At 69.3% G+C, this 111,158-nt stretch carries 101 protein-coding genes, 2 tRNA genes and 2 pseudogenes (1 of these 105 running past the window's edge); 44 read left to right on the top strand and 61 right to left on the bottom strand.

Annotated features, from left to right (window positions below):
• Together ACQKQD_RS18180 and ACQKQD_RS18175 are read right to left on the bottom strand one after the other, a co-directional pair.
• Positions 1 to 825, bottom strand: partial view of a methyl-accepting chemotaxis protein gene (locus tag ACQKQD_RS18180; protein WP_427509086.1) — the 5' portion only. Its footprint begins 855 nt before the window's first position; 825 of the gene's 1,680 nt are visible here — the first part of the coding sequence; the start codon lies at positions 823 to 825; its stop codon lies beyond the left edge, outside the window.
• Positions 826 to 1,142: 317 nt separating this feature from the next.
• Positions 1,143 to 1,379: a hypothetical protein gene (locus ACQKQD_RS18175; protein WP_091976398.1), complete on the bottom strand. Its 237-nt coding sequence runs from the start codon at positions 1,377 to 1,379 to the stop codon at positions 1,143 to 1,145.
• A 268-nt stretch (positions 1,380 to 1,647) separates the two neighbouring features.
• Between ACQKQD_RS18175 and ACQKQD_RS18170 the strand changes: the two genes are divergently transcribed.
• The 3 genes from ACQKQD_RS18170 (at position 1,648) to ACQKQD_RS18160 (ending at position 2,661) form a co-directional block, all read left to right on the top strand.
• Positions 1,648 to 1,723, top strand: a tRNA-Asn gene (locus tag ACQKQD_RS18170).
• A gap of 230 nt (positions 1,724 to 1,953) precedes the next feature.
• On the top strand, positions 1,954 to 2,292 hold the full coding sequence (locus tag ACQKQD_RS18165; protein ID WP_427509085.1) for a hypothetical protein: 339 nt from the start codon (positions 1,954 to 1,956) through the stop codon (positions 2,290 to 2,292).
• A 126-nt stretch (positions 2,293 to 2,418) separates the two neighbouring features.
• Positions 2,419 to 2,661, top strand: coding sequence for a hypothetical protein (locus tag ACQKQD_RS18160; protein ID WP_056530108.1), 243 nt, complete (start codon positions 2,419 to 2,421; stop codon positions 2,659 to 2,661).
• Between the two features lie 116 nt (positions 2,662 to 2,777).
• On the opposite strand, the gene ACQKQD_RS18155 is transcribed toward ACQKQD_RS18160, so the two are convergent.
• From ACQKQD_RS18155 to ACQKQD_RS18145, 3 genes are all read right to left on the bottom strand, one after another.
• Positions 2,778 to 3,464 carry a BA14K family protein gene (locus tag ACQKQD_RS18155; protein WP_427509084.1) on the bottom strand — a complete coding sequence of 229 codons (687 nt, stop codon included), beginning with the start codon at positions 3,462 to 3,464 and terminating at the stop codon, positions 2,778 to 2,780.
• 125 nt (positions 3,465 to 3,589) lie between these two features.
• Positions 3,590 to 3,907: a hypothetical protein gene (locus tag ACQKQD_RS18150; protein WP_427509083.1), complete on the bottom strand. Its 318-nt coding sequence runs from the start codon at positions 3,905 to 3,907 to the stop codon at positions 3,590 to 3,592.
• Between the two features lie 69 nt (positions 3,908 to 3,976).
• Positions 3,977 to 4,159: a hypothetical protein gene (locus tag ACQKQD_RS18145; RefSeq protein ID WP_012319429.1), complete on the bottom strand. Its 183-nt coding sequence runs from the start codon at positions 4,157 to 4,159 to the stop codon at positions 3,977 to 3,979.
• Between the two features lie 475 nt (positions 4,160 to 4,634).
• Here ACQKQD_RS18145 and ACQKQD_RS18140 point away from each other — a divergent pair, with 475 nt between their 5' ends.
• From ACQKQD_RS18140 to ACQKQD_RS18130, 3 genes are all read left to right on the top strand, one after another.
• Positions 4,635 to 5,300, top strand: coding sequence for a cell wall anchor protein (locus ACQKQD_RS18140; RefSeq protein ID WP_427509082.1), 666 nt, complete (start codon positions 4,635 to 4,637; stop codon positions 5,298 to 5,300).
• Between the two features lie 72 nt (positions 5,301 to 5,372).
• Positions 5,373 to 5,951 (top strand): NADPH-dependent FMN reductase, encoded by a 579-nt coding sequence (locus ACQKQD_RS18135; protein ID WP_427509081.1) that lies wholly within the window; start codon positions 5,373 to 5,375, stop codon positions 5,949 to 5,951.
• Positions 5,952 to 6,296: 345 nt separating this feature from the next.
• Positions 6,297 to 6,629, top strand: a complete 333-nt coding sequence (locus tag ACQKQD_RS18130) for a hypothetical protein (protein WP_020092164.1) — start codon at positions 6,297 to 6,299, stop codon at positions 6,627 to 6,629.
• 333 nt (positions 6,630 to 6,962) lie between these two features.
• Here ACQKQD_RS18130 and ACQKQD_RS18125 read toward each other — a convergent pair whose 3' ends face one another.
• Complete coding sequence (locus tag ACQKQD_RS18125; protein WP_020092165.1) at positions 6,963 to 7,178, bottom strand: hypothetical protein; 216 nt, start codon at positions 7,176 to 7,178, stop codon at positions 6,963 to 6,965.
• A gap of 306 nt (positions 7,179 to 7,484) precedes the next feature.
• Here ACQKQD_RS18125 and ACQKQD_RS18120 point away from each other — a divergent pair, with 306 nt between their 5' ends.
• Positions 7,485 to 7,637 carry a hypothetical protein gene (locus ACQKQD_RS18120; RefSeq protein WP_427509080.1) on the top strand — a complete coding sequence of 51 codons (153 nt, stop codon included), beginning with the start codon at positions 7,485 to 7,487 and terminating at the stop codon, positions 7,635 to 7,637.
• Positions 7,638 to 7,640: 3 nt separating this feature from the next.
• Here the strand turns inward: ACQKQD_RS18120 and ACQKQD_RS18115 are convergent, their stop codons facing one another.
• Complete coding sequence (locus ACQKQD_RS18115; RefSeq protein WP_427509079.1) at positions 7,641 to 8,120, bottom strand: hypothetical protein; 480 nt, start codon at positions 8,118 to 8,120, stop codon at positions 7,641 to 7,643.
• A 154-nt stretch (positions 8,121 to 8,274) separates the two neighbouring features.
• Entirely contained in the window at positions 8,275 to 9,525 is a 1,251-nt protein-coding gene (gene serA / locus ACQKQD_RS18110; RefSeq protein WP_427509078.1) for a phosphoglycerate dehydrogenase, read from the bottom strand.
• Positions 9,526 to 9,898: 373 nt separating this feature from the next.
• On the opposite strand from serA, the gene ACQKQD_RS18105 reads away from it, so the two are divergent.
• Positions 9,899 to 10,747: a transglutaminase-like domain-containing protein gene (locus tag ACQKQD_RS18105; RefSeq protein ID WP_427509077.1), complete on the top strand. Its 849-nt coding sequence runs from the start codon at positions 9,899 to 9,901 to the stop codon at positions 10,745 to 10,747.
• 34 nt (positions 10,748 to 10,781) lie between these two features.
• On the opposite strand, the gene ACQKQD_RS18100 is transcribed toward ACQKQD_RS18105, so the two are convergent.
• Positions 10,782 to 11,549, bottom strand: coding sequence for a Crp/Fnr family transcriptional regulator (locus ACQKQD_RS18100; RefSeq protein WP_427509076.1), 768 nt, complete (start codon positions 11,547 to 11,549; stop codon positions 10,782 to 10,784).
• A 541-nt stretch (positions 11,550 to 12,090) separates the two neighbouring features.
• On the opposite strand from ACQKQD_RS18100, the gene rpsA reads away from it, so the two are divergent.
• From rpsA to ACQKQD_RS18080, 4 genes are all read left to right on the top strand, one after another.
• Positions 12,091 to 13,803, top strand: coding sequence for a 30S ribosomal protein S1 (rpsA, locus tag ACQKQD_RS18095; protein ID WP_010683172.1), 1,713 nt, complete (start codon positions 12,091 to 12,093; stop codon positions 13,801 to 13,803).
• Positions 13,804 to 14,146: 343 nt separating this feature from the next.
• Positions 14,147 to 15,109 (top strand): signal peptide peptidase SppA, encoded by a 963-nt coding sequence (sppA, locus tag ACQKQD_RS18090; RefSeq protein ID WP_020092171.1) that lies wholly within the window; start codon positions 14,147 to 14,149, stop codon positions 15,107 to 15,109.
• A gap of 50 nt (positions 15,110 to 15,159) precedes the next feature.
• Complete coding sequence (locus ACQKQD_RS18085) at positions 15,160 to 15,471, top strand: integration host factor subunit beta (RefSeq protein ID WP_012319412.1); 312 nt, start codon at positions 15,160 to 15,162, stop codon at positions 15,469 to 15,471.
• A gap of 18 nt (positions 15,472 to 15,489) precedes the next feature.
• On the top strand, positions 15,490 to 15,858 hold the full coding sequence (locus tag ACQKQD_RS18080) for a LapA family protein (RefSeq protein ID WP_427509075.1): 369 nt from the start codon (positions 15,490 to 15,492) through the stop codon (positions 15,856 to 15,858).
• A gap of 10 nt (positions 15,859 to 15,868) precedes the next feature.
• Here the strand turns inward: ACQKQD_RS18080 and ACQKQD_RS18075 are convergent, their stop codons facing one another.
• The 9 genes from ACQKQD_RS18075 to ACQKQD_RS18035 all read right to left on the bottom strand — a co-directional run bounded on the left by ACQKQD_RS18075 (position 15,869) and on the right by ACQKQD_RS18035 (position 26,323).
• The gene (locus ACQKQD_RS18075) at positions 15,869 to 16,528 is read right to left on the bottom strand and encodes a phosphoribosylanthranilate isomerase (RefSeq protein WP_427509074.1); all 660 of its coding nucleotides are present in this window, start codon (positions 16,526 to 16,528) and stop codon (positions 15,869 to 15,871) included.
• 113 nt (positions 16,529 to 16,641) lie between these two features.
• Positions 16,642 to 17,748: a DUF2125 domain-containing protein gene (locus tag ACQKQD_RS18070; RefSeq protein ID WP_427509073.1), complete on the bottom strand. Its 1,107-nt coding sequence runs from the start codon at positions 17,746 to 17,748 to the stop codon at positions 16,642 to 16,644.
• 137 nt (positions 17,749 to 17,885) lie between these two features.
• Positions 17,886 to 18,332 carry a hypothetical protein gene (locus ACQKQD_RS18065; RefSeq protein ID WP_012319408.1) on the bottom strand — a complete coding sequence of 149 codons (447 nt, stop codon included), beginning with the start codon at positions 18,330 to 18,332 and terminating at the stop codon, positions 17,886 to 17,888.
• Between the two features lie 132 nt (positions 18,333 to 18,464).
• Positions 18,465 to 19,244: a lysophospholipid acyltransferase family protein gene (locus tag ACQKQD_RS18060; RefSeq protein WP_091976381.1), complete on the bottom strand. Its 780-nt coding sequence runs from the start codon at positions 19,242 to 19,244 to the stop codon at positions 18,465 to 18,467.
• A gap of 75 nt (positions 19,245 to 19,319) precedes the next feature.
• Positions 19,320 to 19,838, bottom strand: a complete 519-nt coding sequence (locus ACQKQD_RS18055; protein ID WP_427509072.1) for a hypothetical protein — start codon at positions 19,836 to 19,838, stop codon at positions 19,320 to 19,322.
• Between the two features lie 117 nt (positions 19,839 to 19,955).
• The gene (locus tag ACQKQD_RS18050) at positions 19,956 to 23,153 is read right to left on the bottom strand and encodes an efflux RND transporter permease subunit (RefSeq protein WP_427509071.1); all 3,198 of its coding nucleotides are present in this window, start codon (positions 23,151 to 23,153) and stop codon (positions 19,956 to 19,958) included.
• A gap of 107 nt (positions 23,154 to 23,260) precedes the next feature.
• Complete coding sequence (locus ACQKQD_RS18045) at positions 23,261 to 24,415, bottom strand: efflux RND transporter periplasmic adaptor subunit (protein ID WP_091676637.1); 1,155 nt, start codon at positions 24,413 to 24,415, stop codon at positions 23,261 to 23,263.
• 145 nt (positions 24,416 to 24,560) lie between these two features.
• Complete coding sequence (locus ACQKQD_RS18040) at positions 24,561 to 24,881, bottom strand: rhodanese-like domain-containing protein (protein ID WP_427509070.1); 321 nt, start codon at positions 24,879 to 24,881, stop codon at positions 24,561 to 24,563.
• 161 nt (positions 24,882 to 25,042) lie between these two features.
• Entirely contained in the window at positions 25,043 to 26,323 is a 1,281-nt protein-coding gene (locus ACQKQD_RS18035) for a glycosyltransferase family 4 protein (protein ID WP_427509069.1), read from the bottom strand.
• Positions 26,324 to 26,462: 139 nt separating this feature from the next.
• Between ACQKQD_RS18035 and ACQKQD_RS18030 the strand changes: the two genes are divergently transcribed.
• Both ACQKQD_RS18030 and ACQKQD_RS18025 read left to right on the top strand, forming a co-directional pair.
• Positions 26,463 to 26,540, top strand: a tRNA-Pro gene (locus tag ACQKQD_RS18030).
• Between the two features lie 140 nt (positions 26,541 to 26,680).
• Positions 26,681 to 27,991, top strand: a complete 1,311-nt coding sequence (locus tag ACQKQD_RS18025; protein ID WP_427509068.1) for a hypothetical protein — start codon at positions 26,681 to 26,683, stop codon at positions 27,989 to 27,991.
• Positions 27,992 to 29,058: 1,067 nt separating this feature from the next.
• Here ACQKQD_RS18025 and ACQKQD_RS18020 read toward each other — a convergent pair.
• Positions 29,059 to 30,702, bottom strand: coding sequence for a porin (locus ACQKQD_RS18020; RefSeq protein ID WP_427509067.1), 1,644 nt, complete (start codon positions 30,700 to 30,702; stop codon positions 29,059 to 29,061).
• 439 nt (positions 30,703 to 31,141) lie between these two features.
• Between ACQKQD_RS18020 and ACQKQD_RS18015 the strand changes: the two genes are divergently transcribed.
• Positions 31,142 to 32,863: a hypothetical protein gene (locus ACQKQD_RS18015; protein ID WP_427509066.1), complete on the top strand. Its 1,722-nt coding sequence runs from the start codon at positions 31,142 to 31,144 to the stop codon at positions 32,861 to 32,863.
• A gap of 565 nt (positions 32,864 to 33,428) precedes the next feature.
• On the opposite strand, the gene ACQKQD_RS18010 is transcribed toward ACQKQD_RS18015, so the two are convergent.
• The 6 genes from ACQKQD_RS18010 to ACQKQD_RS17985 all read right to left on the bottom strand — a co-directional run bounded on the left by ACQKQD_RS18010 (position 33,429) and on the right by ACQKQD_RS17985 (position 41,671).
• Positions 33,429 to 34,541, bottom strand: coding sequence for a hypothetical protein (locus ACQKQD_RS18010; RefSeq protein WP_427509065.1), 1,113 nt, complete (start codon positions 34,539 to 34,541; stop codon positions 33,429 to 33,431).
• Positions 34,542 to 34,594: 53 nt separating this feature from the next.
• Positions 34,595 to 34,831: a hypothetical protein gene (locus ACQKQD_RS18005; protein WP_427509064.1), complete on the bottom strand. Its 237-nt coding sequence runs from the start codon at positions 34,829 to 34,831 to the stop codon at positions 34,595 to 34,597.
• Positions 34,832 to 35,001: 170 nt separating this feature from the next.
• The gene (locus ACQKQD_RS18000) at positions 35,002 to 35,604 is read right to left on the bottom strand and encodes a hypothetical protein (protein ID WP_427509063.1); all 603 of its coding nucleotides are present in this window, start codon (positions 35,602 to 35,604) and stop codon (positions 35,002 to 35,004) included.
• On the bottom strand, positions 35,601 to 36,065 hold the full coding sequence (locus tag ACQKQD_RS17995) for a hypothetical protein (RefSeq protein ID WP_427509062.1): 465 nt from the start codon (positions 36,063 to 36,065) through the stop codon (positions 35,601 to 35,603). The genes ACQKQD_RS18000 and ACQKQD_RS17995 overlap by 4 nt, the downstream gene beginning before the upstream one ends.
• A 638-nt stretch (positions 36,066 to 36,703) precedes the next feature.
• Positions 36,704 to 37,501, bottom strand: a complete 798-nt coding sequence (locus ACQKQD_RS17990; protein ID WP_427509061.1) for a hypothetical protein — start codon at positions 37,499 to 37,501, stop codon at positions 36,704 to 36,706.
• Positions 37,502 to 37,822: 321 nt separating this feature from the next.
• Positions 37,823 to 41,671 (bottom strand): phage tail tape measure protein, encoded by a 3,849-nt coding sequence (locus ACQKQD_RS17985; RefSeq protein ID WP_427509060.1) that lies wholly within the window; start codon positions 41,669 to 41,671, stop codon positions 37,823 to 37,825.
• A 352-nt stretch (positions 41,672 to 42,023) separates the two neighbouring features.
• Here ACQKQD_RS17985 and ACQKQD_RS17980 point away from each other — a divergent pair, with 352 nt between their 5' ends.
• The gene (locus ACQKQD_RS17980; RefSeq protein ID WP_427509059.1) at positions 42,024 to 42,701 is read left to right on the top strand and encodes a recombinase family protein; all 678 of its coding nucleotides are present in this window, start codon (positions 42,024 to 42,026) and stop codon (positions 42,699 to 42,701) included.
• Between the two features lie 449 nt (positions 42,702 to 43,150).
• Here ACQKQD_RS17980 and ACQKQD_RS17975 read toward each other — a convergent pair whose 3' ends face one another.
• The 17 genes and pseudogenes from ACQKQD_RS17975 to ACQKQD_RS17895 form a co-directional block, all read right to left on the bottom strand.
• Positions 43,151 to 44,344 carry a phage late control D family protein gene (locus ACQKQD_RS17975; RefSeq protein ID WP_427509058.1) on the bottom strand — a complete coding sequence of 398 codons (1,194 nt, stop codon included), beginning with the start codon at positions 44,342 to 44,344 and terminating at the stop codon, positions 43,151 to 43,153.
• A 3-nt stretch (positions 44,345 to 44,347) separates the two neighbouring features.
• Positions 44,348 to 44,794, bottom strand: a complete 447-nt coding sequence (locus ACQKQD_RS17970) for a hypothetical protein (RefSeq protein ID WP_427509057.1) — start codon at positions 44,792 to 44,794, stop codon at positions 44,348 to 44,350.
• An 8-nt stretch (positions 44,795 to 44,802) separates the two neighbouring features.
• On the bottom strand, positions 44,803 to 45,192 hold the full coding sequence (locus ACQKQD_RS17965) for a hypothetical protein (protein WP_427509056.1): 390 nt from the start codon (positions 45,190 to 45,192) through the stop codon (positions 44,803 to 44,805).
• Positions 45,185 to 45,367, bottom strand: coding sequence for a hypothetical protein (locus ACQKQD_RS17960; protein WP_427509055.1), 183 nt, complete (start codon positions 45,365 to 45,367; stop codon positions 45,185 to 45,187). Before ACQKQD_RS17960 ends, ACQKQD_RS17965 begins: the two co-directional genes overlap by 8 nt.
• A gap of 2 nt (positions 45,368 to 45,369) precedes the next feature.
• Positions 45,370 to 45,561 (bottom strand): hypothetical protein, encoded by a 192-nt coding sequence (locus tag ACQKQD_RS17955; RefSeq protein ID WP_427509054.1) that lies wholly within the window; start codon positions 45,559 to 45,561, stop codon positions 45,370 to 45,372.
• A 391-nt stretch (positions 45,562 to 45,952) separates the two neighbouring features.
• On the bottom strand, positions 45,953 to 46,147 hold the full coding sequence (locus ACQKQD_RS17950; RefSeq protein WP_427509053.1) for a hypothetical protein: 195 nt from the start codon (positions 46,145 to 46,147) through the stop codon (positions 45,953 to 45,955).
• Positions 46,137 to 46,958 (bottom strand): hypothetical protein, encoded by an 822-nt coding sequence (locus tag ACQKQD_RS17945; protein ID WP_427509052.1) that lies wholly within the window; start codon positions 46,956 to 46,958, stop codon positions 46,137 to 46,139. Before ACQKQD_RS17945 ends, ACQKQD_RS17950 begins: the two co-directional genes overlap by 11 nt.
• A gap of 104 nt (positions 46,959 to 47,062) precedes the next feature.
• The gene (locus tag ACQKQD_RS17940) at positions 47,063 to 48,565 is read right to left on the bottom strand and encodes a DUF2786 domain-containing protein (RefSeq protein ID WP_427509051.1); all 1,503 of its coding nucleotides are present in this window, start codon (positions 48,563 to 48,565) and stop codon (positions 47,063 to 47,065) included.
• Positions 48,565 to 48,774, bottom strand: a complete 210-nt coding sequence (locus ACQKQD_RS17935) for a helix-turn-helix transcriptional regulator (protein ID WP_427509050.1) — start codon at positions 48,772 to 48,774, stop codon at positions 48,565 to 48,567. The genes ACQKQD_RS17940 and ACQKQD_RS17935 overlap by 1 nt, the downstream gene beginning before the upstream one ends.
• Before the next feature lie 242 nt (positions 48,775 to 49,016).
• Positions 49,017 to 50,210: a tyrosine-type recombinase/integrase gene (locus ACQKQD_RS17930; RefSeq protein WP_427509049.1), complete on the bottom strand. Its 1,194-nt coding sequence runs from the start codon at positions 50,208 to 50,210 to the stop codon at positions 49,017 to 49,019.
• Positions 50,211 to 50,930: 720 nt separating this feature from the next.
• Positions 50,931 to 51,752, bottom strand: coding sequence for an oxidoreductase (locus ACQKQD_RS17925; RefSeq protein WP_427509048.1), 822 nt, complete (start codon positions 51,750 to 51,752; stop codon positions 50,931 to 50,933).
• 328 nt (positions 51,753 to 52,080) lie between these two features.
• Positions 52,081 to 53,487 carry an MATE family efflux transporter gene (locus ACQKQD_RS17920; protein ID WP_427509047.1) on the bottom strand — a complete coding sequence of 469 codons (1,407 nt, stop codon included), beginning with the start codon at positions 53,485 to 53,487 and terminating at the stop codon, positions 52,081 to 52,083.
• Between the two features lie 36 nt (positions 53,488 to 53,523).
• Positions 53,524 to 53,757, bottom strand: a complete 234-nt coding sequence (locus ACQKQD_RS17915; RefSeq protein ID WP_427509046.1) for a hypothetical protein — start codon at positions 53,755 to 53,757, stop codon at positions 53,524 to 53,526.
• Between the two features lie 309 nt (positions 53,758 to 54,066).
• Positions 54,067 to 54,653: pseudogene (locus ACQKQD_RS17910) on the bottom strand (transposase); the annotation flags it as partial.
• Positions 54,654 to 54,907: 254 nt separating this feature from the next.
• On the bottom strand, positions 54,908 to 55,099 hold the full coding sequence (locus ACQKQD_RS17905) for a hypothetical protein (RefSeq protein ID WP_020095026.1): 192 nt from the start codon (positions 55,097 to 55,099) through the stop codon (positions 54,908 to 54,910).
• A gap of 92 nt (positions 55,100 to 55,191) precedes the next feature.
• Positions 55,192 to 55,362 (bottom strand): hypothetical protein, encoded by a 171-nt coding sequence (locus ACQKQD_RS17900; protein ID WP_170855082.1) that lies wholly within the window; start codon positions 55,360 to 55,362, stop codon positions 55,192 to 55,194.
• 572 nt (positions 55,363 to 55,934) lie between these two features.
• Positions 55,935 to 56,135, bottom strand: a complete 201-nt coding sequence (locus tag ACQKQD_RS17895) for a nuclease (protein WP_427509045.1) — start codon at positions 56,133 to 56,135, stop codon at positions 55,935 to 55,937.
• Positions 56,136 to 57,665: 1,530 nt separating this feature from the next.
• On the opposite strand from ACQKQD_RS17895, the gene ACQKQD_RS17890 reads away from it, so the two are divergent.
• The 3 genes from ACQKQD_RS17890 to ACQKQD_RS17880 all read left to right on the top strand — a co-directional run bounded on the left by ACQKQD_RS17890 (position 57,666) and on the right by ACQKQD_RS17880 (position 61,190).
• Positions 57,666 to 58,652, top strand: a complete 987-nt coding sequence (locus ACQKQD_RS17890; RefSeq protein WP_427509044.1) for an NAD(P)H-binding protein — start codon at positions 57,666 to 57,668, stop codon at positions 58,650 to 58,652.
• Positions 58,653 to 58,966: 314 nt separating this feature from the next.
• On the top strand, positions 58,967 to 59,590 hold the full coding sequence (locus ACQKQD_RS17885) for a glutathione S-transferase family protein (protein WP_100251315.1): 624 nt from the start codon (positions 58,967 to 58,969) through the stop codon (positions 59,588 to 59,590).
• A gap of 589 nt (positions 59,591 to 60,179) precedes the next feature.
• Positions 60,180 to 61,190, top strand: coding sequence for a glycosyltransferase (locus ACQKQD_RS17880; protein WP_091927419.1), 1,011 nt, complete (start codon positions 60,180 to 60,182; stop codon positions 61,188 to 61,190).
• 323 nt (positions 61,191 to 61,513) lie between these two features.
• Here the strand turns inward: ACQKQD_RS17880 and gcvA are convergent, their stop codons facing one another.
• Complete coding sequence (gene gcvA / locus ACQKQD_RS17875; protein ID WP_427509043.1) at positions 61,514 to 62,404, bottom strand: transcriptional regulator GcvA; 891 nt, start codon at positions 62,402 to 62,404, stop codon at positions 61,514 to 61,516.
• A 95-nt stretch (positions 62,405 to 62,499) separates the two neighbouring features.
• Between gcvA and ACQKQD_RS17870 the strand changes: the two are divergent.
• Positions 62,500 to 63,454, top strand: a pseudogene (locus tag ACQKQD_RS17870) (zinc-dependent alcohol dehydrogenase family protein).
• 409 nt (positions 63,455 to 63,863) lie between these two features.
• Here ACQKQD_RS17870 and ACQKQD_RS17865 read toward each other — a convergent pair.
• The gene (locus tag ACQKQD_RS17865; protein WP_427509042.1) at positions 63,864 to 64,028 is read right to left on the bottom strand and encodes a hypothetical protein; all 165 of its coding nucleotides are present in this window, start codon (positions 64,026 to 64,028) and stop codon (positions 63,864 to 63,866) included.
• Between the two features lie 258 nt (positions 64,029 to 64,286).
• On the opposite strand from ACQKQD_RS17865, the gene ACQKQD_RS17860 reads away from it, so the two are divergent.
• Positions 64,287 to 65,414 (top strand): Gfo/Idh/MocA family protein, encoded by a 1,128-nt coding sequence (locus ACQKQD_RS17860; RefSeq protein WP_427509041.1) that lies wholly within the window; start codon positions 64,287 to 64,289, stop codon positions 65,412 to 65,414.
• A gap of 2 nt (positions 65,415 to 65,416) precedes the next feature.
• Positions 65,417 to 66,499: a Gfo/Idh/MocA family protein gene (locus tag ACQKQD_RS17855; protein WP_427509040.1), complete on the top strand. Its 1,083-nt coding sequence runs from the start codon at positions 65,417 to 65,419 to the stop codon at positions 66,497 to 66,499.
• A gap of 80 nt (positions 66,500 to 66,579) precedes the next feature.
• On the opposite strand, the gene ACQKQD_RS17850 is transcribed toward ACQKQD_RS17855, so the two are convergent.
• A complete protein-coding gene (locus tag ACQKQD_RS17850) occupies positions 66,580 to 66,723 on the bottom strand; it encodes a hypothetical protein (protein ID WP_020095037.1) in 144 nt (47 codons plus the stop codon).
• Between the two features lie 570 nt (positions 66,724 to 67,293).
• Here ACQKQD_RS17850 and ACQKQD_RS17845 point away from each other — a divergent pair.
• Positions 67,294 to 67,725 carry a helix-turn-helix domain-containing protein gene (locus tag ACQKQD_RS17845; protein ID WP_056527784.1) on the top strand — a complete coding sequence of 144 codons (432 nt, stop codon included), beginning with the start codon at positions 67,294 to 67,296 and terminating at the stop codon, positions 67,723 to 67,725.
• Between the two features lie 166 nt (positions 67,726 to 67,891).
• On the top strand, positions 67,892 to 69,499 hold the full coding sequence (locus ACQKQD_RS17840; RefSeq protein WP_106735940.1) for a putative bifunctional diguanylate cyclase/phosphodiesterase: 1,608 nt from the start codon (positions 67,892 to 67,894) through the stop codon (positions 69,497 to 69,499).
• 37 nt (positions 69,500 to 69,536) lie between these two features.
• Here ACQKQD_RS17840 and ACQKQD_RS17835 read toward each other — a convergent pair whose 3' ends face one another.
• The gene (locus tag ACQKQD_RS17835) at positions 69,537 to 70,439 is read right to left on the bottom strand and encodes an MBL fold metallo-hydrolase (protein WP_020095040.1); all 903 of its coding nucleotides are present in this window, start codon (positions 70,437 to 70,439) and stop codon (positions 69,537 to 69,539) included.
• A 243-nt stretch (positions 70,440 to 70,682) separates the two neighbouring features.
• Between ACQKQD_RS17835 and ACQKQD_RS17830 the strand changes: the two genes are divergently transcribed.
• The 4 genes from ACQKQD_RS17830 to ACQKQD_RS17815 all read left to right on the top strand — a co-directional run bounded on the left by ACQKQD_RS17830 (position 70,683) and on the right by ACQKQD_RS17815 (position 73,718).
• Positions 70,683 to 71,348, top strand: coding sequence for an SCO family protein (locus ACQKQD_RS17830; RefSeq protein ID WP_020095041.1), 666 nt, complete (start codon positions 70,683 to 70,685; stop codon positions 71,346 to 71,348).
• A gap of 87 nt (positions 71,349 to 71,435) precedes the next feature.
• On the top strand, positions 71,436 to 73,025 hold the full coding sequence (locus ACQKQD_RS17825) for a glucan biosynthesis protein (RefSeq protein WP_331298107.1): 1,590 nt from the start codon (positions 71,436 to 71,438) through the stop codon (positions 73,023 to 73,025).
• 92 nt (positions 73,026 to 73,117) lie between these two features.
• The gene (locus tag ACQKQD_RS17820) at positions 73,118 to 73,348 is read left to right on the top strand and encodes a hypothetical protein (protein WP_427509039.1); all 231 of its coding nucleotides are present in this window, start codon (positions 73,118 to 73,120) and stop codon (positions 73,346 to 73,348) included.
• Positions 73,349 to 73,352: 4 nt separating this feature from the next.
• Positions 73,353 to 73,718: a hypothetical protein gene (locus tag ACQKQD_RS17815; RefSeq protein WP_056527765.1), complete on the top strand. Its 366-nt coding sequence runs from the start codon at positions 73,353 to 73,355 to the stop codon at positions 73,716 to 73,718.
• A gap of 9 nt (positions 73,719 to 73,727) precedes the next feature.
• Here the strand turns inward: ACQKQD_RS17815 and ACQKQD_RS17810 are convergent, their stop codons facing one another.
• Complete coding sequence (locus ACQKQD_RS17810; RefSeq protein WP_427509038.1) at positions 73,728 to 73,994, bottom strand: DUF6894 family protein; 267 nt, start codon at positions 73,992 to 73,994, stop codon at positions 73,728 to 73,730.
• Positions 73,995 to 74,170: 176 nt separating this feature from the next.
• On the opposite strand from ACQKQD_RS17810, the gene ACQKQD_RS17805 reads away from it, so the two are divergent.
• A complete protein-coding gene (locus ACQKQD_RS17805; protein ID WP_427509037.1) occupies positions 74,171 to 74,698 on the top strand; it encodes a DUF6894 family protein in 528 nt (175 codons plus the stop codon).
• Here ACQKQD_RS17805 and ACQKQD_RS17800 read toward each other — a convergent pair.
• A complete protein-coding gene (locus ACQKQD_RS17800; protein ID WP_020095047.1) occupies positions 74,680 to 75,399 on the bottom strand; it encodes a Crp/Fnr family transcriptional regulator in 720 nt (239 codons plus the stop codon). The genes ACQKQD_RS17805 and ACQKQD_RS17800 overlap by 19 nt on opposite strands.
• Before the next feature lie 425 nt (positions 75,400 to 75,824).
• Between ACQKQD_RS17800 and rpoN the strand changes: the two genes are divergently transcribed.
• From rpoN to ACQKQD_RS17780, 4 genes are all read left to right on the top strand, one after another.
• The gene (gene rpoN, locus ACQKQD_RS17795; protein WP_091927410.1) at positions 75,825 to 77,399 is read left to right on the top strand and encodes an RNA polymerase factor sigma-54; all 1,575 of its coding nucleotides are present in this window, start codon (positions 75,825 to 75,827) and stop codon (positions 77,397 to 77,399) included.
• A gap of 75 nt (positions 77,400 to 77,474) precedes the next feature.
• Positions 77,475 to 78,851: a bifunctional UDP-N-acetylglucosamine diphosphorylase/glucosamine-1-phosphate N-acetyltransferase GlmU gene (glmU, locus tag ACQKQD_RS17790; protein ID WP_427509036.1), complete on the top strand. Its 1,377-nt coding sequence runs from the start codon at positions 77,475 to 77,477 to the stop codon at positions 78,849 to 78,851.
• Positions 78,852 to 78,997: 146 nt separating this feature from the next.
• Positions 78,998 to 80,824 carry a glutamine--fructose-6-phosphate transaminase (isomerizing) gene (gene glmS, locus ACQKQD_RS17785; protein WP_020095050.1) on the top strand — a complete coding sequence of 609 codons (1,827 nt, stop codon included), beginning with the start codon at positions 78,998 to 79,000 and terminating at the stop codon, positions 80,822 to 80,824.
• Between the two features lie 168 nt (positions 80,825 to 80,992).
• Positions 80,993 to 82,144 carry a M20 family metallopeptidase gene (locus ACQKQD_RS17780; RefSeq protein ID WP_020095051.1) on the top strand — a complete coding sequence of 384 codons (1,152 nt, stop codon included), beginning with the start codon at positions 80,993 to 80,995 and terminating at the stop codon, positions 82,142 to 82,144.
• 4 nt (positions 82,145 to 82,148) lie between these two features.
• Here the strand turns inward: ACQKQD_RS17780 and ACQKQD_RS17775 are convergent, their stop codons facing one another.
• The gene (locus ACQKQD_RS17775) at positions 82,149 to 83,144 is read right to left on the bottom strand and encodes an aldo/keto reductase (RefSeq protein ID WP_427509035.1); all 996 of its coding nucleotides are present in this window, start codon (positions 83,142 to 83,144) and stop codon (positions 82,149 to 82,151) included.
• A gap of 93 nt (positions 83,145 to 83,237) precedes the next feature.
• Between ACQKQD_RS17775 and ACQKQD_RS17770 the strand changes: the two genes are divergently transcribed.
• Positions 83,238 to 84,125 (top strand): LysR family transcriptional regulator, encoded by an 888-nt coding sequence (locus tag ACQKQD_RS17770; RefSeq protein ID WP_427509034.1) that lies wholly within the window; start codon positions 83,238 to 83,240, stop codon positions 84,123 to 84,125.
• Positions 84,126 to 84,139: 14 nt separating this feature from the next.
• On the opposite strand, the gene ACQKQD_RS17765 is transcribed toward ACQKQD_RS17770, so the two are convergent.
• From ACQKQD_RS17765 to ACQKQD_RS17745, 5 genes are all read right to left on the bottom strand, one after another.
• Positions 84,140 to 85,270: a serine hydrolase domain-containing protein gene (locus ACQKQD_RS17765; protein ID WP_427509033.1), complete on the bottom strand. Its 1,131-nt coding sequence runs from the start codon at positions 85,268 to 85,270 to the stop codon at positions 84,140 to 84,142.
• Between the two features lie 143 nt (positions 85,271 to 85,413).
• Positions 85,414 to 86,391 carry an FAD:protein FMN transferase gene (locus ACQKQD_RS17760; protein WP_427509032.1) on the bottom strand — a complete coding sequence of 326 codons (978 nt, stop codon included), beginning with the start codon at positions 86,389 to 86,391 and terminating at the stop codon, positions 85,414 to 85,416.
• A complete protein-coding gene (locus tag ACQKQD_RS17755; protein WP_427509031.1) occupies positions 86,388 to 88,562 on the bottom strand; it encodes a 4Fe-4S binding protein in 2,175 nt (724 codons plus the stop codon). Before ACQKQD_RS17755 ends, ACQKQD_RS17760 begins: the two co-directional genes overlap by 4 nt.
• 317 nt (positions 88,563 to 88,879) lie before the next feature.
• Complete coding sequence (locus tag ACQKQD_RS17750; protein WP_427509030.1) at positions 88,880 to 89,887, bottom strand: YVTN family beta-propeller repeat protein; 1,008 nt, start codon at positions 89,885 to 89,887, stop codon at positions 88,880 to 88,882.
• A complete protein-coding gene (locus ACQKQD_RS17745) occupies positions 89,884 to 91,146 on the bottom strand; it encodes an ABC transporter substrate-binding protein (protein ID WP_427509029.1) in 1,263 nt (420 codons plus the stop codon). Before ACQKQD_RS17745 ends, ACQKQD_RS17750 begins: the two co-directional genes overlap by 4 nt.
• A 217-nt stretch (positions 91,147 to 91,363) precedes the next feature.
• On the opposite strand from ACQKQD_RS17745, the gene pedF reads away from it, so the two are divergent.
• From pedF to ACQKQD_RS17700, 9 genes are all read left to right on the top strand, one after another.
• Complete coding sequence (gene pedF, locus ACQKQD_RS17740) at positions 91,364 to 91,792, top strand: cytochrome c-550 PedF (protein ID WP_427509028.1); 429 nt, start codon at positions 91,364 to 91,366, stop codon at positions 91,790 to 91,792.
• Positions 91,782 to 92,642, top strand: a complete 861-nt coding sequence (locus ACQKQD_RS17735) for a substrate-binding periplasmic protein (RefSeq protein ID WP_427509027.1) — start codon at positions 91,782 to 91,784, stop codon at positions 92,640 to 92,642. Before pedF ends, ACQKQD_RS17735 begins: the two co-directional genes overlap by 11 nt.
• Before the next feature lie 361 nt (positions 92,643 to 93,003).
• On the top strand, positions 93,004 to 94,773 hold the full coding sequence (locus ACQKQD_RS17730) for a PQQ-dependent methanol/ethanol family dehydrogenase (protein WP_056527719.1): 1,770 nt from the start codon (positions 93,004 to 93,006) through the stop codon (positions 94,771 to 94,773).
• Positions 94,774 to 94,947: 174 nt separating this feature from the next.
• Entirely contained in the window at positions 94,948 to 95,607 is a 660-nt protein-coding gene (locus ACQKQD_RS17725; protein WP_427509026.1) for a response regulator, read from the top strand.
• Between the two features lie 258 nt (positions 95,608 to 95,865).
• Positions 95,866 to 96,003 (top strand): hypothetical protein, encoded by a 138-nt coding sequence (locus ACQKQD_RS17720; protein WP_331299504.1) that lies wholly within the window; start codon positions 95,866 to 95,868, stop codon positions 96,001 to 96,003.
• Complete coding sequence (locus ACQKQD_RS17715) at positions 96,000 to 98,048, top strand: FUSC family protein (protein WP_427509025.1); 2,049 nt, start codon at positions 96,000 to 96,002, stop codon at positions 98,046 to 98,048. Before ACQKQD_RS17720 ends, ACQKQD_RS17715 begins: the two co-directional genes overlap by 4 nt.
• On the top strand, positions 98,045 to 98,254 hold the full coding sequence (locus ACQKQD_RS17710) for a DUF1656 domain-containing protein (protein ID WP_427509024.1): 210 nt from the start codon (positions 98,045 to 98,047) through the stop codon (positions 98,252 to 98,254). Before ACQKQD_RS17715 ends, ACQKQD_RS17710 begins: the two co-directional genes overlap by 4 nt.
• Complete coding sequence (locus tag ACQKQD_RS17705) at positions 98,251 to 99,177, top strand: efflux RND transporter periplasmic adaptor subunit (protein ID WP_427509023.1); 927 nt, start codon at positions 98,251 to 98,253, stop codon at positions 99,175 to 99,177. Before ACQKQD_RS17710 ends, ACQKQD_RS17705 begins: the two co-directional genes overlap by 4 nt.
• A 73-nt stretch (positions 99,178 to 99,250) precedes the next feature.
• Complete coding sequence (locus ACQKQD_RS17700; protein ID WP_427509022.1) at positions 99,251 to 99,541, top strand: hypothetical protein; 291 nt, start codon at positions 99,251 to 99,253, stop codon at positions 99,539 to 99,541.
• Positions 99,542 to 99,622: 81 nt separating this feature from the next.
• Here ACQKQD_RS17700 and ACQKQD_RS17695 read toward each other — a convergent pair whose 3' ends face one another.
• From ACQKQD_RS17695 to ACQKQD_RS17670, 6 genes are all read right to left on the bottom strand, one after another.
• Entirely contained in the window at positions 99,623 to 101,095 is a 1,473-nt protein-coding gene (locus ACQKQD_RS17695) for an NAD-dependent succinate-semialdehyde dehydrogenase (protein ID WP_427509021.1), read from the bottom strand.
• Entirely contained in the window at positions 101,088 to 103,100 is a 2,013-nt protein-coding gene (locus ACQKQD_RS17690; RefSeq protein WP_427509020.1) for an acyl CoA:acetate/3-ketoacid CoA transferase, read from the bottom strand. Before ACQKQD_RS17690 ends, ACQKQD_RS17695 begins: the two co-directional genes overlap by 8 nt.
• 24 nt (positions 103,101 to 103,124) lie before the next feature.
• Positions 103,125 to 104,255 (bottom strand): class III poly(R)-hydroxyalkanoic acid synthase subunit PhaC, encoded by a 1,131-nt coding sequence (phaC, locus tag ACQKQD_RS17685; RefSeq protein ID WP_056527699.1) that lies wholly within the window; start codon positions 104,253 to 104,255, stop codon positions 103,125 to 103,127.
• Positions 104,248 to 105,078, bottom strand: coding sequence for a poly(R)-hydroxyalkanoic acid synthase subunit PhaE (locus tag ACQKQD_RS17680; RefSeq protein WP_427509019.1), 831 nt, complete (start codon positions 105,076 to 105,078; stop codon positions 104,248 to 104,250). Before ACQKQD_RS17680 ends, phaC begins: the two co-directional genes overlap by 8 nt.
• A 154-nt stretch (positions 105,079 to 105,232) precedes the next feature.
• Entirely contained in the window at positions 105,233 to 106,408 is a 1,176-nt protein-coding gene (locus tag ACQKQD_RS17675) for an iron-containing alcohol dehydrogenase (RefSeq protein ID WP_100253700.1), read from the bottom strand.
• A gap of 43 nt (positions 106,409 to 106,451) precedes the next feature.
• The gene (locus ACQKQD_RS17670; RefSeq protein WP_020095074.1) at positions 106,452 to 108,104 is read right to left on the bottom strand and encodes an acetolactate synthase large subunit; all 1,653 of its coding nucleotides are present in this window, start codon (positions 108,102 to 108,104) and stop codon (positions 106,452 to 106,454) included.
• Between the two features lie 264 nt (positions 108,105 to 108,368).
• Between ACQKQD_RS17670 and ACQKQD_RS17665 the strand changes: the two genes are divergently transcribed.
• A complete protein-coding gene (locus tag ACQKQD_RS17665) occupies positions 108,369 to 109,856 on the top strand; it encodes a DUF2252 domain-containing protein (RefSeq protein WP_427509018.1) in 1,488 nt (495 codons plus the stop codon).
• Positions 109,857 to 110,030: 174 nt separating this feature from the next.
• On the opposite strand, the gene ACQKQD_RS17660 is transcribed toward ACQKQD_RS17665, so the two are convergent.
• On the bottom strand, positions 110,031 to 110,969 hold the full coding sequence (locus tag ACQKQD_RS17660; protein WP_427509017.1) for a LysR family transcriptional regulator: 939 nt from the start codon (positions 110,967 to 110,969) through the stop codon (positions 110,031 to 110,033).
• Positions 110,970 to 111,158 lie beyond the last annotated feature (189 nt).

Below are 111,158 nucleotides of genomic sequence, written 5' to 3'. Positions count from 1 at the left end.
GTCGCGGTCGCGCCGCGCCTGCGCCTCGGCGTCGAGGTCGCGCTTCTCGATCAGCGCCGTCTGGAACGCCGCGATGGCGGCGGCCATCTCGCCGATCTCGTCGCGGCGGTGCGTGAACGGGATCGCGCGGCCGAGATCGTTGGCGGCGAGCGCCGTCATCCCGTCCTTGAGCCGATGCAGCGGCCGCCGCACCTGGCTCACGATGATCCAGATCGCCGCGAGGAGGCCGAACGCCAGCGCCGCGGCCGGCACGGCCACCAGGGTGATCCGCGCCCGACGGCGGTCGGCCGCGTCCGCGGCGCGACGGGCGTTCAGCCGGTTCAGCACCTCCCGTCCGAGAATGCCGATCTCGGCCACCATGCGCTCGCGGTTCTTCACGGTTGCCTCGTCGGTCGCCTGGATCAGCGCGGCCTTGGGCGAGACCGTCAGGCCGAGTTCGGCCGTATCGGTCTGGTAGGCGACGAATTCCTTGACGAAGAGGTCGAACCGCCGCCGTCGGTCGGCGGGGAGCTGATCCTCCATGGCCTCGAGGAAGGGCACCCGCACCTGCTCCACGGTGGCGAGGGCGTCGTGGAGCGCCGACAGCCGCGTGCGCGCCTCGGTCGTGTCCTCCGCGGTGTAGAGGGCCGTAGCCTGCACCACCGCGTGCTCGATCGCCTGCCCCAGGGCGCCCGCCTGAAGGCCGGCGTTCCAGATCCGGTCGGTGGCGGCCGCCCGCTCCTGCTCCCAGTTCGATTGTCGAACCGCGAAGGCAGCGATGCCGATCGCCACCAGGGCCAGCAGCCCGATCACCGCGGAGAGCTTCAGGCCGAGTGAGATGCGCATGGCGACGAGCCGCTTCTGGCCGGAGATTCGTGTGACCGCAGCTATATCGAAGCAAACCTTTTTGAACAGGTAAATATAGCCGGCAAAAACATTTAACTTATACTCCGAAGCTCCGAGATTTTTGCCATCGCGCAGCCCGGCTCAACCTCAGAATCCAGGGGCTCATCGTAGGAAGAATTCGCGGATCTCGGCCGGTGCCGATTGTCAGTTCAGTCTCGCGAGCGCTGTCGGCAGATGCGCCGGCAGGCAGGAGCACTGTTTCACCCGGACGAAGCTGGATCGCCGCGCGCCCGACCGCGCGGGACACGGGTCGGCGATCACGGCAGGCGGATCTCGGTCCGACCTGGGATGCACGACTCCGGAAGCGGTAGGGCGGCCACGATCTCGCGACGGAGATCGTCGCGCTGGGCCTCCACGAGGTCGGGGAGGATATCGGCCTCGTGCTCGTCCAGGGCCGCGATCAGGCGGGGATGGTCGGCGCTCCACTCGAAGGCAACGCGCACCTCGCGTTCGGCGTAGGGGTCCTGTGGGTCGAGGCAGCGATGGGTCGGCATAGCGGCAGGGTCGTCACACCGGCGCGCCGGCAGGCGGTCCCCGTAGGAGCAGGAGACGACAGACGGATGACTTCCACCGGCCGCGGACCGGCAGAGCCGGCGACGGGCCTCGGCGACGATGTTGCCGATCAGTCACATTCCGGGCCTCCCGACCTCCGCGGGAGGCGCCACACGCTGTGTCGGGGGGCGTCGCGCCTCGGTTTGGACGCGGATCGTGCATCGAGGCCCTTGCGTCCCGCCATCCCGGTGTGTAGAGACCCCCTCGTGATCCCCGATAGCTCAGTTGGTAGAGCAGGCGACTGTTAATCGCCTTGTCGCAGGTTCGAGTCCTGCTCGGGGAGCCATCCACTTACCAACATCTTGATCGAACTGAGTTTTCGGCTCTCTCACCCGTCCCGGGTTCTGAGGTTCGGGAACAGCGTTGCCGTTCCGGCATCCGTCAATACGTGCGACGTGCCGTGTTCGACTGGCGCGATGCGGGCGTGCCGGCGCCTCTGCCGACCGGTGCCGTCGCAGATCGATCCTCCACACCCCCCGCGGGATCCGGCGCGCGGTGGCGCCGATGGATGGCGGGATGTTTCGCGCGCCCTCGAACGTCTACGTCGTGCGCCCGTGCCGCCCGCCCCGATGCGGCGCGGCGCGCTTAGCCACGACGACAGGCACGGCGGTGATCCCGATGTCGGGCGGCATGCTCGGTTCCCTGGCCCTGGCGGCCGTCTTCACGCTGGGGTGCTTCGGCATCCACAGCGCGCGCCGGCATCCGGACGCGGTGACCATCGGTCTGTTCCTCCTGCTCGGCCTGCTCGCGTCCCTGTATGTCGGCCAGCACGTCGGACCGGACGCGCACCATCCCACGTGGCAGCACGAGGCCCTGTATCGCGAGAGCGCGCCGACGTCGCATCCGACGATGTGACGGACGTGGCACCGCGCTGTCGGAACGCGCGGCGACATCGACCTCGATTGACCGCGACGGCCGTCGCGTGTGGCCGATGGCCTCGCGGTGACCTAGTTCCCGGAGCCCTCCTGCGAGAGACCGGCCATGGCTTTCCCCGATGCGAACGAACCCAGCGCCACGTCGATCAGCGCCCTCGAGCTGGTCAATACCCTGATCGAGCGCAAGGAGAGCGGCGAGCCGGTCGACGCCGACATCCTGTCTTTCCTGACCGACATGGAACGGCTCGGGCTCACCGACACCGATGCCTACGCGACGCTCGACGCGTATCGGCCTGGGCCCGCACTGGGTGCGACCGGCGGGGATGACGCGAGCGAGGCGGACGCCTAGCGCCGGCGATACGCCGCGCCGATCCGGCCGGTCGTGACGATGGCACCTTCATCCCCGCCGCGGCGTCGGCGGGGATGGTCCGACCCGGATGCGGCCGTCGTCAGGACGGTCGCGGCTCACCGGCAGCGGTGGCGACGTCCATCCCGGCCGAGATAGGTTCCGCTCTGCGGGTCGTAGGATCGGAACCGGCGCGCGCAGTAACGGTCGTCGTCCGCGACGCGGTAGGTTTCGATGTCGGCGTAGCCGTACGTGACGGGCGCATAACCTCCGTAGTACCCGGTGTCGTAGCCGTAACCCGGATAACCGTAGCCGCCGTACAGACCGCCCACGGCGACGCCGAGGCCGAGGCCGCCGAGCCCGTATCCGCCCCGTCCGTAGCCGTAGCCGTAGCCATAGGGGCGGCCGTAGTAGCCGCGGTTGTGGCCGTAATGGCGATGATGACCGTAGCCCCGGTGGGCGCCGAGCCCGTGCCCAAACCCGGGATTGGCGAATCCGCCGCCGACAGCCGGTCGGCCGAAATTGTGGTTGCCGAAGCCGTTATTGGCGAAGCTACCCCCTCCGGCACCGGCAGTCGGCCCGAAGGCGTGATTGCCGAAGCCCCGGTTGGCGAAGCCGCCGCCCGCGGCGCCGGCCCCGACACCGGGACTGCTGAAGCCGCCGCCGCCGACGGCCGCGGCTCCGAAATTGTGGTTGCCGAAGCCGTGGTTGGCGAAGCTGCCCGCCTGCGCCTGGGCTCCGGTCGGCGCCCCGAGAAGAGCGCCGGCAAGGATTGCCGACGCGATCGCTGTGACTGTCGTGTTCATGGTCGCCACTCAGGCTGTGTTGCGTCTACTCTGATCAACGTCGCGCCCGAGACGGCCAATCCCGCTTCCTTTTGTCCCGCCACAGATCGGAGAGCGGCGCGCCGCGCCGCTCGTGAGACGGAGACCTACGAGCGCTGCTGGGCCTTGAGGCTGCTCTGCGCCCCGGACTCGTCCGTCTTCGGGTTCGCGAGGCCGCTCGTGTTGCCGTCGGTGTCGGCGTCCGTCTCGGCAACCACCTGCCGGTTGCCGGCGTGGTCCTGGTACTGCTCGGTCTGGACGTTCTTGCTGTCCAGCCCGCGCTCGTCGCTGTGCCGCGACTTGTCGCGATTGCTGAGCACCATGTTCTCCGGCAGCACGCCGTCGGGCAGGTCCGACATGGCCCCGGATCCAGTTCCCTTACCCTGAGCGCCGGGACCGACTTTGTGCCGACTGGCATTCGCCATGATCATTCTCCGATGCGGATCAACACGTCTCGGGCACGGCGGCTCGCGGTGCCCGCGCGGATCGGGCGGTCAGCGATCCTGCTGATAGCCCTGGTTGGTGGTGTTCACCTTGGAGTTTCCGGCCTGGCCGACCTTGTCCGGATCCTTGGTCTGGGATCCGGCGCGCCCCTGTGTGAGCGGCGCTTCGGTGGCGCTGCCGGGGCCCTTGTCGGACCGGTTGGCCGGCGGAACGGGCGGTGGCTTGGTCGTCATGTGCACCTCGTGGTGACCAGTAAGGAGCCAACCCGACAGGGTCCTCATCGTTCCGGGCGCAGTTGTTCCGGCCACGCTCGAGAGCTAAGCCGTGGCCCGCGAATAGAACGACACACGCACCTCCGCTCATCGCGACTGCGATAGAGCGATCGATCGACTGTTCTACTTCGGACAATCTCGCGACGACGGCGGCACGTCGCGGCTGTTCGGGAACCGCGCGAGACGATGCGAACAGGCCCGGATCTCCGTGGCGGCGACGGCGACACCGCCCGAGAACCTGCACCGTCGCGACAACCGGCGCGCGCGACCCGACCGGATCCGTGCCGATGCGGTATCTGTCGGCCGGCGCGGCCGGCAGATTCTGCCGCTCGGCCGATCCTGCCGGCTGATAGCCCGGACCCGCCGCTGAAATCATTGGGAAAATTCTGGAACGACCCGTGCCTGACCACCGTGAGGGCGGTCGCGGAGGCGTACCATGTCGGTCAACACGGTTTCGGGCAGTTCACTCCAGCGGGATCTCGTCAGCGCCCTCAGGCAGGCGCGGGCGGTGAACGCCGCCCGCCTCGATGTCGGCACCGCCGCGACGGCGAACCAGGAGACCGGCAAGCAGGCGGCCGCGGACGACACGGCCCCGTCGACCGGGACGACCTCGACGCCGACCCTGTCGAACGACCTGATGGCGTCGCTCCTCCAGCTGCAGTCGGACTTCAGCCAGATGGGGCTGCAGAACGGCGTCACGGCGCCCGCGGAAGCCGCGGCCAACGCCGACGACACGTCGACGACCGGCACCGCCACCGGTACGGCGCCCGGTCAGGCCGCGGGCGGCGCGTCCGCCGTCCATCACCATCGCGGCCATCACGGCCACCGGTCGGTGTCGGATGCCGGGCAGAGCGAGGGTGCTGCCCAGGCCGGCACCGCGACCGACGCGTCCGCGGCCTCATCCGCGGCCTCGTCCGCGAGCACGTCCGCGAGCACGTCCGCGAGCACGTCCACCACCGCGACCGCCGATACCGCGACGGCGACGGACAGCGGCAGCGACCTGCAATCCTTCCTGCAGCAGGTGACCAAGGCGGTGACCGCCTACGCGGCCGGCGGACCGCTCGGCATCGCGGCCGCGCTGACCAGCACCACCAAGGTCTGACGATCCCGGGCTTGGCCCGCGGCTGGAGCGGCGCGGCCGCCTCTGGCATGATCGGGGCAACCGGAGAGCGCCATGGCCCTGACCGTCCCCGTGATCCTCGGCAGCGTTCGGACCGACCGCATCGGCATCCGCGCCGCGCGCTTCCTGATCGCGCAGCTGGAGTCCCGCGGCCACGCCGCCCCCCTGGTCGATCCGGCCGAGCTGGCGCTCCCGCTCCTCGATCGGATGTACAAGGAATACACGGCCGGGACGGCGCCGGAGCCCCTGCAGCGCTGCGCCGACCTCTTCCGCCGCGCCGACGCCTTCCTGGTCGTCACGGCCGAGTACAACCACGGTGTGCCGCCGGCACTGTCGAACACCCTCGATCACTTCCTCGAGGAGTATTTCTGGCGGCCCTCGGCCATCTGCTGCTACTCGGCCGGCCAGTTCGGCGGCGTCCGGGCCGCGATGCCGCTGCGGGCCATGCTCGCCGAGATGGGCATGTCCAGCATCCCCTCCCTTCTGCCGATCCCGCGACTCCAGAAGGTCATCGACGCGCAGGGCGTCCCCGCCGAGCCCTGGCTCGCGGCGGCGGCCGGCCGCTTCCTCGACGAGCTGGAATGGCACGCCGAGGCCCTGCGGGACCGGCGCCGGGGCGGCACGCCGTACTGACCCGCGGAACGCCCTCCGGACGCCGCGGGCCCGGGTCGGACGGTGGCTCGAGCGGTGCGGCCCCCAGCATCGCCCCTGCCGGAGCGGAGGTATTCGGACGGCGAACCGGGCCTCCACGCGGGCGTTTCTGTGCGCTGAATCTGTCGAGACGGCGCATTCGATTCTGGAAATTCCCAAATACTCGGCACACGATTGTAGAACAACTGTGCCGGATCGGGCCCGCGAGACGTTGAACCCGCGGAGCGCTCATGTCGCGAGACAGTATTGCGCTGTTGCAAAAAGGTGGCTGCACACAGCCCCGAAGTATGAGAGCTTGGCCGTGTTCCCGAACCCGGACCGATTCCGATGAAGATCGACGAGAGGGCGCTCCTGCAGGAGCGCGTGCGGACGCTTGTCCTGCGCCACGCCCTGGAAGCCGTACTGGACCGCCTCGCGTCGGTGGCGCGCGAGGCCGGGAAAGATGCCGAGACGGAATTCCTGAGCCTGGAGCAGTCGCTCGTCTCGGCCGCGCGCGGTCTCGCCGATCGGGCCACCGCCCAGAAGCTGGCGGTGCTGGTCGCCGTCGAGGACGCAGGCACGACGATCCGGGCCGCATTCGACAACGCCCATGACCGCCTCGAGGCGCTGCGGCCGGCCCATCTCACCCTCGTCGCACCGACGGCGGCCGTCGCCGCCTAGCTGCGCGCGGTCTCGAGCTGAGCCCGGAGCGCCCGGCGCGGACGGGATGTCGGAGGGGCCGCGCCTCGGGCTGGGACGCGCCGCCGCGGGATCGTCGAGGATAGCGGAGATCTGGGACGCCGGGACCGGAAACCGGGACCGAACGCCCCGCCGCGCAACCGATACAGGCGACGTCTCCTGCCGCACCGCTCGAAGATCCGGTCCCCGACCCGCCGTGGCCGGCCGGACACGTCCGCGAAGCTCCGCTCCGGCGCGGCCGGGGCTGGCGAAAGCCCGGATCGGGCGGGCGCGTCCGCGACGCGCCCGCCAGCTCACTGCCAGCTCACTGCCAGCTCACTGCTTGGCGCGGTTGATGATCGCCCAGAGCGCGTGGGCGACGGGCTCGGTGACGGTGCGACGGTACTTGCGGTGAACCAGTTGCCCGTTGTGGTAGACGTCCTGCTCCACGTAGAGCCGCTCGCCGTCCCAGCGGACGATGTTGTCGGACTCGGTGGTCTCCTCGACGCCGAGATCGCCTCGGAGAATCGAGTTGCCTGTCTGGGTCAGCATACGCGCGTCCTCGTTCACGCAGTCGGTTCTACCCGGGAAGCGCCGCCGCGGCCCGTGCAGCGCGATCCCAGGCAGCCCCCGATGTGGGCAGCATAGGAGGGCATCGGCGGACTTGCCAGCGAGGTGATGGACGCAAGCGCCCGACCGTCACGTCGTCCCCGCCCGGCCCCGCGATCCGGGCACGACCTTAACGTTACCCATGTGCGCTTCGGCACGTCCAGCTCGGCCGTAAGGTGCGATCCTTCACAGGCGCACCCAGTCTGTCCGCACGACGCGGGCGGGATCGGCGGCGCGACGGAGGCGTCCATGCTCGCTCGCCCGTTCCGCCTGCTCGCCCCGGCGCTCGCAGCCCTCGGACTCGTGGCCCTGCGCGTCGCGAGCCCGTTCATCGGGCCGGTGTCGCCCGCGCAACCGGGCGCGGCCGACGACGCGGGCGTCGTCTTCCGGCACTATCTCTGACGCTCAACCCCGGCGGCTCAGCACGGGAGCGGCGGCCGGCATCGGGCAAGACGCGCCGGCCGCGGGCCCGAGGATGATGTCGCCCTGGCGCGGGTTGTTGACGGTGAACGGGGCCGTCTCCTGGAGACCGATGAAGCCGCGCCCGATCTGCGGCACGAACAGGTCGCCCCCGAACCGGACGAAGCAGCGGTCGAGCACCGCCTCGTAATCGAAGGTCCGCTGGGTGACCGGGGTCCCGCCCGCGCCCGGCGCACCGCAATAGGCCGCGATGTCGATCTGGCCCGGCCGCGCCAGCCGCACCGGGAGCGACTGGCCGGGCAGCAGCGTGGCGGGCGGGCCGCCGTCCTGACGGGCGACCAGAACGAGGTTCGACCGGTTGTAGACCCGGCGCAGGCAATCCGCCGACGCGCCGGAGACGACCGAGACCGACCCAACGATGCCGAGCACGAGGCCGGCCCATGCGCACGCTACACGCTTCGTCACCGCAATTCCTCCGCCGGCCGGGCGCTCGACCGGCCGAGGCCGTCGATGGTGCCGTCCCTGACTTGAACAGCGGCCAGCTTGGCCGCGCAAGACGAACGCGGCAAGACCCGCCGCGTTCACGCGCGCATCGTAAATTCCCGCGCCCGCCTCGGGATCAGCGGCGCTCGTAGAGGAGGCGGGCCCGGATCGTGCCCGGGATGGCGCGGATCTCGGTGAGCAGCGCCTCGGCATCCGCGTCGGTGGCGTCGGTCTCCAGCACCACGTAACCGACCTCGCCGTCGGTCTGGTAGAACTGCGCGGCGATGTTGACGTGGCCGCGGGAGAACACGTCGTTGAGCCGCCCGAGCATGCCGGGCAGGTTGCGCTGGACGTGGATGAACCGCGTCCCGGTCGGACGGGCCGGGAGTTGCACCTGCGGGAAGTTCACCGCGCCGACCGTCGAGCCGATATCGGAATAGTCCACGAGCTTGCGTGCCACCTCGGAGCCGATCCGCTCCTGCGCCTCCTCGGTGGAGCCGCCGATATGCGGGGTGAGAATCACGTTCTCGAGGCCCTGGAGCGGGCTCACGAACGTTTCGGCGTTCGAGCCGGGCTCCACCGGGAAGACGTCGACGGCCGCGCCCTTGAGATGGCCGTCGCGCAGGGCCGCGGCCAGCGCCTCGAGATCGACCACGGTGCCCCGGGCGTTGTTGATCAGGAAGGCGCCGGGCTTCATCGCCCGGATCTCGGCGGCGCCGATCATGTTGGCGGTGGCGTCGGTCTCCGGCACGTGCAGCGAGACGACGTCGCTCTGCGCCAGCAGGGCGTGCAGCGTCTCGACCGGCTCGGTGTTGCCGTGGCGCAGCTTGTCGGTGTGGTCGTAGAACAGCACGCGCATGCCCATGGCCTCGGCCAGGGTCGAGAGCTGCGTGCCGATATTGCCGTAGCCGACGATGCCCAGCGTCTTGCCGCGCACCTCCAGCGAGCCCACCGCCGACTTGTCCCAGCGGCCCGCGTGGGCGCCCACCGAGCGCGGAACGATCCGGCGCAGCAGCATCACGATCTCGCCGATCGTCAGCTCCGCCACCGAGCGGGTGTTGGAGAAGGGCGCGTTGAAGACCGGGATGCCCCGGTGGCGCGCCGCGTCCAGGTCGACTTGGTTGGTGCCGACCGAGAAGCAGCCCACGGCCAGGAGCCGGTCCGCCGCCTCGAAGGCGGAAGCGTCGAGCTGCGTGCGCGAGCGGATGCCCACCATGTGCACGCCCTGGAGCGCCTCGTGCAGGGCCTCCCGGTCCAGCGCCTTCGGCAGGCGGGTCAGGTTGGTGTAGCCGGCCGCCCGCATCAGCGCCACGGCGCTGTCGTTGATGCCCTCGAGCAGCAGGACGCGGATCTTGTCCTTCGGCAGAGAAAGCTTGTCGGGCGTCATGGGCGTCGATCGTCTGGCAGCAGGCCGGGCCGGGCGGTGCCGGCAGGCCCTGGAGTCGAGCGGCCTGGGATAAGAGGGCGCCGTGTGCGTTGCAACATGGCGCGGTGACGGACCGCCCCGCTTGACCGCAGCCCCGCCCACTGCCTGCCGCATGGCTCCCGCAAGGCTCTCGCATGGCTCATCGGATGCCGGCCGGTCCGGGCGCGGCACGTCCGGCGCGGGCACCGCTCTGCCAAATATTCGGGCAGTTCAAACCGGCCTGAACTGACCTGATCGACGGAACTCGACCCCGGCTCGCGGCTTATTGGGCCCTGTACTGTAACGACCCGCCTGCCGCTCCGTCGGCCGGCGTCCTTCCTCACGGTCCCCGACGATGCATATCCGCACCGGCTTCTCGATCGCCTTCGACACGTTCGGCCCCACGCCGATGAACCTGCTCCTCAACGTGCGCCCGGAGCGGCGGGGCGACCTCCTGACGCCGGAGGTGATCGCCTTCGATCCGCCCGTCGCGGCGTCGCAGCACGTCGACGCCTTCGGCAATGTCTGCACGCGCATCGTCGCGCCGGGCGGCCGGATCACCATGGCGGCCGATTTCACGATCGCCGACAGCGGGCTGCCGGACGATCAGGCCCCCGGCGCCCGGCAGATCGCCGTCCAGGACCTGCCGGACGACGTCGTGCCGTACCTGCTCGGCTCCCGCTACTGCGACACCGACAAGCTGTCGGGCATCGCGTGGTCCCTGTTCGGCGGCACGCCGGAGGGCTGGGCCCGCGTCCAGGCGATCGTCGACTTCGCCCACACCCGCCTGCGCTTCGACTACCAGCAGGCCGACGCGACCCGCACCGCTTTCGACGGCTACACGCAGGGCGTCGGCGTGTGCCGGGACTTCGCGCACCTAGCGATCACCCTGTGCCGGTGCATGAACATCCCGGCCCGCTACGCCACCGGCTACCTCGGCGATATCGGCGTGCCGAAGGACCCGGCGCCGATGGACTTCTCCGCGTGGTTCGAGGTCTTCCTCGAAGGGCCGGAGGGGCCGCGCTGGTACACGTTCGACGCCCGCCACAACCGGCCCCGCATCGGCCGCATCGTCATGGCCCGCGGCCGCGACGCCACCGACTGCGCCCTGACGACGAGCTTCGGTGCCGCCCATCCGGTCCGGTTCGACGTCCACACCGACGCGGTGGTCGAGCCGCCGGAGACCCTGGCCCGGGCCGCCTGAGGCGCGCGCCCGCCGCGTCACCCGGCCCCACCCGCTAGATCGCCTCGGCGGTCTCTCGGGCCGGCGCCGGGTTGTTCGCCAGGTGCAGGAACGTCTGGTCGAACTCCGCAACCTCCGTCAGCGCGTCCCAATCCTCGATGGTCAGGATGCCGCCGCTCAGCGTGACGAGCCCGCGTCCACGCAGAGTGCGCAGGACCCGGTTGAGATGGACGCTGGTCAAGCCGAGCGCGTCGGCGAGTTCGGACTGCTTGGGCACCAGCGGGCAGCTCAGGCCGCGCGCGAGCCCGACCGCCTTCTGCCGGAGATAGAGCTCGCAGAACAGGTGGGCCACGCGACCGAGCGCCTGCCGCCGCCCGAGGCTGGTGATCCGCTCGCGGTAATGGGCAGCGTCGATGAGGCTGTCGCGCCAGAGGGTGCCGGCGAGCCCCGGATTGCGCAGGAGGACCGCGCGCAGGTCGTCGTGCGCGATCAGCGCCACGACGCAGGGCGTCAGGGTGGCGAGGTTGTGATCCATCCGATGCAGGTGGAGGCTCTGCAGGTCCGGCAGGTCGCCCGCGATGTAGAACGACAGGATCTGCCGCCCCCCCTCGGCGAGGGCGGCGTAGCGGTAGACCCAGCCCTGGAGGACGAGGCAGCTGTGGGTCGGCCGGTCGCCGAACCGGACGATGTCGTGGCGGGCCGGCAGGTTCCGGACCGTGTGCGGCAGATCGAGGAGCGCCGCGCGGTCGGAATCGGACAGGCGCGCGATGCTGTCGAGCTTGCGCGCCAGCATCTCCATCGGGGCGTTGTAACCGTTCGGCATCGGGGGCTCAGGCCCCGGATCGCGCGGAGCGCGCGGTGCCGCCGCGCCGACGGGGGGCAGCCCGAGAGTCGAGATCAGGACAACCCACGCTTCACCCCCTTACGCCCCGGATCGCCGACCGGCGCGGACCTCGGTCGAGCGGGGTTGCCCCCTCGGCCGTCGGAAGCGCGACCGCAAACGTTCGACGGCGGACAAGTTTGCCGGATCTGCGGCCGGCGGCAAGACCACCGATATCGCCCGGACCCCGCGGACCGTCCTCCGCCCCGCGAGCCTAAAACCCTAATCGGTTGAAGTCGCAAGGCCGATGCTGTAAGGGACGCGCGTCCTCCCGGATCCGCCCTCGCGCGCTCGTCTTCTGGCGCGCCCGCCGGGCCGCCGGACGGACCGCCCTCGTCATCCGTATCGACGCGTCGGCAAACCGGGTCCCGCGGGACCGGTCGCCTCTCCCGAAAGACTCCGGGAAGGCCGCGGCGAACGGGGGCGCCTGCAACGCGAGCCGCCGACGCAACGGGCCTCCGCCGGGGGCCGTTCAGGAGACAGAATGACCGCAGGTACCGCTCTGGGGCGTGGCCCGAGCCGCGAGGATTTCGCAGCCCTCCTCGAGGAGAGCTTCCTCGAACACGAGATCACCGAAGGCTCCGTCGTCAAGGGTCGCGTCGTCGCGATCGAGAAGGACGTGGCCGTCATCGACATCGGCGCCAAGACGGAAGGCCGTGTCGCGCTCAAGGAATTCACCGGTCCCGGCCGCGAGGGCGAGCTGAAGGTCGGCGACGAGGTCGAGGTCTACGTCGACCGGATCGAGAACGCGCTCGGCGAGGCCGTCATCTCGCGCGACAAGGCGCGCCGCGAGGAGAGCTGGGTCAAGCTCGAGAAGTCGTTCGAGAACAACGACCGCGTCACCGGCACGATCTTCAACCAGGTCAAGGGCGGCTACACGGTCGACCTCGACGGCGCCGTGGCGTTCCTGCCGCGCTCGCAGGTCGACATCCGCCCGGTCCGCGACGTCACCCCGCTGCTGGGCACCCCGCAGCCGTTCCAGATCCTCAAGATGGATCGCCGCCGCGGCAACATCGTCGTGTCGCGCCGGACCGTCCTCGAGGAGAGCCGCGCCGAGCAGCGCTCCGAGCTGGTGGCCAACCTCGAGGAAGGTCAGGTCATCGACGGCGTCGTCAAGAACATCACCGAGTACGGCGCGTTCGTCGACCTCGGCGGGATCGACGGCCTGCTGCACGTCACCGACATGGCGTGGCGCCGCGTGAACCACCCGTCCGAGGTGGTCACGATCGGCCAGACCGTGAAGGTCAAGATCATCAAGATCAACCACGAGACGCACCGCATCTCGCTCGGCATCAAGCAGCTGCTCGCCGATCCGTGGGAGGGCATCGCCGCCCGCTACCCGGAGGGCGCCAAGCTCAAGGGCCGCGTGACCAACATCACCGATTACGGCGCCTTCGTGGAGCTGGAGCCGGGGATCGAGGGCCTGATCCACGTCTCCGAGATGAGCTGGACCAAGAAGAACGTCCATCCGGGCAAGATCGTCTCCACCTCCCAGGAGGTCGAGGTTCAGATCCTGGAGGTCGATCCGGTCAAGCGCCGCATCTCGCTGGGCCTCAAGCAGACCCTGCAGAACCCCTGGGAGGCCTTCGCCGAGAAGCACCCGGTCGGTTCCGAGGTCGAGGGCGAGGTCAAGAACAAGACCGAGTTCGGCCTGTTCATCGGCCTCGAGGGCGACGTCGACGGCATGGTCCACCTGTCGGATCTCGACTGGAACCGTCCCGGCGAGCAGGTCATCGAGGAGTTCAAGAAGGGCGACATGGTCCGCGCCCAGGTTCTCGACGTCGACGTCGAGAAGGAGCGGATCTCGCTGGGCGTGAAGCAGCTCGGCGGTGACCCCTTCGCCGAGGCCGGCGAGATCAAGAAGGGTCAGATCGTCACCTGTGAGGTGGTCGAGGTGAAGGATGCCGGCGTCGAGGTGAAGATCGTCGACACCGACATGCAGACCTTCATCCGCCGGGCCGAACTCGCCCGCGACCGCGGCGACCAGCGCCCCGAGCGCTTCGCCACCGGCGAGAAGTTCGACGCCCGCGTCGTCCAGTTCGACCGGAAGGCCCGCCGCGTGCAGGTCTCGATCAAGGCCCTCGAGGTCGCCGAGGAGAAGGAGGCCATGGCCCAGTTCGGCTCTGCCGATTCGGGTGCCTCCCTCGGCGACATCCTCGGTGCCGCCTTCAACAAGAAGCGCTCCGACGACGAGTGAGAGACGGCCCCTGCCGCCCGGCCTGTCCGGGCGGCGGATCCGCCGCGTTGAGACCCGCGCGGGACCCCGGTCCCGCGCGGGTTTTTCTTTGGGCGCCGGCAATCCAAGGTTGCCAGGAGCGCGCGGCCGGTCCGGTCGTGCCGCCCGACGCGACAGCGACGGGCCGCCCCGTCATTTTCTTCGCGCGCCCCGTATCCACGCCCGCGGAAAATGCTCTAGAACACCGGCCTCGCACGGCTCGGACGGAGCGAGCCGAAGGAAACCAAGGACTTGCCCGGCGCGGGGGTACGGCTCCCGCACCCCGTCGAGGGGCCGGTCGGGGTGCTTTAGGGGAAGCGACAGCATGGCAGCCGATGCCGAACTGCTGATTGACCGGCGGCGCCTGCGCCGCAGGTTGTCCCTCTGGCGCGTGCTCGGCGTCGGCGGCCTCATCGTGGCGGTCGGGGCCCTCGGGTACCGGGTGCGGACGGGCGCGGACGGCGCCTTCGCGGTGCAGCCCCAGATCGCCCGCATCTCCGTCTCGGGCTTCATCGCCGGGAGCGAGGCCACCGCCAAGCTGATGAAGCGGGTCGGCGATTCGGACGCCGTGAAGGGCGTGATCGTCTCGATCAACTCGCCGGGCGGCACGACTACGGGCTCGGAGGAGATCTTCCGCAACCTCCGAGCGCTCGCCGCCAAGAAGCCGATCGTGGCCTTCGTGGACGGCACCGCCGCGTCCGGCGCCTACATCACCGCGATCGCGGCCGATCACATCGTCGCGCGCGAGACCAGCCTGGTCGGCTCGATCGGCGTGCTGTTCCAGTACCCCGACTTCTCGGGTCTGCTGGACAAGGTCGGCGTCAAGGTCGAGTCGGTGAAGTCGTCGCCGCTCAAGGCCGAGCCCTCGGGCTTCACCCCGACCTCGCCGGAGGCGCGCGCCGCGCTGGCCTCCGTGGTGGGCGACACCTACGCGTGGTTCAAGGGCCTCGTCGCGGAGCGCCGCGGCATGGATCCGGCCCAGCTCAGCACCGTCTCGGACGGACGGGTGTTCAGCGGGCGCCAGAGCGTGCCGCTGAAGCTCGTCGACGAGCTCGGCGGCGAGCGGCAGGCAGTGGCGTGGCTGGAGAGCGCCCGCGGCGTCCAGACGAACCTGCCGATCAAGGACTGGAAGCCCGCCTCGGAGAGCCGGTTCTCCCTGTGGTCGGCCGCCGGGATCGGCGCCGACCTCCTCGGCCTGGAAGGCCTCGCGGCGCGGCTGCGGTCCGTCGGCGCCGAGGCCGAGGCCGCCCGGGGCGGGATGCTCGCCCTCTGGCGCCCGGAACCCTGAACGACCGCCGCCGCGCAGCCCGCCCCGATCCCGCGAGAAGATCCCACGCCATGATCAAGTCGGAGCTCGTCCTCAAGATCGCCGAGCAGAACCCGCATCTCTACCAGCGCGACGTGGAGATCCTGGTCAACGCGATCCTCGACACCATTTCCGACGCGCTGGCCCGCGGCGACCGGGTTGAGCTGCGCGGCTTCGGCGCCTTCTCGGTCAAGCGCCGGGAGGCGCGCCGGGGACGCAACCCGCGCACGGGTGCCGCCGTTGCCGTGTCCGAGAAGGCGATCCCCGTGTTCAAGACCGGCAAGGAGATGCGCCAGCGCCTCAACGCCGCCGGGATCGGCGAGAATGCCTCGGCCGCCGAGTAGGAAGGACCTGTGAGCGCGATGATCCGTTTCCTGAAGAGCCTCGTGCTGCTGCCGATCGCCGCCCTGGTGATCCTCCTGGCAGTGGCCAACCGCGCGCCGGTACGGCTCTCCTTCGATCCGTTCAACGTGGACGCGCCGGTCTTCAGCGTCGACCTCCCGCTCTACGCGATCCTGTTCGGCGCGGTGGCCCTGGGCATCGTGGTGGGCGGCATCTTCACGTGGCTCGGCCAGGGCAAGACCCGCGCGCGGGCGCGCTACCACCGCCGCGAGGCCGTCCGGCACGAGCGCGAGGCGACCCGGCTGCGGGCCTACGCGCCGGAGACCGAGACCCCGGGCGTCTACACGGTCCCGAATACCGGCCGGACGGCCCTGCCGGCCCCGCGCTGAGGCGGCCCCCTCAGCGCCGGCCGCGCGCGGCCGCCACGAAGGCCGCGATCTTCGCCGGATCCTTCACCCCTGGCGCCGTCTCGACACCCGACGAGACGTCGACGGCGCCGATCCCCGTGCGGGCGAGGGCGTCGGCCACGTTTCCGGCGTCGAGGCCGCCCGACAGCATGGTCCCGGGCGGGAGCGCGGCGCCGCGCAGGATCTCCCAATCGAAGCGCCGGCCGTTGCCGCCCGGCAGGGCGGCGTCCGGCGGCGCCTTGGCGTCCAGCAGGATCCGGTCGGCGACCGCCGCGTAGGCCGGCAGGGCCGCGAGATCCGCCGACGTCGCGATGCCGAGCGCCTTCATCACCGGCCGTCCTGTCCGGGCACGGATCGCCGCGACGCGCTCCGGGCTCTCCCGGCCGTGGAGCTGGACCAGATCCGGATCCACCGCCGCGACGGACGCGGCGAGAAGCGCGTCGTCCGGATCGACGAGCAGGATGACCCGCTCGGCCCGGCCGCGGGCCAGGGCCGACAGCGTGGCGGCCCCCGCCAGCGCCACGTGCCGGGGACTGCGGGGGAAGTGCACGAGGCCGATCCAGTCCGCCCCGGCCTCCAGAGCGGCGGTCAGGGTCGCTTCGGTGCTGAGCCCGCAGATCTTCACGCGGGTCGGGGGCGGGGAGGAGGCCATCGGCCTCCTATAGCCGATCCCGCACCGACGAGCAGGCCCGCGGCGCGCCGAGCGGTCATACCGGTCGCGCCCGCACCGCCCACCCGGCAGTGCCGGCCGGCAGGGTCGCTCTCCTAGTACAGGGCCGGCACGTAGACGTTCGGGATCGGGAAGCCGCTGAAGACGAGCTTGCCGTCGACGAGCCGCAGGGGCGGGAGCGCCTTCAGCGGCGTCCCGTCGGCCGGCGCGTCCGGGCCGGGGCGCTGGGCCAGCCCCAGGAGCCCGCCGACCAGCTGGCCCACCAGCGCGCCCCTGTCCGAGCCGAAGCGCTGGCCGACGATGCTGCCGACCAGCGCGTCGACGCCGGCCGCCCGCAGGTCGATCTGCCCGGCGGGCCGGTGGGCGGCGTCGAGGGCGAGGCTGCCCTTCGCCTGGACGCGCTGCGGGCCCTTGGCGAGCGACAGGGCCGTCAGGTCCAGGGCACCGCCGGCCTGACGCCAGCGCTCCAGCTCGCGCGCCACCGTCCCGGTGCGCAGCACGGTCGCCTGCGTCAGGGTCGCGTCCAGGGCGAGGTCGGCCGGATCCTGCGTTCCGGTGACCGCGTCGAGCTGCGGTACCGCCGCCTGGTTCAGACGCAGGCTGACATCCACGGCGCCGTCGGAGTCGAAGCGGCCCGGGCTCGGCCGGGCATGCAGCTCGAGGTGCCGCCCCGAGACCGCGATCGGGCCGGGCTCGGCGCCCGTCACGGTGATGTCGGGCTTGTCGACGACCAGCGACGCGCGGCTGAAGCCCCCCGCGGCGCCGTGGAAGCTGCCCTGGAGCGCGGTCCAGGACGCGTCGCCGGTCAGCGGGCCCTGCTCGACGTGGAAGGGGCCCGCGCTCTCGAAGACGACCAGGCGGGGCTGGTAGATCTGCGCCACCGCCGTGCTCGGCCCGAGCCGGAAGCGCCCGTCGACGCGCTCGAGGGTCACGGCGCTGCAGCGCAGCTCCAGGCGGAACGGGTAGCCGCCGAGGGATCGGTCCGCGCAGGTCCAGGTGCGTCTGGCGGTCGCCTCGCGGGCGATCCAGCCGTCGATCTCGCTGGCGGCACGCTCCCGCATCCACAGCCAGCCGGCCGACCAGCCCACGACCACGAGGGCGAGCAGGATGTAGGGCAGGAACAGCCCCCGCCGGGATCGCCGCGCGCCCCGTACCGGAGCTGTCTCAGCGGCACCCTCCGGCCGCGTCCGATCCTGCACCATGCGTTCCGCTCCCCGACCCGTCCCCGCGGGGACATCGTGACCCCGGCTTGTGGCCACGCAAGGGGCGAAACTGGGGCAGCACCGCCCCGGGGTCGACCGCCGCGGACGCGATCCGTCCGCGCACGGCGCGTTCCCGGTCAGACCTGCGCCGGCTCGACGGTGTCGACCTGCAGATCCTCGACGATCGCCGTCCGCTCGGCCTCGTTCTCGGCGAGGCGGTGGACGTGCATCTCGGTGGCGCCCCGTCGGCGGACACGGTCGAGCCAGGTCCGGCGCAGGTGGTCGCGCGGGCTCTCGCTGGAACTCGCCACCGAGACCATCTCGGCAATGCCGGCATTGTCCCGGCGGACGGCGATCACCACGGCCTGCGCCATCTCGTCGAGGTCGAAGCCGCCGGCCGGGTGGACACCGACCACGTAGCGCCGGCCGGAGCGGCCGCGCCAGGCCGAGAGCGGGAGCGCGGGGGAGCCGCGCAGACCCGCGGTCGTCTTGAGGCGTTCTTCACGCACATCCTGCCTCCGGGTGCGATCGTCCTTCAGGTCGCGGAGCGCGGCCGACCAGGACAGGGCTCTTCTGTTCGCCATTTGTTCTAACCTAACGCGCGATATCCACAGGCGTCAAGGGCGACGTTCCTAGAGCGAGATGTGGCGACGATGCCCGTTATCCACAAGCCGCCGGGCGCCGGTCCGACGCGGAAAACCGCGCTCGCGAACGGCTCAGCGTCGGGCGTCTGCGGCGGCCGGCGCCTCGTCGGCCGGCACGGCGTGCCCCTCGGCCGCGAGGCCCTGGAGGCCGCCCTCGACGAGGGCGTTCGAGGCCGTCTCGAGCCGCTCCTGGGCCAGCGCCTGGAACTCCTGGCGGGGCAGGCCCGGCGGGATGGGCGGCAGGAACTCGATAACCGCCCGGCCCGGCCGGCGCACGAGGCTGTTGCGCGACCAGAACAGGCCGGTGTTCAGCGCCACGGGCAGGCAGGGCACGTTCAGGGCGGTGTAGAGATGCGAGAGCCCCTGCTTGTAGGCGGGCGGCGCCCCGACCGGACGCCGGGTGCCCTCGGGGAAGATGATGAGCTGGCGGCCGTCCCGGATCGCCGCGCCGGCGGCGGCGTTCATCAGGCTCATGGCCCGGCTGCCCTTCGACCGGTCGATCGCCACCATGCCGCTGCGCGACAGGTACCAGCCGATCAGCGGGATGAGCAGCAGCTCCTTCTTCAGGATGTAGGCGAAGTTCGGCAGCACCGTGCAGAGGGCCAGCGTCTCCAGGGCCGACTGGTGCTTGGCCGCCACCAGCAGGGGGCCGGCCGGGATGTTCTCCAGCCCGCGGAACTCGACCCGCGTTCCCGCGACGACCCGCAGGAGCCACAGGGTGATCCGCCCCCAGGCGCGGGCGAGCCGCAGCACCGACCGGCCGGAGACCAGCATGGGCAGGCCGGCGAAGGCCAGGACCGTCGTGACGGCGTAGAAGCAGACGTTGAAGGCGAGAGAGCGGAGGGCGAGCATCGGGAACCGTGTCGTGGCGGCTCCCCTGTAGCGCGCCCGCGTGTCCGCGGCCAAGGGCGACGTGCCGGGCGGGCGTCAGGTCACCTCGGGGCGATGCCCGTCCCGGACGAGCCCCGCGCCGCGCCCGGCGACCAGCCAGTAGACCAGGCCGGCGCTGGCGCCGACCAAGAACAGGATCAGCGTCAGGCGCGCCTCGCCCGCGAGGAGGGCTGCGTCGCGGGCTCCCCCGCCGGACCGGAGCGCGCCGCGCGTCAGCCAGGGGAGGGCGGCGGTGAGCAGTCCGCAGCCGGCGCCGTACCACAGCAGGCCGCGACGCCCGAGGATCTCGCCGCCGAGGCCGATCACGGCCGGGGGCACGAACAGCAGCGCGAACAGCGCCTTGGCGAGCCCGGCGAGGAGCAGGGCGAGCCCCTCCGGCGGCAGCCCGGCCGAGAGGTCCGACAGGGCCATGTCGAGCCCGGCGAGCGCCCCGCCTGACAGCCAGGCCTGGGCGGCCGGGTCGACGAGCAGCGCCAGGACGAGGACCGCGCAGCCGGCGGGGATCGCGAGCAGGAGGGCGAAGGCCCCGAGAATCAGGCGACCGAGGGCGTGCATGCCGCGAGCCTCTACACCGGGCGCCCCGGCCCGTCGCGCGGAAGCCGCGCCCGACCCTCGCGGGTCCGGCGCGGCTTCCAGGATTTCACGGCCCGGTCACGGCGGCCGCGGGGGTCGTCAGCCGTGGGCCGGGGCGGCGCCGCCGGGATCGCCGTGGGTGTGCTTCTTCCGGAACCGGCCCAGCCAGATCGAGAGGTGGCGGATCACCACGTAGAAGACCGGCGTCAGGAACAGGCCGAAGAAGGTCGCGCCGATCATCCCGAAGAACACCGCGGTGCCGAGCGCCTGGCGCATCTCGGCGCCGGGGCCGGTCGCCACGACCAGCGGCAGGGTGCCGAGGATGAACGCGAAGGCGGTCATCAGGATCGGGCGCAGGCGGAGACGGCAGGCCTCGACCGCCGCCTCGACCGGGCCGCGATGCTCCCGCTGCTCGATGTCGTGTGCGAACTCGACGATCAGGATCGCGTTCTTCGCCGCGAGGCCGATGAGCACGATCAAGCCGATCTGGGTCAGGATGTTGTTGTCCTGCCCCCGGAACTGCACGCCCGCGAGCGCGGCGAGCACACCGGTCGGCACCACCAGCAGGATCGCGAGCGGCAGCGCCCAGGATTCGTACTGCGCGGCGAGCACGAGGAAGACCAGAAGCACGCCGAGGGCGAAGACCGCGCCGGCCGTGCCGCTCGCCGCCTTCTGCTGGTAGGCGATCTCGGTCCAGTCGTACGAGTAGCCGTCGGGCAGCGCCTTCTTGGCGATCTCCTCCATGGCGGTGAGCGCCTGTCCGGTGGAGACGCCGGGCTTGGCCACGCCCTGCACCGGGACCGAATAGTACAGGTTGAACCGCTGCACGATCTGCGGACCGGTCACGTCCCGCACCGAGGCGAGGGTGCCCATCGGCACCAGGGCGCCGGTGGAGGAGCGCACCTTGATCTGCGAGATGTCCTGCACCGACGTGCGGAACGCCGCGTCGCCCTGCAGGCGCACCTGGTAGATGCGGCCCAGGGTGTTGAAGTCGTTGACGTAGGTGCCGCCGAGATCCGCCTGGACCGACGAGAACACGTTGGCCAGCGGCACGTTGAGCATCCGCGCGATGGTGCGGTCGATGTCGAGGAAGAGCTGCGGCGTCGAGTTGTCGAAGGTCGTGAACACGCGCTGCACGTCCGCGCTCTGGTTCGCCTGGGCGATCACCTCGCCGGCGGCGGCCATGAGCGGGCCGATATCCGAGGACTGGCGGCTCTCGATCTGCATCTTGAAGCCGCCGCCGTTGCCGAGACCGCGGACGGGCGGCGGCGGGATCACGATGACCCGCGCCTCCTGGATGTCCGAGGTCGCCTTCAGCACGTCGCCGGTGATGACGGCCGCGCTCCGACCCACTTCCGCGCGCTCCTTCGCCCCCTTCAGCGTCAGGAACATCACGCCGGCATTGGTCGTGTTGGTGAAGGTCGCGCCGTCGAAGCCCGCGATGATCACCGCGTTGGCCACGCCGTCGACCGTCCGGGCCTGCTTGGCGGCGCGCAGGCACACCTCCGTGGTGCGGTCGAGGGAGGAGCCGGACGGGAGCTGGACGACGCCGATCAGGTAGCCCTGATCCTGGTCCGGGATGAAGCCCGTGGGGGTCGTCTGCGCGAGGTGGAGCGTGCCAGCGATCACCGCGGCGTAGACCAGCAGCATCACGCCCAAGCCCACGATCCCGCCGGTGAGCACCCGGATCGTCCGGCCGTAGGCGTTCGACGTGGCGTCGAAGGCGCGGTTGAAGCCGTTCGCCAGCCAGTTCACGAACCGCGTCAGGAAGAACTTCGGCTCCTTGCGGGCGTGGTGGGGCACCAGCAGCAGCTTGCAGAGCGCCGGCGACAGGGTCAGCGAGTTGAAGGCCGAGATCAGGGTCGAGGCCGCGATGGTGAGCGCGAACTGCTTGTAGAACTGGCCCGAGATGCCCGGGATGAACGCCGTCGGCACGAACACCGCGGCGAGCACCAGCGCGATGGCGATGACCGCGCCGCCGACCTCGTCCATGGTCTTGTGGGCGGCGTCGCCCGGCGACAGGCCCTCGGCCATGTTGCGCTCGACGTTCTCCACCACCACGATCGCGTCGTCGACCACGATGCCGATCGCAAGCACCAGCCCGAACAGGGTCAGGTTGTTCAGCGAGAAGCCGAAGGCGGCCATCGCCGCGAAGGTGCCGATCAGCGAGACCGGGATCGCGATGACCGGGATCAGGGCGGTCCGCCAGCTCTGGAGGAACACCAGCACCACGATGACCACGAGGCCGACCGCCTCGAACAGGGTCTTGTAGACCTCGTGGATCGATTCCTCGATGAACTCCGTCGGGTTGTAGGCGATGCGGTACTCGACGTCCGGCGGGAAGTTCTTCTTGACCTCCTCCATCACCTTCTTGACCGACGCCGCCGCGTCGAGCGCGTTGGTGCCCGGCCGCTGGAAGGCGCCGATGCCGACCGCGGGCGTGTCGTTGAGGAACGAGTTGGTCGTGTAGTCCTTCTGGCCCATCTCGACGCGGGCGATGTCCTTGACCCGGACGAGGCGCCCGTCCTGCGCCTTGATGATCACCTCGGCGAACTGCTCGGGCGTCTTGAACCGCGCCTGCGACTGCACGACGAGCTGGAACGCCTCGCCCTTGGCGGCCGGCGGACCGTTCAGCTGGCCGGCGGCCACCTGCACGTTCTGCTCCTGCAGGGCCGTCGTGACGTCGGTGACCGAGAGGCCGTAGGCGGCGAGCTTGTTCGGGTCGACCCAGACGCGCTCGGCGTACTCGTTACCGCCGAAGATGGTGATGTCGCCGACGCCGTCGAGGCGCAGCAGCTCGTCGCGGATGTTCAGGTAGATGTAGTTGGCGAGGTAGTTCTGGTCGTAGGTCTTGTTCGGCGAGAGCAGGTGCACGACCAGCATCAGGTCGGGCGACGCCTTGCGGACCGTGACGCCGAGGTTGCGCACGTCCGGCGGCAGGCGCGGCTGCGCCACCGAGAGCCGGTTCTGCACCAGCACGTTCGCGATATCGAGGTTGGTGCCGACCTTGAAGGTCACGGTCAGCAGCATGTTGCCGTCGTTGGTCGACAACGACGTCATGTAGAGCATGTTGTCGACGCCGTTGACCTCCTGCTCGATCGGCGTCGCGATCGTGGCGGCCACGGTCTCGGCGTTGGCACCCGGATAGGAGGCGCGCACCGTCACGGTCGGCGGCACGATCTCGGGGTACTGCGAGACCGGCAGGCTCTCGTAGGCCACGAAGCCGAGGATCAGGAAGACGATCGACGTGACGGACGCGAAGATCGGTCTGTCGACGAAGAAATGGGCGAAACGCATCGGTCAAACCTCTGAGGCCCGCCGGTCTCCCGGACGGGGCCCTGCGTCGTCGGTGCGGGGCGCGCCGCGCGGCGCGCACGAAGGCGTTCGTGTCGAGCCCCGGGGGCTCAGGTCTTGCTCGGGGGCAATTCGATCGTCTCGGGGGTGACCTTCGCGCCCGGCCGGACGCGGGACAGGCCGTTGACCACCACGGTCTCGTCGCCCTTCAGCCCTGACTGGATCACCCGGTAGCCGTCGACCTTCGGTCCCAGCACGACGTCCTTCTGCTGGATCACGTTCTCGGGCCCGACGATGTAGACGATCCGCTTGTCCTGGTTGGCCGCCACAGCGTCGTCGGGCAGCAGGATGCCCTGGAACGGCTTGGTCGCCGGCATCGAGACGATGCCGAACAGGCCGGGCTTGATGAACAGGTCGGGGTTCGGGACGGTCGCGCGCAGCAGGATCGTGCCGGTGGCGTTGTCGACGCGGTTGTCGACGAAGTCGAGCGTGCCCTTGCGGGTGGGCTTCGCCTCGCCGGACAGGGCGATCAGGATCGGCACGCCCTTGCCCTGCTGGGTCTGGCCCATGCCGATGCCGAGGCTGTTCTGGTACTTGAGGAACGACTTCTCATCGACCGTGTAGCTGAAATAGATCGGGTCGAGGGACACGATCGTCGTCAGCATGGTCTGGTCGGCGCTGACGATGTTGCCCTCGGTCACCAGGCGGCGGCTGATGCGGCCGTTGATCGGCGCCTTCACCTCGCTGAAGTCGTAGTTCAGCTGGGCGTTGTTGAGGGCGGCCTGGGCGCTGTCGACGTCGGCCTGGGCGGTCTGCGAGGCCTGCCGGCGCTGGTCAGTGACCTGCTCGGAGATGTTGCCGCTGCGGGACAGGGTCTGCGCGCGCTCCAGGTCCGTCTGCGAGAAGGACTGGCGCGCCTTGGCGGAGGCCAGGGCCGCCTGGGCCTGCTCCAGCGCCGCCTTGTAGGGGCGCCGGTCGATCACGAACAGGACGTCGCCCTTCTTCACCGTCTGGCCGTCGACGAAGTTGATCTTCTCGAGGTAGCCGGTGACGCGGGCGCGGACCTCGACGTAATCGATCGCGTCGAAGCGGCCGGTATACTGATCCTGCTCGACGATCTGGCGCACCACGGGCTTGGCCACGGTGACCTTGGGCGGCGGGCCGCCCGGCGCCTGCGCGCGGGCCGGAGTCGCGAGGGGGCCTGCCGCGAGAGCCGCGATCAGGCCTGACAAGACGGTGAGTAGGCTGGGAAGCCGGCTGCGCATCGGGTCCTGCTGTCCGTTGGCCGACCGTCCGGTCGCGCCGGGCTTGACGATTGTTCCGCCGCGGGTGCGCCGTAACCCGCGGTCGACGGTGTTGCTTGTGCGCGAACGCACATCACGGTCCCGCGAGCCGGATTGAAACGGCAGATCAGGCGACCGTTTCGCCCGCGCTGTACCAGTCCTTGAAACCGCCCTTGTAGTGTTCGGCGAGGTCGAGCCCGGCATTCTGCGCCGCCATGAGCGCGTGGACCGAGCGGACGCCCGAGGCGCACGAGAACACCGCCCGCCGGCCGTCCTCGGCGACGAGGGCCGCGACCGCCTGTGGGTCGAAGCCGGAGAGCGGGTGCGAGACGGCGCCGGGGATGTGCCCGGCCTCGTACTCGTGCGGCTCACGGACGTCGATGATCAGCATCGAGCCGTCATCGAGCCCCTGCTTGACCGTCTCGCGATCGAGGTCGACCACCCGCATCGGCAGGATCTCCGTTCCGCCCGCTCTCGGCCAGGCTGGCTGACTGACGCTTTTCCTTATTCGTCAGACCCCGGCGGCGCAACGTGCGTCGTCGTCCCGCGACCGTCGGCCGGGGGGCAGGCGGCCGAGGAGGCCCGGCCCGGAGCGGATCGGGGCCACTGTCAGAGCGCCGCGAGGGTCGGCGCCACGGCCGCGAAATGCGCGGGCCAGTCCGGCGGCCGGTACCCGGCGAGCCGGCCGGCCAGTTCGGCGCGGAGCGACCCGTCGGGCCGCGCGAGCGCCTCGATCGCCTCGATCCAGCCCGGACCGTCCAGGGGATCGCGGAACAGCGCGAAGCCGTCGGCGATCTCGCGGTGGACGGCGATGTCAGAGGCGATCACCGGCAGCCCCGAGGCCGCGGCCTCGACGACGGGGATGCCGTAGCCCTCGGTGAAGGACGGCATCAGCAGGGCGGTGCAGCTGCGCATCAGCGCCGCCAGACCGTGGGTCGACAATCCCGAGGCCTCGATGACGTGGGCGCGCACGCCGGGGCAGCGCTCCAGCATGTCGATGGCGCTCTCCGCCTCCCAGCCCCGGCGCCCGACCACGACGAGCCGGGGTGCAGCCGCCCCGTGGCGCTCGGCCAGGAGCCGCCAGATCTGGAACAGCAGCAGGTGGTTCTTGCGCGACTCGATGGTGCCGCAGACCAGGAAGGTCGGCCGGTCGGGGGTGAATCGGGGCCCGGCGTGGCCGAAGGCGGTCTCGACCCCGAGATGGCCCACGGCCACCGGCGGCCGCCCGAACCCCTCGGCGGCGAGATGCGCGAGGGTGCGCCGGCCGGTATCCTCCGAATTCACCAGGATGGCGGAGGCGTGCCGCCCGATCGTGCGCAGGCGCGCCCGGTGCCGGTCGGCCTCACCGGACCGGCCGTATTCCGGGTGGGTGATCGGGATGAGGTCGTGGACGAAGAACGCCGCCCGCACGTCCCGCCGGCTATAGAGCCAGTCGAACCGCCGCGGGTCGTCGAGGCGCAGGTGCGAGGTGTGCAAATAGAGCGCGTCCCGGGGCAGGATCGCGACCGACCGGCCGCGCAGCGCGATGTCGACGGTCTTGCGCGCCTGGATCCGCCGCCGGTCGGCGGACCCGGCCTGCGGTCCTGCGCCGGGCGGCGGTGCGGCGGCGGGATCGCCGCAGCGGGACGCGAGCCGCCGGTAGACCGGGTCCGACGCGGCGTCCCGGTCCTCGACCCAGCCGGCCGCCACGGCCTCGACGATCTCCAGCGCCTGCGCGCGGTCGAGGATGCGCGGTCCGAACGCCGTGGAGACGACGCCGACGCCCGTCTCCGCCCGGCCGAGATAGGCGCGCGCGTAGGCGAGGTCGACGCGGTCGATGCCCGACGGGCTCGCGTGGCGCAGCCGCGTGACGAGGCGCGTGAGATCGAAGGCGATCGGTCGGTCCGTCATGATCCTCTGGCAATCGTGGGGGCGAGGCCTCCCCGTAACGGGCCTGACCCGCGAGAGCCAGCACATCCGCGCGGCCCGCGCGCCGAAGGGCTTGCGCGGGCGCGGCGCGGAGGCTAAGAGCCGCGAGCCCTAGCGGCGTCGGAGTGTAGCGCAGCCCGGTTAGCGCACTAGTCTGGGGGACTAGGGGTCGTGGGTTCGAATCCCGCCACTCCGACCAAAAAACACCCGCTACGGCAACGACTTAGCCTCTGAACCGGAGAGGCTGGCTTACTGGAACTACGCTTTAGTAATCAGTCAGTAAGCCAACGTGGGTGCCCACGGCTCTCGAATGGCTTTCTGACCGTCGGGAGAAGCGTATTGGCGTTCAAGGTCATCGATCCGGAGTCGTGCTTCACGTCGAGCGTGATTCGCGACCCCAAGCGCTTCGTGGGCAGATCCGACCTCATCGCCAACAGCGTTACGGCGCTCAACTCGCCGCAGGGACTGATCGCCATCTACGGCAAGCGCGGCGTCGGGAAGTCGTCGCTGCTCCGACAGATCCAGGATTTGGCCACCGGGAACTACGAGCTGGTCCGCCGGGCCGGGCTCGCTCACATCATCCCGCCCAAGCCACGCCGGTATTTCACGGTCTACTACGCCTGCGATTCGATCATCACCAACGCGAACGACCTCGTCACGCGGCTGTGCAACGACAGCGATCCGCTCGACGGCCTGCTCCGTCTCGTCCCCGACGGCGGCAAGGAACTAGCCGAGTTCACCCGGACCGATGAGAGCACCGGCGGCTTCGACCTGAAGGTGCTTAAGTGGGGCGTGCGCGAGCAGGACGCGACGAAGTACTCCAGCGCCGTCCCCGGCGACATCATCCAGACGTTCCGGAATTTCACTAACGCCGTCGTCGAGGCCAACAACCGCCTGTTCAACAAGCGCGACTCCGTCCTGATCCTGTTGGACGAGTTCGACGTGATCAAGGACAAGGCGGGCCTCGGCTCTCTGATCAAGTCCCTCACCAGCGACAAGGTCAAGTTCGGCATCTGCGGGATCGGCCAGGACATCGGCGAGTTGGTCGCCGACCATAGCTCGGTCGATCGCCTGATTGAGCAGGGCGCGGTCTACGTCAGGCCGATGACGATGCCCGAGACCGAGGAGATCTTCGCCGTCGCCACCAAGCTGTCGGGCGACCGGCTGGAGTTCGCGCCCAGCATGGTCCGGCGCGTCTCGGAGTTCTCGGAGGGCTATCCCTACTTCGCCCAGCTCTTCGGTCGGGCGTGCGTGCAGGAGGCCAACAACCGGGGCACGAACCGGATCGACGACGCTATCCTCGATGTCGTCCTGAGCAAGATCCGCTCCGGTCAGGCGTTCCCGAACCTCGAGGCGAAGTACCAGCGCGCGATTGGAGCCTCGGACGACCGCGCCATGCTGCTCACGCTGCTGGCCGAGCAGTCCGCCGACGAGACCAAGTTCGACGCCACACTCGGTCAGGTCGTCCTCCGCCAGAGCCGATCGACCGCACAGGACCTCGGCATCGAGTACATCGATCAGCTTCTCCCGCGACTGATCGAAGAGCGCTACGGGCCGGTCCTGGTGAAGACGCCGGATGCGCGTGGCCTGTACGAGTTCACCGATCCGGTGTTCCGCACCTATGTGAAGCTGCGCCATATCGGCAACTAGATCAGCCGGTGCCGGCACGGGCGGCGAGGCATCGGCACCTGAGCAAGATCGCGGCTGGGTTGAGATCGGCGGGAGAGATCCCTTCATCGACTCTCTTAGCGAAGCCCCGCAGGCTCACTGGCGGCCGGGATTGGCCAACTGGCGGATCGAGAATCCCATGCGCTTGATCCCCTGCCAGGCGGGGGGCTGATGGCGCCGTTGAGATCAGCACGGAGATCCTCGACCTCGACGGCACCGCCCGCCCAGCGAGACAGCGAGCGGGATCCAGACAGCGCGGCTGATTAGCTCCGTAATGCCCACAACCTCGGCGGGTGCGGCCTGGGACGTGAACATCCCTGCCTGGAGAGCAGACGGTCCGGATGGACAGCAGCAGGCCCATCAAGGTCGCCTACTCGGCCGCCGTCGGTCCGATATGCGGCAACGCTCCGCGCGCGTTTTCAACGAACGCAGCGATGTAGCGATCCAGGCAGGTTAGCGTCGAGACATGCACTTGCGCATGAACTCCTGACGCTGTGGCATAGTATAACGATTAAATGCGCTTGATCCCTTGCCGGGAATTCGGGAATAGACACCCGCTATTACGGCCTCAGACAGGCAGCGCTCTCGCTTCTCATTCACTTGAGCAATAGACGCAGTCGCGGTAGCATCAAGCGCTCCTATGACGATCATTAGTCTGATCATTGTGCATCAACAACCTCGCGCATCAGAGCGCTTCCACGTAGGCGCGCTTGAACCGAATACCAGATTCGCTCGGCTTGGACGACAAGCACTCAACCTAAATCGACGGCTTCGCAGCAACGTTCAGGGTCGTCGAGAGAATGTATCCATACAACGAGATGATGCTGCGACAGGTGATTAGCGAGGTCTGGAAGCGCGAACGGCTGTGAAGCGGCTGGGTCGGCAGGCGAAATCATGTTGCTCGTCGACTTCCGAGGGTCGGAGCGTGACAGCGCGCACGATCGAACATGAAAAGGCCCGGCACAATGGCCGGGCCTGGAGGTTCCGTAGAGCACGGGGTTCAGGTGGCACCGAGGCGATGAGTCCTCGATGCCGTGTCGATACGCGGCTTAGAAGTCGCGCTGGACGCGGACGCGGATCTGGGAGACCGAGTCCTGTGTCGCAGTGCGAACGGCGCCACCAGCATTGATCTGAGCGACGCGGCTGTAAGCCGTCGGATCCTTGTCGTTATCAATGACACGGCCATTCTTCACGCCGATCTGCGTGTAGAAGCCCTCGACACCGATATCGAGATCCTTGACGGGCGACCAGATGATGTTCGCGCCAGCGACGAACTGGTACGTGTCACGCAGGGCTTGGCTCAGGTTGAAGAACCGGGTGCCGGGGGTACCGACGCCGTTGGATCCAAAGGAGTTGGCGGGGTTCACCGCATTGAACACCAGACCCTGACCAAGGCGGGAGGCGGCCGAGAAGTTCATCTCGCCGTAGCTGCCGAACACGGCCGAACGCCACTCAGGAGCCCAGTAGTGCAGGTATGCTGCGGAAACCGTCCAGCTATCCGACTTCTGGATCTGGCCCGTGACCGGGTTGATCGTTGCATCCGAGAAGTACTGCGAGAACTTCTGGCCCTGAATGGTCGTAGCGCTCTGGTTGTAAGTTCCGGAGTACGAAGAGTAACCAGTGTAGAGCTGAGCGCCGGAACCATATGCGGCCTGCAGATAGAACGCATCACCCGGCGCGATGAAGGGAGTGTTGACTTTCAGGCCGCCCTGGACCGCGTAGCCGTATTCGCTATTGCTGTGCCGAATGTTGACGAGCGGGGCGTTGCTGCCCGTCGTCGCAGCAGTCGAGAGATTACCGACATTGAGCTCGTGCACGGCAGCCGACACCTGCGCGGAGCCCCAAGCCTGGTCGAGCCGCACAGCGCCAACAAAGTCGGGCATACGGTTACGCTCGATCACATCGATCGAGCTGAACCGAGTGGGGACACCGTTGGTGTAGCCAACGAACACGGGGGTCGGCAGCGCGGTGAGACCAAAGTTCTGAACCGCGCCGTTGGTCACCTGGGCCGTGACGCCGTTCGGCGAGAAGATCGTGCTGCGGCGGAACGTCGGATCTTCGACCGAGATCGTGGCCGACAGGCCGTTGCCGATTGTGGCGGTGTAGGCCAGCAGGTTCGTCGAGAACACGTCCGAGCCAGCTGTGGCGCCGGAGAATTCGAAGTCGTGGGCGTAGAAGTCGAAGAACGACGAGGCGCGACCGGCGGTCATGCCGGCGAACTGGATGAACGCCTTGTCCACGTTCACGAATTGCTGGGCGCGGCCGAACTGATCCTGGCCAAGGCCCGGGAAGGCTTGACCGATACGCTGCTGCGTGCCGGAGGTGCCGCCGCCGTAAGGACCGCCCGAGCGGTAGCCGGCGTCGAGGCGAACGAAGGCGCGCAGCGTGCCGTAAGCGGTCTGGGTGCGGGCATCGAGGTTGATGCGCATCCGGGTGCCGTAGCCAGCAGTGTCGCCGACACCGTTAGCCCGCGAGTAGGCGGTCTGGTAACCGCCCTCGAACCGGGCGCGGCCGGAGAGACGCAGGCAAGTGTCGGTGCCCGGGATATAAAAGAAGCCAGCGCCGTAGGCGCCGCAGACGCGGACGTACTCGATCGGAACCGCCTTCTTGACCGGGAGGTCGGCGGCGTGGGCTGCGCCTACCGCCGCGAACGCAGCAGCAGACCCGAGCAATGAGCTCTTCAAGAGCTTCATAGACATCTCCAAAGCTTCGAGACCCAATGGTGCGGACGTGCCCGGTTTTCCGGATCTGGCCGCGTAGTGCGTAGTGGCCTGCGTCTTAGGTGGCAGGCTCCTGCGGGCTCTCGCTTGGCGATGCCCCCGTGCAGCTTCACCATGTGCGAACACGTTCTGGGGAGCAACGCGGATTCCGCCGGCCTTTACCAGTTCCAAGGCGATGTTGCTGGATCGCCACAATTCCGGAAGGCATTTGCCGGCAAAGGCTTGCTGTATCGGCATGGCCGCGACACTTTTCGGCAGGTGTGCTGCGTTTCGAGGCAGGTCAAGGCGGACGCTGTGGAATGTGGGGAATCACAGAAACAGAATCGGCGCCGTGTTATGTTGCGAGCTTTGAGCCGGCCAAACTAGGGTGTCGGCGGCAAATCTTCCCTGTTTCTCATTGTGGGCATAATTGATGACCGATGCGGTCAGCGACGTCTCCGGTAGCATCAAGACTGAAGTCTTAATCCGCAAGTACGGACTTCTCCAGCCAAGCGGGTGGGCTGACGATTGCGAAACTGAAATGCGCCTTCTGGACTCACTCTGGAATAAACTTGTCGACATCCACGAAAAATACATCTTAAAATATTTGGAGTGCATATCTCGAGATGTGGGATTCTCCGAGGCAAAAGCTCAGTACGACAGCCTCGTCGCCACAAACGCTGCGGCATCTGACGTTGTCGCGTCAAAGCGGCAGCTTGCGATCATTCAGAAGGATGTGACCCGTCAGAAGGCAGATGAACTTCGTGCGCTGGAAGCCTCTCGACGCGAAGAGGTCAAGTTAGCGCGGCAGGAGAGCGGCCTCTGGTGGGGTAATTACAACGCCCTAATCCGCTCCTTCGAAAGGGCTCGGAGTGCAGCCATTCGAGGTGGTCAAACCATGCATCGTCGTTCCGGTGGAGGCGACGGCAGGATCACCAACACCCTACAAGGAGGTGCCGATGTGGAGGCCCTGTTCGACGGCAGTCTGAGCCAGATCATGGTGCGCCCGGTTTCAAAGCGCGCATGGTCGTCCGAGAGCCGCGGGGAGCGTCGCCGACTTCAGCGCACAACCCTGTCGGCCACGGTATTTGTTCGGGACGGCGAGCGCCGAACCGTATCCTGGCCGATGATCATGCATCGACCAATACCGGCGGATTGTCAGGTGAACGAGGTGATCATCACGCGTCGCCGCAACGGTAATAGGTGGCGATGGGCGGCGAGCTTCATATGCAAGCGAGCAGCTGATCGGGCGGCCCCGGCGGCGACCAATAAGAAACGGGTTGCGGTCGATGCGGGCTGGCGACGCGTTCCAGCCGGCCTTCGTGTCGCGACAGTCGTCACCGCTGGAGAGCCGCCGAGCTTCATCATATTGCCAGCAACGCTGCTGGATTCGTTCTCGATGATCGACGAGCTACGAAGCCGAGTACGGTTAAGCACTGGGCTGGGCATGGATAAGATTCAAGGGACTGATCCGAGCTCTTTTGCGCAGCCGTTCCAAGATCTACTCCGACAGTTCCAATCAATCCCGGAGAAACGGCCTGCTGACCTCGATAGATTCCTTGAGAGCGCCTTTTTTCTTGCCCAGGCCAGGGAGGATATTGGAACCGACCTGTGGTTGTGGCGCAAGGAGCACAAGCGGCTTGTGGATTGGCTTCGCAACCATCACAGAAAGATAATCGGGCACCGAGATCATTTCTACCAGAACAGGATCATTGAAGTACTGGATCAAGCCTCCGAGCTTATCGTCAACGACGTAAAGTTAGGAGAGATCGCCGCTCGAAGACCGCCGGGTTCAGAGGGTCCGTTCGTTTCGAACCGTGTGGCTCATTACCGTCGCATCGCTGCGCCGTCAGAACTGTTGCAGACGCTCAAGCATCAAGCGCAGAAACGCGGCATCACCTTTAACAAGGTAGAAGCCGAATGGCCTGTCCGGTGCCCTACGTGCCGTTCGACAGCTCGCAAAACGAGGGCCGACGCGCTGCCGCAGATCTGCGCAAACTGCGAGACAAGCTTCGACCAAGACGTGGTCGCATGCGAATCGCTGCTGTCGCCGCTTCCGACCACCAGAACAACACGTTCATCCAAGACGCGAAAGGCAGCCGAGGCCGTGGAGAACGATGCCCTAGGCAAGCCGAATCAGTCGGCCTCGGACTGAGGTCGCCATCCCCAGGCAGTAGATCTTCGTCAACGATACGATCTGCGCTGACGTGTGGTTCAAAGCACCAGCCAAACCGGTGTCGATTTGGTGATGTAGAAGTTTTCGCTACGAAGCGGCGAAACACGCGTGGGCCCTTCATCTCATTGGCTGCCGCACCTCGTCAACTCCGATCTCGAGGTCGCAACCATCTTCGGTTGGGACGCTCGGCGACCCAGGACATGCAGCCGAGATCCTGTTGGCCTGTCAGGCGGCAGGGGCGCTCGGCGACAGCCGTTGCGCAGACCACGGTGGCGAGATCGAGATGACCGATACGATGATCGACCGAATGCAGGAGCTTCCCGGCGCGTACCGGCGGACGATCTCGATTCCGGTCCTGCAGGCCGCTTTGAGCAAGATCCCGTTCCTGCCCTAGTCAGGGACGAGAACGGAGCGGTCGAGGTCGTAGCGTCGATCGTAGTGGCCGATGAGGATGGACAGCCGGTCCATAAGCGGAGACCGCTCGTATTCGCGCCTTTGGTTGCTAGGGCTGTTCAAGAGGCAGTGACCGGTACAACGTGCACAACTATTTCGCCAGCGGCGCGGGAAGGTATTCTCCGAGCACCCCAATCAGGCCGAGCACCGCTGCGATGGCGAACCAGACACCGGTCAAGATGTAAGGTAGCAGCGTGACGACGTAGATCATCGCCAGCATCACAGGAATCAGGATCGTTCCCGTGACCGCCACCGTACGCTTCGGCTTCCGAAAGCGCGTCAGGACGAATTGGAGGTACGCACCGACGCCGCTGATGATCTTGGCGATGAACACCGACGCTACGAACAACCAGAGCCAGATCGACGGCATCATGGATGCGTAGAAGAGATCTGACCCGATCGTGACGAAGGGGATCAGCTGCACCAAGAAGGCCATCCCGAGCACGGTCTGAGGGATATCGCCGTGGAGTAGCGCTGCGACCTGATCGGCCGGGAGGCCCTGCGCAATGCCTGCCCCCTCGAGACCTGGGACGTGCGCTCTCGCCCACCAGATCATGATGAACATGAACACCATCGCCATCTCGAATGAGACAGCCGGTGGTGAGATCCAACTGGTACTCAACAGCAGCGGCAGCAGGGACAGGATCGAGACGCCGGCGACGTAGATCGTGAATCCCGCCATGAAGTCGCCTAAACAGACCAGCGGCCCCCATCGGGTATGCCGGCGCAGTACCCGGATCACGAGCCGCGTCTTGTACAGCGCGACGTAGTCAACGGGGATGCTCCAGATCATCCAGCTCAGAGCGGCCTTCAGCCGGCTTATGGGTTCCGCGAGCCAATAGGCTTTCAGGAAGGCGAGCGGCGGCCCGTCCAGGTACGAGCTGATCCAGAACGAGAAGATCCCGGATAGCGCGACGAGCAGGACGATGCTGGAGATCGTCACCGCGGCGGATGCGAAGAAGCATCGCCAACTCAGATGCCGCGGACCGAAGATGATGTTCATGGCGTCGGCGGCGGCATCGACGACCGCGTGCGAGCCATCCTTGAATCGGCCCTCCCGTAGATACGTGAGATAAGCCGAGCGCACCGTCGGCTTCAGATGCGAATCGAGGAAGTGTCCGAGTCCGACCGCTATAGCGCCGATTGCAGCAACTGGTACGGCGGGCCCGAGCAGCGCTTGTGCCCACTTCAGGAACTCGTTCATCCATACCTCGCCGACGCGAACCTAAGGCTGTCGGGCTGGCGAGGGTAGGTCGGTCAGCGAGTCTCGGTATCGGCCGCGTACTGCTCCTTGATCTTGGCAACCACGGCCGGGAGGGTCCCGACCGGATCGAGCAGGATATCCAGCGACAGGTTGAGCAGGTCGCGCACGAGCTGCGATCGGCTACCAGATTCGGGCAGCAGGCGGGCGGCTGTGTTGAGGCGCGCGAGTAGCTCGGTGTCGATCGACACGGAGATCGTGTGGAACGGGTCGTCCTGAAGTTGTCGGGCCATGATGGAACCTTCGTTGTTCTGGGATGTTATGCTTCTGAACGCCCGGATTGTGCCGGTGCTACTGAAATTCGCGGAGGGTCCGCGAGCGGATCTTGAGATCGGCGGTCGAGCGGCCAAGCGGGTCAGCTCCAGCCAAATCCCCCGATCCACTACATGCGCATCGTGGTCCATCAGGCGGCTCGCCTGTTCCGGAACGCGATGGCGGCCGTCAGGAAGCGTTCTGCGCGCTGCTGAGCGATACCGTCCGGGTCGGGCGGCAAGCCGAGGGACTCATCCGTCACGGGCGGTCCGCCGATCGACGGAAGGGTGATGCTCGCTGGGATCTCGGTCTCGTCCTTACGCGGTGCGGGGATTGAGAGGCTGATGCGGGTGGCCGTCGCCGTCACGGTCGGGATCTCGGCCATAACGTCCACCTCGAACCGGGCTCGCACGTCGAGCATCGTCCCGGCCTGAACACCCGCAGGCATCTCAGGCACGTTCACGACAAGCACCGGGCCCCGCTCCAACTCGGCGAAGGGAAGGTGCAGCGCGCCGGTCTTCGACACCTTGGCGGCCCGGAGCGCGTCCGTCGCGCAGGCGCCAACCGCGATCTTGAACGACGGCGTGAGCGTCAGGACCAGAGCGCCCTGGCGAACATGCAGAACCGGGATCCCGGGGAGGTCGATCGAGGCGTTGGGGCGTTTCGAGCGCGTGATCCGCTTCGGCCTGAGGGCCTTCGGGGTGCTGAGCCGCAAGAGATCGCGGGCGACAGCGGAAGCGGGGCGGAACTTCATGTGGTGGTTTCCCGGTCGGTGGCGGCCGGGGCGAGCCGGATGCGGTTCAGGTACAAGCCACAGCCCTGGCGGCCCTTGTCGGGTCGGCTGTAGGGGGCGATGCGGGCGTTCATGACGATGGTCGTGCCCGTCGGGGGAGGCGGGATCGGCGCGCCGTCGCCGTCGAGGATGACGGGGGTCTTCGTCGTCTCAGCGAACAGCAGCCATTGCCCGAGACGCGTCCGCCTGAACGGGAGTCGGATCGGACCCTCCACCTTGGGGTAGGCCGTCCGGAAGGCATGCCGCATCGCATCGGCGACGGCGCGCATGTCGAGATCGTCGAGCTGGAGGCCCAGACTGTAGCTCGGGAGGCCGTGCCGGGTGTCCGGTCGATCGAGGCCCTGAACCGCCATGGGGGCCGGCGGCGTCGTCAGGAACAAGTCGCCGAGGCGGCCGTGCTTCGGTGTGTCGAGCTTGATCACGTCCAGGTCAATCGATAGCGTCTCGCATGCCGATGTTGTATCACGGCAACAGGCAATAGGCAAGTTATAGTGCCTGTTCGAGGTCGATTTCTACATGATCCAGCAGTACGAGCACTAGGTGTAAGTTGGCTGATACAGCTCAGAGCATGGAACGAAGGTCGGATCCCTCTGTCCATCTCTTGGAAAGGGCCTTGACCATGATGGAGGTGATGCTCGGCCGACAGGTTGTGCCCATACCGACTACGGCGACCCGGCCACCAGGATTGGCTGACCGGCTGTCGGAGCCTGTCATCTATTCCTTGGACGGGGCCCCTCGTTACCGACCCGCGCCGTAGGCTTTCCTGCCGCGACTACGGCTGTAGGGGGTTCTGACCGTCCCGGCCGGCGCTACCCTCGGTGATACGAGCACTGACGGTCGCTGCCTGATCCGTCCGCGGTGCTGACCGCCCCGCTCCCGGATATGAGATCGCCTGAGCCTGGAACGTCCGTCTGCTCCATTGCTGCGCTCGACGTGTGTCTCGCTGCGCAAGCGGAATGGTGCTGTCCTGTTATAACTGTCCTGGATTTGTTGGTCTCGCTGGACGTATTCGTCTCATCCCACGAAATCCGATCATCCTGTCAGGCGCTTAGCCCTTCGCTCAGGCCCGCTTCTTGGGGCGCAGACGACGCATGTTCGGATCCTTTGGCAGCTCGCCCTTCTCCACCTTCCGGTAGTAGGTCGCCCGGCTAATAGGCGGATTGAGGGCCAGCCAGGGCTTCGTCTGCGCCATCGATTCGTTGCGGGGCATCACGTCGCCGTTCTTCCGACGCTCCTGAGCCTTGCGCTTCACGTCGGCCCTGCGCTTCTCGACTTCCCGTTGGCGGGCGTCCCGATCCACGGCCCCGACGCTCCTGAGCTTGAACTGGACAACCTCGGCGTGCCGGATGTTGAGGTCACGAGCGATATCGTCGGCCGCCGGCACGGTGGCATGCTTGGCGCCAAGTTCCTCAAGGATCCGACGCTCCTGGTCCTCGAACCACGCGCGCGGCCGATCGGCGGCGAGCTTCGGGCAATGCTCCTGAGCCCAAGCTTGGCTATTAAGATCCCTAGGATTACGTCCGTCGTCCGTCATCGCGGCCCACCTCATCACCTGCATCCGCACCGCGGCGCTGTAGTACATCTCGCCGTCGTCGGTATCGCAGGGTCCACCGTGACGTCCTTGGATCAGCGCGCCGATGGAATAAAGGCGCAGGTTGCACAGGCCGACGACCTTGCCCGGCGACCACCGCTTGCGGCCCATCCGATAGACCCGCTTGCGAGGCGAGGCGGCTTCCGACCGGACGAACGACGCGTTCCCGGAAGGCGTGATATAGAGCTTCGACCTCAGGACGGTAGGGTTGTCGTTATCGGCCGCAGACTCTTGCGACACCACGGCCGCGATGTTATTGTAAGCCATCGAGGTTGCTACGCCCCTTCTCCGCGATACGGCCGGACAACTGGACCGCAGAGAGGGGGCGTCCCTTTTCTATTTATGCAAACGCGCTAGACCTTCGAGTCCGTCGCATCTCCGCCATTGAGCGCCGACGAGACACCGCGCCTCATCGATCCGTCCACATAATACTACGGGATTTTAACCACAGCAAACTTGCGCAGATATCATCTTGATCTTGATCTGAGATCAAAATCGAGAGCTTACGACAGGAGTACCAACCGTTGGATGAACGGTAGGCCCGGGGACCGATCGGTGAGACCGATCTCCGAGTCCCTCCTGATCAGGTCACGCCCAAGCTTGGTCGGTGTCGTGGCTTCGGCGGTTCATGGCGTCGTTCAGGCTGCGCTGAACCGAGTTCTTCAGTTCATCCGGCGACAGGCGCGCGGCGTTGACGGTCACGTGGTTCGTCACGTTGCCGCCGCCCTGAGCAGATCCGCCTGAGCCGGCCGGCGCCGTCTTGATCGGCGTGCTCGTCCCGAGTGACCGACCGGGTGTCCCGGATCCGAGACCAGAGCCAGGACCGGCTGGAGCCGATGCTCCTGCAGCACCACCGCTCGCACCCGGAGGCAGGTTCACACGACCGGCCCTCTCAGCAGCCGCCCGCGTCGCCTCCACGGACTCCTGCGCCCGGCGGACCGCAACACGATCGGCGTACTCCCAGCCTTGTCCGACGACTCGGCCGTGGTTACCGGAGATTGTCTGGTATTGGAGGCGGCCGTTTTTCATCCGGGTTTCGCCGGTTGCAAGTCCTACGTGACCGCCAGTCTTCCCTACGCCTCGTCCTCTGTGAGTAACCACAACGTCGCCGGCCTTCACACCGTCAGCGACTGCCGTTCCCCATCCAAGGTAAGAATTGGCGATACTTCCTTGGATGCCCTTAATGTTAGCGGACTTAAGGGCTCCATTTACGAAGTCAGCGCACCAATTGCCAGCAGTCATCTTTGATCCCAGCGCCGCCGCGGCCTGTCGCGAGCCCATGCCGAGTAGGGAGCGGGCGTTCTCGACAGCCTTGGACGTGCCGCCGAGACCGGCGAGCGGTGATCCACCGGACGAGCCGCCGCCGAACTGCCTGTAGAAGCCCTCGGCTAAGGCGCCACGCTCTGCACGCTCGTCCCGCTTCGGCCGCTCGAAATGCTGGACGAAGGCGCCGCCCGCATCCCTGGCCGAGATCCCCGGCGTCATTAGCAGGCGGTGCGCACGCTGTGCTCCAGCGTCACCGGACTTCATCTCCCACGCAACCGCTCGGAGCTGGTCCGAGAAGGATGCCCTGGATACGTCGATACCGGTGCCCGCCAGGATCTGGCGCCGCCGATCGGCGTGCCACTGCGCTATCCCATGAGCCGCGCCACCATCACCGCGGGCGTTCGGGGTGAAATTCGACTCCTTAGACAAGCTGGCCAAGATGCCGGCCGTCGCCTCCTCCGAGTAGCCCTGCGACCTGAAAAAGTCGTGAGCCTCCTTGGCGCGCGCCGCCACGTCGCCAGCGAGACGCGGGTTCGTGACACCGCTACCACCAGCAGCACCTGATCCGCCGCCCATGATGCCGCGACGGCGCATGCCGGTGAGACCATTCCCGATCGAGCCACCGGGGACGGACGAGCTGATCAGCGGGCCATTCCTCACGGATCCCGAGAGGGCGCTACCGCCAGCGCGCGCGGCGTTGTTGCGGATGGAGTCGCCGATCGACCGGGCGGCATTGCCGAGGCTCGCGGGATGGATGAGGGAGCGGAAATCCTCCAGGGCTTCGAAGCTCTGACGCTGCACCTTGGCGCCTTCGCGTAGCGCCTCGGTGTTGTTCTGGAGCTGCTCCTGGAGCTGTTCGACGGGCTTCGCGGTCTCGGGTGCATCCCACGATCCCGACGCACCACCGGCCTTGCGGTTCTTCTCCAGCTCAGCCGCGTAAGCACCGAGGCGGCCGAGCATCGCGTTCTGATCCGCCTTCGACAGGCCCGCGGTGGCGTTGAGGCCGACGGCGCCCCCGAACATCTTCATGAGCTGGCCGAACCGGGCGAGCCATCCGGCCGACGCTGCAGCACCAGGGCCAACCGGGGCCTTGGGCGTACCGGCGGCAGCACCGACCAAGCCGGCGGCCTTCATCAGACCAAACGTCGACATGACGATACCGGCGAAACCGGCGATGGCCGTGCCGAGCCCCGTCAACACTGCTACAGCCGGGGCAGCCACCAGGAGCGCGGCCGACAGCCCGAGTAGGCGCGCGGTCCAGCGTCCAAGCTCCTGCGGCGAGGCGTTCTGACCCGCGAACAGGCGCACGAACCCGACGATCGCGTTGCCGATGTCTCGGATGCCCTGCCCCACGCCTTGAGCGAAAGACCCGACCATAGATGCGTTGACCGCGAAGCCGGACGGGTCGCCGAGCCAGCGGCGCAGCAGCCCCGCCATCGTGCCATCGGGCGAGCCGAGACCGGTCACGAAGCCCTTCAGGCCGGCGCGGAACGCCTCCGTGAAGCTCTTGAACGCCATCGGTGTTCGAAGCGCCCAGTCCCGGAGATCAGACCAGTATGGCTTCAGTTCCAAGCCTAGGTCATTGGTCAACTCGGATATCGTCACGCCGATCTGCCGCATGATCTGCCCGAAGGCCCCGTCCATGATCGACATGCCGCGGTCGAGCGCGGTGCCGGCATCGCCCGAGCGGACGGACTGGCGCATCTTCTTGAACAGGTGACCCGCGGCCATCGCCGAGTGCGCGGAGCCGAACTCCTTGCCGAAGATCTCCTCGGAGGTCTCGAGTCGCTCGCGCGGGTCCTGGATCTGTGACAGGCCCTCGTACAGTTGTTCCATCGTGCCGGCGCTGTCGGCCGAGAACCGCGCCTTCAGGTCTTTCCAGTCTCGGAACCCGAGCTTGCGGGGCAGCGCCAGGATCTGACGGTCCCGGATTGTCTTGTGTTTCTTCCGGGCGATGTCGGCAGCGCGCGTCGGCATGCTGGCGATGCGCTCGGTGGTCGAGCTTAGCATCCGGGCGACGCTCTCGCCGTCCTGGCCTGCACTGGTGCCTGCCGCTCCGTAGGCCAAGGTATCGCTGTCGCTGAACCCGGCGCTCGCACCGGCCGCGAGACCGCGACGGACGAACGACGCGAGACCCTGACGGCTGGCCGATGTCGTCTGCGCTAGGTGCTGCTGAAGGTTGAACAGGTGACTGGCGCGTGCCGCGTCTACTTTGCCAAAGGCCGACAGGGCGGTCAGGCCGTAGCCCGACGACTCGGCCACCTCTGACGGCTTCATGTCGTTCAGGATGGCGTATTTGGTCGCGTCCTCCACGACCTTGTCGACGATCGACTGATCCACGCCGGCCTGGAGCGACTCTGATCTGGTGGATAGAAGTTCGGCCACTTCGACACCGAGGCGACGGGCAAGGACCTGATAGTTCTGCCGCACGCCTTCGATCTTGGCGCGGGCCTGCTCGGGCGGGAGGCCGGTCTCCAGGCGGGCGTTCTTCGCCATCGCCGTGTCGATATCGATGCCGCTCCGGGTGAGCCGATCGAGTCCACGCTTGGCCCCGTAGCCGACCACACCGGCCGTCGCGCCACCCACGACCACGGCCCGACCGACGCCGGATCGAACCTGCCCGGCTCCACGAGCTGCACCGGCCGCGGCCTTAGCCTGAGCGCGCTCCAGAGCCTTGGCGTCGGCGAGAGCCTTTTTGTGCTCCCTGTCTCGCATGCGGCTGGTTTCCAGCAGCTCGCGTCGGGTCTCCCGCTCGGCCTCGGCCTCGGCCTGAGCCCTCTGGCGGGTTATGCGCGTATTAAACGCCATCTGCTCCCGGAACTGCCGGGCTGTCTCGGCCTGTTCCTCGCGGACGCGCTTGGCAGCTTCGGACTCCTCGCGGGTGCGCTGCGCCTGCATGCGGCGCTCGAACGTGAACCGCTTCTTGAGGGCGGCGTACAGGTCGTTCTCTGCGCCGAGGGCTTCGCGTCCGGCCTTGGCGGCATCATCGCCGATCCGGCCTCTACCCCGTCCAAGGGAAGAAAGCGGGTTTACGAGCGCCTTCAGGTCACGGGCGAGGCTCACGATCTCCTGATCGAGTAGTTCCATCTCGCAACGGAGGGCTTTCGCCTGTTCGAGGTCACGGACTGCAACGTCCATGTTGAGTTTGAGGTCGAGGTTTTCGTCTGCCATCGATGTTCTTCTGGATAGGGAGGGTTAGCGCAGCACTGGAGCGGCCACTACTCGGGCCTTGGCGCGCTTATGTTCGGGATGAGCAAGGTCAGCTCAGCGTAAATCCGAGCGAAAAATTGTTGCCGACATGTATGGGGCAGCTAAGGTGGTGGCCTGTTCTGCCACAAAAAGACACCCCCCCCTCGATATTCTGGCCAGGACCATGCATGCCTGGGCTTTGATCTGCGATCTTAATCCCGATGGGGTGGTGGAGACTGTGGAAATCTTGTCCGACCGCCGTTGACGGTGGAACCGCGGGCCTGTTACAAACCTTGTAACGACGGAATCAAACGCTGTTACAGGAGATCAGGCCATGGCTCAGGGACGGTTCGTCGCCTACTACCGCGTGTCGACCGCCCGGCAGGGTCGCTCCGGCCTCGGGCTGGAGGCGCAGCAGGACGCGGTGCGCGGATACCTGAACGGCGGGTCCTGGTCGCTGGTCGCCGAGGTCGTCGAGATCGAGAGCGGCAAGCGGTCAGACCGGCCCAAGCTCGCGGAGGCTCTGAAGCTCTGCCGGCTGCACGGTGCCACGCTGATCATCGCCAAGCTTGACCGGCTGGCGAGGAACGTCGCTTTCGTGAGCACCCTCATGGAGTCGGGTGTCGAGTTCACGGCGGTGGACTTCCCGCAGGCCAACCGGCTGACGGTGCATATCCTGGCGGCAGTGGCCGAGCATGAGGCCCGCATGATCTCCGAGCGCACGAAGGCCGCGTTGAAGGCCGCCAAGGCGCGGGGGACGAAACTCGGTCGGGCCAAGGGCGAGGGCAACACCATGACCGACGCCTACCGGGCCAAGGCCGTCGAGGTCGTGAAGGCCAAGGCCGACGATCGTGCGTCCCTGCTGTCTGGCACCATCGGGGAGATCAAGGCCAGCGGCGCGGTCTCGCTCCGGGATATCGCCACCGCCCTGAACGAGCGGGGGATCCCGACGGCCAGGGGCGGCACCTGGAGCGCCGTTCAGGTTCAGCGCGTTCTAGCTCGTCAGGGTTGAACCGGAGCCGTACAGGTCCCACGTAGGTTAGAGCGGGCACCGACCAGCGCCCCTTAGGCAAGACCAGTCAGTGCCCAAGCCTCGTTCCTCACGGAGCGGGGCTATTTTATTGAACAATGTTCAGGGAAATATGGAAATCCCCTTTTTCTTCGTTCGGAGATCGAGCGTCGGCAACATTATCGCTCTGGCCGTCGGTTGGATCAGGCACCCGAACACGTCGAGTACGGGGCGCAGATCTATCTGGTGATCGCTACCGTGATCGGGTCGAGCTGTCTGTCTCCATGGGAAGGGTGAGGCTTCTATCGTCCCCTTGTTCCCTTACCAGATGAGAAGGTGGATCGGCGGCCTCGCAGATCAGGGCAGGCACTGCCACGCCATGTAGAGGGCGGAACCGATCATCAGGATGAGCGGGCCGTCCGCGGTGAGCGAGATGGTCATCGTCCTATCCCTCACTGTGCGGTGATGCGCGGGTCAGGCGCGGTCGAGGGCGGCGGTGCTGCAGGATTGCTGTTCGCCGGGTCGCCCTGTTTCGGGAGCACGTTGCCGACAACCTGTCCCGGAGCCGGAGCGAGCGCAGCATCGGGAGCGGCCTCGTACAGCGGCGCGAAGTCGGATCCATCACCCGGGGCCTGAGTCCTTATCGAGGTGGTGAGGCCCGAGTCCTTGGAATAGGAGTGAGCCACGATGTCCGAGACGTAGGACCCGTCGATCCCGTCGCGCGTTCCGATCACCAGGATCCGGTTCTGATCACGGACCCAAGGGTCTCCCTGGGCCAGGGTGAAGAGGCCTTCCCCGAGGTTGGCGTCGAGGCGCTTCATGGTGCTGTCGGCCGCGGATTGCGCCTGCTCCTTGGATGGGAAAAGGGTTCCGATCGGATAGTCCCGGTTCGATCCGCCCTCACCTTGTCCGAGCACGCCACCGACCTTTGACTTCGACTGGACCGTTTCTTCCTTGTTGGAGTCGCGGTCGCGATACCGGGCCGACACGGACGAGTAGTCGCTCCGGTTCAGGTGACGGACTTCCCACGACCCGAGGTGTTCAGGGCGCAGCACGACGAGCGGGATCTCCTGTCCCGAGGCGGTGATGCCCGAGTCGCGACCGGCGAACGACAGGCGACCTTGCCCGATCTTAAACACAGCGCCGAACTCGCGTTCGAGCTGGCCGAGGAGATGCATCGGGGACACGGTGTTGTTGCGGTAGGGAACCTGCTTCGATCCGATGTCTTGATCGACGACGGCCTGAACACCGAGTTGCTGAGCGGCCCATTCCACCAGATCCTTGACGGTCTTACCTTCGAAGTTTTTGACCTGCGGCGCCTTAGCTGCTGAGCTGAAGCCCATGCTGTTGCCGTGGATCTGGATCACCCGCGGCGGGCCAATGAAGGTCACCTCGTCCAGTTCGAACGAGCCCATCAGGGCGAGGCCGACTTCCTCATATCCGAGTGAGACTTCGATCACGTCGCCGACATGGGGAGCCGCCAAGGCCCAATCCCTATCGTCAGCGATGATGGTGCAAGTATCCTGCCCCCCGTTGCCGGATTGCAGCTCCACCTTGATCGAGAGGGCGCGGTTGTGAAAACCCGCGGTGATGTTCTCGCCGCCCTTGTAGATCTGGAACGTGGGCGTGAATGCGCCGGTCGCCATCGATCAGGGCTCCAGAACCGCATCAGGGTCGAGCCACGGCGGATCCACCGGGACGGCCTTCTTGGCGCTCTTGGCGGGCTTCACCGGCTCGACGGGCGCAGTCGGTGCGGTCGGTGCCGGGGCGGCCTGAACGGTCACGCCCGCATTCGCCTTCGCGTAGTCGAGCACGTCGGGCTTGAGGTTCTTCGACCGGAAGTAGTTGTACGCGGCCAGCGCCGTGGCGGCATCCTCGACGGTGATGCGACCGACACCCGAGCACGTCACGCAGACGCACATAGTCTCGAGTCGACGGCGCTCTTGCTCGGCGGTGGCGGCGGCGACGGCATCGCGTTCGGCCTGGAGGCGATCGGCGGCGATCTTCAGGTTCTCGGCGAGGGCAGGGTTGATCCGCTCGGCGAGTCTGGCCTTGCCGAGGGCTTCACGCTCGCGCCAGCCGGTTCCGTACTTCATGCCCATGATCAGGCTCTCCCGATCGACGCGAGGTGCTGCATGTACTCGGCACGCTCCGGGTCGGATTTCATCATCATAACCTGCTCGGTGAGGTTCCAGTGCGGGCCTTTGACGAAGGGGTTGCGGTCGAGGGACTGGCCCTTTCCTTGGCCGGGGGGCTGAGCAGCCGTGACGGTCTCGCCCATGTCCTGCGCAACGTCGGCGATCGACAGTTCGTAGTTCGCAGCAGAACCTACGCCGCGGTTTCCGTCAGCCTTGAGCCCGATAAGCTCGCCGTTGTCCCCGACCATCGTGCGCTCGGCGATTGCCACGACCATGGCCCGGTCGGTGATGCCCAGCTTCGCCAGTTCAGCGGCGACAAGCTTGAGCTTGAGTGTTTGGATGATCTTATCAGTCATAGACGTCTACGCTCATGTCGAGGAACCGTCGATCGGCGCGCGTCTTATGCTGATCGGTGGTGTTGCCTGCGGTGATGTGTGCCTTGATCCACTGCAGGATCTGCGAGATGTTGTGCTGTGACAGCGCCATATCGCGTTCGAGCTGCCGGATGCGGCTTTCGAGGTCGTCGGACATCTTCAGTCCTTCTCAGCCAGGGCATGAACCTTGGCGATCTGGTTATAGATGATTGTGCGGGCGTAGCCGGATGACGACATGCCCAGAGCTTGGGCCATGCCGGCGAGAGCACGGTGAACGTCGCGAGAGACGAGGATACGAAGCTCGACGGGCCGCTCGCCTTTCGGGGCAACGGTGAAGCGGTCCGAGGTCACGCGATCTTCTCCGGGACGTGGCGCAAGATGTTGGCCGGCTTATCCAGGGACGCGATTAGTTGGCTCCTGATGTAGGACGCGGTATCGAGGCCAGAGGCACGGGCGCGAACACGGAGAGCAGCGATCAGGTCTGTGGGAAGCCGGATCGAAACGGGGGTCATAATCGATCCTATAATACGCCGAAAACCGCCCTCGAAGGATCGGGGCGGTTGCGGCATGTACGAGAATTTGCAGTGTAGCTCATTTCTACCACAAAAACGGAGATTTGTCAACCTCCCGATCCGTTACTACTGGAGGTACACGCTACACGATGGGTGAGACCGGCCTCCTAGACGGTCGATCTCAAGTCGAGCCACCGATGCGAAAATCGGGAATAATTCGGACCATTTATCTAGAGGGTCCAGACAGGCCCGATGCCGGCCTCGCGGAGCCGGTCGAGATCGGCTTCCCGGTGCTGAGCCTTCCTGAGGTCGATGAACTGCACCAAGTAGCGCACGCGGTCGGCGTCGGTGCCGTCGAGGGCGAGACACAGAAGGGCGGCGAGTTCGTCTTCCCGTCCAGGATTGTTGGGCTGATCAGGCGGCATGGTTGGCGCCCTCGGTTCCGTCCCAGCCGGGTACTTCCACATCGTAGGCCTGCTTCCAGGCGAGTGCGTGATACGTGTTCACGCTCCCCCAGCGGTCATCGAAGATCTTCTTCACCTCGAGACCGAGCGCGTTGCTGGCCGCCTTGAGCGGAGCGAACGGGAACTTGCGCCCCGGATTGGCGAACTCCATCCGGCGGACCGTCGCCCAAGATGTGGCGATGTCGAGCTGGAGCTTCAGCTTATCGGCCCTGCGCTTCTCAGCGCCGGCAGTGGCCATGGCGGTCGCCTCCCGGCGAGAGCCGATCTCGGCCTTGGTCTGCTCAGTCTCGATGGCCCTAGCGGTCGCGTCGTCAGCGATGGCACGCTGGCGCTCGATCTCCGCTTCCTGCTCGGCAGCAAGAAGCAAAGCTTCACGCAAAGTCGTCGGGATCCGGAACGCGGGCACTTCGGCGGCGACATTGGCGCGCTCCAGCTCGGCCCAGCGCTTGATAATCTTATGACGCAGCGCGGTATCGTAGCCGGTGATCATCGTCATCGTGTGATCCCGGTCCAGGTGGATGACCGAGGCATACCCGCGACGGTCGCGCTCCACGATGATCCCGGGGATGGCCGGCGCGCAGGGATCATTCAAATCGGAATGATCTCCGTGGACCTTCTTCGCCATCTTGCGGATGTCGCGGTTCACGTTGGACAGGGTCTTGCCGGTCAGGCCGGCGATCTCCTGGCTCGACATCGTCTGCGGACCATCGCCGGTCTCCCGGATAGCCAAGGGGTGCGCGGGACGGGTTGGGATGTTATCGTGGGTAGCCATCTGCATGACTCCAGCATGCGATTGCGGGATCCGCGTCGAAGCGCGGGTTCGTCACGGCCGGCCCGGGTGTTGGAGCCCAGGTCGGCCGATTCTGGTTTGGAGGATCAGGCGGCGACCTGCTCGCGGTCGCCCTGGTCGATTCCGGTCGTGATGCCGACCTGTTCGGCAGCGATGAGCGCGGCTTCGTGCGCCAGAGGGTCGAAGTTGTGCCGACCCTGCCTCTTCCGCTTGTTGATCCTCAGGCGCAGCGCCTCGAACTGCCGATCGACAACGGTGTCGCGGACGACGACGAGTGAGCTTCCGGACCCGGTCTTCGCCGTAGCGTTGCGCTCGGCTGCCATCGCCTCGATGCGGCGCGACAGGCGGTTGGCCATCGTCGTCATGAATGTCTTCCGGGCGGAGCGGCCGTCGACACCCGCGAAACGGTATTCGCGCAGGTACTTGCGGAAGGCGCTGTCCATCGCGTTCCGGCAGAGGTCAGTCAGGAACTGGGCAACCTCAACGTCGTGCGGGAGCCCAAAATAGACCAGACAGCCGCCGGTCACCCAAACTTTCGTCCCGGTAAAGATCGAGATGGCGTGGGCGACACGCTCAACATCGTGCGCCTTCTCAGTCGCTCGGCGCCGCTCGCAGGTCTGGCTCTGGATCTCGAGATCGGACATCGACAGCGCGTACTTATCGAGTAGGTGCCGAACCATCTCGGTAGCGGTCATCGCCTCGGCTTCAGTACAGCCGTTGGCAATCGTCTTGGACATCAGGGCTCGGATCCGACGAATCGCAGAATCGCGGTTCCCGGCGCCACCCTGAGCACTTCCACGCTGCGCGGGATCGGGTTGCGGATCGGGCTCCGGACTCGGCTTGGGCTCAGGCTCCGGATCGACTCCAGGGTCAGCGTCTTCGGTCGGATCGGGAAAAGGCTCGGGATCCGCGTCGGACTCAGGCTCAGGCTCCTGCTCCGGCTCGGGCTCGGGCGCATCGGGAGCGGGTCCGTGGAGGTCGGCCCCGGCCAGGAGGTCAAGTGTCAGACCGTCAGGCAGACCGCTGCTCAGGCGGCGCAGGAGTTCGCGCTCGGCGTCACCAAGAGTGCTGAGAAACCTCTGAACTGCCTCGGCACGGTCGTCCGGGCGATCGGCCGCAGGATCGGGCTCGGGCGTATTGCTCTTGGGATTCTCGATCGCGTCGATCGCCCGATTCACGTCGGCAAGCTTCACCCGCTGGCCAGCGAGGATCCTCGGCAGGAACTCGTCGACGACCGGCTTCGGGGTCTTGTCCCTGGCCAGCAGCGCGCAAACCGTCGATGCGGCGGTCTCGGGGAAATCCGCGATAATTTCGCTTTTCAGGGCACCGGCGAGGAGCTCAACAGCGCTGGCGTACTCACCAAGCTGGCGCAGGCCCTTGACCTTAGACGTGCGCAAGATCGCCTCGAGGGTGCCGTGCGGGGCGACGCGGCGAATACGGATCACGTCGAGGCCGTCTCGCATCCAGTCGCGGCGCGAGTCCTTCTTGGCATCGCGGCGGCCATCGATGCCGGCCAGGGCCTCGCGGATGACGGTGGAAGCTTCGCCAGTGAGCGTGGCGAGATCGAAGGCGGCGGACTTCTTGGCCATCACGCCAGACTCCCAGTCGACGGGGCGCTCGGACGCATGAACTCATCCAGATCGGCGGGACGGTACCCGACACGGCGGTCGGAGATCCGAACCGGCTCGGGCAGGCGGCCCTCGGCGGTGATCTTGCGCAAGGTCGTGAGACCGACGCCAAGAATGCGGGCGGCCTCGCGGGGCGGAAGCAGGGGGCGGTAAGCGGAATCGGCGGTCATTGGTTTACCTCGTCACGTGTAGACGAAGATACGACGACCGCGGTGAAATACTAGGACGCGCCGAGTTACGCTAAGTTTTGTCGAATGCCGGAAAGCCTCGAAAACCCTCTCGATATCGACGAGTACCTGCGATGAAGTCTCGAGCAAAAATACTTCTGCGACGTCACTATCGTTACGGAACAACGGCTTAGGCCCGTTTTTCGCGTATCGACGAAACCGAGCCCGAGAGCTGCGACAATATGTCAAACAGCCACGAGGTCTTCCAGGTACTTGGCCCAGGCGTCCACAGCCGCGCGCTTCTCGGTTGCGTACGCGGCGAGATTGTAGACACCCGCGATGCCGGCCCGGTGGCCCGAGGTGTGGTTCAGTATCGCCTCGACCACGTGCGGGAGAACGCCGAGCCGGTCTGCCATCAAAGTCGCTGCGGTTCGCCTGAGATCGTGCAAGGTCCAGGACGGGATCGCGTTGCCGTCCTTCGCCATGCGGGCGTCGAGGGCGGCCTTCGCCCGGCTCCAGCCCGAAAACCCGCCGTCGCGCTCGCCGAACAAGAACGGGCGGCCATGCACGCGCGGGGTCTCGCGCAGGATCTCGAGGACGGGTGCTGACAGGGGGATGTGGTGCTCGCGTCGGTTCTTGGACCGTGCGGCAGGGAGGATCCAGAGGGCGCGGCCGATGTCGATCTCCGGATCGCTGAGCGCGCCAACCTCGTCTCGACGCTGGGCGGTGAGGAGCAGCAAGCGGGTGATCCGGCCGTGCGCGTCGTCCCGGCACGAACTCCAGACCGATCGGATCTCGGCCTCGGTAAGTACGCGGTGGCGGGGCTGCTCGTCGGTCGCCTTGATGGATCCGACGACGGGGTTGTGCTCGACGATCCCGGTGCCGATGCCCCATGTGAACATCGCGCTCAATGCGGCCCGAGACCGGTTTGCCGAGACGCCCCCGCTGGACTCGGCCAGGATCAGGATCTGGGCGGCCACATCGGCGCGCTTAACCTTGTCGGCGGCGAGGTCGTGCAGCGGCGCCCAGTGGCGTCTGAGATGCAACGTCGTCTGGTAGAGCGTGGACTCGCGCTGGCGGCGGGCGCAGTCGACGAGATAGCGATCGACGAGATCGACAACGCGCAACGCCGGGGTTGGCTTGGCCTTGGCCTTCGCGCGCGCGGCATGCGGATCGGCGCCGGTCAGGGCCTGAGCCAACAGCTTGCGGGCCTCGCGGCGGGCCTCGTCGAGCGACAGGGCCTCCACCGCGCCGAGGGTCAGGCGCTTGGTGCCGCGTTCGCCGGTCGGCCGGTACTGCAACACGTAGCGGCGCGCACCGCCGGAACTCACCTTCACGCCGAAGCCCGGAACGTCCGCGTCCCAGGCGAAGATCTCGGCCTTGCCCGGAGGTACGGTGAGGGCAGCGATCGACGGCCGTGTCAGGCGGGAGGCGGGCATCCAGTAATCCAATAGTAAGCCACGAGGACGGTATCTCGCCGCGTCAGGATGGGTTTCCCTAACCGAAGAGTCTAGTGGTCCTCTACGGAAATGCTGGTTTACCGTGGCTTACCGAACCTCGCCGGGTCTCGAGCCCTGCGACTGGGGGACTAGGGGTCGTGGGTTCGAATCCCGCCACTCCGACCATTCAAGCCTTTGGGCAACAAGGCTCTGTCCTGGAACGATCGCTGGTCAGTCCGCGAGCAAAGGCGGAACGCGCGGTGCACGTGGGCACTATGGGCCACCAGAGCCACCCACGGTCTGTTCTCGGTCGGTGCATTCCTGGCGGCGAAGGGTCGCCGAAGCCCATGGCCTCGAACCCGACCGTCTCGGCGCTTCACGAGGCCGCCGAGCTCTCTGACGAGGCGATCGACTTGGATCCCCAGCAGCGCGGCCGGCGGCGGAGGCGCGCCTTCCCGACTTTCAGCGCCCGCAGGTAGGCGCGGCCGTCCAGGCTCCGCCCTGCCTGGGCCACCTCGGATCATTCCGCCACACGTCGACGAAGCGGTGCGGAGCTGCGGGTGCTGTCGGTGTGCCTGGTGAGAACTCCCTTCCGCGCTGCCCAAACTCGCCATCGCGCGACGCGGCGCGGAGGGTCAGGATCGACAGCGCTGGCGCCCGGCCGATCTCAACCCCTGCACGCCGACACGCGCCGGATCCGCGACCTCTCCGGACTCGTGATCACGGGACCTGCGGGAGGCGCATCTCCTTGCGGAAGCTCTTGTCGAAGGCGGTGGCCGGCACGAAGCGGCGCAGCAGGCTGACCTGCCTCGCCTTGGGGCCCGCCGTGTAACGGCGCTTCGGGCTCGTCGCGGTGGCGGCTTCGACGATGACCTTCGCCACGACCTCGGGCGCATCGGCGGACTTCATGACCTCGCTCAGGAACCGGTCCCGACCGGCGCGCTCCGCCTCGTAGATGCCGAGCGGCGCGTCGGGGCGCACGAGGTTCCGGTCGAAGGCCGTCCGGGTGAAGGCGGGCTCGACGAGCACGATCCGGATCCCTTGCCCACGAACCTCGTGGTCCAGCGACTCGGAGTAGCCTTCGACGGCGTGCTTGCTGGCGCCGTAGAGCGCCATGTAGGGGGCCGGGATCAGGCCCTGGACAGAGCTGACGTTGACGATCCGGCCACCCTTCTGCGCGCGCATCAGGGGAAGCACGGCGCGGGTCGTCCGGATGACGCCGAACAGGTTCACGTCGAACATGGCCTGAGCCTGCGAGACCGACGATTCCTCGGCCGCGCCGCTGATGCCGAAGCCGGCGTTGTTCACGAGGAGGTCAATCCTCCCCGTCTCGCCGAAGACGGTCTCGACCATCTCAGTGACCGATCTCTCATCGGTGACGTCACAGACGATGGTGGCCATCCCGCCGTCCACGGCCGGAGACGCCCTCCGGCTGGTCCCGAATACGCGGTAGCCCGCAGCCTGAAGGGCCTTCGCCGTCTCCAGCCCGATGCCGGACGAGGCGCCTGTGACCACCGCGGTCTTGATGCTGCCCTTGCTCATATCACCCTCCGATCCACGCGGCACCTTGCCCGCTGCGACCCAATATAAATTATGTTCATCATTTTTGAAAGCAAGCCAGATCCGAGGGCGTCGCCAATCCGGCCCAGGGTCTCGGAGGATTCATCGGCGATCTCCGTCACGGATCGCGAGCGCGGGTCGGTCGGTTCGAGGATCCTGCCGAACTGCTCCTCGGGTGCTCCCAGCACCGTCGCCTCGAGATAGGCGGGCGCCCCGCTCATCCCGAAGGAGACGCGGCCCCGGGACGCGGACGCCGTTCGCCTCGGAGGCGCCGGCACCCATCGGCCTCGTCCGCGTCGCAGGCCTCGTCTCAGCGTCCCGAATTGGCGGCCGCCGTCAGGCTCGGCGGAACAGGGGATGTGCTCGGCGCGGGCTCCGCCAGGAACATCCGGCCGGTCGCGAAGGCGGCCGCGTTGACGAGGCCCATGGCGACGAAGCCGGCCGAGAGGGCGACGAACATCCCGACCAAGCCCAGCCCGAGCCTCGCCGCGATCCAGGCTCCCCCCAGGGCCACGGCCGTCCGAAGGATGCTCGCGGCGAGCGGCCAGCCGACACGCCCGGCCCCCTGGGCCGCGAAGTAGAGGGCGAGGCCGGCCCCGAAGAATCCGTAGAACGGTCCGACGACGCGCAGGTAGGTCGAGCCGGTGGCGAGCATCGCCGGATCGTGCCCGAACAGGCTGAGCCACCCGGCAGGATGGAGGGCGGCCGTGAGGCCGATGGCCTCCGTCAGGACACCCGCCACGAGGGCGCCGGTCAGCGCGGCCTGACGGGCGCGTGCGTGCATCCCGGCCCCGAGGGCGGTCCCGACGAGGGCGGCGATCGGCGAGCCGAGCCCGAACACCAGGGGGACCAGCAGGTACTCCAGCCTCGCGCCGGTCCCATACCCGGCCACCGCTGCCGGTACCGCCGTCCCGACGAAGCCGGTCGCGGCGATGACGGTGACGTTGGAGGTCATGCTGGCGATGCCGGAGAGCAGGCCGACGCGCAGGATCTCGCGGGACGGCGCCCAGGTCAGCCTCGGCGGGCGAGGGCTCGGGCGCAGGACACCTCGGCCGGACCAGATGTAGGCGGCGAAGAGGGTGGCGCCGACGGCGTAGTAGGCGGCGAAGGCGACACCGCCGCCCACGACCCCGAGGCGGGGGAACGGTCCCCACCCGAAGATCAGCGCGGGCGAGAGCGGGATCAGCAGGACGGCCCCGGCGCAGGTGACGCCGGCCGGGAGCGCCATGTTGCCGGTCCCGCGGATCACCGCCGCCAGCGCGTTGAATAGCCAGATCAGGATCGCCGCGCCGAACACGACGGTCGCGTAGGCCGTCGCGGCCCTGAGCGAGGCACCCATGCCGCCCATCGCCGCGTAGAGGCGCGGTCCCAGGGTCAAGGCGAGCAGGCTGGTCACCGCGCCGAGGCCGAGGCCAATGGCGGCGGCGTGCCACGCGAGCAGACCCGCCGCGTCCTGCCGACCGGCGCCCAGGGTGCGCGAGACCGCCGACTGGATGCCGCCGCCCATGCCGCCCGCGGACAGCATCTGGACGAGCATGACCACCGGGAAGACGAGCGCCATTCCGGCGAGGGCGTCGGTGCCGAGCTCGGCGACGAAGTAGGTCTCGATCAGGCCGATGGAGGTCTGGACGACCATGACCGCGACATTCGGCACGGCCATCCGGGCCAGCGTCGGCAGGAGAGGGGCCGTCAGCAGTCGGCGCGTCCTGATGTCCATGAGGGCTTCCTCGTCCGTGACAGCTTCGGCGGCCGGCTACGCGATGCCCGAGGAGCGGACTCGGGAGGTTGGGCCCCCTCGTCCGGCTTCGGGGGTATTGGACAGGAGCCCCGGCCGGCCATCCGAGACCTGGATGTTGGCGTCGACGATCGTCACGCCGATGGGGCCTCCGAACTGCTCAAGGCCCTCGATCTCGGCGGCGCTACCCTCGACCATCCCCGCGGCCGGCGCGACCTCGGAGGCCTGGACCAAGGCTGGCTTCAGGGTCACGGAAATCCGGGCCGGCCAGACCGGTGCGTACGATGACCAGTCCGCATCCATCGCCGGCTCCCCCGCGGGCCCTCGACGGTTTGATATGACGCTCATAATCTATTATGATCATCATCTATCGTCAACGGCCTTCCCGTCTGCCAAGCGAGGCTTTCTTGGACAATCGGGCCGCGCATCCCGAGCCGGCGGTCGGCGAGGCCCGGGGCCCACGCGACGTCCTCGAAGCCCGGGGCGTTGCCTGTGTCAGCGCCGATCTCCCGGCCGTCGCGACGCGCGGTCGTCACGCCCTCCCTGGTCAAAGGGATTCTGCGGAACCTCGAGCCTTTCGCGACGCCCGATGCGCTGAACCCGATCCTGGCCCGCTTGCCAGCAATCCGCTCGTAGCAGTGCGGTGACACGGCAGCAGCCGCAGCGCCCGCACTCGGATGCCAGGGTGATGATGGCAGGGGTCGACGCGTCCTCTTCGGCCGACACGGAGGACACATCGCGTCGCGTGCCGCGGTGCTGGCCGACGGTCCGGCAGGCGTGGCGTTCCGGAAGACCGTACCTCTCTTGGATGTCTGCAACCGCCTAGCGGCGTCGTTCGGATGCTACGAGGCTCCGGCCGCCACGTCCGCCAACATCTGCTTCTTCAAGGTCAGATCGGCCACGAGCCGCCGCAGCCGAGCCTTCTCGCGCTCCGGATCCTTCATCTTCCGAGCCTGATCGACTCGGAGACCGGCGTACGCCTTGCGCCAGCGTGAGGCACTGTGCTCAGAGATCTCCGCTTCCGCGCACGCAAGCGCCGAGTTCTTGCCCCGGGCTGTCTGCACCTCGATCTGGTGCAGCTTCGGCGCGACCTGCTCCGCGCGCGTCGTCCGACTGCGCCGCCTGTCCGGCTCCTCCGGTCCTGGCAGATCCTCTCGATCAGCTCGGTCCGAAGGCGGCCGGTCAGGTCAGCCTGGACGCAGGCCGGGCGCCGTCCTCGTCGGAGGCTTAAACCGTCCCGCCTGCCCACGCGTCGACCGGGCCTCGGCATGCCCTCGAGGCTACCGCCTTCAGCCCCGTCGGCACCGCCGCGCGGGACGTTCTCGCTGCCGCTGCACGCCCGCCGGGGCTCGAATCCGGACGGGCCGCCCGGTTCGCCGGTCGGAGCCTTCTTGTCTCGCCCCTAGGCTTTCATCTCGGCGAGCATCTTCGCGCCCTCGGTCAGAAAGAACGCCTTGATCTTCGGGTTGCGGACCCGCAGGGCGCAGTGCCTCGCGATCTCGCTCATCGACCGGTTCTTCGGATTGTTGAGGAGATCGGTCAGGTACGTCTGAGCCTGGGCCTCGGTGTCGATGGTGAATGGCTGGGGGTCCACGAAGCACCTCTCGCTTTGACCTGCCCGGCGCGCCGTGGCGCGCCTCTCGATGCCCCGCCGACCGATGAATGGCGAGTCCGTGTCGAGCGCCCTTAGCGCGTCGCCTGCAAATCGATGATCGGGCCGCCGATGTCGAAGAATTCGTCGTCGGTGAACTCTGCCAACTCGATCTCCTCGCGCGGACGCTGAAACGGCAGGAACGCAGAGATCATTCCGAGACACAGCGCCCCGGCAATCAGGACGGCCAACAGCGCGAGGGTCATGGTCAACATCGGAACGCAATGCGATGTCAGACATATAGAACGGTAATCTTAAAACTTGCTTTCGGTGCATGGGATACCGCCCGGTAACCGCGGGCCGCGAACCTGCCGCCGGGCCGCGTTGCGTATCGGCTCGGCTCACACGCTGGTGAGATCAGGCGCTCCCCCGCCCCGTGAGCAGATCGGGGCGGGGCCGAGCGGGCTTACCGACCGAGGGACGGGCCGCCCGACGTGCCGCCAGTGCCGGGCGGCCCGCTCGTGGGGGTGCCGCCAATGTTGACGCCCGGCGTCGTGCCCGGGATCGACGAGTTGCTCGGGTTGGCCTCATTTCCACGGGTGACCGGGCTCGGTCCGAGATCCCGGGCACCCGGGCCGGCACCTCCGGTTGTCGCCGGCGGGGCGACCCCGGTGTTTCCCGCGCCACCCGTCACCGTTTGCGCTGAGACCGGCGCGGCCAGGCCGATGGACAAGGCTCCTGCGAGCGCCGCGAGCGTGCGAGTCATGAAGTCGTCCCTGCGATTGCTGTGGCACAGGAACGGTTGATGTCGAGGGAAGTTCAGGGACGGGCGCGTCCATCACCCGCGCGCCGCTCGCCAGCCCGCGGCCTCGACCTCGCGGCAGAGTAAGCGCTCGCCGGAGCCCGTGTCGATCGCGGTCCGGTCGTAGTCCCTGCTTCCGGGAAGCTGGTCGATCTCGTCGGCCTCGCGCGGGATGTCGCCCTCGATCGCGCAGACAGTCCGCGTGAGCGCTGCCGTGGGCGCCGCGGGCTTCTCCATTTCCGGCCGGTCTCGACGCCACTGGCGCACTCGGCACGCTTCCAGTCCGACGGTGGATGCGGGTCCCGCAGATCACCCCGGTGTCGCCGTCGGTGACCGAAACGCGGCCGATCGGTAAACGCTCGGATCAGCCCGCAGCGATGAAAACCGGTCAGCCTGACCTCACCCGCAGCCTGTTCCCTCGGCGACAGCGCTATCGAGGGGGCAGCAATGGCGGTGCGCATCCCGGTGCACCCCGAGGGTGACTGATCTGAGCAGGCGTCTCGCTGGTCCAGAAATGGAGAGTTCGTCGCGGGACCGTCGAGCATTTCGCCTGTGCGAGACCACCATTCGCGCTCGAATGTATTACCGCGGGAACGTTATCTAGTTGCATGCCCGCGCATTGGCCGCGATTTCAGCTCAAGCGAACAATGTTATATCATCATCGACGGGTAAATTATTACTGAATTATCATCTGGCCGACATCGAGGCTCAGCGTATGGAAATATAGATCCAGCTCGTCCGGTTGAATTCTGCAGTGGCCCCTCACTGCTGCCGGAGGGAGCCACATTCCATGTGCATCGTGAGACGAAAGTGCAAGTGCTCGACCCGCGTTCGGTATCAAATCGGGCAATCGCTTGGTTCACGCGACAAGTGCGAGCATCCGGTCGTGCGCTGGATCGGCTTCTCTAAACGTCGACGTATTGAGATATCTCGGAGACGATCTGTCGGACAAGAAAGAATCAGCGTCATTCAGTTGAGTTGGGCACAGACATTTGGTCGACCGGTCAGTGTAGCGCCGACCGGAATCGTTCAGCCTATGGCGACGGTGGTGCCGTTCGAATCGCCCTCGCGTTGACCGGCTCGAAGCCGATCGCGAGACGAAGAGACCGTTCTCGAGACGGCCGGTCTGGGGGTTCGCGGCCGAGGGGCACGGCTAACGATCAGCCCTGCAGCCTGTCGGCGACGTCGTCGGGGATCTGCACCCCACTGTCCGGAAATCGTGACGCTCTCCGCCTCGCCGGTCTCACCGCCGGCCACCACCTTCGGCGCCGCTGCGCCCGGCATCCGGCGTCCGGCATCCGGCGTCCGGCATCCGCTTGGCCAGATTCTCGGCCTTCTTCGCCACCCCGCTCCCGGCCTGCGCCGGCGTCCTGTCCGCGGCCGACGGTTCCTCGAAGGCGCGCTGGAACTGCCCCGCTGGCGCGTGCCGAACCCGCCCGCCACCTTCCTGCGGCGTAGCGCGGGCTCGTCAGGGAGGGCACCGGCAAGTTCGCGTTGCGCACCCCGCGTTGCGCGACGCAAGTGAGCGAACTGCCGGTTGCGCACGTACAGGGTGCGCACCGTCCGGCTTCGCGACTGCCTGGGGTGGAGAGCGGAAGCCACCTCAGGCCAAGGGTCGACACTGGACAGGCGGTCTCGCGCAGCTGAACGTCAAGATTGACGCGGATCATTCTGCGGATCCCGTCGTATCTTCGCTTTCGCCGTTCGACGGGGCAGCGCAAGCGTCGCCGTCGCGCTAGGATGGTTGAACGTCGTGATGAAGCGATCATGAAAGCGGATCGACCGGACGGTGTGAGGCCGCGCCGTGTCCTCTTCCTGGGAGCGACCGGCACAATCGGCCGGGCAACGGTTCGGGCACTGGTCTCGCGCGGCCACGAGGTCGTCTGCCTCGTCAGGCGCCCTGCCGAAACCGCGATCCCGTCAGGCGCTACCGCGCGCATCGTGGATCTGACCGACACGGTGTCGCTGGCGCGCGACGGTGTCCGCGGCGAACGCTTCGACGCCATGGTGTCGTGCCTCGCCTCGCGCACGGGGCTGCCCGACGATGCCTGGGCGATCGATTACGGCGCGCAGGTCGAGGCCTTGCACGCGGGCCGGACGGCCGGCGTCACGCATGTCGTGCTTCTGTCGGCGATCTGCGTCCAGAAGCCGATCCTCGCTTTTCAGCACGCCAAGCGCGCCTTCGAGGCAGAGCTGATCGCATCGGGGCTCGACTACACGATCGTTCGGCCCACCGCCTTCTTCAAATCGCTCTCGGGACAGATCGAACGCGTGAAACGCGGCAAGCCATTTCTGGTGTTCGGGGACGGGACCTTGACGGCCTGCAAGCCGATCAGCGACGACGACCTTGGCCGCTATCTCGCGGACTGCCTCGACGATGGGGACCGCCGCAATCGCGTTCTGCCGATCGGCGGCCCGGGCGAGGCGATCACGCCGCGCGCGCAGGGCGAGCGGCTCTTCGCCCTTCTGGGGCGCGAACCGCGCTTCACGCACATTCCGGTCGTGCTGCTGGACGCGATCGTCGCCGTTCTGACGACGATGGGCCGATGGGTGCCGGCCCTGGCCGCCAAGGCCGAACTCGCGCGGATCGGGCGCTACTACGCGACGGAGTCCATGCTCGTCCTGGACCCGGCGACCGGGCGATACGATGCCCAGGCCACTCCGTCGACGGGATCGGAGACGCTCTTCGACTACTATGCGCGCGTGGTCCGTGGCGAGGCGGTCGCCGAGCGCGGCGACCACGCGGTGTTCTGACGACGCGCGACAGGAGGTGTCGGCTTTTCCGGCAGTTTCACTCCGGAGCAGACCGGCATCTTTCGGCCAGCTTCTGCCGCCGCGCATGGCTCTCCCCAACGTCTCAGATGAATGGTTCCCTGCCCGACCGCATCTGGATTGTGGACGCATCGAAGCGGGCGTAGCCTTGGACATCGCTCGAGATCCTCTCGAGGTCGCTCGCTGCATCCGCTTTGCGCACTTGGGACAAGGGCGGTTAACTCCGCGGGTGGAAGATGCAACCACGCCCTCTGTGGTCGTCTCTTCATCATTCCAGCGTTGGCTAACCCGCTCCCATGATCCGCATTCTCGGCAAGGCCAGCTCGATCAATGTTCGCAAGGTGCTTTGGACCTGTGCCGAGATCGGATTGGATTACGATCGCCAGGATTACGGCAGCGGCTTCCAAGCAACGGATCCCCCGGAATTTCTGGCTCGCAACCCGAACGGCCTCGTGCCCGTGATTGAAGACGCGACAGGGGCCTTGTGGGAGTCAAATACGATCTGCCGCTACCTCGCTGCGAGCGCCGCTCGGACGGATCTGCTCCCTGCTGACCCGCGTGGACGCGCTCTGGTTGAACAATGGATGGACTGGCAAGCGACCGAGTTGAACGCGTCTTGGCGGGCGGCTTTCCTCGGCCTCGTTCGTCGTGATCCGGCCTACGCCGATCCAGACCGGATAGTGGCGGGGGTCGAGGCCTGGAACGCGAATATGGGGATCCTTGACCACCATCTTTCCTCAACCGGAGCTTATGTGGCCGGAGGAGCCTTCACGTTGGCGGATGTCGTTCTCGGCTTGTCCGTAAACCGTTGGCGCATGACGCCAATGGAGCGCCCGAGCTATCCCGCCGTCTCGGCCTATCATGATCGCCTTCTCGCTCGATCCGGCTACCGAGACCACGGGGCGAATGGGATTCCTTAGTGGGATGCCAACCGCGCCTTCAATCCGAGGTTGCTGGACGATCGATGAGTGGCGGCTTTCGGCAGGCAACGAGCGCTCACCGAACGCCTGGGTTGGGTAGCTTGCGAGTCGGCAACGTGGCGTGGATTCCCGCCGGTCAGCTTCGGCGTCGCAGATCTGTCGGAGCGCACGCCGTCATCCGGCCGCGTCGATATCCCTTCCGGCCCCCGGCGGGTACAGGTCAATGATCGGAACGTGCAGAACAAGAACTTCATTAGCGCTCTTGCTTTTTGTGGCGAAGGCTATAGACAGTACCGACGACTAAGATGATAAATCAACAGCCTCCGCGTCGGCGCAAAGCGCCACTCTCGAGTTTAAGAAAGACGTTCTTGGTCGACATCTTACCGGGAGAAGGGAGCAGAATATCTGCTTCGGCCGCCACAGCTCCGTTCATTTATTTGTATCCAAATCCGTTCGATTAAGACTGTGGCCCCAAATGAATACGCGCTCACCCGATAGCAAGCACTCGAGAGGCCACCCGTGACCGAGAGATGGTCTGATTGTTGCTCCGACCGCAGAAGATAGCAATCCGTTTCGTCAGGACATCATCATGCGATATGAACATGGTGTTTCTGTTGTTCTTGCCACGCATAACGGATCGAGATTTATCCGCGAACAGCTTGAAACTCTCGTCGGGCAAACAGTCCATCCTCTTGAGATCATCGTTTCCGACGATGCATCTACGGATGACACGCTAGAAATTGTCCGAAATTTCTCTTGCGGCAGCGCAATCGAGTTCAAAATCCATGAGAACGTGCCCGCGCTCGGCTTTCGAAGCAATTTCTTGAGAGCCGCTCGGTTGGCGCGTGGAAAATTCGTCGCCTTCTGCGATCAGGACGATATCTGGGACACGAAGAAGATCGAGTTTTGCTCACCCTATCTGGACGATCGCAGCGTCTCGATGATCGCCCATACGGCCATCACTATCGACTCCAGCAATCGCGAGCTTGGCGTCTTTCGGCAAGGCATTCATCGTACCGGCCTCAGAAAACCGCTCACCTACGATCCGTGGTTGACGTTCTTCGGATTTTCGATCGTCTTTCGACGGGAACTCTTGGATCTGTGGGATGTCGATGACCGTTTCATCGATTTCATTGTCCCCAGCGAGATGATCGCTCACGACCGTTGGGTAATGTTCCTGGCGCAAGTCGTCGGTCAGACCGTCGAGATCGATGTACCCCTGGTCCGCTATCGGCAGCACGCCCATAATCTGTTCGGACACGGTGAGCGCGAGCGGAGCGCGGGTCGGAGGACGGTAGCTGGGGGCTTGGATCCCTACAGGGAAGCCACGACCGCCATGATCGATATCGTCGAGCGGCTTCCGGAAGCGACGGCTGAGCATTTTCCACTCTTCGATCGGGCAAGGGCGGCCGCTTTCTTTCGCAGCGCACTTGACCAGCTCGAGAAGCGCGAAGCGATCTATCGAACTGAGACGCGCCTGGAGGCACTCCAGGGCCTGTCGGCACGTGTCGCCGGCGGAACCTATCGGGCGGTTCACAACGGCCGTCCACGATGGCGATCGATCGCGAAAGATCTCAGATTCGCACTCCTTCGTCGTTGACCGCCTTGGCGGGCTTGCAACAGGTCCCGTCGAACGTCTTCATCCACGCCTTTACGACACAGCATCGCCTGCCATTCTGACTTAAGCTTCGGTTTTACCGGACACTGGGTTTAGGCTTGCTATGCCGCCGAGATTTACCGGCGATCGGCAAAAATTACGCTCCACGACGAGCACTGCGATCGAGCAGGGAGTTTGGGCCAACGCTTCGGACGGTCGCCACCTCATGGTCGAGATGCCGGGTCCCGCCCCGAACAAAGATTGCCGAACCGCCGACGGATGGCCGCTCGCGAACCGTCATACAGACCTCGCCACATGGTCCTGCGTCACCGGATGGCTGCGTTGCGCAGCCAGTCGATCAGCACCCCGACGCGTCCCGCCTGGGCCGGATGTCGCGGGTGAACGACCCAGTAGGGGTGCGCGTCGAGGACGGGCCCGAAGGGCTGAACCAGCGTGCCGCTCGCCAAGTCGTCGGCGGTCAGTACGACCGAGACCAGCGCTATGCCCTGACCGGCGATCGCGGCCTGGATGACGTGACCTTCGTCGCTGAAGCGGATGCCCGCACCGCCATCGATATCGGTGATCCCGGCCTTCCGCAGCCAGGCCGGCCAGGTCGGCGTCTCGTCGGTCAGGTCGGGCCACTCGAAGTGCAGCAGGGGGTGGCGGGCCAGATCGCTCTCGGATCGAATGGCGAGACGCGGACTGCAAGCGGGTGCGACCCGGTCGACCACCAGCCTGTGCGCGTCGAGGGCGGGATAGGGACCGGGCCCGTATCGGACGGCGACGTCCACGCCGTCGCGGGCGAAGTCGACCAGACTGTCGGACGCGTGCAGTCGCAGATCGCAACCGGGATGCGCGGCCCGGAAGTCGGCGAGCCGGGGCACGAGCCACTTCGCGACGAAGGCGGTCGGGGCCGACAGCGTGAGAACGCCGGCCGCGTGCCGGCCGCGGATCTCATCGATGGCTCGGGCGAACGCGTCGAAACCGTCGCGCAGCACGGGCAGCAGAACGGTGCCCTCGGCGGTCAGCCGGACCCGGCGCGTCTCGCGGTGGAAGAGACGCAGCCCCAGGGTCTGCTCGAGAAGCCGGATCTGATGACTGATGGCGGTCGCCGTGACACCCAGCTCGTCGGCGGCAGCGCGGAAGCTCAGGCGGCGCCCGGCCGCCTCGAAGGCCCGGAGCGCCGCGAGGGGGGGAAGCGATCTCCGCATCGTCATGGCTGAACGTAGCTTATCGGCCCCGTGAGGAGAACGCGTTCGTCATCCCGCAGCCCAGCTGACACAAGGTTGGCCGGTCAGGACGGGAGGCTCTCTTGAAGGCGACGGTGTTGACGAAGTTCGGGGGGCCGGACAGCTTCGAGCTCCGGGAGCTGCCAGACCCTCGGCCGGGACCCCGGCAGGTCCGCGTGGCCGTGCATGCCACGTCGATCAACCCGCTCGACGGCCAGATCCGCCGCGGCGACTACGCCGCTCAGGTCGCGCTGCCGGCCATCATCGGGCACGACGTGTCCGGCGTCATCGACCAGGTCGGATCCGACGTGACCGAGTTCCGCGCGGGGGATGAGGTCTATTACACGCCGCGGATCTTCGGCGGTCCGGGATCGTACGCCGAGTACCACGTGGCGGATGCCGGCATCGTCGCGCGCAAGCCGGTCAACCTCACCCATTCCGAGGCCGCGAGCGTCAGCCTCGTCGGCGTGACCGTCTGGGAAGGGCTGGTCGAGCGGGCCCGATTGCAGGTCACAGAGACCGTCCTCGTCCACGGCGGTGCCGGGGGCGTCGGGGCGATCGCCGTCCAGGTCGCGAAGGCCATCGGGGCACGGGTCCTGGCGACGGCGCGCGGCAACGACGTGGCGCGTCGAGCGGCTCGGCGCCTCCGCCGTCATCGATTTCGAGCGCGAGGACTATGTGGACGCCGTCGATCGCCTGACCGAGGGCAGGGGCGTCGACGTCGTCCTGGACACGATCGGCCGCGACACGCTCGCGCGCTCCCCGCACATCCTCCGCGAGGACGGGCATGTCGTCACCCTGGTCGACACCGCGACGCCTCAGAACCTCATCGGCGCCTGGGGCCGGAACGCCACCTATCACTTCGTCTTCTCACGCCAGGACGGCCGCAAGCTCGACGCCGTGACGCGCCTCCTCGAGCGCGGCCTCGTGGTGCCGCGAGTCGGCCTGGAGTTTCCCCTCGACGAGGTCGCAAGCGCCCACGCGCGCTCCGAGGAGGGTCGGCTCGGAGGCAAGATCGTGCTCCGGGTGAGATCGTGAGGCGGCCGGACCTCGATCGCTGTCCCTGACCTGACACCGGCAGCGTCCGGCGCCGCGAAGGGAAGCGGCTCACCGGAGATCGAACCCGCGGAAACCGTGATGTCGCACCGTGGCAAGCCCGACCGGTCGGCGGGTCGAGCGGCACCCGGAGGCACGCGATCCCGCCGTCGACGACCTCGGTTACGTCCGTTCCGGTGACCGCGACCGGCCCGATCCCGACCCGCCTTCCATCGAAGGGATCCCAGGCGGTGGTGCCCGACGGCTACGTCGACCGGGGTGAACCGGTTGAGGGTCAGGGATCCTCGCGCGACCTGGGCACGACGGATCTTCCCGGCGGGAACCCGACCCGACCGCGAACTTAAAAGATCTGAGACGCCGGATACTCGGCCGGTGCCGGTCGAATGCCGACCTACGCGCGCCCGAAGTGACGGAGCACGAGGGGCTCGGTCCGGGCAAGCTTGAGGCCGCGCGGCTGCGAGCGGCCGCTCCGGCCGGCGACGACGGCCAGGCCGACGAGGCCGACCGATCCGGTCAAAGCCACGGCCACACACCACCAGAAGGCGACATCGAGCATGGCTGTCCACGGGGCTCCGGTTGCACCGGAACTGTCGGACCGTACGGTAAACGGAGCGTTAAACGCGCGTTCGACCGAATAGCGTCAGCGCCTGCGGCCCGAGCGCCGTGTACTGCCGAGACATGGGCGCCGAATTCGGGCGCCGGAGAGCGTCGCTGAGCTCTCGGCGTGTCGATCCTACGCCCAATTGATGAAGGCGCGGAACGGAGCGCTGCCGCTACGACCCGAATCCGGTGCGGATGACCTTCAGGGACAGAGATGCAGATCGGGATCGTCGGCTGCGGTTACGTCGCCGACTTCTACATGACGACCCTCGTGAACCACCCCGAACTGCGCCTCGCCGGCGTCTACGACCGGGACCCGGAGCGGCGCGCCATCTTCTGCCGTCACTACAACGCCCGCGCCTTCGACAGCCTCGAGGCCCTGCTCGCCGAGCCGGAGATCGGCCTCATCCTGAATCTGACCAATCCGCACAGTCACTACGTCGTGACCAAGGCCGCCCTGGAGGCCGGCAAGCACGTCTACTCCGAGAAGCCGCTCGCCATGGAGTACGCCCAGGCCGAAGCGCTGGTGGAACTCGCCGAGGCGAAGGGCCTCTCGCTGAGCGGCGCGCCCGCGAGCATTCTGGGCGAGGCGGGCGCGACCGTGCGGGAGGCCGTCGCGTCCGGCGAGGTCGGGTCGGTCCGGCTCGTCTACGCCGAGCTGGAGGACGGGCCGGTGTTCCGGGAGCCGGTGCATGAATGGCGGAGCGTGACCGGCGCCCCTTGGCCGGCCGAGGACGAGTACCGGGTCGGCTGCACCCTGGAGCACGCCGGCTACTACCTGACCTGGATGAGCCTGATGTTCGGCCCGGTCGAGCGCATGACTGCCTTCGCGTCGCGCCTGTACCCGGACAAGGGCACCGGCCAGCCCCCGGACTCGGTCGCCAACGACTTCTCGACGGCGTGCCTGGAGTTCCGATCCGGCGTCGTCGCGCGGATCACCTGCGGCCTTGTCGCGCCGCAGGACCGATCCCTGCACATCATCGGCGACCGGGGCGTCCTGACCGTGACCGATTCGTGGGCCAGCCAGGGCCCGGTCTATCTCCGTTCGCCGAGCGGCGAGGCGCCCGGGCGGCTCGGCCGGCTGCTGCACCGGATCCAGCGCTACCTGCCCGGGCGGATCTTCCTCGGTCGGAAGCTGCCGACTCCCCGCTTCGGGGGCAAGCTGCCCAGCTACCCGTCGCAGATGGATTTCGCCCGCGGACCCGCGGCCCAGGCCGCGGCGATCCGGGCGGGCGTTCCGGCGCCGCTCCCGGCGCGGTTCGTGCTGCACATCACCGAGATCGCGCTCGCCATGCAGAATGCCGGCGGCGGCGCCGTGATCCAGCTGAGATCCAGGTTCTAGCCATGGCACAGACCGTCTCGTGGGGCGTCCTCGGCACCGGAAACATCGCCCAGCGCTTCGTCAGCGACCTTCTCGGGCGGCCGGACGCGCGCCTCACCGCCGTCGGGGCGCGGAGCACCGGGAGCGCCCAGGCCTTCGCCGCGGCCTTCCCCCAGGCGTCCGGCGCGCCGGCCGCCGTCGCCGGGGTCGAGGCCCTGGCCGCGCGGCCGGATATCGACGTCGTCTACATCGCCACGCCCAACAGCGACCACATAGACAGCGCGCTGGCCTGCATCGAGGCCGGCAAGTCGGTCCTGATCGAGAAGCCGATCGCGCTCTCGGGCGGGCAGGCGCGGCGCATCGCGGAGGCGGCGCGGCGGAAGGGCGTCTTCTGCATGGAGGCGATGTGGATGCGCTTCACGCCCGGCGTCGTGCGGGCCAAGGCGATGCTGGAGGCGGGCGAGATCGGCGATCCCCTGCATCTCGACGCCCGCCTGTTCTTCCCCCGCGCGCCGAACCCGCCCGGACGGACGGACGATCCGGCCGAAGGCGGGGTGATCCTCGATCTCGGGGTCTACCCCGTGTCGCTGGCGCTCCACCTGTTCGGCGCACCCACCGAGGTCTCGGGCGTCGGCCTCGATCGGGGCGGTGCGGCGGCGCAGCAGGCCGCGCTCGCGCTCGGCTGGAACGCCAGGACCGCGACCCTGAGCTGCGGCTCGACCGGAGAGGCCGACAACGCCGCCGTGATCGTCGGCACGCGCGGCCGCATCCACCTGCACCGGCAGTTCCTGTGCCCGCCCTTCCTCACGCGCGTGCGCACCGCGGCCGCGCTGGCGCCCGCCGACCGTGCCCCGCCGCGCCGCCAGGCCGTCGGCCGGCTGGCCTTCGCGAAACGCCTCCTGCAGCCGCTGGACTTCCGCCGCGTCGCGCTGATCCCGACGCCGTACCTCGGGTTCGGGCTGCGGCATCAGATCGACGAGGTGCATCGCTGCCTGCTCGCCGGCGCCCGCGAGAGCCCGATCATGCCGCTCGCGGACAGCATCCGCACCCTCGACATCCTCGATCGCGTCCGCGCCCGGCCGCAGCCGCTGGAGGCCGTCGCCTAGGAGGGGCGTCCGGACCGGGCGCCCGTCCCGAGCGGATGATCCGTCCGGGCAGGTCGCTGCGCCGTTCCCGGCGGTCGAGGTCAGGTCGTCTTCGTCGCCTTGGCGGGAGGCAGCCTGCGCAGAATCCGCGCGATATGCGCGCGCAGGGCCGACGTCTCGGATCCCGGCCCGGCCTGCCCGGCGGGTTCGGCTGGCTCCTGGAGGGTGACGAGAAGGTCGGTCATCGACGAGGGCGCTGTGATGGGAGACCGACTCTACCGTCGAGCCTGGCCGGTGAATACATCATTTCATAGATTTTCTCGACCGGGACTTAAAGTGTTTAGGCCGGCGATAGACGCGGCCCGATGTCGGAAACAGGGGTGTGTGTCCCGCCGGCCGCGACATTCGCGCCGGTGAATTGCATCGCCGATGTCTTGATGGAGACCCGCGGCCGCAGTCCCACCACAATGCCGGCCGCATCACATATCCGTCACCGTCCGCCACGACGATCGGAGGCCTCGGTACTTTACCACCCCTTCGACCGATCTCCGATGTATCGTCGCGCACGGCGACTGAGAGGCTGCCGTAGCCGGCGAAGACAGGCGCAGGAGGGAAACCGTCTGTGAGCTGCGTGACGGATACAGTTGACCATTGCGGTTTCACCGTCCCTGGGCGTACAACCAACAGCCAAGCCATGCGTTCAGTGCAACTAGGAATTGCGCAACTTATTGGTGCGCTAAGCAGTTTTCGGTTGTGTTTTTTTCCGCGACTCTGGGTAAGTGCCACTCATCCAGCATGCTGAAGGTTTCCGTTCGATGTCGTCCTCCCCGAAGCCCAAGTCCGCCACCGAGACCGATCGCTCGATCGGCGGCCGCATCGCGGCGCTCCGCGTGGCACAGGGCCTGAGCCAGACCGATCTCGGTCAGGCCATCGGCGTCAGCTTCCAGCAGGTTCAGAAGTACGAGAAGGGGCGCAACCGCATCGGCGCGGGGCGTCTTCAGGCCATCGCCGACCTGCTGAGGGTGCCGGTGGACACGTTCTTCGCGGATCCGCGGGACAACGGCGGCGGACGCGTCGGACCCGCGGCCCTGTTCGAGGATCCGAAGGTCATGGAACTCGTCCTGGCCTTCACCAGCATCACCGACGAGACGACCCGCGGCGGGATCCTGTCGATCGTCAAGGCCGCCGCCACCCTCCAAGAGAGCCGCGCGGCCGCGCAGCGTCCGGACGCCGTCGACGAGGCGTGACGGCGCGGCCCTGTCCATCTCTTCCCGCGACGGGACATACCGGCGCCCCCGAGCCGCGCGCAGCGTGGCGGCGCGATTTAATCCAAATTAAACCAAGACAAAGACCCGTAAAGATGTAGAGAAGCTGCCGCGTCCGGAGCTGATCTACAGCGCGTGAGCGGACGGCATGCTTCGCTCTGACGTTGGAAACCGGGTCCTGACCATGCCGATCGAGACGTCGAGAGCCTGGGGCCGCGGCGAGCTGTACGAGACCCTGTGCCTCCTCGTGATCGGCGTCGGGATCTGGTTCGTCGGCGTCACGCTCGGGACCTTCGCGTATCTGAACAGCGTCGTCGCCACCTACAACCTCACGGACCTGCTGCTGCTCGCCGCCTGCATGGGCGTGGCGCAGTGGGGCGCCAGCATCCGCAAATCGATCATCCTCCGGCGGCTCATGCTCGAGCGCGCCGCCGCCGCCGCGCAGGCCGAGGCGATTGCCCGGCACGACGGGTTGACCGGCCTGGCGAACCGTCGCCGCTTCATCGACGCCGTGGAGCGGGCGCACGCGCCGGGCGCCGCGGACGCGGCGGTGCTCCTCATCGACCTCGACCGGTTCAAGCCGGTCAACGACCTCTACGGCCACGCGGCCGGGAACGCGGTCCTGTGCGCCGTGGCCGAGCGTCTCCAGCAGCTCGTGCCGTCGGGCGGCCTGGCGGCCCGTCTGGGCGGCGACGAGTTCGCCATGCTGGTCCCGCTCCGCTACGAGAGCGAGGCGCTGCGGCGCCTCGCCCAGGCGGTCATCGCGCGCATCGCCGAGCCGGTGACGTGGAGCCAGAACGACCTGAAGGTCGGGGCCACGGTCGGCGTCGCCGCGGTGTCGGCCGAGCACGGGGACGCCGACGCGATCCTGCACGCGGCCGACCTCGCCATGTACCAGGGCAAGAAGGACGGGCGCGGCAATGTCCGCTTCTTCCGCAGCGCCATGGACGCGGAGCTGCGCGCCCGAGCCCGGATGGAGACGGAACTTCGCCTCGCCATCGAGACGGGCGCGATCGAGCCCTTCTACCAGCCGGTGGTGTCGCTCCCCGAGAAGGAGATCGTCGGGGTCGAGGTCCTGGCGCGCTGGCGCCACCCGACGCGCGGGGTGGTGGGCCCGAGCGAGTTCATCCCGGTGGCCGAGGAGACCGGGATGATCGCGGATCTCAGCTACAGCCTGATCCGCCGCGCCTGCCTGGATGCCCGGGCCTGGCCGCCGCACCTGATCCTCGCGGTGAACATCGCCCCGCAGCAGTTCCAGGACGCGTGGCTCGCCCAGCGCATCCTCGGGATCCTGACCGAGACCGGCTTTCCGCCGCAGCGCCTGGAGGTCGAGATCACCGAGAGCGCCCTGATCCAGGACCTGGAGGCGACCCGGACGACCCTGCTGTCGCTGCGCGAACTCGGCGTGCGCATCGCGCTGGACGATTTCGGAACCGGCTATTCCAGCCTGTACCACCTGCGCGAACTGAAGTTCGACAAGCTGAAGATCGACCGCAGCTACGTCGACGCCATCACGATGAGCGACGAGCGGGCGAAGCTCGTCGACGCCATCATCAAGCTCGGGGCGAGCCTCGGCCTCTCCACCACCGCCGAGGGGATCGAGACCGACGCCAGCCTCGACTGGCTCTCCGAACAGGGCTGCCATTTCGGCCAGGGCTACCTGTTCGGCCACGCCATGCCGAAGGCCGAGATGGACGGCGTGCTCGCCGCCGTGCGATCCCCGGCCCCGTTCCAGGATCTCGCGCGGGCCTCGTGAGGCGCGGGATTCCGCCCGCGCGGCCGCATCACGTCGGTCAGCGCGGCGCCCTGTAGGCGGAGCCGTCGGCGGCCCCGAGCGGGTGCTCCACGAACCGGCCCGTCTCCGGCACCGCGACCCGGTCGAAGTCCGCCGCCAGGGCGTCGAGGGCGCGGCGCATCTCGGCGCCCTGGAGCGGCCGGCCGTGTCCGGTGATAACCCGCTCCGGGGCGAGCGCGGCGAGCGCCCGCACCGACGCGCGCGCCGCCGGCCAGTCGATCGTCAGGTACATCGGCGGCCCGTGCAACTCCGGCGCCTGCGTCGCGACCGCGTAGGCGGATTCCTGCGCCGTGGTGATGAAGGCGTCGCCCGCGATCAGCGTCCGGTCGGATTCGCGCCAGAGCGAGACGTGGCCCGGCGCGTGGCCGGGCGTGTGGATCCAGCGCCAGCCGGGCAGGGGCGGCACCGAACCGTCCTCCGGCAGGAGGCGGAGCCGCCCTGAGACGTCGACCGGGCTCGTCGGGAACAGCGGCGACAGGCGGCCGAGGAGCCCGCCGCCGACGCTCGGATCCGGCGTCGGGTAGGCGGCGCTGCCGTCGAGATAGGGCCGCTCCAGGGCGTGCACGTAGACCGGGACGTCCCAGTCCTCCGCGAGGTCCTCCAGGACGCCGACATGGTCGAAATGGCCATGGGTCAGGACGATCGCGGCCGGCCGGGCGCCTTCGCCGAAGCGGGCCCGGGCCGCGGCCTCGATCCCGCGCTTCGCGCCCATCACGCCGGCGTCGATCAGGACCCAACCCCGGTCGCCCGCGCCGGGGGGCCCCACGAACACGACGTTGACCAGGACGTGGCGCTGATAGGCGACGTCATCGGCGATGGCGTGGGTGGCGTCGTCCCGCTCGGCGTCGCGGCGGGGATCGTCGGCCCGGGCCTGCGGGTCGACGGGGATCTGCTGGGCCATCTGGGGCGGCTCCCGTGCACGGTCGCGGAGGGGACGGTCGGGCCCGCGGCCCGAGTGTCCCGGCGCCGGATGGCGCGAGCGCCCGTACCCTGGCCAACCGGCCGCTCCCGGGCGTGTTCCTGACGTCGTCGCCTCTCCAGGTCCGGCCCCGCACGGGAGGCCGCGGCCTCACGCCTGTCGACACGGACCCCATATTGGCGGCATCGATACCGGCCACCCCGACGCGCCGTCGCAGGTCACAGCATGGCACCGAGCCCTCTCGCCCTCATCGCCTCCGCCGCCCTCGTCGCCGTGATCGCTACCGGCACCGGGGCGATCGTCCTCCAGCAGGGATCGCGGTTCAGCCATTCCCGGAAGGTCGGCGGCCCGTTCACGATGGCGGATCTCGACGGCCGCCCGGTGACCCAGGCCGATCTCCGCGGCAAGCCGTCCGTCCTGTTCTTCGGCTTCACCCACTGCCCGGACGTCTGCCCGACCACGCTCGCGACCCTGGCGTCGGCCCTCGGCCGGATGGGCCGCGACGCGGATCGCCTCAACGTCGTCTTCGTCACCCTCGACCCGGAGCGGGACACGCCCGACACCCTGCGGGCGTACCTGGCCTCGTTCGATCCGCGGATCCGCGGCTTCGTCGGCACGCCGCAGCAGGTCGCCCGCATGGCCGACGCCTACCACGTCGCCTACAAGCGCGTGCCGACCAAGGACGGCGACTACACGATGGAGCATTCCGCCACCGTGGCGCTGTTCGACAGGACCGGCCGCATGGTCGGCGAGATCGGCTACGGCGAGGACGAGGCCAACACCTTCGCGAAGCTGATCACCCTGGCGCTGCCGGGGCAGTGCCCGCCGGGGGGCGGCGCCAACCTCTGGACGACCGACGGCAGCACCGGCAACTGCGGTCCGCGGAGCTGAGCCGCGGCCGGGAAATTGCGCCGCCGCGCCGGCGTGGCTAGAGGGCGGCGCGGGTCGCGAGGCCCGACCGAATCCGGGGGTTCCAGCTTGATCACGCGCCGCGTCCTGACCGCCATCGGGCTCCTCGCCCTCGCGCCGTATCCCGGCCTCGCCCGGGCCGCCGGCGGCGGGCCGCGCCTCGCACCGCCCGAGCCCATGGACCTCGACCGGCTGAAGGATCTCGCCCGGACGCTGCGGGACCGGCCCTACGCGCCGCCCCCGGAGGCGCCCGCCTCGGCGGCCCTCGACGCCCTGACCTACGGGCCGCTCCAGGAGATCCGCTACCCGCCGGGCCACGCCCTGTTCGCCGACAGCCCGTACCCGGTGACCTTCTTCCACCTCGGCAACTTCTTCCGCCATCCCGTGAAGGTCTACGCCCTGGAGGGCGGGCAGGCCCGCGAGGTGCTCTACAGCCACGACCTGTTCACCTACCCGCCGGGCAACCCGGCCAAGGACGTTCCGGACGGGGCGGGCTTCGCGGGGTTCCGGTTCCAGAAGGCGCCCGCCGGGCAGCCGGGCGACGACGGCGACTGGCTGGCCTTCCTGGGCGCGTCGTACTTCCGCGCCGCCGGGGACGGAGCCCAGTACGGGGCCTCGGCCCGGGGCATCGCGATCGACACGGCGCCCGGGCCCGGGAAGACCGAGGAATTCCCGGTCTTCACGCGCTTCTACGTCAGCCCGGCCGCGGACGGCGCCGTGACCGTGCTGGCGCTCCTCGAGGGCCGGAGCCTCACCGGCGCCTACCGGTTCGTCGCCCGGAAGGAGCCGCACGTCGTCATCGACGTCGCCTGCACGGTCTACATGCGCAAGGCGGTCGAGCGGTTCGGCATGGCGCCCCTGACCTCGATGCTGTGGTACTCGGAGGGCATGAGCCGCTTCCTCGCGAGCGACTGGCGGCCCGAGGTGCACGATTCCGACGGGCTGCTGATGCAGACCGGCGCCGACGAGCTGATCTGGCGGCCGCTCAACAACCCGCCCCGCCTCAGCGTCAGCGCCTTCGCCGACCGGTCGCCGAAGGGCTTCGGCCTGCTCCAGCGCGACCGCGCCTACGAGAACTACATCGACGACGGCTTCGAGGAGAACCGTCCCGACATCTGGGTCGAGCCGCAGGGCGACTGGGGCCGCGGCAGCGTCCAGCTCGTGGAGATCCCGACCCATCAGGAGACCGACGACAACATCGTCGCTCTCTGGGTGCCGGACGACGCGCCGCAGGCCGGGTCGGACCGCAGCTTCGCCTACCGGCTGCGCTGGACCGTCAAGGAGCCGGTCGCCACCGACCTCGCCCGGTGCGTCGCGACCCGGGCCACCAAGGCCGCGTGGCTCGCGGATGCCGACAGACGCCCGGGCCGGGCCAACCTCGTGCGGCAGTTCGTGCTGGAATTCGAGGGCACGGCCCTGTCGGGCCTCGATCCCGAGAAGGCCACGGTCGCGCTCACCCTGTCGCGCGGCAGCGTCGAGGAGGTCGGCGCCACCTGGGCGCCCTACGGCAAGCCAAGCCCCTGGCGGGTCTTTCTCAAGGTCTACGCCGAGGGTCCGGATCCGGTGGAGATGCGTCTGCAGCTGAGATCCGGGGATCGGCTGCTGTCCGAGACCTGGGCCTACCAGTACTACCCGCAGGCACCCGGCACGGTGCTGTGAGCGCCGCCGCCGCCGGATCTCGGGTCACCCGGACAGGTCCGGCGCCGGGCGGGCGAGACCCGGCCCGGGCCATCGTCGCATCGGAGACCGCCATGACCGGCGAGACACCGCACGGCCCGCACCTCCCGGAGGTGCTGACGCGGCTCCTCAAGGCGCCCCGGGCGGCGATCTGGCCGACTCCGGAGGACCGGAACCGCCTGCGGCCCGGCCGGTCAAGACCGCGGCAGCCGAGCCGCGCCGTCCTGGGTGTCTGGATCTGGGCGATCCTCTACAACGTTCTCGGCTTCGCGATCCTCGCGGCCCTGTGGTGGACGATGCGCTGACCCGATGAGCCGACACGCCCTGATCCCCGGCCGAGCGATTCTCGCGGCAATCCTCCTGCTCGGCCTCGCCCCCTCCGCGGCGCAAAGCCAGGGGGACGCGCTCAACGCCGACGACGGCACCGGGGCGGTCAAGGTCTGCTCGCCCGTGGCGATGCCGCGCTGGCGGTCCATGACCCCGGTGCCGAAGACCTGGACCTTCCTGGACTGCATGGGCTTCGCGGGCGAGATGGGCGCGACCCACTTCCAGCTCGGCTGCCTCTTCGCCAACGTCACGCCCCACGCCCAGAAATACGCCTGGGGCGCGATGGTACCGATCGAGAAGTCGGCCATGGCCAAGGCGCAGCCGCCGATCCCCAATTGCGGCTGGTAGGGTCCGCGCTCAGCCGTCGGAGGGCTGCCAGTCCAGGTCGAGGGTGAGGCGGGCGCGGAAGATCGTGCTGCCGGTCGCGTCGCGGACCCGCGCCTCCAGCACCAGGCCGGCATCTCCGGGGGCCGGTCGGTCCGCCCGGACGCGGAGCCGGTCATGCACGGCCTCGATCAGGGCCTCGGTCGCCGACAGGCACGCCTCGTGACGATCGGCGAAGGGCAGCCCCTCCTCGTCGAGGGACAGGCCGCGGTCGTCGGTGAAATCGGTGAAGTAGCGCATGGCGCAGAACCTCACGGCCAGCTGAGGAGCGTGCGCCGCGACCTGAGCGGTGTCGTTAACCTGTGTGTGCGCGCCGCACGGCCTCGCGCGACGGGCCGCCGAACCCTCGCGCCGCGGCAACCGCGCGAAGAACGCGGTCGCACGGCTCGCGATCCGCCCGCCCTCAAAGAAAATGTATGAGTGTGGACATACGCCGCGGGTGCGGCACGGACTGCGCTGATCCCCGAACCCGCTGCACGAAAGTACGATATGGCCGGCGCGGTCGGCCCGGTACCCGTCAGTGCGCGAGCGGCCGCCCTTGCGCGCGCCGCCCGTCTCGGCGGACACTCGGCGGCCGGTCCCCGCGCGGCGTGGTTCACGCCGATCCGACAACCCGCTCAGGCCCGCGACGCCGTTCCCGATGGCGCGACACCCTGTCTTCGACGGGCGCGCCGGGGGCCCCGCTGGCCGACGCTCGAAGGGGATGTGACCTGCCCCGTTTCTTCCTCAACGTCCGACGTCACGGGACGCTGATCGCCGATCGAGAGGGCGACGATCTGCCCGATCGGACGGCGGCCGAGCATCTCGCCCGCGACATCCTGCGCGAGATGCGCCGCCTGCCGCACGTCTACGGCGCGCCGCGCGGCTGGCGCGCCGACACCTTCGTGATCACCGACGAGGCCGGCGCGGTGGTGGCCGAAGTCCCCTACGCCAGCGTGCTCTGAGGCCGCCGCAGCGGGCCGATCAGGCGCTCGTACTCGGCCTCGGCCGGGCCGTAGGTCTGGCCGGCGGCCTCCTCCAGGCGCGTGCGGCTGAGGACCCGGATGCGGCCGCGCCGGGCGCGGATTAGGCCGGCGCCCTCCAGGGTGTGGATCGCGACCGTGACGGTCGGGCGGCGCACGCCGAGCATGATCGACAGGAACTCGTGCGTCACCGACAGGTCGTCGCCGTCCTGACGGTCGTGGTACATGAGGAGCCACCGCGCGAGCCGCTCCTCGGCGGGCGCGCCCGCGTTGGCGATCGCGGTCTGGGCGACCTGGACCAGGAAGGTCTGGACGTAGCGCAGCAGCAGGTTGCGCATCGACGGGCTGGATTTCAGGGCGTCGCGCAGGGCCGGCACGGAGATCCGGCGCCCTCGGCCTGCGACCTGCATGAAAATCTGGTACGGGATCGTGTCGGTTCCGAGCAGCAGCGCCGGTGCGGCCATGCCGTCGCGTCCGAACAGGCCGACCTCGATCCGGCCGCCCTCGGCGAGAGTCGACACCACCGAGCACAGGCCGGTGTCGATGAAGACCGCGTGCGGGATCGCGGCGGCCGGCTCGACGAGCACTTTGCCGAGGGGCAGGTCGATCGCCTCCAGATGAGGCCCGAGCAGTGCGCCGTCCGCCTCGGATAGGGCGGCCAGAAGGCGGTTCTGATGCGGCATCGGCAAACGCGTACGCAGAAATCGACCTCCGCGCAGCGGCTCTCGTGCGGGAACCGCGGCGCACCCCCGAGCCATGCTCGGATCAACACGGAATAGCGAGCGGATATTGCATCTAGCGGGGGAAGCGTCTGCAACCAGACAAAGCTTTGCCGGCGGATTTCGGATGTCCTGGCAAATGCGCGCGGATGATTGCGCAAACCTTCCTTTAAGATCTGCCCTCAGACTGCCGGGCGGCGGATCGGGATCTGACTGGAACGCTGCGCGTCCCGCAGCGCCGAGCACTTGCCAACAGCGGCGTGCACGGTCGCGCTTTGACGCGCGGGTCGGATCGCGTTACAGACAGTGCGACGGAGCAAGCAAGAACCATGCCGTGAGCAGCGTGGCTCCGGCTGGCGAACCGCGCCGGAAGGGCATCGGGGCCTCGCATGAGTTTGGTGCAACGGCTGGAAGTGCGTCAGGGCCAGGCCCTGGTGATGACGCCGCAGCTCCTGCAGGCGATCAAGCTTCTCCAACTCTCGCACCTCGATCTCTCGGCCTACGTCGAGGCCGAGCTGGAACGCAACCCGCTGCTGGAGCGCGCCGAGCCGGACCTGCCGGCCGCGGGTGACGCCGCCGAATCGGGCAGCCATGCCGAGGAGGCGGGGGCCGACGGCTTCGACGCGCCGGAGCCCGACTCGTGGCTCTCGGCCGACCTCAACCCGAGCCGCGGCGAGATCGAGAGCGACTTCGACACGCGCCTCGACAACGTCTTCCCCGACGAGAGCCCCGTCCAGGCGCGCGAGGCGGGCGGGGGCGACATGCTCTCGCTGACGCCCCCGCCCTACGGCAGCACCGGCGGCAGCTTCGACGCCGAGGCGCCCGATTTCGAGGCGACCCTCACGGCCGAGACCTCGCTGCGCGAGCACCTCGCGGGCCAGCTCGACCTCGCGACCCGGGAGCCGGCCGAGCGGTTGATCGGCGGCTTCCTGATCGACGCCGTCGACGAGGCCGGCTACCTGCGCGAGACGGTGGAGGGCGTGGCCGAGCGGCTCGGCGCCGACCCGGCCCTCGTCGGCCGGATGCTGGCGCTGGTCCAGACCTTCGACCCGCCCGGGATCGCGGCCCGCGACCTCGCCGAGTGCCTCGCGATCCAGCTGCGCGAGCGCGACCGGTTCGACCCGGCGATGCAGGCGCTGGTCTCGCGGCTGGACCTCGTGGCCAAGCGCGATTTCGCGGCCCTGCGCCGGCTCTGCGGCGTCGACGACGAGGACCTCGTCGACATGCTGGGCGAGATCCGCCGCCTGGATCCGAAGCCCGGCCGGGCCTTCGGATCGAGCGCCGTCGAGGTCCTGGTTCCGGACGTGTTCGTGCGCGCCGCGCCGGACGGCTCCTGGCTGGTCGAGCTGAACAGCGAGGCGCTGCCCCGGGTCCTGGTGAACCAGAGCTACTACGCCCGCGTCTCGCGCAACGCCGCCGCGGAGGGCGACAAGGCCTTCCTGTCGGAGGCGCTGCAGAACGCCAACTGGCTGACCCGCTCGCTGGAGCAGCGCGCCCGCACCATCCTGAAGGTCGCCACCGAGATCGTCCGCCAGCAGGACGGGTTCTTCGTCCACGGCGTCACCCACCTGCGGCCGCTGAACCTCAAGACCGTGGCCGAGGCGATCGGCATGCACGAATCGACCGTCTCGCGGGTCACCTCCAACAAGGCCATCGGCACGAGCCGCGGGACCCTGGAGATGAAGTACTTCTTCACCGCGGCGATACCCGGGGCGGCCGGCGCGGCCGCCCACTCCTCCGAGGCGGTGCGCCACCGCATCAAGCAGCTCGTCGACGGCGAGACGCCGGACGACGTGCTGTCCGACGACGCCCTGGTGCAGAAGCTGCGCGGGGAAGGCGTCGACATCGCGCGGCGCACGGTGGCGAAGTACCGGGAATCCCTGCGGATCCCGAGCTCGATCGAGCGCCGCCGGGAGCGCTTCGCCCACGGTTCGGGCCAGCACGTCGCCCTTGCGCTGCGCTGATCGGCCCGGACGGGGTTGCGCCGGGCGCCCGTCCGGCCCATCCGTCTTGGCCCTCGATCGATGCCTGGACCCGCGATGACCCCGACCGGAACGCCCTCGCGCAGCCTCACCGCCATCGTGCTCGCGGCCGGGAAGGGCACGCGGATGCGCTCGGACCTGCCGAAGGTGCTGCACCGGATCGCCGGGCGCAGCATGCTCGGCCACGTCCTGGCCGCCGTCCAGGCGGCGGGCGCGGGCCGGATCGCCGTGGTGGCCGAGCCCGGCCGCGACGACGTCGCCGCCGAGATCGCGCGGGCGGCCCCCGGCGCCCGGGTCTTCCCGCAGGCCGAGCGCCTCGGTACCGCCCACGCGGTGCTCGCCGCCCGGGAGATCCTGGCCGACCCCGACGACGACGTGGTGATCGCCTTCGGCGACACGCCGCTCGTCTCGGCCGACACCTTCCTGCGTCTCCGCGCGCCCCTGGCCGACGGCGCCGCGGTGGCCGTGCTGGCCTTCGAGACGGCGACACCCTCCGGCTACGGGCGGGTGCTGACCGACGGCGACCGCGTGCTCGCCATCCGCGAGGAGAAGGACGCCAGCGCGGCCGAGCGGGCCGTGACTCTGTGCAATGCCGGGCTGATGGCGCTCGCCGGACAGCACGCCCTGGCCCTGCTCGCCCGCATCGGCAACGACAACGCCGCCGGTGAGTACTACCTGCCCGACGCGGTGGCGCTGGCGGTGGCCGACGGGCTGCCCGTCACGGTCGTGCCGGTGGACGAGGCCGAGGCGCAGGGCGTGAACGACCGGGTGCAGCTCAGCGTCGCGGAGGCCGCGATCCAGGCGCAGCTGCGCCGCAGCGCGATGCTGGGCGGCGCCACGCTGATCGCCCCCGAGACGGTGTTCCTCAGCCACGACACGGTGCTGGGGCGCGACGTGATCGTGGAGCCCAACGTCGTGTTCGGCCCCGGCGTGCGGGTCGCGGAGGGCTGCACCGTGCGGGCCTTCGCGCATCTCACCGAGACCAGCCTGGAGACGGGCGTGAAGATCGGACCGTTCGTGCGGCTGCGCGGCCACGCCGTTCTGGAGGCCGGCGCGGAGCTCGGCAATTTCGTCGAGCTGAAGAACGCCCGGATGGGGGCCGGCGCCAAGGCCGCGCACCTCACCTATCTCGGCGACGCCGAGGTCGGCGCCAAGGCCAATATCGGCGCCGGCACGATCACCTGCAATTACGACGGCGTGCTCAAGCACCGGACCACGATCGGCGCGGGCGCGTTCATCGGCTCGAACTCGGCCCTGGTCGCCCCGGTCTCGGTGGGGGAGGGCGCCTACGTCGCCTCGGGCTCGGTGATCACCGACGACGTGCCGGCGGACGCCATGGCGGTGGCCCGGGGCCGGCAGGCGGTGAAGCCGGGCTGGGCCAGGGAGAAGCGCGCGGCGCTGCAGGCCGAGAAGGCGCGGCGCGGCAAGGCGTGAGGCCGGGCACGCCGCGCGGGCGGGGCTGGCCCTGCGCCGTGCCGATCCGGTAGAAGTCCCGCTCGGCCCCGCACGGCGCGGGGCGGCCCGGACCTTGCGCACGACCTGCGCGCGGCCACCCGGGCGCGACAGCGAGAGACACTCCTATGTGCGGCATCGTCGGCATCGTCGGGCGCGACGCGGTGGCGGGGCAGGTGATCGAGGCCCTGCGGCGGCTCGAGTACCGCGGCTACGATTCCGCCGGCATCGCCACCCTGGAGCACGGCCGGCTGGCGCGGCGCCGGGCCTCGGGCAAGCTGGTCAACCTGGAGGCCAGGCTCGCCCAGGAGCCGCTCACCGGCACGATCGGCATCGGCCACACCCGCTGGGCCACCCACGGCCGGCCCAACGAGACCAACGCCCACCCGCACGCTACCAAGCGCCTGGCGGTCGTACACAACGGCATCATCGAGAACTTCCGCGAGCTCAAGCAGGAGCTGGAGGCCGACGGCGTCGTCTTCGAGACCGAGACCGACACCGAGGTCGTCGCCCAGCTCGTCAGCCGCAACATGGACCGGCAGATGGGGCCGGTGGAGGCCGTGGCCGCCGCCCTGCCGCGGCTGCGCGGCGCCTTCGCGCTGGGCTTCCTCTTCTCCGGCGAGGAGAACCTGCTGATCGGGGCCCGCCACGGCGCGCCGCTGGCCATCGGCTTCGGCGAGGGCGAGACCTACCTGGGCTCCGACGCCCTGGCGCTCGCCCCGTTCACCGACGCCATCACGTATCTCGACGAGGGCGACTGGGCGATCCTGTCCCGCGGCGGCGCCGAGATCCGCGACGCGTCGGGCGCCACGGTCGAGCGCGCCCGGCAGACGATCGCCACCCAGGCCTACCGGATCGACAAGGGCGAGTACCGCCACTTCATGGCCAAGGAGATCCACGAGCAGCCCGAGGTGGTGGGCCGCACGCTCGCCCACTACGTCGACATGGCGCAGGGGCGGGTGGCGCTGCCCGAGGCGCTGCCCTTCGACTTCGCCAAGCTCAGCCGCGTCTACATCACCGCCTGCGGCACGGCCTACTACGCGGGCCTCGTCGCCCGGTACTGGTTCGAGCAGGTGGCGCGCCTGCCGGTGGAGATCGACGTCGCCTCCGAGGCCCGCTACCGCGAGGCGCCGCTGGAGAAGGACGGGCTGACGCTGGTCATCTCGCAGTCGGGCGAGACCGCCGACACGCTGGCCTCCCTGCGCTACGCGAAGTCGAAGGGCCAGCACACGCTGAGCGTGGTCAACGTGCCGACCTCGACGATCGCGCGGGAATCCTCCGTGGTGATGCCGACGCTGGCCGGGCCGGAGATCGGCGTCGCCTCCACCAAGGCGTTCTCGTGCCAGCTCACCGTGCTGCTCTGCCTCGCCATCGCGGCGGGCCGCGCCCGCGGCACCCTCGACGCGGCGGGCGAGCGGCGGCTGATCGACGGCCTGATCAAGGCGCCGGGCCTGATGGCCGAGGCGCTCACCCACGAGGCGGCGATCGAGGGTCTGGCCAGGGAGGTCGCGAAGGCGCGGGACGTGCTCTATCTCGGCCGCGGCACCAGCTACCCGATGGCGCTGGAAGGCGCGCTGAAGCTCAAGGAGATCAGCTACATCCACGCCGAGGGCTACGCGGCGGGCGAACTGAAGCACGGGCCGATCGCCCTGATCGACGAGAGCGTGCCGGTGATCGTGATCGCGCCGCACGACGCGGTGTTCGAGAAGACCGTCTCGAACATGCAGGAGGTGGCCGCCCGCGGCGGGCGCATCGTGCTGATCGGCGACGCCAAGGGCGCGGCCGAGCACGGGCTCGACACGCTCGCGACCTTCACCATGCCGGCGCTCGATCCGACGGTGGCGCCGATCGTGTACGCGGTGCCGATCCAGCTGCTCGCCTACCACACGGCTGTGTTCATGGGGAAAGACGTCGACCAGCCCCGCAACCTCGCCAAATCGGTCACGGTCGAGTAGGCGCGGCCGACCAGATCGGCGGATCGTACGGGCGCGGCGCCGTCCTTGCGAGCGGAGCGAAGCAATCCAGTCTGCGCTATGCTGCCGGAGGTTGCGCGACGCTGGGTTGCTTCGCTGCGCTCGCAAAGACGGTCTGCGCAATCCTGCTGACCCCGGTACGAGGCCCCCATGACCGCCCATGACACCGACGTCCTCCGATGGCTCGACGGGCAGGAGGGCGCGATGCTGGCGCTCCTCGAGGAGTTGGTGAACATCGATTCCGGCTCCTACGACAAGCCGGGCGTCGACGCGGTCGGCATCCGCATCGCGGAGTTCCTCGCCGGCCACGGCATCCCGGTGACCACGATCCCGGTCGACGGCTACGGCGACGCGCTGAAGGCGAGCGTGGCCGGATCGGGCGGCGGCAACCGGCCGGTCGTGCTCATGGGCCACCGCGACACCGTCTTCCCGAAGGGGGAGCCGGCCCGCCGGCCGTTCCGGGTCGCCGACGGCCGCGCCTACGGGCCGGGCGTCGCCGACATGAAGGCGGGCCTCGTGATGAACGCCTTCGTTCTGGCCGCCTATCACCGCGCCGGCGGCGCGCCGGTGCCGCTCGTCGGCCTGTTCACCAGCGACGAAGAGATCGGCTCGCCGGCCTGCCGGCCGATCATCGAGGAGACCGCCCGGGGCGCCCGCGCGGTGCTGAATTCCGAGCCGGGGCGGCCGACCGGCAACGTCGTCACCGGCCGCAAGGGCGGGGTGTTCATGCACCTCGAGGTGCTCGGCAGGGCGGCCCATTCCGGCGGCAACTACGCCGACGGGCGCAGCGCCATCCTAGAGCTCGCCCACAAGACCGTCGCGCTCCACGCGCTGACCGACCTCGACCGCGGCACCACGGTCAATGTCGGCCTGGTCTCCGGCGGCCAGTCGGTGAACACCGTGGCGCCCCGGGTCACCTGCGAGATCGACCTGCGCTACGTGACCCCGCCCGACCGCGAGGCCGCCATGGACCGGATCGCCGCGATCGTGGCCGGATCGACGGTGCCGGACACGACCGCGCATCTCACCATCAAGGGCGAGTTCCTGCCGCTCGTGCAGGACGAGGCCTCGCGGGCGCTGTTCGACACCTACGCAAGGGTGAGCGCGGAGGGCGGCAACCCCGTCACCGGCGAGTTCGCAGGCGGCTGCGCCGATTCGGGCTTCACCGCCAGCGTCGGGTGCCCCACGCTCTGCGCCGTGGGCCCGGTGGGCGGCAAGGCCCACTCGCCCGAGGAGTACCTGGAGGTGGGAAGCCTTGTGCCGCGGGCGCGCGCGATGGCCGAGACCATCGCGGCGCTCTGACGGTTCAGAGACCGACCATCGCCAGCCCGGCGGCACCGTAGCGGTCGCCGGTCACCGCCTCGGCGGGCATCGCGTCCGCGATGGCCCGCAGGTCGGTCTCGGCCAGGACGAGACCGGCCGCCGCCGCGTTCTCCTCGAGGTTCCGGATCTTGCGGGCGCCCGGAATCGGCACGATGAAGTCGCCCTGGTTCAGCACCCAGGCAATGGCGAGCTGGGCCGGCGTGACGCCCTTGTCGCGCGCCAGGGCGGCGAGCGTGTCGAGCAGCCGCTGGTTGGCCGCGAGGTTCTCCGCCGCGAAGCGCGGCATCGTGCGGCGGTAATCGTCGGCGGCGAGGCTGTCGCGGTCGCGGATCGCGCCGGTCAGGAGTCCGCGCCCCAGGGGGCTGTACGGCACGAAGCCGATCCCGAGTTCGCGGCAGGTCGGCAGCACCTCGGCCTCGGGATCGCGGCTCCAGAGGGAGTACTCGCTCTGCACGGCGGCGATGGGGTGGACCGCGTGGGCCCGCCGGATCGTGGCCGCGCCGGCCTCGGACAGGCCGAGCGCCCGTACCTTGCCGGCCCGCACGAGATCGGCCATGGCGCCGACCGTGTCCTCGATCGGCACCGCCGGATCCACCCGGTGCTGGTAGAACAGGTCGATGACGTCGACGCCGAGGCGCCGGAGCGAGGCGTCGCAGACCGCCCGGACGTGCTCGGGCCGGCTGTCGACGCCGATGATCCGGTCGGGGCCCTGGCCGGTCTCGGAGATCTTGAAGCCGAACTTGGTGGCGATGATCACCCGGTCGCGGACCGGCGCCAGGGCCTTGCCCACCAGCTTCTCGTTCTCGAAGGGGCCATACATCTCGGCCGTGTCGAAGAGGGTGATGCCGAGGTCGACGGCGCGGCGCAGCGTGGCGGTGGCCTCGCCCTCGGGCTGGCCGCCATAGGCGTAGCTCATGCCCATGCAGCCGAGGCCGAGGGCGGAGACGGTGAGTTCGGTTCCGAGTCGGCGGTGATCCATGCGGGCCTCCCGTGATGCGGGCCGGACTTCGCACGGGGCGCCGGCAGCGATAATCCGTGACCTGCGGCGCAGGCTGTTCTATGCGGCTCAACAGTGAGACGCGCCGACCTCCCCGCCCTGTCGCTCTTCGCCGCGGTCGCGGCGCGCCGGAGTTTCCGCGGCGCCGCGCGCGATCTCGGGCTCTCGGTCTCGGCGGTGAGCCACGCGATCAACGGCCTGGAGGCGAGCCTCGGCGTGCGCCTCCTCGCGCGGACGACCCGCAGCGTCGCCCCGACCGAGGCGGGCCAGCGCCTGCTCGACGGTCTCGAGCCCGCCCTCGCGGCGATCGCCGACGCGGTCGAGGCGGCGACCGCCGCGGAGCGGCGGCTCACCGGGACGCTGCGGATCTCGGTGCCGCGGTCGGCCGCCGAGATGCTGCTGGTGCCGCTCGCCGTCGCGTTCACCCGCGCGCATCCGGGCGTCGAGATCGAGATCCGCGCGCAGGACGGCTTCCGCGACATCGTCGCCGAGGGGTTCGATGCCGGCGTCCGCTTCGCCGAGAGCCTGGACCAGGACATGATCGCGGTGCCGCTCGGCCCGCCGCAGCGCGGCGCGATCGTCGCCGCGCCGGACTATCTCGCCCGCCACGGGACGCCCGCGGACCCGCAGGACCTGCACCGGCATGTCTGCGTCCGGCGCCGCTTCCCGAGCGGCGGCCTCTACCTCTGGGAACTCGAGAAGGACGGGATCGCCCAGTCGATCCCGGTCACCGGCACCCTCGTCCTCGACGATGACGGGCTGGTGGCCGAAGCGGCGCGCGGCGGCGCAGGCCTCGCCTACCTCTTCGAGGCGCAGGTGGCGGCCGACATCGCGGCCGGCCGCCTGATCCGGGTCCTCGACCCGTGGTGCCCGCCCTTCCCGGGCTTCTTCCTCTACTACCCGAGCCGCCGCCAGATGCGGCCGCTGCTCCGGAGCTTCGTCGATCACGTCCGGGGCCGCTAGCGCCGCCGGCCCGCCTACGGGCGCTGGGCCGCCACGAGGCGCAGCAGGAAGCCGTCGAGGGCCGCCTTGTCGATCCAGCGCAGGACCGCGACGAGGTCGTGCTCGGGATCGCACCAGATCACGTTGTTGCCCGCCCCGAGGGCGCTGAAGGCCGAGGCCGGCAGTTCCGGCTTGGCGGCCGCGCCGCGGTTCAGCCACCAGAGGTAGCCGTAGCTGTCGAGGGTCGGAGAGGGCGTCAGCATGGCGCGGATCCAGCGCTCCGAGAGGAGCTGCCGCCCGTTCCAGCCGCCGCCGCGGGCGACGAGGAGACCGAAGCGGGCGTGGTCGTCGGCCCCGATGAACAGGCCGCCGCCCCAGTGGCCACCGCCGGGGACCGACTGGACCCGCGCGCCGTCGACCGCGACCCAGGCCGTGTCGTAGCCGTGCCACGCCCAGTCGCGGGAGGCGCCGATCGGATCCATGATCCGCTCGCGGAGCACGTCCGGGAGGGCCCGGCCGAAGCGGCGCATCAGGCAGTACGACAGCAGGTTCACCCGGACGTCGTTGTACTCGTAGTAGGTGCCGGGGCGCCGCAGCGCCCGCGCCTCGCCCTTGCGGCTGTTGTCGGCGCCCGGGCCGATCTGCCGGAAATGATCGACCTGATCGGACTTGCCGAACAGGGTCCCCTGCCACTCGCTCGACTGCTGCAGGAGGTGGCGCCACGTGATCGCGCCGTTGTGCGGGCCGTCGAGGAGCGGGTCGGGTACGCTGTCGCGCACCGGCGCGTCGACGTCGGGGATCAGGCCGTCGTCGTGGGCGAGGCCGGCCAGCACCGCGAGGTAGCTCTTGGCGATCGAGAAGGTCATGTCCGGGCGGGCCGTGTCGCCCCAGGCGGCGACGCGCCGGCCGCCCTTCAGGATCACGCCCGCCGGGCCGCCGCGCGGGCGCACCGGCCCGTCGACGGCGCTCCAGGGCCCCGTCTCGTTCCACTCGACGATCCCGACGTAGCGCCCGTCGGGATAGTACAGGCTGCGCGGCCACGCGCTCTCGTGGGCCTGCGCGAACGCCACCGCGTCCGCGAGCCGCCCGGCATCGAGCCCCGCCGCACCCGGGTCCTGCTCCGCCCAGTCATCCGCCGGCCAGTACGGCCCGGTCGCTTCGGTCACGCGCGTCTCCTGACGGTCCTCTCCGGTCCGGGCGCATGCAGGGCCTGCGCCGCGGATCGGACCCTCCGTAGAGCCATCGGCCCCGAGAGGGCAGGGCGCGCGCCGCGGTTCGGGGCTCGCCCCGCACGACGGGGCCGGATGTGTCAGCCCTTCCCGGTGAAGCGCACGGCGCAGCCCGGACGGGCCGCGACGAGGTCCGCGCCGCGCGCGCGGCCCAGGACCATGCAGGCGGTCGACAGCCCGTCGGCGACGAGCCCCGTCGGCGCGGTGACCGTCACCGACGACAGGCCGCGCGGCGACCGGCCGGTGGCCGGGTCGAAGATGTGGTGGTCGGTGCGGTCGTCCGAGAAGCTCATGTTGTAGTCGCCCGAGGTCGCGGCGAAGCCGGTGAACGGGGCGATGACGGCGGCGACCGCGCCGGGATCGCGCGGATCGGCCAGACCGAGGCGCCAGGGCGCGCCGTCCGGATGCGCGCCGGCGGCGCCGAACTCGCCGGTATCCACGAAGGCGTCGTCGATGCCGCGCGCCCGGAAAGCCGCCATGACCTGGTCGGCCGCGTAGCCCTGGATCAAGGCGTTCAGCGTCAGGGCCGTCCCGGGCTCTAGGACGATCCGGTCCGCCGCGACCCGCACGCGCCGCCAGCCGACCCGCGATAGGGCCCCCCGCAGGGCCTCCGCCCCGGGGCGCTCGCCGCGGGCGGCCGCGCCGGCCCAGACCGGCCAGAGCGGCTGGACGGTCGGGTCGAAGGCGCCGCCGGTCTCGGCCGCGAGGGCGAGGGCGAAGCGCAGCAGGGCGAGCAGGTGCGGGTCGGGCGCCTCGAGGGACCCGTCCCGGTTGAGGCGGGCCAGGGCGCTGTCGGCCCGGAACAGGCTGGCGGCCGCCTCAACGGCACGCATCGCCGCGAACCCGTCGTCGAGCGCGGCCTCGACCGCGGACGGGTCGGGCCCGGCAGCGGTCAGGGCCACGGTGGTGCCGAAGGCGAGGCCGGCGCGGGTGCGCAGCGCCAGCCCGCGCGACGCCGCGGCGGCGCACAACGCCGCGACGCCGCCGAGCGCGGCCAGCCCCGCGGCCCCGACGAGGAGTCGGCGCCGGGCCGGCGCGAAGTGCGGCGGCGCGCTCATCCGACGGTCACCGGCCGGGGCGCGGCGCGGCGGCCCCGCTTGCGCGCCACGACCTGCGGCACGCACTGCCCGGGATCGTGGATGATCGTCACGCACTCCATGCACTGGAAGCACTCGGCGTAGTCGACCCGGCCGGAGGGCGCGATGGCGCCGTAGCGGCAGCGGACCTTGCAGAGCTGGCACGGCGAGCCGCACTCCGCCCGGCGCGGGATCCAGTCGAGGACGCGGACCCGCCCGAGGAGGGCGAGGGCGGCGCCGAGCGGGCACAGGTAGCGGCAGAAGCCCTTGTAGACGAGCAGGTTGAGCACCAGCAGCCCGGCCGCGTAAGCGACGAACGGCCACGCCCGGACGAAGTACAGGGTGATGGCGGTCTTGAACGGCTCGACCTCGGACAGGGTGTCGGCGAGGGGCGACCCCGCGGCGGCGGCACCGAGGATGCCGGCCAGCACGACGTATTTCAGCGACCGCAGCGCCCGGTCGAGGCCGGGCGGCACCGCGACCGGGCGGATGCGCAGCGGCCGGGCGAGCAGCGCGACGAGTTCCTGCAGCGCGCCGAAGGGGCAGAGCCAGCCGCAGAACGTGCCGCGCCCCCAGGCGACCAGGGCGGCCAGCGCGAAGGCCCAGAGCACCAGCGAGGGCGGGTCGTAGAGCAGGAAGGCGAGGTCGTGGGTTACCGTCGCGGCCCGCACGAGGCCGACGAGGGTCACGATCGAGAGTTGCGCCTGCGCGTACCAGCCGACGAAGCCGAGGGTCAGCGCCAGGAAGCCGAGGCGGAAGAGGGGGAAGCGGCGCTGGTCCGCCACCAGCCCGCGCTGGCGGCTCAGGACCGGCACCAGCACCGCGAGCATCAGCCCGATCAGCGCGAGTTCGGGCGCCCGGAGCCGCCAGGAGTCGGTCCAGCTCGGCCCGTCATCGGGCCGGACCCGCGTGAACAGGTCGGCGGGCAGGGCGGTCTCGACCGTGAAGGTCCGGGCGATCTTCTCCGACAGGATCTGCCCGCGCTCGCGGACGATCGTCTCGGTCAGCACCCAGGGCGCGGACGGGTCGAAGCCGGCGGCCTGGTCGATCCGCAGGATCGTCCAGGGGCCGGGCGGCAGCCCCTCGGCGAGGCCGGCGTCGCGGCGCTCCACCGCCATGTCGCGGGCGTTCACGATCAGGCCGGCCTGGCCGATCGCCAGCCGGTCGGGGACGGCGCCCAGCACGAACCGGTCGCCGACCGGGTTCTCGGGCGCGTCCTCCGGCCCGGCGCTGACGACCATCACGGCGTGGTTGCCGGCGCCGAGCTCGCGCATGAGCGCGTCGTAGCGCGCCGGCCCCAGCAGGTTGCGGCCGATCGAGGGCGGGTCCAGGGCGGCGACGTAGAGGTCGGTCAGCACGGCGTCGGCCGGACCCTCGGACGGATCGGCCACGCCGGTACCCCGGAAGGCCGCGGCGGCGTCCGCGTTCGTGACCGTCAACCGCCGGACCCAGCCCCGGGCAAGAAGCTCGGCCAGGGTCAGGGGCTCGTAGAGGTCGGGCTTCGCCTCGACCTTCAGGCCGACATTGGCCGCCCCGAAGCCGAGCTTCGCGCGGGCGACCGCCAGCGCCGAGGCCAGGATCGACTGGTTGATCACCCGGGTCGAGGCGGTGGCCATGGAGATGCCGTCGACGGTGGTCTGCGGCGCGGCGCCAGCGGCCCGCGCGTTGGGCCGCCCGACCCGGATCGCCTGCCGGGCCGACAGGCCGGCATACTGCTCGACGAAGGCGAGGAGCGGCTCCGGGCCGAGCCCCTCGAGGAAGACCGGCTCGTGGTGCGCGAGCACCGTCACGTCCCAGAAGGTCCCGTCGGGGGCGAGCGCGATCAGCAGGTCGGGGGGCGTGCCCCCGAAGCCCGGGATCGGTGCGAGGTCGACGGATTCGAACGCGTAGGCGAAGACCTCGTAGGACCCGGCCTGCTGCTTCAGGATCGGCCAGACCGGGAGCCTGTCGTCCTTCTCGCCGACCACCAGCGGGGGCGGGAAGTGGCGTTCGAGGGCGGCGCGATCGAGCTGGCCTGCGTCGACCGAGAGGGACGGCAGGAGCAGGGCGAGAAGGAGCAGTGCGGCGCGCAGGAGCAGGCCCGCGCCCCGGGCCAGGGCGGTGCGCGGCGCGGGCGGCCTGGGAGACGGTGCGCTCCGCAGCGGCCGAGTCATCTGGCTGCCTCCGCCCAAGGCCGCGTCGGTCACAGGCCCGGGTCGCGCACCGACGCCGGCGGCAATGCGCGACGGGCCCCCTCTCCCGAGCGGGAGAGGGTCGGGGTGAGGGACGATGAGTTTCAGGATGGAGCACGGTCTTGACCCGCGGTCGCCTCGCGCCTCGTCCCGACGGCCCTGATCCCTCACCCTGTCCCTCTCCCGCACGGGAGAGGGGACCCGAGTGTCCTTCGGCTCCGCTGTGGCCCAGCCCCCAGTGTGGATCCGGAAGCCTCCAACGAGGGAGGCGGATGCCTGGGTCCGCGTCAGCCAGACTGTCACGGCACCGCACCGGCGGCGCGCCCGTCCGTCGCCTGCGCCGAAGGCATCGGCCGCGCCGCCGCGCCCCAGGGGAAGCGGCCGACCTTCACGGTCTTGATCGGCCGGAACGTCGCGGCGTCGATCACCGTCACGTCGCCGGAGACGCCGTTGGTGGTGAAGAGCCGCGTGCCCGCCGCGTTGAGCGCGAGCTGCCAGACCCGGCGGCCGACCAGGATGTAGCTCTCCACCCGGTAGGTCGCGGTATCCACCACGGCGACCCGGTCGGACGGCCCCAGCGCCACGAAGGCGTGGCGCCCGTCCTTCGCCATCTGGATGCCCACCGGCTGGATCCGGTCGGCCGCGATCCCCTTCACGGCGAACTCGATCGTCGCGATCACCGCGCGGGTGGCGACGTCGATCACCGACACGGTGCCGCCGATCTCCGAGGACGCCCACAGCCGGGACCCGTCCGCCGTGAAGGCGGCGAAGCGCGGCCGCTGCCCGACCGGCGTCGCGTCCACGGCCGCGAGGGTCTGCGTGTCGATCCAGTGGACCATGTTGGTCGTCTCGGAGGTCGTGACGGCCGTACGGCCGTCCGGGCTGACCGCGACGCCCTCCGGCTCGATGCCGACGTCGATCTGCGCCAGCACCCGGCGGGTCTGCGCGTCCACCACCGTGGTGGTGGCGTTCTCCTCGTTGGCGATGAACAGGGTGCGCCCGTCGGGCGACAGGGCGAACTGCTCCGGGTCCTCGCCCGAGGGCAGGTCGTGCCGGACCTGCCCGGTCTCCGGGTCGATCACCTGCACGGCGTCGGAATCGCTGGCGCAGACGTAGAGCGACCGCCCGTCGCGCGAGAAGGTCAGCCCGCGGGGCCGACGGCCGACCGGGAAGGTGCGCAGCACCTCCAGGCTGTCGCCGTCGATCACCGAGACGGTGTTGTCGCGCTCGTTCGAGACGAAGATCTCTTCCGCCCGCGCGGGGCCCGCGAGGCAGAGCAGCAGCGCGAGGGCGGCGAGCCGGGTCATTCTGACGTCCCCGAGAAGGCGCGGCAGGCACTCTCGGGCGCGTCGAGGCCGAGCGTGTCGAGTTCCGTGCGGTGGTGGAGGAAGCCCTCGATCGGCGCCGTCGCGGTGACGGCCCCGGGCCAGAGCAGGAAGACCGGCTGGCGCAGCTGCCCGTCCCAGGCGCGGAAGCTCAGGGGGCGGCCCTTGAAGCCGCCGATCTCGAAGCCGGGCGCCGTCAGGGCGGCGCGGACCGTCGCGGGGTCGGTGCTGCGCGCCTTCACGGCCGCCTCGCCGACGACGTGCACCGCCATCCAGCCGGCCCAGTCGACGGGCCGCATGGCGCGGCCGGCGAGCTTCCGGAACCGCCCCTGGAGCTGGACGGCGGCCCAGGCCTCGACGGGCCGACCCCAGGCGGCCGGCGCGAGGCCCTGCGTGCCGACGAGGGGCCGGGGCGAGGCGGTGTTGTAGTTGAGGCTCGCGCCGAACGCGCCGGCCTCGTCGGCCACCGCGACCACGTCGTGCTCGGGCCCGCGGGTCGGCAGGGCGAACTCGCGCAGGGCCGTGTCGCGGACGTCGCCCCCCTGCGGGTCGTAGCGCGTCTCGGCGACGATCCGCGCGCCGAACTTCCTCGCGCTGCGCCGCAGCGCCTCGGCGAAGAGCGCGTCAGCTGGCGCCGGCCCGGTCACCAGCAGGATCCGGGACCAGCGCTTGAACGCCAGGAACTGCACCAGCGCGTCGGACAGCATGGCGCGGGACGGCAGGACGTGGAGCAGGTTCCGGCGGCAATCGGCGTCGCGCAGGCGCGTGTCCGGGGCGCCGATGTTGAGGAGCACGCTGCCCTTCGCCTCCGGCAGGTCGGCCAGGGCGAGGACGTCGGCGGCCGGGGCGTTGAGCACCACGAAGCGCCGGTCGGCGAGGTCCCGGAAAGCCTGGCGGATGTCGGCGCCCGGCTCGACGATCGTGGTGCCGAGGTCGAAGCCGAGGCCGAGGAACCGGCCAGTGGCGTTGGAATCGCGCAGGCCGAGTTCCGCGCCCTTGGCGCCCTCGTCGTCGGGGATCGGGTCCTCGTTGTTCAGCGGCGCCGGCCGCTCGACCCGCCGCTCCAGGTAGCGGATCGTCAGGGGCGGGCCCGCCGGCGCGGGCGCGGCCCGCCCCTGCGCGACCGGCGCCAGGGTCGCCATGGCCGCCATGGCCGCCACGGCCGCCAGCACGACGGCGCGCCGCAGGCCGGCCCATGGCCCGCCGCGCATCCCGGGCCGCCGCGCACCGGAGGACACCATCCCCGCCCGTCTCCTCCAGCCCCGCGGCGCTCGTCTTTGGCCGGGAGTCTAGGAGCGGAGTTGCGCCCTCCGATATTAGACCAAGGTGCACAAACCGGGTTTGATGCAGTGCAACACAAGTGGTGGATGGCGCTAATCTGGCCGATCCGTACCAAAGCATAATGGGTCCGCCGCCCGGTACTTGCTAACCGTCGTGCAACGACGACGGGAGGGGCGGATGCGCACGATGAAGACGGCGGCGGGCGGCGTGCTCGCGGCGCTGGGACTGGCGCTGGCGACCGCCGGCGCCCTCGGGCACGGCGACGTCCAGCCCCAGCCGGTCAACACCGACGGCCTCAAGCCGCTGGGCGCCGAGTGGGTCGCCGAGAACCCCTACAAGGGCGACAAGCACGCCATCGCGATCGGCGCCTCGGGCTTCAACCAGAACTGCGCCCGCTGCCACGGCCTGGAGATGATCTCCGGCGGCCTCGCCCCGGACCTGCGCTACCTGCCGCAGGGCAAGGAGGGCGACGAGTACTTCGTCGAGCGCATGAAGCACGGCGCCGTCATCAACGGCGTGACCAAGATGCCGGCCTTCGAGGGTGTGATCTCGCAGGAGGGCCTGTGGGCGATCCGGAGCTACATCGAGTCGAAGCATGAGGAGTAGCGCGCGGCTCCTCCTCGCCTGCGGCCTGCTCGCGGCCCTCCGGTTCCAGCCGGAGGCGGCCGCGCGCCCCCTGGACCAGGTCGTGGCCGACGGCACCCTGCGGGTGGCGGTCTACGGCGACAACGCGCCGTTCTCCGGGGAGGAGACCGGCAGGCCCCGCGGCATCGACGTCGATCTCGCCCGCGCGATCGCCGACAGGCTCAAGGTGAAGCTCGACCTGCGCGTGGTCGACGCCGGCGAGAACGTCGACGGCGACCTGCGCCTGAACCTGTGGCGCGGCGACCTCGCCGGCACGCCGCTCGCCGACCTGATGCTGCACGTGCCGACTGACCGGCAGCTCGCCCTGCGCAACGAGCAGGTGTTCTTCACGGCGCCGTACTTCGAGCAGGAGATCGCCTTCGCGTACCGCAAGGGCGTGCTGGACGGCTTCGACAGCCTCGACGACATCGGCGACCGGAGCGTCGCGCTGGAAGGCACGGGCGCCGCCGACCTGATGCTGCTGACCGCCCAGGGCGGCCGCTTCCGCCCGAACCTGAAGCACTACAGGAGCTTCGAGGAGGCCGCGAAGGCCTACCTCGCCGGCGAGGCTCCGATCCTGGCCGGAACCCGCGCGGCGATCGAGGCGGCGCTGTCCGCCGCGAAGGCCCCGAAGGACGACAACCCGATCGCCACGGTCCCGTCGACGGGGCTGGTGAAAACGCGCTGGGAGATCGGCGGCGCGGTGAGGACCGATTCCCGCGACCTCGCCTACGCGGTCGGGGACGCGATCACGGCACTGAACGCGGAGGGTCGGCTCAGGGCGATCTGCGAGAGCTACGGCGTCACCTACGCGCCGCCGAAGGGGTATTGAGCGCATCCGTCATCGCGAGCGCAGCGAAGCGATCCAGACAGCGCGCCATCGTGGGATGCTGTGCTGCCCTGGGTCGCTTCGCTGCGCTCGCGATGACGGTAACAGCGAACATCAGACCTCCCGAACCAGACCTCCCGAACGAGACCTCCCTCGGATTCGCGCAAATCCGAGCGCCGATCTCGACGAATACATTGAATTCACCGGTCCGCAGAGTGGCCTTATTGGACCAATGGCCAATAAGACTTTCCTGAGAAGCCCGATAGCTTCGTCCTCCAAGGGGGCGCCCCGCGACTCGTGCGGCCCGCGTCGAAACCCGGATGCCCCGGCCACACGGACCGGGGCCGACCACGGAGGACACGTCATGAGAATGCGGACCCGGTTCCTCGCCGCGGTGGGCGTCGCCGCCCTCGTGGCGGGCGGCGCCCTGCCGGCCATGGCCCAGGGGGTCACCGAGCAGGACATCATCAACGACGCCAAGACGCCCGGCGACGTGGTCACCTACGGCCTCGGCCCGCAGGCCCAGCGCTTCAGCCCGCTGAAGACGCTCAACCGCGACAACATCAAGGGTCTCGTCCCGGCCTGGTCGTTCTCGTTCGGCGGCGAGAAGCAGCGCGGCCAGGAGAGCCAGGCGCTGGTCAAGGACGGCATCATCTACGTCACGGGCTCGTACTCGCGCATGTACGCGATCGACTCCCGCAGCGGCGAGAAGAAGTGGGAGTACGACGCCCGCCTGCCGGAGGGCATCCTGCCCTGCTGCGACGTGGTGAACCGCGGCGCCGCGCTCTACAAGGACAACGTCTATTTCGGCACGCTCGACGCCAAGCTCGTCGCGCTCAACACCAAGACCGGCAAGGTCGTCTGGCGGAAGGAGATCGACGACTTCAAGGCCGGCTACAGCTACACGGCCGCCCCGATCATCGTGAAGGGCAAGATCATCACCGGCGTGTCGGGCGGCGAGTTCGGCGTGATCGGGCGCATCGAGGCCCGCGACGCCGAGACCGGCGAGGTCGTGTGGAAGCGCCCCGTGATCGAGGGCCACATGGGCGAGCTCAACGGCAAGCCCTCGACCATGACCGGCAAGGTCAACGAGAGCTGGCCCGGCGACATGTGGAAGTTCGGCGGCGGCGCCACGTGGCTCGGCGGCACCTACGATCCCGAGACCAACCTGATCTACTTCGGCACCGGCAACCCCGGCCCGTGGAACTCCTGGCTCCGGCCGGGCGACAACAAGTGGACCTCCTCGCGACTCGCCCTCAACCCCGACAACGGCGAGATCGTCTGGGGCTTCCAGACGACCCCGCACGACGGCTGGGACTTCGACGGCGTCAACGAGTTCGTGCCGTTCGACCTGAACAAGGGCGGCAAGACCATCAAGGCCGGCGCCACCGCCGACCGCAACGGCTTCTTCTACGTCCTCGACCGGACCAACGGGAAGTTCATCTCGGCGACGCCGTTCGTCGAGAAGATCAACTGGGCCAAGGGCATCGATGAGAACGGCCGCCCGATCTACAACGAGGAGAACCGCCCCGGCGACCCGAGCAAGGCGACCGGCGACGACAAGAAGGGCAAGTCGGTCTTCGCGGTGCCGAGCTTCCTCGGCGGCAAGAACTGGATGCCGATCGGCTACAGCCCCGACACCAAGCTGTTCTACGTGCCCTCCAACGAGTGGGGCATGGATATCTGGAACGAGCCGGTGAACTACAAGAAGGGTGCCGCCTACCTCGGCGCCGGCTTCACCATCAAGCCGGTCTTCGACGACCATATCGGCTCGCTCAAGGCGATCGACCCGGCCTCCGGCAAGGTCGTGTGGGAGTACAAGAATAAGGCCCCGCTCTGGGCCGGCGTGCTCACCACGGCTGGCAACCTCGTCTTCACCGGCACACCGGAGGGCTTCCTGAAGGCCTTCGACGCCAAGACCGGCGAGGAGGTCTGGAAGTTCCAGGTCGGGACCGGCGTGGTCTCCTCGCCGATCACCTGGGAGCAGGACGGCGAGCAGTGGGTCGGCGTCGCGGCCGGCTGGGGCGGCGCGGTGCCGCTCTGGGGCGGCGAGGTCGCCAAGTCGACGGCCGGCATCAACCAGGGCGGCAGCTTCTGGGCGTTCAAGCTGCCGAAGACGGTGGCGTCGCGCTGAGGGCCCGCAACCGAAAGCGTGCCGGTCCCCGCGGGCCGGCACGCCCAGGTCCCGGGGCCGGGCTGTCGTCTCAACACCCGCTTGCGCCCCGGGGCCGCATCGATCACCTTCGGACCTCCCGCCCGCGTATTCGGCGGATCCTGTGAGGATCTCGAGCGAAGGACCGAGGTCTCCGTGCATCTCCTGATCGTCGATGACCACCCGCTGTTCCGCGACGCCCTGGCGGCCACGATCCGCCTCGCGCACCCGGACGCGGTGCTGCACGAGGCCGACGGGATCGAGGCGGCCTGCGCGGTGCTTGCCGCGAACCGCGGCATCGACCTGACGCTCCTCGACCTGTCGATGCGGGGCGTCACCGGCTTCGACGGGCTGATCACCATCCGGGCGAGCTTCCCGCGCATCCCGATCCTGATCGTCTCCGGCCACGAGGATCCGCGCATCGTCGGCGAGGCCCTGCAGCACGGGGCGGCGGGCTTCGTCCCCAAGGCCATGGACAAGGCGACGCTCACCCGGGCGATCACCGAGGTGATGAGCGGGGCGCTGTTCCTGCCGCCGGGGCTAGCCGAGGCCGGCGCGCCCGCGCCCCGGTCCAAGAAGGCGCCGCTGGCCGAGCGCCTCGCCCGGCTGACGCCGCAGCAATTGCGGGTCCTGATGATGATCCGTCAGGGCAAGCTCAACAAGCAGATCGCCCACGAGCTCCAGGTCGGCGACTCGACCGTGAAGGCGCACGTCTCGGAGATCCTGCGCAAGCTCGAGGTCATCAGCCGCACGCAGATCGTGATCGACACGGCGTCCCTCGACTTCGACCAGATCCACAACAGCCACTCGGCCTAACGACGCGATCGCGGGATCCGGCCTGCGGCTCGGGGATCGCCGCGACGGCGGCTGAGCGTCCGGACCCGCCCCGTGCAGCGACCGGATCATATGCGCCTGCCGCAGAACAAACCCAAGTCATGGGTCGACTCATTCATCTGACGCAGCCCTGACCCCCTCGCGGCATCCCTCAATCGAGATCGATATGAAGCTATCTATCGGCGTGCGAGCCGATTGATCCGGTGACCTCGCCGGCTCCTCGCGACGGTGGATCAGGTTGTGACCGGCATCGATGGTCCGACGACGCTGGGGCGAGTCCAGCAGGCCTTCACCCCCGCCCCCCTGACCACCGGCCGCCACCGGCGCCGCTCCGCCGTCGGGGCCGCGGAGGCGCACAAGCCGGAGCCGGTGTCGTGACCCTCCCCGGATGGCGCGACTGGGCCTTCGCGCTGAAGACCTACGCGGCGGCGATGCTCGCCCTGTACCTCGCGCTCTGGATCGACCTGCCGCGGCCCTACTGGGCCCTCGGCACCGTCTACATCACCAGCCAGGTCCTCTCCGGCGCGACGCGCGCGAAGGCCGCCTACCGGGTCTGCGGCACCGTGCTCGGCGCGGCGGTCAGCGTCGTGCTGGTGCCGAACCTCGTGAACGCGCCGATCCTGCTGAGCCTCGCGGTGGCGCTGTGGGTCGCGCTCTGCCTCTACGTCTCCCTCCTCGACCGGACCCCCGCGAGCTACCTGCCGATGCTCGCCGGCTACACGGCGGCGCTGATCGGTTTCCCCGCCGTCGACGATCCCGGGGCGATCTTCGACACGGCGGTGGCGCGGGCCGAGGAGATCTCCCTCGGCATCGTCTGCGCCAGCCTCGCCGCCACGCTGATCCTGCCGCAATCGGCGGCCCCGCTCATCGTCGGACGGCTGAACGACTGGTCGGCGGAGGCCCGGGCCTGGATCCGGAGCGCCCTCGCGGCCGCCCGCGCGCCGGAGGCCGTTGGGCCGAGCCAGGGCCGGCGCCTGCGCCTCGCCTCGGACGCGATCGGCCTCGACGCCCTCGGCCTCGCCCTGCGCAACGAGGCGACGGGCGCGGAGCGCGCCGCCGAGGCCTTCGCGCCCCTCCGTCAGCACATGCTGATGGTCCTGCCGATCGTCGCCGCCGTGGCGGACCGCGTCGCCGCCCTCGAGCAAGCCGGCGCTGTTCCGGCGCGGGTCCGGGCCTTCCTGTCGGACCTCATCGCCTGGCTCGCCGACGAGGTCGACGATCCGGATCGCGCCGCGCGGCTGCGCGACCGGATCGACGGGTTCGAGCCCGCCCTCGGCCGGGCGCCGGACTGGAACACGCTCCTCCTCGCGAGCCTCGCGGCGCGCCTGCGCGACGTCATCGACCTGCGCCAGGATCTGCGGGCACTGCGCGGCCACCTCGCGGCCGGCACCGCGCCCCGCGCGCCGCTCGCCTTCGCCTACACGGCCCGCGTCCGGTCGATCCGCCACCGGGACCACGGGCTGGCCGCGTTCTCGGCCTTCGGGGTGTTCGCGGGCCTGCTCGCCTGCTGCGCCATCTGGATCGCCACCGGCTGGCCGGACGGCTCCGCGGCGCCGATGATGGGCGCGGTCGCCTGCTGCCTGTTCGCCGCGCAGGACGATCCCGCGCCGCAGATCCTGAGCTTTGCCAACTCGGCGATCGTCGGCGCCCTCGGCGCGGGCCTCTACCTGTTCGCCGTGCTGCCGCTCGCCACCTCCTTCGAGATGCTGGCCCTCGCGCTCGCGCCGGCCCTGATCCTGTGCGGCCTGATGATGACGCAGCCGCGCACCGCCCCGATGGGCATGGGCGCGGCGCTGAACGGCGCGACCCTGCTGGCCCTCCAGAACGGCTACAGCGGGGACTTCGCGCCCTTCGCCAACGGGGTGATCGCCTCGGTGGTGGGCATGTGGATCGCCGCCGCGGTGACCCGGGTGATCCGCTCGGTCGGCGCCGGCTGGAGCGCGCGGCGGCTGATCGGGATCAACCGGCGCAGCCTCGCGGCCGCCGCGGACGGGCGCGGCACCGGCCACGGGCTCGAACTCGCGGCCCTCATGCTCGACCGCGTCGGCCTGATCGCGCCGCGGCTGGCGAGCCTGCCCGCGGACACGTCCGCCTCCGTGGGCGACCTGCTGGCCGATGTCCGGGTGGGCATCAACCTCGTGGAGGTCCGCCGGGTGCGCCGGCAGCTGACGGGCCCGGCCCGCAGCACCGTCGACCGGGTCCTCGCGCTGGCGGCGCGCCAGCTGCGCGGCCGGACCGACCGGCCGGACGCGGCGCTGCTCGCGGCGCTGGACGAGGCGCTCGACGCCGTCGCGGGCGCGGCCCCGTCGCCGGAGCGGCGCGCCGCCCTGATCGGCCTCACCGGCCTGCGCCGCGGGCTCTTCGCCGACGCGCCGGCCTACCGGGCGGCGCCAGCCCTGGACCACCGGGAGATGGCGGCATGATGGGCGAGATCGACCTCTGCGGCGTGTTCGTGCCGGGCCTCGCCCTCTGGATGGCGCTGGCCTTCGCCCTCGGCCTGCCGCTGCGCCACCTGCTCGCGGCGACCGGCCTCTACCGCCTCGTCTGGCACCGGCCGCTCTTCGACCTCGCCCTCTACGTCGTCCTGCTCGGCGGCGTGGTGACCCTCGCCCACCGGACCCTGCCATGACCGCCCTGTTCTCCGCCGTCGGCCGCCTCCTAGTCACCCTCGGCATGGTCGCCGCGGCGCTGATCGTCGGCCTCGGCCTGTGGGACTATTACATGGACGCCCCCTGGACCCGGGACGGGCGCGTGCGCGCCGACGTGGTGGCGGTGGCCCCCGACGTCTCCGGCCTCGTCACCGAGGTGCTGGTGGAGGACAATCAGGTCGTGCGGAAGGGCGACATCCTGTTCCGGATCGATCCGGACCGGTTCCGCCTGGGGCTGCGGCAGGCGGAGGCGATGGTGGAGGGCCGCAAGGCGACCGCCGAGCAGGAGGCGGCCGACTACGCCCGCTACAGCAGGCTCTCCGACGCGGCGGTGTCGCAGCAGCGGGTCGAGGCCGCCAAGGCGGCCGACCTGTCGGCGCGGGCCGCCTACGAGCAGGGCCTGGCGGATCGCGACCTCGCCAAGCTCAACCTGGAGCGCTCGGCGGTGCGCGCCCCGGTCAACGGCCGGATCACCAACATGGAGCTGCGGCCGGGCGCCTACGTCACCACCGGACGCGGCGTCATGGCGCTGATCGACAGCGACACCGTCCGGGTCGAGGGCTACTTCGAGGAGACGAAGCTGCCGCGGATCCGCGTCGGCGCGCCCGTGACCGTCGAGCTCATGGGCGAGGACGGGGCGCTCCGCGGCCACGTCGCCAGCATCGCCGGCGGCATCGGCGAGACCGGCCGCAGCGACGCCTCCAACCTGCTCGCGAACGTGAACCCGACCTTCTCGTGGGTGCGCCTCGCCCAGCGCATCCCGGTGCGGATCAGCCTCGACGGCGGCACGGCGGATCCGCGGTTGGTGAGCGGCCGGACCGCGACGGTCTCGATCGCGCCGGCGGCCGGCGGGGAACCCCTGCGCTGGCCCTGGACGGCGTGGCGCGAGGCGCTCGCCCGCTGAAGGCGCGACCGAACCATCCGGGCGCGCCCGGGTTGGCCTCACACCACAGCCCAACGACCTGTCAGGAGGCCCCATGTCGAAGACGATCCTCGCCCTCGCCACGTCCGTCGTTCTCGCCACGTCCGGCGCGGCGCTCGCTCAGGCGCCGCAGACCGGCGGCGCCAACCAGGGCAACGTCAACAAGTCCGGCGCGGTGGGCGGCACCGGGACGGGGGCCGGGTCCATGGAGAGCACCGGGTCTACCGGCGCCGGCATGGCGCCCGGCACCAGCGGCGGCCCGCGGGTCAGCACGCCCGGCGCCCCCGCCGGCAGCAGCTCGGGCAACGGCGCTACCGGCAGCGGCGCTGCGCCCAGCGGGAAGTAGGCCCCGCCGGTTCTCCCTCCCACCTGCGCGGGGGAGGGAGAACCCGTCAGGTCCCGATCCGGACCGGCGTGTGCCCCGGCCCTACGCGCCGAGGCCGCCCACGCACAGGTACTTGGTGTTCAGGTAATCCTCGATGCCCTGGTACGAGCCCTCGCGGCCGAGGCCGGATTCCTTCACGCCGCCGAAGGGCGCCACCTCGGTGGTGATGATCCCCTCGTTGATCCCGACCATGCCGTATTCCAGCGCCTCCGCGACCCGGAAGGTCCGGCCGAGGTCGCGGGTGTAGAAGTAGCAGGCGAGCCCGTACTCGGTGTCGTTGGCCATGCGGATCGCCTCCGCCTCGTCGCGGAAGCGGAACAGCGGCGCCAGCGGCCCGAAGGTCTCCTCCCGAGCCACCGCCATGGCGGGGGTGGCGCCGGTGATCACCGTCGGCTCGAAGAACTGGCCGCCCAGCGCGTGGCGGTGACCGCCCGCGACCACCCGGCCGCCCTTCTCGACGGCGTCGCGGATATGGGCCTCGGTCTTCTCCACCGCCGCCATGTCGATCAGCGGCCCCTGGGCGACGCCGTCCTCGACGCCGTTGCCGACCTTCAGGCGGTTGGCCGCCTCGGCCATCTTCTCCGCGAAGGCGTCGTAGATCCCGTCCTGCACCAGGAAGCGGTTGGTGCAGATGCAGGTCTGGCCGGAATTGCGGTATTTGGCCAGCATCGCGCCCGCCACCGCCTTGTCGAGGTCGGCGTCGTCGAACACGATGAAGGGCGCGTTGCCGCCGAGCTCCATCGAGACCTTCTTCACCGTGTGGGCGGCCTGCTCCAGCAGTACCTTGCCGACCTCGGTGGAGCCGGTGAACGTGATCTTCTTGACGAGCGGGTTGCCGGTCATCTCGGCGCCGATCGCCCGGGCCGAGCCGGTGAGGATCGAGACCGTGCCGGCCGGGAAGCCGGCGCGCTCGCACAGGACGCCCCAGGCGAGGCCCGAGAGCGGGGTCTGCGAGGCGGGCTTGATCACGATCGGGCAGCCGGCGGCCAGAGCCGGGGCGATCTTGCGGGCGATCATCGAGGACGGGAAGTTCCACGGCGTGATCGCCGCCACGACGCCGACCGGCTCCTTGGTGACGAGGATCTTGCGGTCGCCCCAGGGGGAGGGGACCACGTCGCCGTAGACGCGGCGCGCCTCCTCCGCGAACCACAGCACGTAGGCCGCCGACATGGCGACCTCGCCGCGGGCCTCCGTCAGCGACTTGCCCTGCTCGGCGGTGAGGATCTGCGCGAGATCCTCCTGATGCTCGGTCACGAGCGCCGCGAGCTTGCGCAGCAGCACGGCGCGCTCGTTGGCGGTCTTGGCGCGCCACGCCGGGTAGGCCTCGTGCGCTGCCTTGATCGCCTGCCGGGTCTCGTCGGCGCCGGCATTCGGCACCTTGGCGATCAGCGCGCCGGTCGCCGGGTTGGTGACGTCGATGCTGCCGGAACCGGCCTTCGACCATGCGCCGCCGATCAGGCAGGCATCGACCAGCAGGGCGCGGTCCTTCAGGGAGGGGGTCTCGAACTCAGGCATCCAACGGTTCCTTCGGCGGCCGCGGCATGTCGGGCTGGGACATGCCGGGCCGCGGCTTGAGAGGCACGCTCTGGGCCGTATTCCTCGCCTGCGCCTCGGCTTTTGTCTCGAAGACATGGGGAGCCAGGTCGCGGCTCGCCAACGAGGCGCCGAGTTTCAATCGCAAGAACGCGCTCGTGGTATACCGGGACGCGGTCTCGTAATAGCGGTTTTCGAGATAGGCGATCGCCGAGAAGTAGGCGTCGCTCACCGTCGGGTCGATCTCGAACCCGTCGTAATTGGCGATCAGGTGGACCTTCCTGCCGATCTCCTGGCAGGCGCGCTCGTATTCGCGGCGCACCAGCTCGACGTCGTCGATGGTCCGGACCTGGAAGCCCTCGAGGTTCGAGAACAGGATGTTGCGCTCCGGGTCGTAGCTGATCCGCTCCGACAGCGAGAGGCCCAGCAGCCAGGGCTCCAGCGCCATCACGGACTCGCGGAACAGGCGCGGATCCATCGGCTGCGGATCCTGCACGATCGGGGTGAAGCCCATCTGACCGAGGATGTCGCGCGCGATATCGATGCCCGGCGCGACCTCGACCAGCTCCATGCCGGCCCGCGTCCGGCGGAACACGCAGCGCTCGGTCACGTAGAGCACCGGCTGGCCGCGCTCGGCCGCGTAGGCCCCCGAGAAGGTCACCTGCTCGACCGCGGCGATGAATTTCCGCGAGCGGCCCTCGCTGAGGATCCGGATGCCGCCGTCCTCCACCGCCACCTTGAGGCCGTCGGCCGTGAACGTGCCGGCGAAGACGAGGCTCTTGGCGTTCTGCGAGATGTTGATGAACCCGCCCGCGCCCGCGAGCTTCTTGCCGAACCGGCTGACGTTGACGTTGCCCTCGGCGTCGCACTGGGCGAGGCCCAGGCAGGCGAGATCGAGGCCGCCGCCGTCGTAGAAGTCGAACTGCTGGTTCTGGTGCAGCACGGCGGCCGGGTTGAGGGCGGCGCCGAAATCCAGCCCACCCTGCGGCAGGCCACCGATCACGCCCGGCTCGGCGGTGAGCGTCAGGTACTTGAGCACCCGCTCCTCGGCGGCGACCGCCGCGACGCCCTCGGGCATGCCGATGCCGAGATTGACCACACCGCCGGGCGGCAGCTCGAAGGCGCAGCGCCGGGCGATGACCTTGCGGGTGTCGAGCGGCATCGGGGCGATCCGGTCGAGCGGCACGCGCTGGCGGCCCGTGAAGGCGTGGTTGTAGGGCGTGCCGTAGGTCTGACGGTGGTTCTCGGGCGTGCTGAGCACCACGCAATCGACCAGCACGCCGGGCACCTGCACCTCGCGCGGGTTGAGCGAGCCGGCCTCGGCGAGCCGCTCGACCTGGGCGATGACGAAACCGCCGGAATTCTTCGCCGCCATGGCGGCCGCGAGGTTGTCGAGGGTGAGCGCCTCGCGCTCCATGGTGATGTTGCCGGCGGGGTCGGCCGTGGTGCCGCGGATCAGCGCGACGTTGACCGGGAAGGCCTTGTAGTGGAGCCAGGATTCGCCGCCGAGCTCGACCACGCTGACGAGGTCTTCCTGCGTCACGGCGTTGAGCTTGCCGCCCTCCAAGCGCGGGTCGACGAAGGTGCGCAGGCCTACCTTGGTAATGTGGCCCGGCGTGTGGGCGGCGATCTCGCGGTAGAGGTGCGAGACCACGCCGAGCGGCAAGTTGTAGGCCTCGATCTCGCCCGCCACCGCCATGGCGCCGAGCTTCGGCACGAGCGCCCAGTGGCCGCCGACGACGCGGCGGACGAGGCCCGGGATCGCGAGCTTGTTGAGGCCGCGCTCCTTGCCGTCGCCGGGGGCGGCGGCGAACATCAGGCCGATCCCGTGCGGGCCGTTGCCGGCCTCGAAGCGGCGGGCGAGCGCCAGGATCAGCTCGTCGGGCGTGCCGATCCCGACGAAGCCCGAGACCGCGACCATGTCGCCGTCCTGCAGGATGGCGGCGGCCTCGTCGGCGCTGACGATCTTGTTCTTCAGGCTGCCCATGCGGCACTCCCCCGAGCCTGCACGTTATCCCCGCTTGCCGAGCCAGTCGGCGATGCCTGAGCCCAGCAGCTTCTGTGCCTTGCCGCCGACGAAGACGCCGACATGGCCGCCGGGCAGCCCCATCTCGGTGTAGTCGGTGGTGCCGATCTTATCCTTCAGCGCCTGCGAGGTGGCCGGCGGGATGATGTGGTCGTCCTGGGCGAAGACGTTCAGCACCGGGCAGGTGATGGCCTTCAGGTCCACCCGCCGGCCGCCGAGCTCGAAGGCGCTCTCGACCAGCTTGTTGTCCTGGTAGAGGTCCTTCAGCCACTGCTTGGCGGCCTCGCCGGGATGGTCCGGACGGTCGGCGATCCACTTCTCCATGCGGAGGAAGTTCAGGAACTTCTTCTTGTCGTCGAGGGCGTCGAGCAGGTCGAGGTTGTACTTCGTCATGGTCCGCATCGGCGTCATCATCGAGAACACCGAGCCCATGAAGGCGCCGGGCAGCGACCCCTGCGCCTCGATCAGCCGGTCGACATCCTCGGGCGTGAGCGACCGCGTCCAGACATTGATGAAGCCGTGGCCGGCCCGGTTCTCCCGCGTGTCGGCGTGGAAGTCGATCGGCGTGATCGTCAGCACCATCGCGTTGACGGTCTCGGGGTAGAGCGCCGCGTAGCAGGTGGTGAAGACGCCGCCCTCGCAGATGCCGAGCAGGCTGACCTTATCCCGCCCGGCCGCCTCCTGGATGAAGGCGACGCACTCGGCGAGGTAGCCGTCCACGTAATCGTCGATGGTGACGTAGCGGTCGGCCCGGCCCGGATTGCCCCAGTCGACCACGTAGAGGTCGAGGCCGAGATTCAGCAGGTTGCGGACCAGCGAGCGGTCCTCCTGAAGGTCGGCCATCGTGTAGCGGCCGATCAGCCCGTAGACGATCAGCACCGGCGGCAGGCCCTTGCTCTCGGCGAGCGGCCGGTAGCGGTAGAGGCTGACCTTGTCCTGGCTCCAGACCAGGTCCTTCGGCGTGGTGGCGATCTCGACATCGGCGTCGCTGACATCGGCGAACAGCCTGGCGCCCTCGCTGATGCGGCGGCCGAGGGTGCCGACCTCGGCCAGCAACGCGGCCGGGGTGAGATTCAGCGGGGCGGCCGGCCCCTTCGGCTTCTCCTGATCAGCCATGGGCGTCCTCCCCGACCTGTGAACCACCCGCCTTCGCGATTTTGCCGGCCTGCCGGCGCTCCCGGCGCAGCGCCCGGACCTCCCGGCGCAGCTCAGTGAGGCTCTTGTGGACGTCGTCGAGCTCGGCCCGGGTCGGCTGGCCGTAGAACTCGGACAGGAACGCCGCGACGTCCTGCTGGGCGAGGCGCAGGTCGGTCGAGGCCCGGAGCACGGCCCGCTGCGAGGTCAGGAACGCGTCGGAGCGCTGGACCTCCAGCAGGACCGCGTTGGCGGTCTCGATCCACCGGCTCATCATGTCCCGGGCGGAGGCGAAGCTCTCGCCGTTTTCGGCGCGGGCGTTGGCCTCCTGGGCGAAGGTCCCGGCCGCCCGCGTCCAGGCCTGCAGCATCACCGCCTGATGCTCGCTCTGCGCCCGCCGCAGGCTCGCCCAGGCGGTGAACAGGGCCGCGTAGCGCCGCTCGGTCTGCCACAGGTCGGCGAGCTGCGGGCCCTCGGCCATGCGGGTCAGCGCCGCGTCGAACTCGGCCGAGCCGCCGAGCCAGGCCTGCGGATCGAAGATCCGGGCGAGCACCGCTCCGGCGGTCGGGTCCGGCGCGCCGGGGCCGCCCTGGAGCGAGCGCGTCAGCGTCTGCGAGAGGGCGCTGGCGGCGGTCCAGGCCTCGGTCAGCTTGGCCTGCGCCGCGGCGAGATCTGCGAGGTCGCCGCCCGGGAAGGTCGGCCAGCCGAACCCGGGCGCGGACTGCCCGGCGCCCGGGGTGAAGAAGCCCGCGCCGGCCCGCGTCCAGAACTCGCTCATCGCCCGGAACGCGTCGAACTGGTCCATGCTGGCGTTTCTCCTCACAGCCTCAGGGCTGAAGTCTTCGAACCCGCCGTCTTTGCGAGCGAAGCGAAGCAATCCAGCAGCGCCATGCTCAACGACGGCGCGTCTCCCTGGGTCGCTTCGCTGCGCTCGCGATGACGTAGCCGGCGACCCGCGCTCACGCGGCCGGTCGCGCTTCCCCGAGGGCTTCCGCGTAGATCGCGAAGGCGTCGTCGTAGGTGACCTCGCGCGGGTTGTTCACGAGGAGCCGCGTCTGCTTCATCGCGTCGGTGGCCATGCGCTCCAGGTCCTGCCGGGCGACACCGACCTCGGCGAGCGAGGCCGGCACCTTGCAGTCGCGGCAGATCGCGTCGAGACTCTCGACGAAGCGCTTGGCGGCCTCGGACCGCGGCAGGTCGGCGGCCGCGGGGTCGAGGATCGGAGCGAGCTCCGCGTAGAGTCCTTCAGCGTGCGAGAGGTTGAAGCGCATCACCCCCATCAGCACCAGGGCGTTCGAGAGCCCGTGCGGCACGTGGAAGATCGCGCCGACCGGGTAGGCCAGGGCGTGCACCGCCGCCACCGGCGCGTTGGCGAAGGCCATGCCGGCGAGCATCGAGCCGAGCAGCATGCCGGAGCGCGCCTCGAGGTTCTTCCCGTCCGTGCAGGCGGTCCGGATGTTGGCCGAGAGCAGCGCCAGCGCCTGCTTGGCGAGCTGGTCGGAGATCGGGTTCTTCTTGTTCTTGCTGGTGAAGGCCTCGATGGCGTGGACCATGGCGTCGATGCCGGTCGCCGCGGTGACGTGCGACGGCAGGCCGAGCGTCAGCTCCGGGTCGAGCACCGCCCAGTCGGGCAGGAGCTTCGGCGCGACGACGCCCTTCTTCTCGGTGGTCGGCGTCGTGACGATCGAGATCGGCGTCACCTCCGAGCCGGTGCCGGCCGTGGTCGGCACCAGGATCAGCGGCAGGCGGTCGCCCTTGGCGAGGCCGACGCCGTAGATCGCGTCGAGCGGCTCGTCGGACTTGGCGAGGTAGGCCACGAGCTTGGCGGTATCGAGCGCCGAGCCGCCGCCGATCGACAGGACGAGGTCGGTCCCGAGCTCGCGGGCGCGCTTGGCCGCCGCCTCGATCACCGTCGAGGGCGGGTCGGCGACCACGTCCTCGTAGACGTCGAGGGTGACGCCGGCTTCCGCCAGCGCCGCCTCGGCGGCCTGGGTGAGGCCGGCGCTGCGCACGCCCTTGTCGGTGACGAGGAGGACGCGCTTGGCCCCGAAGCTGCCGACGATCTCCGGCAGCTTCTTCGCGGCGCCGGCCTCGAACAGCACGTTCGGCGTGGTCTGGAAGGTGAACGGGTTCATCGCGCTGCCCTGTCTTGCGTGCCGACCATCTGCGAAACCGGCCTCACTCGGCCGGCTCGAAATCCTTCACCTTGGCGCGCAGCTCGTCGACCAGCACGCGGGTGTTCTCCGAGTAGTCGATCGGCACCGCCACGAGGTGCACCCCGCCCGCCGCGAAGGCCCGGTCCAGCGTCGGCACGAGGTCGTTGACCGACTCGACCCGGTGGCCGGTCGCCCCGTACGACTTGGCGTAGAGGACGAAGTCCGGGTTGCTGAAGGTCATGCCGTAATCGGCGAACTTGTCGACCGCCTGCTTCCAGCGGATCATCCCGTAGGCCGAGTCGTCGAGCACCAGCACCACGAGGTTGAGCTTCAGCCGGACGGCGGTCTCCATCTCCTGGCTGTTCATCATGAACCCGCCGTCGCCGCAGACGGCCATCACGCGCCGCTTCGGGTAGAGCATCGCCGCCATCATGGCCGAGGGCAGGCCCGCGCCCATCGTGGCCAGCGCGTTGTCGAGGAGCAGCGTGTTGGCGACGTAGGTTCGGTAGTTCCGGGCGAACCAGATCTTGTACATGCCGTTGTCGAGGCACACGATCCCGTCCTCCGGGATCACCCGGCGCACGTCGCGCACGAGGCGCTGCGGCGTCACCGGGAAGCGGTCCTCGCCGGCCCGATCGGCGATATGGCCGAGGATGTGCTCGCGCAGGTGCAGCAGCGCGCCCGCGTTCGGGAGCTTGCCGTCGAGCTTGTCGGCCAGCAGCTTCAGCGTCGGCCCGAGGTCGCCGACCACCTCGGCATCCGGATAGTACACCTGCTCGACGTTGGCCGGCATGTAGCCGATGTGGACGACCTTCTGGTCGGCCTGGCCCATGAAGAAGGGCGGCTTCTCGATCGTGTCGTGGCCGATGGCGATGATCAGGTCGGCCTTATCGATCGCCTCGTGGACGTAGTCGCGCTCGGAGAGGGCCGCGGTGCCCATGTAGAGGTCGGTCCCGCCCGCGACGGTGCCCTTGCCCATCTGGGTGGTGAAGAACGGGATGCCGGTGCGCTGCACGAAGCCGCCGAGCTCGCCGGTGGCGCGGGGGCGGCTCGCGGCGGCGCCCAGCATGATCAGCGGGCGCTTGGCCTTCAGGATCATGTCCGCGGCGCGCGCGATCGCGGTCGGGTGGGCGACCGGGATGTCGATCGGGTGCGAGGGGACGAGGTCGGCCTCGGCCTCCTCGGAGGCGATGTCCTCGGGCAGCTCCAGCAGCACCGGGCCGGGCCGCTCCTCGGTGGCGACCCGGAAGGCGTCGCGCACGATGGTGGGGATCGAGGAGGCCGAGACGATCTGCCGGGCCATCTTGGTGATCGGCTTCATCGACGAGATCACGTCGACGATCTGGAACTTGGCCTGGCGCGAGGACAGGATGCCCTTCTGGCCGGTGATGATGATCATCGGCATGGCGCCGAGATGGGCGTAGGCCGCGCCGGTGGAGAAGTTCAGGGCGCCCGGGCCGAGCGTCGAGAGGCAGACGCCGGGGCGGCCGGTGAGTCGGCCGTGGGTGGCGGCCATGAAGCTCGCCGCCTGCTCGTGGCGGGTCAGGACCAGCTCGATCTTGGAGTTGCGCAGAGATTCGACGACGTCGAGGTTCTCCTCCCCGGGAATCCCGAAGATGCGGTCGACGCCCTCGTTCTCGAGGGCCGCGACGAGGAGATCTGAACCTTTGGGCATGCGACGTCTCGCTGATGTAACGGTGTTCCCCGGCCGTCCGGGTCGATTCCGGCACTGTGATCGCGAGGCCGTGAACGACACGAGACGGAGGAACACCCCCCGAATACTCGGTTCGTTAGAGGGCCCCCCTGTAGGGTGGTCAAGGGCCGTCCGGGCCCGTGACGTCACAGAGCCGGCCGGATGCTAACGTGCGGTCCGCCGCCCCGGCTTCCGGCCGGTCGAGCGCACCGGCGGGGCCGACCCGGCTGCCGCGATGGGACAGCGATGGATCGCATCGAGAGCGACAAGACCGTGCCGCCGGGGGACCAGGAGGCGGATGCCCCGGCCGTGGACTCGGTGCTGGCACCGGTCGCCGATTTCCCGCGGATCGACCTCCGCGCGGGCGTCGAGGCCTGGGACAAGCGGCGCAAGGCCGGCAAGCGGCTGCGCGCCGAGGTGCCCCACGCGGGCCAGGCCGCGCTGGCTTCCGATCCCGACCGGCCCGACCCGGTCGCCCTGATCGAGGCCGCCCACGCGGGCCGCCAGCCGCACCTGATCCCGCTACGGGTCGCCCGGATGGCGAGCTCGCCCTTCGCGTTCCTGCGCGGGGCCGCGCACGTCATGGCCTGGGACCTGTCGCGCGGGCCGCGCAGCGGCATCGACGTCGTGATGAACGGCGACGCGCACACCGACAATTTCGGCCTGTTCGGCACGCCGCAGCGCGACATCGTCCTCGACCTCAACGATTTCGACGAGGTCACGATCGGCCCGTGGGAGTGGGACCTCAAGCGCCTCGCGGCCGGGCTGGCGGTCGCCACCGACGACGCGGGCCTGCCGGCGGGCGAGCGGCGGGCGGCCGTCATGGAGGCGGTCTCCGGCTACCAGCACACGATGCGGCGCCTCGCGCCGCAGGGCTCCCTCGACGTCTGGTACCAGACGACCCGCGCCGACGGCCCGCACATCGCCGGGCTCCAAATGAACGCGGAGGCCCGGGCCGTGGTCCGCCGGGCGGTCGACAAGGCGCGGCGTCGCAACAACCGCAGCCTGCTCGCCCAGGTGGCCGAGCGGCGCACCGACGGCACCTGGCAATTGCAGACCGACGCGCCGATCCTGACGCCCGTGGACGCGGCGACCCGCGAGGGCGTCGTCACCGGCCTGGAGCGCTACGCCGAGACCCTGCCGCGGGAGCGGCGCTTCATGCTCGACCGCTACCACGTGGTCGACGTCGCCCACCGCGTCGTCGGCGTCGGCAGCGTCGGGACCCGGGCCTACCTCGCCCTGCTGTTCGGCAATTCCGACGCCGACGCGCTCTTCCTGCAGGTCAAGGAAGCGGTCCGACCGGCGCACGCGCCGTACCTGCCGGGCGTGCCGGCGCCGTTCTCCGGGCACGAGGGCGAGCGGGTGATCTACGGCCAGCGCCTGCTCCAGGCGGTGGGCGACCCGCTGCTCGGCTGGACCAGCATCGCGGGCCGGCCGTTCTACGTGCGCCAGATGAAGAACCTGAAGGGCGCGATCCCGCTGGCGCGGATGTCCGGCGCGCCGCTCCTGACCTTCTCGTACGCCTACGGGACGCTGCTGGCGCGCGCCCACGCGCGGACCGGGGACGCGGCGGCGATCGCCGGCTATTGCGGCAGCGGCAAGCACCACGACCTGAGCGGGGCGATCGCCGACTGGGCCGCGGCCTACGCGGAGCGCAATGCGGCCGACTTCGCCCTGTTCCGCGCGGCGATCGCGCGCGGCCGCCTGGAGGCCGCAGCGGATCCGTGCCTGTGACGGTGCGGTCTGCTCGCGGCCGGTCGATGCCGTCCGCACGTCCGTCCTCGCGAGCGGAGCGAAGCGATCCAGATCGCGCGACGCCGGCCAGCCTCGCGCTGTCCTGGGTCACTTCGCTCCGCTCGTGAGGACGGCACGGAATGCGTCGACCGTCGCGTTCAAGCGGAAAGCGTATCAGATGATGCCCGGCGCCGGCGGCTCGTGGGCCAGCCGGACCAGGAGGTCCCGCAGCCAGCGGTGGGCCGGGTCGTGGTCGTAGGAGGCGTGCCACAGCATCGACACGGGCACGTCGTCGAGGGGCACCGGCACGGGGCTGACGCTCAGCGCCAGGGCGCTGGCGAAGGAGGTGGCGAGCCGGGCGTGCATCGTGGCGATCACCGGCGCCGCGCGGACCATGAACGGGACCACGAGGAAGCGCGGGGTCGTCACCGCCAGGGTGCGCGAGCGCCCGATCAGCGCGAGGGCGTCGTCGACGACCCCGTGGGCGGTCTCGCGCAGGGACGTCAGCACGTGGGGGAAGCGCAGGTAATCGTCGAGCCCGATCGGCGGCTCCAGGCCGATCAGGGCGGCGTTGAACAGCACCACGTAGCTGTCCCGGTAGAGGAGGCGCTGCTTGTGGTGGAGCTGCCCCTCCGAGAACAGGCCGATGGCGAGGTCGACCCGGTCGGCGTCGAGCTCGTCGAGGATGCGGGTCCGGTCGACGGAGCGCAGCAGCAGCCGGATGCCGGGCGCGTCCCGGCGGAGCTGCGCGATCAGCCGCGGCCCGAGCAGCGCCTCGACGCTGTCCGGCAGGCTCACCGTGAAGACGCGTTCGACGGTGGCCGGGTCGAACCGCTCCTCCCGGTGCACCAGCGCCTGCACCTGCCGGAGGGTGGCGCGCAGCGGCTCGGCGATCTTCAGGGCGCGGGGCGTCGGCCGCATCCCGTCCGGCGCCCGGGTCAGGAGCTCGTCGTCGAACAGGCGGCGCAGGCGGGCCAGGCTCGAGCTCATCGCTGACTGGCCGATCCCGACCCGTGCGGCGGCCCGCGTGACGCTGCGCTCGTCGAGCAGCGCGTCGAGGGCGACCAGCAGGTTCAGGTCGATCCGGCTGAGATCGATATGGTCGATGGCCACGGGCGTCGCGTTCGGTGGAGGATCGGAGTGCCGACATAGCAGATGCGTCGGCTTGCCCGTCATCCCGAAGTCGCGCCGCGGCGTCCCGGAGTGACGGCAGGGTTCGGCCCACGTGACGGTGCCCGCGGCCGATGGTTTCTCGGCACCGACGTCCTTGCGAGCGGAGCGAAGCAATCCAGCAGCGCGACG

The organism is Methylobacterium sp. NPDC080182 (assembly GCF_050281105.1).
In the GTDB taxonomy this organism is placed as follows: domain Bacteria; phylum Pseudomonadota; class Alphaproteobacteria; order Rhizobiales; family Beijerinckiaceae; genus Methylobacterium.
Note: the sequence above shows the minus strand (reverse complement) of the source record. Positions and strands in the feature narration are given on the sequence as shown.

Excerpts from the sequence above, each read along its gene's own strand:
- ACQKQD_RS17890 (WP_427509044.1), top strand. The coding sequence starts at position 57,666 with ATGAAAGCGGATCGACCGGACGGTGTGAGGCCGCGCCGTGTCCTCTTC.
- ACQKQD_RS18175 (WP_091976398.1), bottom strand. The coding sequence starts at position 1,379 with ATGCCGACCCATCGCTGCCTCGACCCACAGGACCCCTACGCCGAACGC.
- ACQKQD_RS17990 (WP_427509061.1), bottom strand. The coding sequence starts at position 37,501 with ATGGCTTACAATAACATCGCGGCCGTGGTGTCGCAAGAGTCTGCGGCC.
- ACQKQD_RS17775 (WP_427509035.1), bottom strand. The coding sequence starts at position 83,144 with ATGGATCACCGCCGACTCGGAACCGAACTCACCGTCTCCGCCCTCGGC.
- ACQKQD_RS18045 (WP_091676637.1), bottom strand. The coding sequence starts at position 24,415 with ATGCGCAGCCGGCTTCCCAGCCTACTCACCGTCTTGTCAGGCCTGATC.
- pedF (WP_427509028.1), top strand. The coding sequence starts at position 91,364 with ATGCGCACGATGAAGACGGCGGCGGGCGGCGTGCTCGCGGCGCTGGGA.
- ACQKQD_RS17895 (WP_427509045.1), bottom strand. The coding sequence starts at position 56,135 with ATGGAGAAGCCCGCGGCGCCCACGGCAGCGCTCACGCGGACTGTCTGC.
- ACQKQD_RS17690 (WP_427509020.1), bottom strand. The coding sequence starts at position 103,100 with ATGGGCAGCCTGAAGAACAAGATCGTCAGCGCCGACGAGGCCGCCGCC.
- ACQKQD_RS17945 (WP_427509052.1), bottom strand. The coding sequence starts at position 46,958 with ATGGCTACCCACGATAACATCCCAACCCGTCCCGCGCACCCCTTGGCT.
- ACQKQD_RS18165 (WP_427509085.1), top strand. The coding sequence starts at position 1,954 with ATGTTTCGCGCGCCCTCGAACGTCTACGTCGTGCGCCCGTGCCGCCCG.
- ACQKQD_RS17815 (WP_056527765.1), top strand. The coding sequence starts at position 73,353 with ATGAGCCGACACGCCCTGATCCCCGGCCGAGCGATTCTCGCGGCAATC.
- ACQKQD_RS17970 (WP_427509057.1), bottom strand. The coding sequence starts at position 44,794 with ATGAAGTACGGAACCGGCTGGCGCGAGCGTGAAGCCCTCGGCAAGGCC.
- ACQKQD_RS18105 (WP_427509077.1), top strand. The coding sequence starts at position 9,899 with ATGCATATCCGCACCGGCTTCTCGATCGCCTTCGACACGTTCGGCCCC.
- ACQKQD_RS17850 (WP_020095037.1), bottom strand. The coding sequence starts at position 66,723 with ATGACCGACCTTCTCGTCACCCTCCAGGAGCCAGCCGAACCCGCCGGG.
- ACQKQD_RS18010 (WP_427509065.1), bottom strand. The coding sequence starts at position 34,541 with ATGAACGAGTTCCTGAAGTGGGCACAAGCGCTGCTCGGGCCCGCCGTA.
- ACQKQD_RS17965 (WP_427509056.1), bottom strand. The coding sequence starts at position 45,192 with ATGACTGATAAGATCATCCAAACACTCAAGCTCAAGCTTGTCGCCGCT.
- ACQKQD_RS18130 (WP_020092164.1), top strand. The coding sequence starts at position 6,297 with ATGAAGATCGACGAGAGGGCGCTCCTGCAGGAGCGCGTGCGGACGCTT.
- ACQKQD_RS18000 (WP_427509063.1), bottom strand. The coding sequence starts at position 35,604 with ATGAAGTTCCGCCCCGCTTCCGCTGTCGCCCGCGATCTCTTGCGGCTC.
- ACQKQD_RS18015 (WP_427509066.1), top strand. The coding sequence starts at position 31,142 with ATGACCGATGCGGTCAGCGACGTCTCCGGTAGCATCAAGACTGAAGTC.
- ACQKQD_RS18155 (WP_427509084.1), bottom strand. The coding sequence starts at position 3,464 with ATGAACACGACAGTCACAGCGATCGCGTCGGCAATCCTTGCCGGCGCT.
- ACQKQD_RS18035 (WP_427509069.1), bottom strand. The coding sequence starts at position 26,323 with ATGACGGACCGACCGATCGCCTTCGATCTCACGCGCCTCGTCACGCGG.
- ACQKQD_RS17985 (WP_427509060.1), bottom strand. The coding sequence starts at position 41,671 with ATGGCAGACGAAAACCTCGACCTCAAACTCAACATGGACGTTGCAGTC.
- ACQKQD_RS18150 (WP_427509083.1), bottom strand. The coding sequence starts at position 3,907 with ATGGCGAATGCCAGTCGGCACAAAGTCGGTCCCGGCGCTCAGGGTAAG.
- ACQKQD_RS18145 (WP_012319429.1), bottom strand. The coding sequence starts at position 4,159 with ATGACGACCAAGCCACCGCCCGTTCCGCCGGCCAACCGGTCCGACAAG.
- ACQKQD_RS17810 (WP_427509038.1), bottom strand. The coding sequence starts at position 73,994 with ATGCGCTACTTCACCGATTTCACCGACGACCGCGGCCTGTCCCTCGAC.
- ACQKQD_RS17820 (WP_427509039.1), top strand. The coding sequence starts at position 73,118 with ATGACCGGCGAGACACCGCACGGCCCGCACCTCCCGGAGGTGCTGACG.
- ACQKQD_RS17980 (WP_427509059.1), top strand. The coding sequence starts at position 42,024 with ATGGCTCAGGGACGGTTCGTCGCCTACTACCGCGTGTCGACCGCCCGG.
- ACQKQD_RS18005 (WP_427509064.1), bottom strand. The coding sequence starts at position 34,831 with ATGGCCCGACAACTTCAGGACGACCCGTTCCACACGATCTCCGTGTCG.
- ACQKQD_RS17745 (WP_427509029.1), bottom strand. The coding sequence starts at position 91,146 with ATGGTGTCCTCCGGTGCGCGGCGGCCCGGGATGCGCGGCGGGCCATGG.
- ACQKQD_RS17675 (WP_100253700.1), bottom strand. The coding sequence starts at position 106,408 with ATGAACCCGTTCACCTTCCAGACCACGCCGAACGTGCTGTTCGAGGCC.
- ACQKQD_RS18080 (WP_427509075.1), top strand. The coding sequence starts at position 15,490 with ATGATCCGTTTCCTGAAGAGCCTCGTGCTGCTGCCGATCGCCGCCCTG.
- ACQKQD_RS17670 (WP_020095074.1), bottom strand. The coding sequence starts at position 108,104 with ATGCCCAAAGGTTCAGATCTCCTCGTCGCGGCCCTCGAGAACGAGGGC.
- ACQKQD_RS17780 (WP_020095051.1), top strand. The coding sequence starts at position 80,993 with ATGACCGCCCATGACACCGACGTCCTCCGATGGCTCGACGGGCAGGAG.
- ACQKQD_RS18040 (WP_427509070.1), bottom strand. The coding sequence starts at position 24,881 with ATGCGGGTGGTCGACCTCGATCGCGAGACGGTCAAGCAGGGGCTCGAT.
- rpsA (WP_010683172.1), top strand. The coding sequence starts at position 12,091 with ATGACCGCAGGTACCGCTCTGGGGCGTGGCCCGAGCCGCGAGGATTTC.
- sppA (WP_020092171.1), top strand. The coding sequence starts at position 14,147 with ATGGCAGCCGATGCCGAACTGCTGATTGACCGGCGGCGCCTGCGCCGC.
- ACQKQD_RS18020 (WP_427509067.1), bottom strand. The coding sequence starts at position 30,702 with ATGAAGCTCTTGAAGAGCTCATTGCTCGGGTCTGCTGCTGCGTTCGCG.
- ACQKQD_RS18070 (WP_427509073.1), bottom strand. The coding sequence starts at position 17,748 with ATGGTGCAGGATCGGACGCGGCCGGAGGGTGCCGCTGAGACAGCTCCG.
- ACQKQD_RS18135 (WP_427509081.1), top strand. The coding sequence starts at position 5,373 with ATGGCCCTGACCGTCCCCGTGATCCTCGGCAGCGTTCGGACCGACCGC.
- ACQKQD_RS17930 (WP_427509049.1), bottom strand. The coding sequence starts at position 50,210 with ATGCCCGCCTCCCGCCTGACACGGCCGTCGATCGCTGCCCTCACCGTA.
- ACQKQD_RS18060 (WP_091976381.1), bottom strand. The coding sequence starts at position 19,244 with ATGCTCGCCCTCCGCTCTCTCGCCTTCAACGTCTGCTTCTACGCCGTC.
- ACQKQD_RS17845 (WP_056527784.1), top strand. The coding sequence starts at position 67,294 with ATGTCGTCCTCCCCGAAGCCCAAGTCCGCCACCGAGACCGATCGCTCG.
- ACQKQD_RS17760 (WP_427509032.1), bottom strand. The coding sequence starts at position 86,391 with ATGAGCGCGCCGCCGCACTTCGCGCCGGCCCGGCGCCGACTCCTCGTC.
- ACQKQD_RS18140 (WP_427509082.1), top strand. The coding sequence starts at position 4,635 with ATGTCGGTCAACACGGTTTCGGGCAGTTCACTCCAGCGGGATCTCGTC.
- ACQKQD_RS17855 (WP_427509040.1), top strand. The coding sequence starts at position 65,417 with ATGGCACAGACCGTCTCGTGGGGCGTCCTCGGCACCGGAAACATCGCC.
- ACQKQD_RS18120 (WP_427509080.1), top strand. The coding sequence starts at position 7,485 with ATGCTCGCTCGCCCGTTCCGCCTGCTCGCCCCGGCGCTCGCAGCCCTC.
- ACQKQD_RS17755 (WP_427509031.1), bottom strand. The coding sequence starts at position 88,562 with ATGACTCGGCCGCTGCGGAGCGCACCGTCTCCCAGGCCGCCCGCGCCG.
- ACQKQD_RS17880 (WP_091927419.1), top strand. The coding sequence starts at position 60,180 with ATGCGATATGAACATGGTGTTTCTGTTGTTCTTGCCACGCATAACGGA.
- ACQKQD_RS17925 (WP_427509048.1), bottom strand. The coding sequence starts at position 51,752 with ATGAGCAAGGGCAGCATCAAGACCGCGGTGGTCACAGGCGCCTCGTCC.
- ACQKQD_RS17805 (WP_427509037.1), top strand. The coding sequence starts at position 74,171 with ATGAGTGTGGACATACGCCGCGGGTGCGGCACGGACTGCGCTGATCCC.
- ACQKQD_RS17900 (WP_170855082.1), bottom strand. The coding sequence starts at position 55,362 with ATGACCCTCGCGCTGTTGGCCGTCCTGATTGCCGGGGCGCTGTGTCTC.
- phaC (WP_056527699.1), bottom strand. The coding sequence starts at position 104,255 with ATGGCTGATCAGGAGAAGCCGAAGGGGCCGGCCGCCCCGCTGAATCTC.
- ACQKQD_RS17865 (WP_427509042.1), bottom strand. The coding sequence starts at position 64,028 with ATGCTCGATGTCGCCTTCTGGTGGTGTGTGGCCGTGGCTTTGACCGGA.
- ACQKQD_RS18065 (WP_012319408.1), bottom strand. The coding sequence starts at position 18,332 with ATGGCGAACAGAAGAGCCCTGTCCTGGTCGGCCGCGCTCCGCGACCTG.
- ACQKQD_RS17695 (WP_427509021.1), bottom strand. The coding sequence starts at position 101,095 with ATGCCTGAGTTCGAGACCCCCTCCCTGAAGGACCGCGCCCTGCTGGTC.
- ACQKQD_RS17860 (WP_427509041.1), top strand. The coding sequence starts at position 64,287 with ATGCAGATCGGGATCGTCGGCTGCGGTTACGTCGCCGACTTCTACATG.
- ACQKQD_RS17885 (WP_100251315.1), top strand. The coding sequence starts at position 58,967 with ATGATCCGCATTCTCGGCAAGGCCAGCTCGATCAATGTTCGCAAGGTG.
- ACQKQD_RS17730 (WP_056527719.1), top strand. The coding sequence starts at position 93,004 with ATGAGAATGCGGACCCGGTTCCTCGCCGCGGTGGGCGTCGCCGCCCTC.
- ACQKQD_RS17665 (WP_427509018.1), top strand. The coding sequence starts at position 108,369 with ATGGATCGCATCGAGAGCGACAAGACCGTGCCGCCGGGGGACCAGGAG.
- ACQKQD_RS17835 (WP_020095040.1), bottom strand. The coding sequence starts at position 70,439 with ATGGCCCAGCAGATCCCCGTCGACCCGCAGGCCCGGGCCGACGATCCC.
- glmU (WP_427509036.1), top strand. The coding sequence starts at position 77,475 with ATGACCCCGACCGGAACGCCCTCGCGCAGCCTCACCGCCATCGTGCTC.
- ACQKQD_RS18085 (WP_012319412.1), top strand. The coding sequence starts at position 15,160 with ATGATCAAGTCGGAGCTCGTCCTCAAGATCGCCGAGCAGAACCCGCAT.
- ACQKQD_RS18125 (WP_020092165.1), bottom strand. The coding sequence starts at position 7,178 with ATGCTGACCCAGACAGGCAACTCGATTCTCCGAGGCGATCTCGGCGTC.
- ACQKQD_RS18100 (WP_427509076.1), bottom strand. The coding sequence starts at position 11,549 with ATGCCGAACGGTTACAACGCCCCGATGGAGATGCTGGCGCGCAAGCTC.
- ACQKQD_RS17950 (WP_427509053.1), bottom strand. The coding sequence starts at position 46,147 with ATGCCGCCTGATCAGCCCAACAATCCTGGACGGGAAGACGAACTCGCC.
- gcvA (WP_427509043.1), bottom strand. The coding sequence starts at position 62,404 with ATGACGATGCGGAGATCGCTTCCCCCCCTCGCGGCGCTCCGGGCCTTC.
- serA (WP_427509078.1), bottom strand. The coding sequence starts at position 9,525 with ATGACGCCCGACAAGCTTTCTCTGCCGAAGGACAAGATCCGCGTCCTG.
- ACQKQD_RS17710 (WP_427509024.1), top strand. The coding sequence starts at position 98,045 with ATGATGGGCGAGATCGACCTCTGCGGCGTGTTCGTGCCGGGCCTCGCC.
- ACQKQD_RS17935 (WP_427509050.1), bottom strand. The coding sequence starts at position 48,774 with ATGACCGCCGATTCCGCTTACCGCCCCCTGCTTCCGCCCCGCGAGGCC.
- ACQKQD_RS17920 (WP_427509047.1), bottom strand. The coding sequence starts at position 53,487 with ATGGACATCAGGACGCGCCGACTGCTGACGGCCCCTCTCCTGCCGACG.
- ACQKQD_RS18055 (WP_427509072.1), bottom strand. The coding sequence starts at position 19,838 with ATGCACGCCCTCGGTCGCCTGATTCTCGGGGCCTTCGCCCTCCTGCTC.
- ACQKQD_RS17700 (WP_427509022.1), top strand. The coding sequence starts at position 99,251 with ATGTCGAAGACGATCCTCGCCCTCGCCACGTCCGTCGTTCTCGCCACG.
- ACQKQD_RS18075 (WP_427509074.1), bottom strand. The coding sequence starts at position 16,528 with ATGGCCTCCTCCCCGCCCCCGACCCGCGTGAAGATCTGCGGGCTCAGC.
- ACQKQD_RS17750 (WP_427509030.1), bottom strand. The coding sequence starts at position 89,887 with ATGACCCGGCTCGCCGCCCTCGCGCTGCTGCTCTGCCTCGCGGGCCCC.
- rpoN (WP_091927410.1), top strand. The coding sequence starts at position 75,825 with ATGAGTTTGGTGCAACGGCTGGAAGTGCGTCAGGGCCAGGCCCTGGTG.
- glmS (WP_020095050.1), top strand. The coding sequence starts at position 78,998 with ATGTGCGGCATCGTCGGCATCGTCGGGCGCGACGCGGTGGCGGGGCAG.
- ACQKQD_RS17830 (WP_020095041.1), top strand. The coding sequence starts at position 70,683 with ATGGCACCGAGCCCTCTCGCCCTCATCGCCTCCGCCGCCCTCGTCGCC.
- ACQKQD_RS17960 (WP_427509055.1), bottom strand. The coding sequence starts at position 45,367 with ATGTCCGACGACCTCGAAAGCCGCATCCGGCAGCTCGAACGCGATATG.
- ACQKQD_RS18160 (WP_056530108.1), top strand. The coding sequence starts at position 2,419 with ATGGCTTTCCCCGATGCGAACGAACCCAGCGCCACGTCGATCAGCGCC.
- ACQKQD_RS18050 (WP_427509071.1), bottom strand. The coding sequence starts at position 23,153 with ATGCGTTTCGCCCATTTCTTCGTCGACAGACCGATCTTCGCGTCCGTC.
- ACQKQD_RS17735 (WP_427509027.1), top strand. The coding sequence starts at position 91,782 with ATGAGGAGTAGCGCGCGGCTCCTCCTCGCCTGCGGCCTGCTCGCGGCC.
- ACQKQD_RS17705 (WP_427509023.1), top strand. The coding sequence starts at position 98,251 with ATGACCGCCCTGTTCTCCGCCGTCGGCCGCCTCCTAGTCACCCTCGGC.
- ACQKQD_RS17840 (WP_106735940.1), top strand. The coding sequence starts at position 67,892 with ATGCTTCGCTCTGACGTTGGAAACCGGGTCCTGACCATGCCGATCGAG.
- ACQKQD_RS17680 (WP_427509019.1), bottom strand. The coding sequence starts at position 105,078 with ATGGACCAGTTCGACGCGTTCCGGGCGATGAGCGAGTTCTGGACGCGG.
- ACQKQD_RS17940 (WP_427509051.1), bottom strand. The coding sequence starts at position 48,565 with ATGGCCAAGAAGTCCGCCGCCTTCGATCTCGCCACGCTCACTGGCGAA.
- ACQKQD_RS17975 (WP_427509058.1), bottom strand. The coding sequence starts at position 44,344 with ATGGCGACCGGCGCATTCACGCCCACGTTCCAGATCTACAAGGGCGGC.
- ACQKQD_RS17800 (WP_020095047.1), bottom strand. The coding sequence starts at position 75,399 with ATGCCGCATCAGAACCGCCTTCTGGCCGCCCTATCCGAGGCGGACGGC.